Below are 88851 nucleotides of genomic sequence, written 5' to 3'. Positions count from 1 at the left end.
CCCCTTTGATGCTTTCGCATCTGCATGGTCTCACCCTTCCCGCTGCATCACGCAGGAGTCCCCGACCTCCGCTGCAAATAACCTATTCTTTGGTGATTTCATTTGTAAATAAAAAGTGTAACCTCCGTCTATTGTTCTTTTGTAAGAAACTACTTGTAAATAGGTAGAATCGGTTCATTTCTGACCAAATGGAATATCGTTTGCTTCGTCTCTGTTAAATTTCTATGTATTTTAAGTTGTTAAACATAATTGATAGAATGGCACTTAAAAAAGAGTCTGGGACATATTATAAAAAGGTAGTATTTATCAATAGAATGAGGTGAGCGGAGCGGAAGGTGGCGACTCCAGCGGGATGAAGCGGGAGCTTGAGATCCACTTGCGAAGCAAGTTAGCTCAAGCCCCGCCCCGCGGAAAGCGTCCACCTGAAGCGAAGTGAACCGGCTCAAGTCCTTGAGACACTTTTTTACTACACGTGCAAATGAACCAACTTAAGTGCCCATCTTTTTGAAATATATTTTAAAAGTTCAAGGTGCTTACAGGTGTTAGAGGATTATTGAAGGATTGGTATTATAAAAAGACTGTACCCACGAATACGTCTAGTGTTCGCAGGTACAGTCTTTTTTAACGTGATGATGGTGGCATTAAACGTACTGCCAGTTAATTTCCATGTTACAACTTGCGCTTAAAGGCTTTTACGATTATCCCATCATTTGCCGGTTCAAAATCGTGTTCAGGAAGTCGTTCAAAGCCGTGTTTTTCATAAAGTGTGATGGCGTCTTTCATAAAAGAGCCGGTGTGAAGGCCGATCGCTTCGCTTCCATTTTCTTTCGCCATAGCGATGCATGCATCAATAAGTGCGGAGCCGACACCTTTTCCGCGGGCCTCAGAAGAAACGGCAAGGACGCGCAGTTCGGGATAATCCAGTGCATCGGTAAAGCCCTCATAAGCATCAGTCTTTGCAGGGAAGAGCGCAACACTACCAACGATTTTTCCTTCCCATTCTGCTGCGAGCAGCTCGACTCCCGGCTGCTGGTCCGCTTCAGAGGAAATGGCTTTTTCAAGTGCCTGCCAGTGTTCTTTTGAAATCGCATGTGTATGTTCGCGATAGGCCTCTACACGCTGCTTTCTGATGAGCGGCACTTCTTCTTTTTTTGCTTTTCGTATATGGATGGTCATCCCTGATTCTCCATATCTGCGAAATTTGTCCTGCTGTTTGCTTAATTCTTCGCGCTGGTGAGGCGCATCCCAGAGAGACAAGTCCGGTCCTTTTGGTAATATAGGTGTTTCGGTTTTATCTGGGTTAATTGTTATTGATAAATGATAGTGCCGCTTGATTGAATCAAAATCTGTTGTATCGCCAAATCCTGGAGTCTGATAAAGATCGCGTGCGTAACCCCACAAGTTTGGCATTTCCCGAATCAGGTTTCGATTTGTATTGAAGCCATTGTAATAAGCAGCATCAAACCGGACAAGAGTTGTGAAAAATCTGACATCCGAATCTGTAATGATATCCCCGTGAAGAAAGCGGCGGGTGGAAAGCCGATCCTCCATTTCATCCAGTGTCTCAAAAAGCTGATCATATGCCCTTTCATAAGACTCCTGGGAATGGGCAAACCCACATTTATAGACTCCGTTATTGATCGCATGAAAAATGCGTTCATTCAACTCATCAATGTCCTGTCGAAGCTCCTCTGGATAGAGGTCTGGAGCATTTTCTTTGTGATATTCGTTCCATTTTGTTTCAAAATAATTGGTTAAGTGAAAGTAATCATTGTTAACACTAATAAGATAGTAGTACCATTCAGCAATCGTGTTGAAGGAGCAGGTCTGTGTCTTAGTGGCAAGAGACCGTGATAAAAACACAGTTTCGACAACCCTTGGTGTAGGCATAATAAAAAAAAGAACAATTGGATAAAGCCATTGGTTAAAAACTTTCATCTCAAAATGTATTATGTACAGACTCCTGGCGAGCGTTCAGAACCTACGCTACTGACAAAGGAAAAACATTTATCAGTTCAAATCAGATGGGAAGGTCCGCACAAGGGGTCTTTATCATATCCAAAACGTCAACAGTTACCACGGTAGACTGAGAGAATGGATACAGCGTTTTAACGGGGTGGCAACCAAGTATCTTGATCATTACCTTGCGTGGTTCCAGGTACTTGAGAGCATCCAACACCAACTGAACGAAGTGACAGTTAATGATATGATATAAAGGGAATTTAATTCCAATTATTGAAACATATGATAAACTTAGGATGTCTAAGTTTACTAAATAATCATATTTCTTATTCAACTAACGGGCAGGTTAGTGAAATAACAAGAGAACTGTTATCTAAAGAAAAGGTGGTTTAATGGATGAATAAGACTCTAAAGAAAAATGCTTTTAAAGAACTCACTACATATACTGAAAAAGCACAAAGAAATACAAAAGCATCAGGTTCTGCTGTCGTTATTATGAAAGATAATAAAAAAGTACATGAATGGTACTCGGGGAAGCATCATTTTGAGCAAGGGGCAAAAAAGATAAATTATGATTCGAGATTCAATGTTTATTCGGTTAGAGTTACTTATGTTGGACTCGCAATTGCAATAGCCATAAATGAAGGTTTACTAAGCTTGGAGGATAAGGTAAGTAAATATTTAAATGAATATAATAAAGATACTCTTGGGGAGACAACGATTAGACATCTATTAACCAGGTGTACTGGTCTGAAATTTAAAGATAGTAAAGTTTATCGTGCCTTTGATTTAGGAACTGATATTGAGGGAAAGAAACCAGAAATATTGGCAAAAATCTTATACAAAGCTACTGGCAAAACAGTAAACGACATCCTCTTAAAGAAAGTGTTTAAGCCTTTACATTGGACAAACACTGGGTGGGTTACCGAAGGAAACAACAATTTAGTTTGTGATATAGATTTGTCAAAGAGTTATCCTACATTGAGAATAGGTTCTAATTTAGGTGACGAAAGAAATCTATATGTAAGTGCCAGAGAATTAGCGTATTGGGGAAATTTACATTTAAACAGAGGGGTATTTGAAGGTAATTCAATACTTCCACAAGAGGTATTTGAACTAACTACTTCTGTTCAAAGCCCTAATTCTTTTCCCCATCACCTTCCAAAGTTCGGGTTTTTATGGTGGGTTAAGGCTGGAGATGTGTCTGTTAGTTACAATGAAATAGGTTCAGAATTACCAGATGGTTCTTATCAAATCCTTGGAGCATCGGGCTGTTCCTGTACTGTTATTCCCGAATATAATGCAGTAGCTGTTAGAATGTCCAATAGTTTAAATGCATCGGAGAATTTAGGTTTCGATTATATTAGAGATATACAAATGTTTGGAAACCTGGTAATTTCAAGTCTCAAAAGTTCATAGTGGAGGGTTTCTGAGTTCTAAACAGAAGCCATTCATTGGCAGATTCAATAATCCACTAACGGGAGCATTCCTTGAAAATAAGGAGCGCTTTTTTCTTAGTCTATAAAAAGGGAATTAATGTTAAACCCAGGGGGCTAGTTGAACAATGGGACAAGTCGAAAGGGGATATTTATGACTTATAAGTTTGATATTATGACTCAGACTCAAGCAGAGGAAATTGCCTTTAATTGGCACTATGAAGGTGAATATTCTTTTTATGATATGGAGGCTGATCAAGAGGACTTAGAAGAATTTTTAGACCCAGAAACACGTGGGAACTCTAAGTATGCTGTTTTTAATAATAATGAATTAATCGGTTTCTTTAGCGTTAATAAAGTAGACGATATAACTTTTGATATTGGCTTAGGGATGCGGCCTGATCTAACTGGTAAAGGTAATGGGTTAGAATTTCTAAAATCAAGCTTAGAGTTTGTAAAAAATGAATATAAACCTAAAAAATTAACATTATCAGTAGCCACCTTTAACCAAAGGGCGATAAAGGTATATAGAAATTTGGGATTTAAGGATGGTATTACTTTTATACAAGATACCAATGGCAGTACATATGAATTTTTAAGAATGGAATACCAATGTTAATATCTTTTGGTGATTGTGCAAACGGGAGCATTCCTTCAATAAGGAATGCTTTTTTTGTCAATTAAAGGAATTTAATGTTAAAATAAAGAAGCAGGATAGTGGAAAACTCATTGGAGGAATTATTCCAAGAAATACTTCAAAAAGTAAATTGAGAGTGGGAATTGTTTTGTTGTTTCAAAATGGGAATTTAAAAGTTCGTAAATTAGAAGAAATGGATAATTATCTGTTAGCTAGATGGCTTTCGAACCCGTCAGTTCTTGAATTTTATGAAGGAAGAGATAATCCTTTTGATTTAGACAAAGTTAATAAAGTTTTTTATGATTCCGAAGATGATGAATTCAAATGCATTGTGGAGTTTGATGGTAACGAAATAGGATATATTCAATTTTATCAATTAGATGATGAAACGAAAAAAGAATATGGGTATTGCGATGAGAATATTTATGGTGCAGACCAGTTTATAGGAGAGATTGAATATTGGAATAGAGGGATAGGAACATTACTTGTTACATCAATGGTTAAATTTTTAATCGAACATAAAAAAGCAGACCGAGTAGTTATGGATCCTCAAATAAGAAATACGAGGGCTATAAAATGCTATGAGAAATGTGGTTTTAAAAAAGTAAAAATACTTACTAAGAAAGAGTTACACGAAGGAGTATATCAGGACTGTTGGTTGATTGAATATCATAAATGAATGATTTTTTCTTCCAGTAACGGGGCTATACTCCAAAAAGAGGTGAAGCCTATTGTTTGTTGAACTAAAGGACAGTTTAATGGAATAATACCCCTTTATTGTTTTCATTGTTATATAGTGGGAATGTAGGTTGGGAATGGAGGGTGAAATTCAGTGTTAAAGAATCAAGAAGATGTAGTAAAGTTAATTCAAAATGATGATAGAATGATGGAATTAGTTAAGGCTGCGAGTAAACTAAATTTACCAGATTGGTGGATATGTGCAGGATTTGTACGTTCTAAAATCTGGGATACATTACACGGGTTTGAAAATAGAACAAATACTCCAGATGTAGATGTTATATATTTTGATGATGAAAATATTGATGAGAATACTGAAAAAGAATTGGAAGACGAACTGAGAGAAATTCTTCCTGATATACCTTGGTCTGTTAAAAATCAAGCAAGAATGCACGTTATAAATGACATTCCACCTTATATTTCTTCAGAGGATGCCATTTCAAAGTTTCCAGAGACAGCAACTGCTCTTGGTGTGAAAATAGACAAGAATAACAAACTAATTCTTACTGCTCCTTGTGGTCTAGACGATGTATTAAATTTAGAGTTGAAGCCGATGCCATATTTTCAAGAGACCAAAGAAAGAGTTGCAATATATGAGGAACGAATTATTAAGAAAAATTGGAAAGAAATCTGGCACAAAATTAAGGTCCATCACATTTAAGCATCTTTCAAGTAAAGGGTGCGATTGGTCGCTTCTTGTGCTAAAGGGGCAGGTTAGTATAAGAAAGAAATTCCTTGTATTAAAAGAAATACAATAAAGAGGTGATAATGTGAAATGTTTAGGGTGTAGTTTAGCTAATAAAATGGCACCTGTGAATGTAGTCTACGAGAACGATTTTGTTTGTTGCATTTTAGATCACGACCCATTTAACGAAGGGCACGTTATGATACTGCCAAAGGAGCATTTTGAAGATGTTGATGAACTGGATGCACATACCGCAAACGCTGTCATACAGGCATCAAGGTTACTTTCAAAAGCTATAAAGGTACTATATAAACCAGATGGGATAACCATCTGTCAAAATGGTGGAATGTTTAGTGAATTATCGCATTTTCATATGCACGTTGTACCAAGATACAAGCATCAGTCGTTTGCTAATTTCTATTTAGAAGCTCCTTTAAACAATGAAAGTATAAAACATATATTGTTAGACACAAGAGATAAATTAGAAGAGGTTATTAAAAGTATACTTTAATTCTTCTTTAACTAACGGGTGCGATTGTTCAGTAAGAGCAGTCGCTTTTTCACTAAAGGGCAGGTTTTAATGCAATAAGAAATTAATAAAAAAGGAGTATTACTAAATGAAGAATAATCTTATAAGAAGCATTCAATCGGTTTATTCTGATCTGCCCATCGAAGACTATTATGTTAATGAAATTGGACAGAATAATGATGTATTAATTGTAAACAATTCATTGGTTTTTAGATTTCCGAAATATAAAAATGGAATAATTCAATTAAAAAGAGAAACAGAAATTTTGAACTATATTAAAGATACCGTCTCTACTCCTGTTCCAATTCCTCTTTATCATTCTATTGTAGATTTAGAACCAGGTAAGGTTTTTACTGGCTATAATCTAATAGATGGAGTCCCCTTATGGAAAGAAAGTTTAGATAGCGTTAAGAGTGGTGAATTAGTTACTGTATTAGCAGCGCAACTTGTATCATTTCTTAAAGAACTTCACTCTATAACAGGGGACCAAGCAAGTAAAGATTTGCATTTAAAGACTCGCAATCCACGAGAAGAAATGTATAACTTACATAAGAAGATTAAAGGTGAACTATTTTCCTATATTAGAAAAAATGCTCAAGAAGAAATCTCACACTCTTTTGAAAAGATCCTAAATGGGAAAGCTTTTTCAAATTTAGATATTACCCTTATACATGGAGATTTCGGAGCTTCTAATATCTTATGGAATCCAGAAACAAGCAGAATATCAGGGATTATTGATTTTGGTGGTTCTGGATTAGGAGACCCTGCGTATGATTTCGCCGGGATACTCTCCAGCTATGGTGAAGAATTTTTTGATATGTGTATTAATCTATATCCTAACGGTGATGAAATATCAGAACGAGTTAAATTTTATAAAAGTACATTCGCTTTACAAGAAGCATTGCACGGAGTGGAAAATGACGACAAACAGGCTTTTGAAGATGGAATTAAAGATTATAGATAAATTCCTTGTTCAACTAACGGTGAGCGATTGCTCAACAAGAGTCGCTGCTTTTTTCGATAACGGGCAGGATTGTTCAACAGATTAATTATAAAAAAGGTTGGAAGAAGGGTTCGAAATATGGCTGTTACACTTATAGAAGTTTTGGAATCAGAAAAGTTTTTATTAAGAAATCTTTACTCTCTGTATCTTCATGACCTATCAAAATTCACTTCTACGATTGACATTGGAGCAGATGGTTCCTTTGAATACGAAAGCTTGGACAAGTTCTGGAAAGTAGATGGGTTATCCCCGTATTTTATAAAAATAGACGATAACATTATAGGTTTTATATTACTATTGGAGCGTCCTTTTTTAAAAAAGGAGAATGACTATGGAGTAAATGACATTTTTCTATTAAATAAATACAAAGGTAAAGGAATAGGGAGGCAAGCCATTGAAAAATTATTTCAAGAGAAGCGTGGAAGGTATTTTGTAATTGAGCTAATCGAGAACAAATCAGCGGTTTGTTTTTGGAAAAAGCTTTACACTGAACTAAATATTCAATGCGAAGAAAGATGTGACCTAATCGATGATGAGCCGTGTTTAATTCAAATATTCAAAATATAAATTCACTAACGGGTGCATTACTATTACTTCAAAAAGGAGTGCTTTTTTCTTTATCCACATCGTTACAAAGAGTTCTGTACTGATTTATTGCCTTCAATAACTTCAATTAGAGGGAAATTTAATACGTGTTCCATAAATCAAATGGTTTTAGGAGGCTTTGGAATGTATATTTCTATTGCATTGATGTCTGCTCTAGTACTATTCATTTGTATTGTTGTTTTAACAGTTGCATTTAAAATGTTTATTAGAAAGGAAACCCCAACCAACTTTTATACTCCATTTGACTATATTGCTGGACAGGATCACAACGAATTCCACGAAGAGCGTAAAGAGGATGAACAAGCAGAAGAAATAAAAGAAGGAGATAAGAAGGAAAGGTAGGGAGTTTTTAAGATTATTTTTAAGAAGTATTCTTCAATTTTAAGATAATAAAGAAATTGTTAAGCAAGACGGATCGTGAAAATATTCGCTTCAACTAACGGGAGCGTTGATCCAAGAAGGATTAACCGCCTTTTTTATTGAAGTCCTTATTGAACAAACCGGGGAGGGATATAAAGAGAAGGATATTGGAGGGATAAAAACTATGAGTACCTTTGTTTATATGGTGAGACACGGTGAATCGCCAAAAGAAGGAAATGAAAAAGCCAGGGGATTAACCGAAAAAGGTAATTTAGATGCTAAACGAGTGACTGACATTTTGAAGGATAAAGAAATTGATGTAGTTGTTTCAAGTCCATACATACGCTCAATTTTCACTGTAGAACAGCTTGCTCAACAAAAAGGGGAGGAAGTTTTGGTTTTTGAAAATTTAAAAGAGAGAATATTCTCTTCTGGAAACAATCGAGTATCAGATGAAGAACTGGTCCCACTTTTGGAGAAGTCATTTTCTGAACCAAGTTTCTCGTTAGAAGGGGGAGAATCAAATGCTGATTGTCAAAAAAGAGCTATAAAGGTCTTAAGAGAACTATTAGAAACTTATAGAGATAAAAAAATAGTGATAGGTACTCATGGGGCTGTTATGGCCTTAATGATGGGTTATTTCGATAGCACTTATGATTTAGATTTTTTACATGGCACATCAAAACCTGATATTTATAGAATGGAATTTATTGAACAGGAATTAGTGAATGTACAAAGACTTTGGGGTGTAAATATTAGCGTTAATTAATAAAATCTATTTTTATTATTCAACTACTAACAGGTAGCGATTGTTCAATAAGAGCAGTCGCTTTTTCACTAAAGGGCAGATTAGTGGAGTAAGAGAGAAAAATATAAATGGTTAATTTGAGTAATATAGCGATAATAATGGGGGATACAAATGAGGAAAAGAGTCACTTTTTCTTTTAATAGTTCAAGTTATGAAGGTACAGAGGCGACAGAAACATTTACTCTTGAAGAGTTAGGTATTGATGCAGACATAGATGACAATACTTTAAAGCTAAAAATTGATAAGGTTTTTCAGGCTTGGGTTTGGGATAAACTTAATATTTCATTTAGTGTAGTCATAGACGAAGAGAAATGCCTAACTAACATTGACGGTGACGATTGCTGAATATGCAGCCGTCATTGTTAAAGTTAATAAGCAGTACTGTTTAAGAAGAAAAAAGAGTTGAAAGAAAGATGGGGTAAAGATGACATTTAAAATGGAACCATCAAAAGAACAGGTTATGAAGTGGATTGAACATTTTGTCCCCCAAAAAGACTTATTTTTCATAGAAGAAGAAGATTTAAAAAAGTTATCAGAGTACTTAAGGGAAGTCTTAATTGTTCCAAGAGAAGAATTTTTCAACCATTCAGCCTATAAGGAAATACAAATGGTCAATAGTTATCTGTATTGGCACATTTCAGATGAGGCTAAGTTAGTTATTGTGGCACAACCTGATTGGATAACAAACCTGCCTGAGCAAAGGAAGCGGGAAGTACTTAACATCCAATATAAAATGGAAAGAGGTTTAATCTTTCCCGTGTCATTATTTTCTTCTACAAGCTCACTTCCTGAGGAGTACATTGTTGAGGAGAAAATGGACAAGTTCTTTATCATACAACAGAATATTTGGACGAAACTTCCCTATAAAATCAAAGAGAGTGCAATAAAAGAGTATGCTCAACTATGGGATAGCTGGACCAATTTTGATATTCCAGAACAGACTCCTGCACACATAAAAAAGTATGCTAATAAATTTCCAACAGAGGCGGGAAGTAATTGTTTATCCGCCACTTTATTTGCTGTTACGGGACAAGAGTGGATAATTGGAGAGTGGGTTCACGCTAATACATTTATGATTGGTTTGGAAAGAGCAAATTTTTTACCAATAAACGATGAAATAAAAAAAGGAGACGTTATTACCTGGGTCAATGATGAAGAAGTCATTCAGCACGCGTCTTACCATATTGACAATAACCTCTTCTTTAATAAAAATGGACAAACTTTCTTCAACCCCTGGAAGGTAACCCATTTGAATAAGTTAAAAGAAGAATGGTGCGAATATGAGATGAAGGTTTATCGTAAAAACGCCACTTGTTATTAAACTAACTGGTAGCTTTAGTTAAGTATTCGCTTCTCGAAATAACAAATCTTTTTATAAATAAAACTTAAATCTTTTGGGTAAGAATCCATTTTGATCGATCTTTTTTCAAAATGGATTCTTATTATTTTCTGTAAAATGTGGGTTATTCAGGTTCTGATAATCAACCTTTATTTTAATTCTACATATGATGTCGTTGTGAGGGAGATTGAACAAGTTCATGATGAAAAATGATTTGAACAATAAAAAAACACCTCCTTTGATGTTCTTAATAAGGAGGTGTTTTAAAACTTTATAAGTATTGAAAGTTATTTTAAATATTCGTTATTTCCCTGATATCTGTTCCTATTAATTCTTTATATTTTGAATTAGTCCTTAATAACTCATAATGAGTTCCTTGACCCACAATAGTTCCTTCATCCAATACAAAAATTTTATCAGCGTTTATTATAGTAGAAAGCCTATGCGCAATAATAATTGTTGTTTTACCTAACCTGATACCATCAATACTTTCTTGAAGTTCTCTCTCTGTTTCCAAATCTAATGCAGATGTAGATTCATCTAAAAACAATACATCTGGATCGGTCAGTATCGCCCTAGCAATGGCGAGCCTTTGTCTTTGGCCGCCAGACAAATTGTACCCTCTCTCTGTCAATATTGTATCGTACTGATCGGGCAGCTCAAGTATGTCCTTATGAATTCCGGCAATCGTACATGCTGCGACTAAATCATTATGGTTGTAGCCCTCTCTTCCGAACAGCAAATTATATTTTATGGTTTCATGAAAGAAATAGGGCTCTTGAAAAACAACAGACATTTTCTTTGCTAGAACATCCTTAGGTATTTGATTTAAATCAACACCATTAATTAGAATTTCTCCTTTGTCACTTTGTACAAACTTAACTAATAATTGAATGAGTGTAGACTTTCCACTGCCACTCTTTCCGACAAAAGCAACTTTGCTCCCTACGGGAATAGTACAAGTGAAGTTATTAAATATTGTTCTTCCATATCCAAATGTAATGTTTTTAAATTCTATAGACCGAATAGAATCATTGAAGTTAAATTCATTTTTGGACTCTTCAATATCTCCTATTTCATCTTTTAATCTCTCTATTGATGCTGAATTTCCCGAAAAGTCAATGAAGAAATAAAACGTTCTCTGCAAAGAATCCATTAACATTGTTGTAAATTGAAAAATAACAACAAATGTTCCAACTGACATTGACCCCTGGTTAACTAGATAAATACCATAGCTCAACGTTAACAAAATGGCTCCCCATCTTATTGGCTCACTAGAGATAATATTTTTGTTTTCCATTTTCCCTTCAACCATGACAGATGAAAAATAATTTTTAAAATGATTATTAAAACGGTCCATAGCCCAGTTTTTTCTATTAAAAGATATAATCTCTTTTGTTCCAGATATGTTTTCCTCCATTATATTTAGCATGTTAGATTTATTATGTTGTATGTCTTTGTTTAACGCTTTTCTTTTAGGGCCGAAATACCTGCCCAATAAAAAATAAATTATACTGAAGAAAATGGTTGCTATAAGTAATAATGGACTGTTGACTCCAATTATTATAAATAGAATGAATACGCTGAAAATCTGTTGAAAACCTCTTGGAATTAAGTCGGTAAAAATATATGCCACTTTCCCTATATCATTTGTAAAGTTGTACACAAGGTTGGTATGTTTATTTCTTTTAAATTCAAATAAAGGAATTGAGTGAATGTATTTTAATAAATCTGATGTTAAATTTCTTCTGACATAGTCTGTGTTTTTAAATATAAAATAGGGAACCAGTGTAAATAAAGTGGAGTATAAAACAAACGCCAATATGAATAACAAAATGATCTCCCATAACAGCTCATGCTGGCCGTTTATAAATACCTCATCAATAATTCTTTGTTGTAAGCCAATTGTTGATAACAAGGCTAATGTTTCAACTAGAAGTAAGAATAAGGTTATTACAAATAACCCTTTAGATTTTGATACATATTTCCAGATCCAATAAACCATTTAATGGACTCCTATCTCACTTGATTTGTAATCGCTGCCATTTACAATCTGATTAAAGAGTCCATTTGTATGAATCAGCTCATCATAAGACCCGCTTTGTACTATTTCACCTTTTTCAAATACTAGAATTCTGTCATAATCAGCTATAGTTGAAATTCTGTGTGCGATTGCTACGACACTTCTTCCTTTGAATAATCTTTCAAACGCTTTTGTCACATGCTCACTACTTGAATTATCTAAAGCTGAAGTTGCTTCGTCTAAAACAATGATAGAAGGATTTTTTAATAATAATTTTGCTATGGCAATTCTTTGTTTTTGACCGCCAGACAAGCCCTCTCCCCGATCTCCGAGAATAGTATCGTAACCTTGTGGCAGGCTCATAATGAAATCATGAGCATATGCTTGCTTTGCTGCGTTAATCACTTCAGTTTCTGAAGCTCTAGGATTACCGACTTTGATGTTTTCTAAAATGCTTATTCCAAACAAATAGGTTTCCTGAAAAACAAAACCTATATGTTCTCTCAAGCTATCTAATGAAATCTCCTTTAAAGGCAGCCCTTGCATATAGATATTTCCTTGAGTTGGATCGTAAAACCTTCCTAAGAGCTTGATTAGTGTCGACTTTCCACTTCCGCTATGGCCGACTAAAGCGATTTTCTCACCCTTATTAATATCTAAATTAATATCTTTTAATACGTTTCGCTTAGAATTATAAGAGAAACTAACGCTTTTAAATTCAATCTTAAAATTCTGTTCAGTAAGCATGATAGGATTCTTCGCTTCCACAATCAGAGGCTCTTGATGAAAGAGAGTATAAATCCTTTCAACCTGATACATTTTTATTTTGAGTTCGGTTACATTGGTAATAACGGAGGTTAACTTATGCATGGTCGTAAAATAATAAAATAAAAACGCAACAAACATTCCCACACTTAACTGGCCTTCAATCACTAAAAATGACCCGTAAACAAAAAATACAACAGCCCCAATGTAATATGTAATCCTTCTAATGCTACCTCTAGCAAAAGCATATAAATATGCGTCTACCATGTCCTTATTATGTGTAATTAATTTGGTCATTACGTTATCGTAATTCCATTTTTCAGTTCCACTTGCTTTCAATTCAGGTATTGAAGATATACTTTCATAAACCATCTGATTGTATTGGACGTTACTTTCAGTCATATCAGCACTTTTCTTTTCGGCTTTTTTCTCGAAGTACGGTCCAATTAAGTAATATAGAGCTAAACAAGGTACTATCGTTAATGTCAGACGGTAATCCATACTAATCATTATTATTAATGAAACAATTGAAAAGATCCCATCTCTTAATAGATTGGGAATGTGGGTGTTGTAAATTTTTTGAGCAGTATATATTTCCGTATTCAATAAACTTAGTGTCTGACCTATGGGTATACGATCCAAATAGGACATGCCTAGGTCATGAATTTTAGATAAAGCACCCACTTGTATGTCGCGGCACACTTTTTCTTGAAAGTTTCTTTGAAGATAATTCTGAAAAGCGAGAACCACTACCATTGCAAAAATAAATGAAGCCAATAAACTGAATAACCACCAAAAAACCTCTGACCTTCCGGAGTAAACTATTTCATCAATAAAGTATTGGATAAACTTCGGAACCATTAATTCTACAACTGATATGAATATTCCACTCAGTACAATTAATAAGAAGGTCCATTTATAGGGTGTGATAAATTTTAAAACCCATATAAATGTCTCTTTGATTTTTGGATTACTAACAGGCAAAGCTTCTTTCAAATGAATTCCTCCCAATAACTAAATGATTAAATTTTAAAGAAAGCACATCCGTTGTAAGATTACTTGGCAATTATATGTATAAAATTCTTATGGCGATCACTAGTATGATTTCTAGTAATCGCTTAAATATTGTTCATCACACTTTTCCCCATAAATCTATTTAATACACAATTTGTATTTTACCATAGCACTTGGGATTGTATATTCCAATATGGAAATATTTATAAAAAGATTTTTCGGAAGAAACTTTGTGAATAGATGTACTTTAACTAACGAGAGCATTCCTTCAATAAGAATGAGTGCATTTTTTATGTGATAAAAGAAAATTAATGTTAAATTAAAGGATCAGAACACTTGGAGATATAACTTTAAGCCTTTTCAAGCGTATGTAGTAATAAGGGACAGATTAATGAAATAAGGGGAGATAACCATAGATACTAAAATAATCCATTCAGAAAATGGAGATATCTTTTATTGGATTGGCGGTAAACAAGGTCTCAATGCAAAATGTATTGTTTTTGTACACGGTATGACCGCTGACCACACTATGTTTGATAACCGGAAGCGGGGGCGGCGGTACTCAACTGCGCGCTTTAACAAACCGGGAACGGGCACGTCTTCAAACATTCCCTGATGATTTTGTATTTGCCGGAAGCAAAGAAGCTGTACGCAAACAAATCGGCATGGCAGTGCCGCCTCTTGGAGCACAAATTGTATTTAAAGCGATCTTAAAAACATTTGCAGGCATTGATTATGATTATGTACAGCCTGCACCAAAATTGCAGTTAGAAAATTTAAGAGAAAAAAAGAAAATCACTATTAAAAAAATAGCACCAGTTAAAGAAGAATAAGTATATAATGTATAATATAGTAAGTGTATTTGCACTGACAACGGAAGAAGATTAACCTCTTCTTCTTTTTTATACTTAAAGTTATTAATCCCTTCTGTTTAATCTTTAATAAGATTAATTTCAGGTTTAATTTGACGTAGTAATCAGAACTTAAAACGATCTACTTATAATTTTGTCTGGTGGTCTCGACTTTTAAATAGTCACATTTATTAATAATTAAGTAACATTAAGGAGGAGGGTCCCTATGTTAACGCAACCTGTAGAACAATTAAGTAAGAGTCTTCAAAGAAAATTTGATAAATATATTGAAAGAACTGGTGATGTAATAACGAATGAAGATAAAGAAACTTTTGTTTCTATGATATTAGATGGTCGAAATGTAGATTTAAGCGGCGTAACAGCCGTAAGGGGATTTATTTATCAGTACTATATAGCAGCAAAATATATAGTTGAAATGTTGTTCTCTGAAATAGCGTGGTGGGATAAAGTAATGGTTGAGATTCTTGATGATGTTGCTTTAGCCGGTCATAAAAAAATTAGATTTATTCAAGTAAAAACAAAACGTGAGAGTGATATTGATAACCACATGAATCTTAATGAATTACATGCAAGAACGAAGGGGAAGGGGAGCTGGTTAGATAAGCTATTCTTGCTTAATTTACACATTGCTGATTTCGAGCGAAAAAATTTAACATTAGATAATAATTTTCTAAAAAATTATTCATTTCAGTTTGAATTAGCTACAAACTCAACTTATCACGAAGATATAGCTGTATATGATAGAAATGAGAAATTTGAACCTAAAATCGAGAAAGAAAAACTTCAAAAATTAAAAACAGCTATAAGTAAAAACAACTTAAACTGGGAAGTTTTGTGGGGGGACAAAACTTTTAAATTAACAGAAGATCATTATAATGATGAAATTAAAAATATCGATTGGTATCTTCAAAAATTCCGCGTTAAAAGACATGGGGATATTTTATATTTACGAAAAGAAATCGTTGATAAAATTAAGAGTCATACAGATGGAAATATGGATCCATTTCATACATATAAATCTGAGTTAATCTTAGACATGTTGCTATTGGAGATAATAAAAAATACTTGTCAAGATAGTGATAGCGTTAACTTCGAAGATTTTATCTTCGATAAAGAAATTTTAAAAATTAAATTTGAGAACTGGACTTCAACTGCCGAACTTCAAGCATCTGAGTCAGCAACTAATGATTCCTATCATAATAAATTTACAAATTGGTTTGAGATAATAAAAAAAGATATTGCAAATGGGAATTGGAAACCTAATTTAAAAAAAGAACTATTAGATACAACGGAAGCTTTTGAAAAGAATTTGTCTGATAGTGTTCGTAATCAGAATGACTCCTTTGCTTATCAAAGGATTTTAAATAGAATATTTAACTTGAATAACTACTCTTCTAAGTTTTATATTGATGAACCTGACCCCGCCAGAATTATTACTGCTTTGAAGACATATATTTATTGTTTGGTGTTTTACCCTTATGCCGAATACTCTAATATTGAATCTATACTCTCTTTAAAAAAGGGAATTGATACTAACCAAAATGAAAGTCTATTCTCTGTTTATAATGATCGAAACTCTAATGATTTAGAATTAGCAAAAAAATTAGTACGCACTGCTGCTATAAATTGTGAAGTTTCCGAATCTCACAATCATGACTTTTATTGTTTCATCGCAGATGTAAAAAAGATTAAAAAGAAAAAAAACAAGAGCTCTAAAGAAGTTGACAGTGTTCATTCATCAGTTACTGATGTTGTTAAAGGCAATGGAGAAATTCTCGGTATGGAAGATGTCGTTTCAGAAAAAGAAATTACGAAAATAATAGAAAATATTAAGTTCAGAGAAATTGACATGGTAGAAGAACATTTAAATTATTTGCAAGAAAATGAAAACCAACCGAAAAATTCTTTCAAAGAAGATACTATTAAATCAGATTGGGATGCAGAGTTGAAAGAAACAGAATAGTCTAAAGGAGTATATATGGAATTAATAACAGTTTTACACAAATTAACAAATGAGCATAAGTATAAAAACGTTGTTTATAAAGAAGAATTATCATCAAGGCTCAGAGAGCAAAACCTCGAAGTATGGATAAATAATCAGAAATGCATGATTACTAAAGAATATACCAGCAAAGCCCAATTAAATAATTGGTATATTGATCAGATAGTAATTTCTTTTATCTATGATGTAATAGAAGCTAAGTACAGAAATAATCTATATTTCTTATTAGTTATTAACTTGAATGAAAACGAAAAGAAAGAAATTTCTTTTCTAATAAATGAAATAGAAAAGGATTATAAAGTATGCAGAAAATATACAATTTTATCACTAGAAGACTTGCAACGAGTTCCTTCATTAAATAGTAACTTTGGTCATAGTGATAACGCTTATTTCGATTTTGACAATGAATTTAAAAAGGATTTATTTAAGACAGAGGATATCGAAGGAAATAATGATTTCTCAAAAGAAATCAAAGAAATAGTGGACACATACTTTGAATTTTACGATGAACCCAATGATGAAGAACGAAACAAAGTGTTAGAGCAGACCTTGATAAGTATGGTGAATAAAAATGAAAATTGAAAAGCTAATAATAAAAAATTTTAGAATATTCAACGGAACTTATGTATTTGATTTTTCTGGTAAAGAATTAATAGTTATAAGCGGTCCAAATGGAAACGGAAAGAGTACAATTTTCGATTCAATTCAATGGTGTTTAACAGGAAGTATTCCACGCTATGAAGGTAGTATTGAGAGACAAAAATTTAATTATATAATGAATGATACCTTGTACAAAGATAGTAAGCCTCAGACTTTGTCAGTTGAAATCCAATTCCGTGATGATGAAGGCAAAGTCCATAGGTTGTCTAGGATACAAAAAAAGAATAAAAATGGGAGCTTTTCGTCTTCCAGAATCGAAATTAATGGCGAAAAGCTAAATAAGACTATAGGGATGGAGTATATTCGTGAGCTATTCTCTAATACTAATCACAAAGAAGGCGAAAATTCTCCAAACTTAGCTTCTTTTTTTTCGACTACACAGCTACTCTCCCAAGATGCCTTAGAAGATTTTATCAGTTTAGATAAGCCTAATGATCGCTATAAACTGATTGATGAAATACTGGGTATTAGAAAATATGGTATAGACTTTGAGCAGTATATAGAGCAAGTAAAAGAAATAGCTAAGCAACAATCTGAAAAAACAAAAAGTGAACTAACAAATCCCACAAAAGAATATGAAAAGCTGAATATACAAATTCAAGAAAAAGAGCAAGCTATTCTTGATTTAGGGCAACTTTCTGAACAGAATATACTAGAAATCATAAACAAATTATTAACGAATATAAATGAAATTGGCCTATTGGTAAATACTCAGCAATTGCCAATCATTGAAATCACAAATATTCTTCTAGAAGAATTGTTACAGCAGAAAACTCTCTTGAAAGATCAACAAATTTCATTGGAGCAGTTGTTGATCTTACTTAAGGAAGCAAAAGGTATAGTTTCTTTTAATACAGAAGACTATATTCAGCAAAAGAAATTAATAAACAAGCAAATTTCAGAGATATCAAGTAAACAGAAAAGAAGAGAGAATGGCAAAAAATTAGTTGATAATAAAAAAATTTGGTTAGAACAGTTAAGGATACGTAAAAATGATTATCAATCCATAAAAAAAGATTATGAAGAAATTCATGAGGAAATTCTAAAGAAAAATATTAGTATTACTAATTTAATAAATCATGAGAATATTAAAAAGATTTTAAATGAGTTCCCTATTCTCTCTAATTTTACCGAACGATTTGAATCATGTAAAAGGGACCTGGACTTAATTCTTAAAATAGAAAAAAACATCGAACTTGAACAAAAATCTATAAGTTATTTAAAGATTATAGAAAAACATAAAAACATGTTAGAAATAGAAAATAATAAAAGTATAAGCTGTACATCTCAACTCATCGAAATACAAAATGAAATCAATACTTTACAATCTAGGTTAACAGAAGAAAAAGAATCGATTGTTGGCCAGCTGGTAAGGCAAGTGCAAGAACACTTACTTCAGTCAAAAGATGAAAGTAAGTGCCTGGTATGTGGAGAAGATTATCTAAAAAATGAGTTCTTAGAACAAAAAATATTAGCCCAAGTAAAAAAAGCTAATCAGAGCTTAACGGAATTAGAACAAAATCATTTAGACTTTATTTCACAAAAAAGTGTAATTCAAGAGCAAATGAGAAGTAGCGAAGTTAAGATCAAGAATATAGAAAAAGATATATCTAACTATGAAAAATCTCTTAAAGACACTTTTACTCAAAAAGAAAATATACCGATCAGTGAGACATATTTACAAACTTACTCATCAGATTCAACTAAACTGACAAATGAAAAAACAGAAAAAACAAGTTTCTTAGAAAGTTATAAGTTAACTTATAACTTAGTTACTAACTTAATGAAGTTACAAATTGAATTAAAAAATTTAGAAAAACAAAGTACACCTTTGAAAGACTCTATGAACATAATTTTGAAAGAAACAGGTAGCTGGAAAAAATACCTCGAATCAGATGAAAACTCAATTAATAAAGAAATGCAAAAATATCAAAGATATATATCGAAAGTAAAAGAAGAAAAAGTTAAATTAGACTTATCTTTAAATGCAAGAAAGCAGCAAATCGAGAACGTGGAAGATAAGTGGATAAAGAGAACAGAGAAAATAAGAGAAATAAAAAAAGAAATCCCTGATTATAATGGAAATCTTTTTGAAACCGAGATTTTTATCCAGAATATTTCTTTAAACTTGAAATCTATAAATTCTTTAATCAATGATTTAAATGAAGGGCTGACCCTCACTAGAGATTTTTTACAAAGTAATGAAATTAAGAGTTTAAAAGACAAAGTAAGATTTTTAAAAAAAGAAATTGAAGACAAAAAACAAGTTATAAATAACTATGATCAGCTTATAAAAGAAGAAATCGAGTTACTTAAAAGGAAACATATAAATGTGAGAGGAAATCTAATAAATAATTTCTTATTGCAACACTCTGAATTTATTGATCAGCTTTTTAGCCAAATCAGTCCTCATGCAATTTATAGACATATTCATCTAATACCAAGAGAAAAAAACCTTTACATTCTATTAGCTAAGGAGCGCATAAAAGAACTTAATTTGAGAGAAATAGACGAAAGTGAATTAAAACAGCAATTTAATGCAAGTCTTAAATTCAGCTCTGCTCAAGCAAACGTTTTGGCAGTATGCATTTTTCTCGCGTTAAACCGATCTCAAAAATGGACGAATTTAAACTTCTTAGGTATAGACGACCCTTTTCAAAACTTAGATGATATCAATGTTTTTTCGTTCTTGGATGTCCTTAGCCAAGTTGTGCTGATGCAGAATAAACAACTTTTTATTAGTACTCATAACAATAATTTTGCCCAACTTTTAAAAGCTAAAATGGAACTTTCTCATAATCAAATTGGTTCAATTACTTTTAATTCGTACAGCGAAAATGGGGTAAGTATTAAAGGTAATTGTATCGCAAACAATATTTTAAAAGACTAGATCTGAGCTCTGTTGTCTAACCTATTTTGTTTTAAAAAACTACTTTATTATTGAACAAAAAAGCCATCCGGCATTTAAAGTTGCTGGTTGGCTTTTTCTTTATTAGATTTACTTCGATCTGGGGTAAAAGATGCTCACCCAGAATTACTTCGAGAGAGATGTAGAGTTTGTAGACCTTTAAGATAATATCGATACAGGAACAGCTGCAGGTAAAGTCATGTTCGATATGTTATCGGTATTGGCTGAATTTGAAAGGGATATTATTAGAGAACGTACGAGTGCCAGCTTTAAGGCCGCGCGTGCAAGAGGAAGAAAAGGCAGGAGACCAAAATTAAATCAGCAGAAATTAAAACAAGCCCTTGCCCTGTATCACTCAAAGAGCATGACGGTCAAAGAAATACAAGAAGCGATGGGGATCTCTTCTACTACTTTATATAGAAGTCTAATTAAAGAAAAGGGAGCTACCTCTATAACTTATTAAGGGAATTAAAAATTTATTTTAACATACAGACAAAATCTTTAGTATTTGAAATTTGTGGTAAAATGTTATTAATTCTATATTATATAAAAACGATAAGGGTGAAAATATTGACAGAAGAAACTAATCGAGATAGTGTCCTCAAAGACCTTTATTCCTGGTTGGATGAGGAAGTAAAAAAATTAAATGAAGAGTTTGATGAAAATTTTCGCAGCCCAAACATAGTTCTATCAGGAAAAACTGGGGTAGGAAAAAGCACACTCATCAATGCGATTTTTGGTTCTCATGTAGCTGAATCTGGAGAAGGCAAACCGGTCTCACAAGCTTTGGTAGAACACAATATTCCAGAAGTAAGTGTAAATCTTTTTGATACTAAAGGTATAGAACTGGATCCAAAAGAAAGAGAAGTCTCGCGTGAAAGTATTGTTAGGGAAATAGAAAAACGTGCTGCTTCTTCAAAGACTGAAGAACACATGCACGTAATGTGGTATTGCATTTCTAATTAAAGCAGAAGAATCGAAGATGTAGAAATAGAGTGGATTAACGAATTTTCCAGGTATATGAATATTGTTATAGTGTTGACTCAAACAATTGATTCGGATAACAAGTTCCAACTCGAAGTACAAAAAGAATTTCCAAAATTAAAAATTTGCCGGGTGTTAGCAGAGGAAAGAGCGTTATTTGGAGATTTGAAGATTCCTGCACACGGTCTTGAAAATTTAATTGTAAAGACAGTGAATCTTCTTCCAGAAGCAACAAAAAGAGCATTTACTGCTGCCCAAAAGATAAAGATTGAAGAGAAGATTGATTCAGCAAAAAAGCTAGTACAAGAACGGTTGAATAGATATAAAAACTTAGCCCATTTTGCAGATGGCTTCCCTTTAGGTGCTGATGCACTCGGCAAAGGTGCTGTATATTTATTTATAGCTAAAGAAATCATGACTGTAATGGGTATTCGAGTAAATAAAAACTTTTTTAAGTTTGCAAAAGATGCACAACCACTACTTCGTTCAATTGCTCTTCCATTTGTGATATCAGAAGGTGGGAAGGCAACAGCGAAAATTTTAGCCAAACAAGGGGGGAAAGAAGTAGGAAAAAGAGTAACTGCGTTTGTTACGAAACTGATAGGAAAGACTGTTGGCAAAGGAAATATTGTTTTAGCACCTGCGGTGGGTTTTATTTTTGGTGCTTATAATAGAAGAATAACTGAAAAAATTGCAAGTGCTTTTATTGAAGTGTGTGCAGAATTTTTAAGAAATGAACTTGATCATGAAAAATTATCTGAGGAAGAAGTTTTAGATATACTTTCAAAAAATATGGGGAATAAAATGTACAATGTTCAAGAGGAAATTGAATATATAACAGATAATGATGAAGATACTATAGAGAGCCAAGAGAGAATATTATTTAAAGATATATAACGATAACTCAAATCAATTTATTAAGATGCGGCTCAAGCAATCTATGCTAGCACTACTAATTAGTGGATTTGCATTTTTACTACCCTCTCTATATTTTAGTTTTGGTGCAGGGGATTGGATGAGATGGCTTGGCCTTATACCTCTGATTCCTTTCGTACTTGCTTATTATACAAAAAAAGAGTTAAGCACTCTTATAATTAAGAATTCCTTTTGTTCATTCACTAACGAAGCAGAAGAGTTGAACAACAAATGATAAAAAAGGATTGAACATAGATTATTAAGAAAATGTTATTAACAAAGTATGGGGGGATGTATTATGCATACGATACCAAAACATATAATTGCAGTTTCTGCTTATGTTACTAATGAAAATGGAGAAGCTCTATTAGTCAAGACACACTGGAGGTCTGATACCTGGGAAGCTCCAGGAGGACAGGTGGAGGAAGGAGAACCTCTTGATAAAGCTGTATGTAGAGAAATATTAGAGGAAACAGGAATAGTTATCTCACCTAATGGAATAACAGGAGTGTATTACAATGCTACACAACAACTATTATCTGTGGTGTTTAAGGCGAAATATGTTAGCGGAGAAATAAAAATTCAACCAGAAGAAATAAAAGAGGCTAAATTCATTAAACTTACCGAGGAAAATATAGATAATTACATAACTCGCCCGCATATGAAGTCTCGCACAATTGATTGTATAAAAGCCAAAAACTTTATCCCTTATGAAACTTGGGAAGTAAATCCTTATAACTTAGTAGGGAGATTATATTAATTCAACTAACGGGTGCGTTAGTTGAAGATGAGGTCAAAATACGACCTCACATTTTAGATATAACTAATATGTGTGGTTCTTTTAATAACAAGCGTTAGAGTACTCTAACCTAAATATAACATTGGTTATATCCCTATATGCGAGATTATGATGGTGATGGGATGGTTGGAGAGTAAGCTTCCCAGTAGAATGTGGTGAGTTTTTTGGAAACAGCCTGGTCAACAAATTGTTTAAAAGACTTTCGTGGTATAACTAATAAGCTAAATTTTCTGGTAGAGAAATTCGGCTATTTTTTAGCTAAAAATATTTTAGACATTGTTCAACTAAATTTTAAAATTAAAGAAGCTGATAAGGAATGTACCAATTCCTTGTCAGCTTCTTTTTGTAAAAGTCTTGAAAACAGAGACAACTATGTATATATTGTATATAAAGTATATATAAATTGTTTATTGAAAAGAGGTAATGCCATGCAAATCATAATATCGAATCAATCGAAAGAGCCAATTTATAAGCAAATTTATGATCAAATAAAAAAACACATTTTAGTAAACGAACAAAGTGCAGGCGAATCCTTACCCTCCATGCGCCAATTAGCCAAGAGTCTGGATGTTAGTGTCATTACAACTAAGCGGGCATATGAAGAACTGGAGAAGAATGGATTTATTTATTCCGTCGTAGGAAAAGGCTCTTTTGTCTCTGAACAAAATAATGAAATGATAAAGGAAAGAAAAAGAAAAGTTATAGAAGAGCAATTGTTAACTTCTATTCAAAATAGTAAAGAAATCGGTATTAGCCTGACAGAACTAAAAGAATTGCTCACGCTTCTATATAGGGAGGAAACATAATGGAAAACGTAATTGAATTAACTAATGTACAAAAGTCCTTTAAAGGCTTTCAGTTGAAAGACTTTTCCTTAACAGTAAAAAAAGGATTCGTAACTGGGTTCATCGGAGGTAACGGAGCAGGTAAATCAACAACGATTAAAATGATGATGAATTTATTACAACCTGACAGTGGATCGGTATCACTATTTGGTTTGAATTATAAGGAACATGAAAAAGCGATCAAACAGCGGATTGGTTTTGTGATGGATGATAATGTTTTTTATGAAGAATTATCGTTAAAAGAAATGAAAAAGATTATTAAGCCAGCTTATACAAATTGGGACGACAATCTTTTTGAACAATATATCGAAAAATTCGAACTGCCACTTAATAAAAAAATTAAAACTTTTTCTAAAGGGATGATGATGAAAGCGTCGTTAACTGTTGCTATATCTCATCATGCAGAACTGATTATAATGGATGAACCAACATCAGGATTAGATCCGAGTTTTCGGAGGGAATTGTTAGATCTTTTACATCATGTGATGCAAGATGAGGAAAAAACAATTTTCTTTTCAACGCATATTACAACAGATTTAGAACGCATCGCAGATTACATTACTTTTCTACACAACGGAAAACATATTTTTACAAAGGAATTTAGTCAAATAGAAGAAGAGTATGCCATTGTTAAAGGTGAAATTGATTTGTTAGATAGAGACATAGAACGTGAGTTTATTTCGATACGAAAATCAAATCATGGATTTGAAGCGTTAACGGCTAATAAAAAGCGAACAGAAAACATGTTGGGGAATATGGCGCTTATTGAGAAGCCTAGCCTTGAAGATATAATGTTCTATACAAAGAAAGGGGAGGAACAATATGTTTAATTTAATTCAAAAAGATATTCTATTGCTTAAATACATATTCCTGATTCTTTTGCCAATACTAATTGGCTATCTATTATTAGATAACTCTTCTATTTTAATGGGGTTTCTTGCAAGCATCATACTTATACAGGCTGCTTTTGCAATTGATGAAAAGCCTTCAATCAATATTTTATTAAATTCTTTGCCTTATACGAGAAAAGAAATCGTTAGCTCAAAATATATTGGGTCAGTTATTTACATCTTCATTATCTTTTTTGCAATTTTAATCATGAACCTAGTGATGCATGGAATAATAACACCGTGGGAAGAATTATTTATTACTTTTCTTCTTGTAATAGGATTTACTTCATTCATGTTGCCATTTTTGTATAGATTTAAAAGCCAATATTTATTAATTGCTTCCTTAGGGATTTTTGTTACTTATCTTGTAGTTATTGGTCTATTTATTCATAACTTGAACGATCGAATTAGGGAATTAGTTCATACATTATTAACTATACAAGATTATCAAATATATTTGCTGCTTGTTTCACTTGGTATGATTTTATATGTTGGTTCATGGTTCCTGTCAGTTAGAATTTATCGAAATAAGGTATTTTAGATAAATCTTGAACTTTAATGTTATTCGATATAAGAGGTTAGTGAAAAGATGCAATTAAATTAACAGGAGCTGTTAATTGATCAAGGATTACTGGAAGTAATCAAAATGATTCTACTTAACAAATTATTTTGATCAATCTAATTTTTTAATTTATTGAATAATGTTGATCTAGAAGGTACTTATGATTAAGGTTTACTTTAAACTTACACTTGTCCAATCAGATTATAAAAGAAGAGTGGAAGCTAGCTTCTGATTAGTATCAGACACTCTCCTTCAAAAAAAGTACCTCATTTAGGTCGGTAGGTTGAATTTTTTATTTGTCTTTTTTGTTAAAGTTACAGGTACTGAAGGTAATTGAGAAGTTCTATTCAATTAATCAAATCTGAATTATCGAAGCTTTACACTCGTTTAAAGCGTAATGTGTAAGAACTTCTTGGAGAGGAAAGATGAAACCATGACTATTTATGAATTTTCTGCCCAAGTGCTTTCACGAAGCAATGGTCAATCCTCTGTCGCTTCTGCTGCGTATCGTTCAGGAGAACGTCTGCTAGATGAACGTACCGGCCAAACGACGTTTTACAAACGATACTTACAACCGGAAACCATGATAATTTCTCCTTCTCATGCTCCTGAATGGGTACACGATCGCAACCGTTTATGGAACGAAGCTGAGAAATCCGAAACACGCAAAAACTCCCAAATTGCAAGAGAAATAAAGGTATCGCTTCCCACAGAACTGTCTGCAGAGCAGCAGACGGATTTAATTAAAGACTATGTACATACACAATTTGTTTACAACGGAATGATCGCTGATATTGCGATTCACCGGGAGGATCCAAAAAATCCCCATGCACACATCTTGATGACTACTCGAGAAATTTCAAAACAGGGATTTACCGTTAAAAACCGTGATTGGAACGATCGAGCATTATTAGTGCGATGGCGTGAACAATGGACCATTCATTCCAATCGGGCACTAAAAAAAGGACACTAAAACTCATATTGTTCTCTCACTTAATACATAGAAACGAACGAGCAATATTTTAGAAGCAACAGCTTGATTGTTTACTATAAAGGAGTGTTTTAATGGAGTACATCAAACATATAAGGTCAATGGTAGAAAATGAAAAGGTGATTATGGTGGTTTCAGGTGCAATGGTTTTTGATAGAGAAAATCGATTGCTAATGCAAAAACGTTCTGACAACAAACAATGGGGTTTACCAGGTGGATTTATGGATTTTGGAGAGAGTGTTCAAGATACTGCTAAAAGAGAAGTATATGAAGAGACAGGTCTTATCTTAAAAGAACTTAAGCTATTTGGGATTTACTCAGGCCCTCAATATGACAAGACTTTTTCTAATGGGGACCAGGTATCACCCGTCCTTATATCATTTATCTGTAAAAATTATAGTGGAGAATTAATTGAGAGCAATGAGGAGTCCTTGCAGAACAAATTTTATTCAATTGATGATTTACCAGAAAATATATTCACGGAACATCAAATGCTTATCGATGATTTATTATCGAAAAAACAGCTACCGGTTATTGGATAATATATCTAACAACTATTTATTAAACCAAGGGAGAGTTAGCTCAACAAGAGTAACTGCTTCTTTCGCTAACGGCGCAGGTTAGTTTAACAAATAGATATTTTTAAAATGGTGACGAAAGTTTATATAAAGTAATTCAATGAATAACTAAGTTAATACATAAGACAAGGAGTTGAGATATTTAATGCAAACTATTTTTGTTGATTGGGGTGGAAATAATGTGAAACTTACTTGGATGCCGCAATTGAAATTAACTGAATCTTTAAAGGTGACCAGTGTTCATGCAGTATGTATTAAAGATGGGAATATACTATTAGCTAATATAAGTCATCGAGGGTTTAATTATCCGGGAGGACACGTGGAGACTGGTGAGAAAATAGAAGAAGCAATACTACGAGAAACATATGAAGAGGGTTATGTGAAAGGAACAATCAAATATATAGGTTCAATTGAAGTGAGCCACAAAGAAAATCCGTCCTTTGATTCAAGAGGAAAGTATCCTTTGATTGCTTATCAAGCTTTTTTTAGAATGGATGTTATCGATTGTTTACCTTTTCTCCGAGAACATGAATCGTCTGCTCGAATTTGGGTTGAGCCCTCTGAAGTACCATTTGTAATTAATGACCATGAGCTTGCGAAATTAATCTTAGAAGATGCGTTAAACCTCTGTTCTTCATGACCTAACGGGAGCGATTGCTCAACAAGAGTAGCTGTTTCTTTCGCTAACGAAGCAGGATAGTGGAAGAGTAAATTGCTTTAGTTTAACACAGAGTATAGCTGCCTCCTTATAGAGGCGGCTATTTGCACTTACTAAATAAACTGGTCTTTAGGTTTAACAAATGCGTTTACGAGTACATTTTTTCTTCAGGGGCTTCATAACCTCGATTAAGTCCATCACGTTGAAGGAGAATAGCATTCAAAACTAACTGAAAGTGCTCGTTTTCTAAGTTATCTACGAGCTCTGCCGGGGTAACGTAATCGTTAAAGCTAAACAGATTCACAGCTGTTTTTTCTAGGGTTTTTAGACTGCTACTGCCGAATTCTTCGATTTCAAACATCGCTTCTGAATCAAAAACACCGTATGTTGTATTAAAGTAGGGCGAAGCTTTTATAAAGAAATGGCTGTCCCCGGCTATAAGATAAAGGAGGGCCAGGCACTTGGGGTCCGAACGGATTTTTTCATCTCTCACTTCAAAACGTAATTCCTCGAAACGTTTCTGGTGTGCATCATGTAAAAATGATACCTTCATACAGGTCAACTCCTTATGTAATTTGTCTAGAGAGTACCGTGCCCCTCCTCCTTTTGCCTATAAAAACTGCTGGAATTAGTCAAACAACGAATTGTTGATTATATGGCCACATGTGAAATGAATCCGCAGGAAATCCAAGACTGTATCCAAAACTATCCGCAAAAAACCAAGCTAGCATTAGACGAAAGTGGGCTATGGGATGCATTTACACAAAGAAAAAGAAGTCTTTTTGGAAATCATCGCAGCAACGTCTGAAGATACGGGAATCCCTGAAGAATCTCTTAAAAAAGAGTTCCCGATCCTCGTATTTAAAGCTTTCAAACATGTTACGGTGTGATGAAATGACCCTGACTCGGTTTGTTTCATTCACCGCATAGTTAAGATCGATTCAAAATAGCGATCAATATAATGGCTTTTTCTAGTTGTGTAAGCACAGTGAAAATCTGTAGATAATCGATAGTGATCCTCACGATATACACAATATATAATAAAGAGAATTTGTTAAAATGAATGGAGAGGTGACGACAATGACAGATAGAGAAGGAAAGAGCTGGGGGCGGTTGATCAAATATCATCGTCAGCAACAAAGTTTAAGACAGGATGATGTAGCTTTAGGCATTTGCACACCTTCTTATTTGAGCCGTATTGAAAATGGTGTCGTGGTTGCAGAGCAAACTGTATACGAAATGCTGTTGGCACGACTAGGAATTGACTTTGAGAATGAGGTAGCTAATTTAGAGTTGAAACATTCGCTCCTGGAAATAATGTACGCAAAACTATTATCGAATGAAACTCTTACACAAAGCGAATTAGCAGCGTTAAATTCCTATCAATCGGAGGTTTTACATCAGGAAATCGATTTACTAGCTGGTTTAGTCTACAGTCGCTATTTGTCATCCATCGATGAGCTAATTGAAGCTAGAAAGTTACTGATGAAAATAGAACCTTTCATCACTTGGCATCAAGATAGGGTGACCCAAATGTATATAGCGATTACGACGAATGTTCATTTATTATTTCTGGAGTTTGAAGAGATTATCTTTAGAGAAGAACAACAGCACGTCAGCAATTATATGAATACGGCCAATCGTTTTGAACAAGCGAATTATCTTTATCATTTAGCTTTTGCCCACCATCGCTATTATTCATTCCAGCAAGCTCTATATTACATCAATCGTTCAGCTGATACGTTCTCGCATCAATACAAACCTTTATTTCAGTTGAAGCTTTATTCTATGAAAGGAGTCATTTTGAATGATTTACATAGATTTCAAGAGGCATTGTTGGAATTTGAAGCAGGTTTAGAATTGTTGAGAAATGTTTCAGCTATACAAACCCCAAGGCAATGGAGTTCTCTCTACAATAACCTTGCCTATTGCTATGAATGTCAGGGTTTATTCAAGGAAGCGATGTCATATTACGAACAGGCAAATAGCTCTGAGGAAGATTTACATGTTGTAATCAATTGGATGAGGGCTGCTTATCAACAAGGTGATGAAGAAACGTTGCTTAAGCTATTCACCAACTATCCCAGAAAACGATTTGAAGTCCTTCATCATCAATATCAAAGAGAATTGTTGAACTATGCAAGTGAGCGAGACTACACGCTAAATAAGTTAAATAACATAGAGGAGCTAGTGTTCCCTTATTTCTCTGAACAAGAGCATTATTCATTAACTTTGTACTATGCCCCATTATGGGCAGCATTTTATGAAGAACTCCATGCTTATAAGCGAGCTAGCATTTGTTTCAAACATGCATTTATTGCAAGTGAAAAAGTGCGTCGGCGTATGGGTAGCTAAGAAAGGAAGCAGGGGAATATTAATGAAAAATATGTGGAGAGATAGGAAAAATCCAGCGATTCTATTGTTATCCATTGGATTTTCTAGTGTTGGGGATTTCATTTATCTTGTTGCGATTAATATAATGGTATACCAACTTACAGGATCAGCTGCAGCTGTTGCAGGACTTTGGATTATTGGGCCATTAACAAATATTGTAACAAAGTTCTGGACTGGAAGTTTCATTGATTATCGTAGTAAGAGAAAAGTAATGATTATAACATACATAGTCAGAGCTATTTTTATCTGCTTAATCCCTTTCGCACCAAACATGGGCGTTATCTATGGAATCTTAGTTGCTCTAAGTGTAGCAAAAGCATTTTTTACACCATCTTCAATGACGTATGTTGCTATTCTAGTCCCTAAAGAAAAAAGAAAGCGCTTTAATTCTATTCAATCGTTTGCTAGTTCAGGGGCATTTATTATCGGACCAGCAATCGGAGGATCGCTAATCTTGTTAACCTCTGTTGAAACAACCTTGTGGCTAAATGCTATGTTTTTTCTGTATTCAGCCTTTTTACTTTTTTTACTACCTGAAAAAGAAAATATTGATAAAGAAACGATTCCGGCATTGACCATCGCACAAGTGATACGCGACTTTACGATTGTTCAGAAATTCATGGCAAACAATAAATATGTCTCTTTTATTTATCTGGGTTTTATTATGATTATGATCTTTTCCTTTGCTATGGATGCTCAAGAAGTCGTCTTTACTCAACGAGTAGTAGGCCTATCTGAATTTGATTATAGTTTACTAATTAGTATAACTGGAATTGGTTCTATTACAGGGGCCATAATACTGTCAGTTTTTTCAAATGCATTTTCACTTCGTTATATGATGACGATTGGATTAATTATGATGACATTTGGTTATGTAATCTATGCATTTTCCTGGTCATTTACGTCCATAGTAGTTGGTTTTGTCGTGTTAGGGTTCTTTAATGTACTTCTAAATGCAGGATTCCTGACCTTCTACCAAAACAATGTTCCTGTTGATATAATGGGAAGAGTTACAAGCATTTACCAGTTAATCCAAAGTGCTGTCCAAGTAGGTTTTATTTTAGGTATTGGGGTAATAGCGGACATTGTTTCTTTACGATTTACCATCGTCACTTTGGCCCTGGTCATGTTACTGTTATCTATTATTTTTTCAATTTCAGTACTAAAGCCTACTAAAAAGAGTTTTTACCGAGAAGATGATCACGCTAAAGAAGAATTACGGTTAGAAGTGAAATAATTGAGTTCACTAAGGATACTAAATTAAACAAGGGGTGCAGCATGGAAGAAATACTAAGACAAGCGAAGGTATTAGCAAGTAATGTGATTATTGAAGCAGGAAAAGTAGCAAAGAATCGATTTGACCATATCATTAGGTTTGAAGAGAAAGGCGACTATGGGGATATGGTTACTGAGGTGGATCTTTTATCCGAGGATATAATCTTAAAAGAAATAAGTCGTGTATTTCCTGACCACAAAATTCACAGTGAAGAAGCAGGTGATAATGGAAAGGAAAGTGACTGGCTGTGGCTAATCGACCCTTTAGATGGGACTAATAATTTCGCAATTGGATTCCCGGTTTTCTCCTCTTCTATTACATTAATGTATAAGAATGAGCCTGTTCTTGGAGTGATATATGAACCGATGGTAAATCGTTTATTTGTATCTAGTTTAAATGAAGGCACCTTTTGCAATGATAATTTATTAAATATTAAAAAAAGGGAAAATACTAAACGATTTAATATTGGATGGATACAGGGGCATGTTGTACAGAACGAAGAAAAAGCGGTTGAACTAAGACAACACATTGATTTAAATTGTAAGAGGATGATGAGACTTTGGGCACCAACTTTACAATGGTGCATGCTGGCTAAAGGAGATATCGATGGAATTATACTTTATAACTCAGCAGGTGATGACTTATATTCTGGTATACTCATGGTCAAAGAGGCAGGAGGCATTGTCATTGATTTTCAAGGTAATGAATTTACCGGTATGAACAAAGAGCCTTACTTAATTGCATGTCATCCAGATAATAAGAATCATCTATTGAAAATGGTAAGTGAAGGATTAAGTCTTTCAAAAACACCAACTGATATCGCTTAACAAACTCCTTTTTGACCAGTAAACTTGAGGGAACTATTGGATCTGACAGGAATACATGCTATAGAAAAAAGGACCGACTCTCAGAGTCGGTCCTTTTATTATAAGAAATTATGTTTATATTCTTTTCATAAATTATAATTCCTCAGCAAGAGGCTGAATGGCATGCCCCAACTCTAATCCCTAATTTTTGCAAGTGAACTGACCCCCAAATGGTAGACACTTTAAAAAGCGCCAACATTTTGGGGTTCTTTCTATTTTCAGCTCTCGGTTTACTGAATACGTCTAGTTGAACGGGATAGGTTTATATGAGTAGGATTTTTTATAACGAACACCAGCGACGACTCTTGGAGGCAAACCCAAATACAGTTTCCGTATCTGATCGCTCTATCCAATACACACCGGCGTTTAAAGTACAGGCGGTCAAATAGAATTTAGAAGGGAAAGGTCCTTCTGCGGTATGGGTGACATGGAAGAGTAAGTTAAAAATGAAAGGATCAATACGAATTTGCTCAGGAGTTCCTCTTGCCATTCCTTCAAAAACTTTATCATCTCTGCCTATTCATCTTGCTCGCGTTCCTTTTCCTCTTTGCATTGTGTCAGCAGGGTTTGCAGGATGATGTCTTGTTTAATCTCCTGAACAAATTTCAAGGTCGCTTTTCTTACCAACTAGCAATCCTTATATATCATTTTCGTGGCGCGGTTGTGACGTATTATTCCAAGAATTCGTCTAATCTTTCGTTTCCGTGAGCTTTGCTCTTGAGTTGAAACAGTTTCATACTAATATCCTCCTGAACCCTAAAATGAATTTAGGGTTCTTATTATTTTTGGTAAAATATAGTTTTTTTAGGTGCTTGTGATCCTATCTTAACTGAAGCAATTTAGTAAGAAATGTATTGAAACTATGATTTTTGTAAACAATGGAACTACAAATATACAAAGAAAGGAGTGACTTCATTGGCAGCATCAAATCAATATTGGATCAGTACTCATGAGAAAGTTTCTAAAGAAAGTAAACAAATTTTAAATGAGTATCTGTTAAGTCTAAAGGTGGAAAATAAAGCAGCTGCAACCATCACGAAATACCGAAGAATAATGGAGCAATTTTTGCGAGAATGCCTGATACCGATAGAAGATTTAACTAGTGAAGATGTGCGGGGCTGGTTAGATATTTTCTCGCTTGATAAGAAACCGAGAACCATTGATCTTTACATATCAGCTCTTTCAACCTTTTTTTCCTTTTGTCTAGATGAAGAGTATATGGGAAAGGCAGTGATGAAAAAACGCTGGAGACCCAAAATACCAAAAGCGTTACCGAAATACCTGGATGAGTTTGAATATGCGCGTGTGAAGGTAACTTCCGAACACTTGTCCGTCCGCAATCGTGCGCTTCTACTGTTTCTGTTTTCAACGGGATGTCGCGTATCAGAAGTAGTGAATTTACGTGTTCAGGATATCGATTTTGATAGGCAGTATGTAGATGTAACCGGGAAGGGCCAAAAAATCAGACGCATCTATTTTTCGGAGGAATGCGACCTTGTGTTGAGCAACTATTTAGAAAGGCGTTCAGCAAAGCCTACAGACCCCTTATTCATGAACAGGTTTGGTAATGGACTGCAGGTGTCTGGTATTCATTTAGTATTAAAAAAAGTTGGTGTACAAGCAGAATTAGTCCAGTCTTTTCATCCTCACATGTGTCGACATACTTTTGCGACAAATATGTTGGCAAGAGGTGCAGATTTACAGTTCATTGCGGACGTAATGGGACATGCTGATTTGAATACTACCCGTATATATGCACAAATCCCAACAGAAGTAATGAAGTTAACCTATCAAAATATCATGGGGTGAGAAATGTGAATCAAAAAGTTATACAAGAATTTTTTTTAGATAATTTTAATCAATTCAGTCCGGAGACCATCCGAGCATATAACATAGCATTATCTCAATTCTTTGCGGTTTGCCCAAAAAACTATGATGAAGTCCATGCAAGAGATATTCGAAACTGGTTAGAAACTATGAACCAGGAGGGACTTCAACCACGCAGCATTCGACTAAAATTAAGTGCGTTAAAATCCTTCTATCGCTATTGTATAGAGGAAAACAAAATCACTAAGAATCCAACCAAGAAAGTTAATACTCCGAAAAAAGTAGATTCCCTTCCCCGTTATTTAACAAAAAGACAGCTTGCCATGCTACAGGAATACTCAATGAACGATCCGAGGGATCGCGCCATCATCGAAATACTTTATGCAACAGGTGTGCGAATAAATGAATTGCTGCAGGTTCGACTTGAAGATATCAAATGGGATACTCGACAGATTTGGATCCGAAAAGGAAAAGGAAATAAGGCACGGTTTGTGCTCTTTAGTCATTCGTGTGCAGAACGTTTGAAACGGTACTTAGATACACGATCGTATGGCAGTGAGTATCTGTTTTCAAATGCTAAAGGAAAACCGATAAGTGACAAATTAGTCCAACTGAAATTTCGGGAGTACTCCGAAACACTTGGATTTAAAGTGAGTCCGCATACGTTACGACATACGTTCGCTGCAAACTTAGCAGATAAAGGAATGGATTTTTCATATATTCAAGAACTGCTAGGCCATTCCAATATCAATAGCACCAGAATTTATATACGATTAAGAAATCACGAACGAAAGAAACAGTATGATCAGTATCAACAGTAAGAATGAGGAGGTACAGAGATGGCAGAATATTGGGAGGTGAATTGTGAAGGGCTGTCGCAAGACACTCACAACATCCTCAATTTATTTTTAAGGAGTTTAAAAGAGATAACTAAAAGTCCACAAACTCTGACGCGCTACCGGGCTACTTTACAATCCTTTTTCTTAGACCATCCAGTTTCGTATCATTCTTTGACTGAAGAAGATATCGAGGCGTGGCTTACAGAACACAGAAAGGACAAAAAAGAGCGAACTGTGAAAGATTATCTTAAAACAATCCGCGCCTTCTATAACTTTTGTGTTCAAGAACAGCATCTAGACTACTTTCCACTCAACACGAATCTACAGGTCGTATCGACCCCAGAATGTTATTGGGAATTGAAGATCATTTTTCCAAATCCAGACAATCAACGGGTCGCGAATCAGTTCTTGCTTCATCTGAAAACGATAGGAAGAACCGAGTATACGATTGTCCATATGAGGACTTGTTTACAAAGATTCTTCAAAGAGATGGACAAATCGATAAGTAAGCTCACGCTGGAAGAAATCGAGAAGAGGATGACTGATCTTCAGCAACAGTACAACGAGACGATGATGAAAAGTGTTTGGAGTACACTCCGGACCTTCTATGGATATTGTTGGGATAAAGAAATTTTGGAGGACACACCACTCCGTACCAAAAGGAAGTTTGCCGAAGCCACCGATCTCTACTGGGAAGTAAAAGGACGATTTTATGTTGCAGAGAATAAGGCCGTAATCAATGAGTTTTTACTCTATCTTAAAAACAAGAAGCGAATGAAAAAAACAATTGTTGAATATGGGATCATTCTAAAACGGTTTTTTGGTCATAACCCTGTTCATTTTTCTCAAGTGGATCGTAGACAAATTGACGACTGGTTATCCATGCAAAATCAAGATTGGAGCACTCGAACGCCCACTAACTATAGAGCAATTTTACGTTCGTTTTATTTCTTTTGTGTTCGTAAAAATTACATGGCTCAATCGCCCATCCTTTATTTCTGGAAGGAGAATAAACCGTCAGAAAAGTACTGGGAGACGCATAAAGCTTTTTGCAACATGACAAATAAAGAAGTTGTGAATGAGTACTTATTAGCGATGAAGATTGCGAATATGAGTGAGCTGACAATTCAACTGTATAGACGCACGTTAGAAACTTATTTTCTCCAGAGAACAGAAGATTTTTCAACCGTTTCTTTTGATGAAATCTTGCAGTGGGTCATTCAACAACAAAAAATAGTCCAAGCCTCAACGGTGAACGGTCGGTTATCGATACTAGCTTCTTTTTTCACGTTTTGCGTGGATGAAGGCTACATGGAGAGGATTCCTATCAAGACCAGGTGGTATATGAGGGAACCAAGCCCTTTGCCGAGGTATCTTGAAAAAGAAGAACTGGCAAAAGTACGTCAAAGTGCAGAAAAGGAAACACTTCGCAATCGGTTGATCGTCGAATTCCTACTATCATCAGGCTGCCGCATACGTGAACTCCATCTACTGGATAAAAGGGATGTGGAGTTAGACAATCGAACAGCGTGTGTGAAGGGGAAAGGAGGAAAGATTCGAGAGGTGCATTTTTCCGAAACGTGTGCGCTCTTATTGGAACGGTATTGGGAGATGGAAGCGATGGAGGGAGAAGAACATCCTGCATTAGTAGTTTCGAGAATAGGAACAAGGCTTGGCATTTCCCGGATGCGAAAAATCATTAACCGACTTGGAAAATCTTCTGGAATTAAGGATTCACTATACCCCCATCGCTTTCGCCACACATTTGCGACAGAATTATTAACCAAAGGTGCAGAACTTGATTTTATCGCAGATGAACTTGGTCATGCGAACTTACAGACGACGAAAATTTATGCGCGTATTCCTAAATGGAAATTGATTCATTTATATAGAAGGTATATGGGATAAGAAAGAGGGGAGAATAATGTCGATAGACTATATTGAACAATTTAAAATCGATTATCAGCTGAAATTGGTACCCAAAACGATCCGAGGTTACGAATTTAACATCCGCCAACTACTCGAACAGATGGAGAAACCCTTTGAAGACATCACCCGAAAGGACGTTCGAAACTGGTTGATGCTGTTAGAGGAAAAAGGGTACAAACCGTTGACTGTGTACACTAAGTTAATAGGGGTAAAAACTTTTTATAAGTATTGTATGGAAGAAGGTTTGATTACCAAGGATCCCGTAGAGCATATTCCGTACCCGAAAATCCCCGATAAAGTTCCCACCTACTTGACGAAACCTGAACTTGCGCAGCTCCGTGCATGTGTCCAACATAGTTTGTTGGAACGTGCAATCATCGAAGTGTTTGTAGCGACGGGGGTTCGGGTAAGTGAGCTTGTCGCGATGAATAAAGAAGATATTAATGAAACGGAACGAAGCATTCATATCCCGGAAGGTAAAGGAAACAAAGGCCGAATCGTATTGATCAGCCTGGAAAGCCTTCACTATCTGACGGCGTATTTAAAGAGCCGGACAGATGCGTTGCCTTATGTGTTCATCAATCAAGCGGCGTCCAACCGTTTACGCCGTCAAAAAATAAATGCCAACTTCCAAGCGTATTCAACACAATTAGGTTTTCGTGTGATTCCGCATATGTTGCGGCATACGTTTGCCACACACCTCGCCCAAAAAGGGATGCCGCTCGAATGCATTCAAGAGTTGCTCGGGCATCAGCGGCCCGCAACGACTCAACTATATAGTCGGTTGTTTAACCAGGCACGGAAAGAAACGTATGATAGATGGATGTAACCTGGCTACGAACGAAAGGGTACATCCATTCTTGTTCATCCTTCTTCATTCGTATGAGGAGAACGATCTGTATCCATTTTATTTACCATTTCTCTTTGCTCGTCTTGCGAAAGGTTGGTATAAAGAACGGTTGTCTCAATTGAATTTTGTCCCAGCTGATCGCGAAGACTCACTTTAACACTAAAAATGAAAAATAGAAAAAACCGTCTCAAACCTTGATACTAAAGGGTTTAGACGGTTTTTTCATGTTTGTTATTGTCAGTGAAATCATTGTTAACCGCTTTTTTGCTCTCCATATCCACCATCACGGGTACGGTTGGCCGTCCTTCATAGTCCGGATCAGCGTTGGAATACACCTCGCTGACATATTGAATATCAAGAATAGGATCACGGTGGTGTTCATCTAATGAAAATTCCCAATCCACACGGCCGATTGCCGGTCGCATCGGACTTGCAGTGCCTAAGCTGATGGCGTCATCGAGCCCCAGCACCTTTCGAACGATGACGGCACGGTGCGCCCATGGACAGGCAGGGGACCATAGAAGACGGTATCGTCCGCTTTCAACAGGCAGGTCGCCTTCATTTGATCCAAAAGGAGTAGTAAAGCGGTTCGTTTGACGTTTAAAGGATCCGTCTGCACTGATTTCTTTCGGTTTTTTAGCAGTCATGTACAGCACCTCTTTCATTCAAGTTCAATTAGAACGTACTCTCTCATTTATCGCATTTCAAACTATATTAGTCAAAAATAATAGACTATTCAGATGTTTTAATGAAAAGTTGAAACAAATATGGATCATTTACCGTATATAGAAAAGATTGGAGGCGGAAGTAATGAAAAAATGGATGTACCTTTTATTTGCTGCAGCACTGCTTTCGGCTTGCACAAGTGAAGAAAGTGAGAACACAGCGCAAGTACAAGAAGAAACAAGCGAGCCGACAGAAGAAGTAATGGAAGACGTACCGGAGAAAGAAGATGGGAAGACAGTAGCTGACAACCAGGATGCAAACAGGAGTGAAACGGTTCCTCTTGCTGAAACGTTCGAGGATTTAACAGCCGTTTCAAGCGGAAAACTGACCAGCGATTTTACATATGAAAAGGAAACAAATGTTTTTGCCTCGGCCAACCCTCTAGATGGAATTGAAGAGGAATTTATAGCCCAAATGAACGAAAAGCAAGAGTGGGAGAGTGCAGAGCGCCTGCTTGCGGAACTTCACTATTATCTCGGTAATGGGGCGGTAGGAACACTGGCTGAAAAATTGGAAGCATTAGAGCCAAGTTTTTCAGCTCCGCTTTTACCTGAGCCAGAAGAAATGAAAGCTTCCCAGGAAGGAGAAGAACCGCCTGCTCACGCCATGATTTTATTGGATGCCAGTTCCAGTATGCTTTTAGAAGCAGGTGGAGAACAGAAAATGCGGGTGGCAAAAGATGCTGTACTTGATTTTGGCAAGACCATTGGTGCTGCGAGTGAGGTGTCGCTTTATGTGTACGGACATGAAGGAACACAGGAAGATGAAGATCGTGAGCTTTCCTGTTCTGTTATTGATGAAACGGTTCCAATGGGAACATATAATGAAGAGGCATTTTATAAGTCGGTAAGTAATATTGAAGCAAAAGGGTGGACTCCTTTAGCTGAAGCAATAAAGACTGCCAGGGAAGATAGCAGTCAGTATGAAGGAAAATTGACTGTGTTTGTTGTCAGCGATGGGATGGAGACCTGCGGCGGAGATCCGATAGCAGAGGCGGCAGCTTTGGTGAAGGACAGAGAAGATCGCACGGTTAACATTATTGGATTTTCTGTAGATGCGGAGTCAGAAGAACAGCTGAAGAAAGTAGCAGAGGCTGGCTCAGGAGAATATTTAGGCGCAGATACTGCCGAAGAGCTTCAAAATAGTATGCGAAAAACCTGGGTTCCGAGTGACATGGAAATTCTAAATAAAACCTTATCTTCTCCAAGGACCGGCTTTGCTTTGCCGTTTCAGAAGCTTGAGATTAATGATACGGCCATGAGTTTAGGGTTTGCGCTGGATCGGGAAAAAGCACGCTTGAAAAGAGCGGTTACTGTAATGAAAAATGAAGAAATCATATCAGAAGAAACTGCCCAGGAAGCAACAGAACTGATAGATGCTCAGGATGATCTCAAACGAGAGTTGATACAGGACAAGAAAGAAGAAAAATTGTCGGATGTGGAAGAAGAAGCAGACCGCATTGATGCAGAGATTAACGAGTGGGCAGAGCGAATGGAAAAACTGAAGGACGAGCAGGAAGAATAAAGACGATAAAAGAAGTCTGAAAGGACTTCTTTTTTTGTTCTAAAAAGCCTTTACTTAAAAATATTTTGTGAATATTTAAAATAGATAAATAAAAACGGTTTTGTTCTGCGTTGATAACTAGTATACTAGTTATACTATGAATTTGTAAGGGCTTACTTTGCTGAAACCGTAAGCCATTTAAGAGTGTAAATAAATTGTTCAGAAAACAGGAGGTAAAAATGATAGCAGAAAAAATGAAAGCTGCAGTATTGGAAAAGCCCTATGAAATTGCTGTAAAAGAGGTTACACGGCCAGTTCCTGGTCCTGACGAAGTACTGATTAGAATTCATTGCATTGGTATTTGTGGATCTGATGTACATTATTACTCACATGGCAGGATTGGCAGATATGTGGTTGAAGAACCAATTATTTTAGGGCATGAGGCAGCAGGCGACGTGGTGGAAGCAGGAGAAAACGTGTCCAGTCTGTCAATTGGAGACCGGGTAGCTATTGAACCTGGCGTTGCATGTGGAAAATGCAGCTACTGTAAGTCCGGGAGATATAATTTATGTCCGGATGTAGAATTTATGGCCACCCCTCCTTTTGATGGAGCGTGGGCAGAATATGCAGTAGTGCGAAGTGATTTTGCTTACAAGCTGCCTGAAGAAATGACCTATGAGGAAGGGGCTTTGCTGGAGCCGTTTTCAGTCGGGTTCCATGCCATGTCCAGGGGAAATGTAAAGGCAGGAGATGTTCTTTTTATCAGTGGACTTGGACCGATCGGTTTACTGGCTGTTCAGGCCGCTCAGGCTTTTGGCGTAACAACTATTTACGCCAGCGATGTGGTGCCTGCGCGTCGTCAGCTTGCACTGGAGATGGGTGTTGATCAGGTTTTTGATCCTTCAGCGGAGACTATACCGCAGAGGATAAAGGAGGTTGTGAATGGAGAGGGTGCGGACATTTGTGTGGAAACCTCGGGAAACCGGTTTGCAATGGGCGAAGCTGTTCATTGTGTTAAGCGGGGAGGGCGAGTCGTTTTTATCGGCATGACGCAGGAAGAAACGATCCCTGTAAATTTAAATCATGTGATTGATTCAGAGCTGGATCTGTTCGGCATTTTCAGATATGCAAATGTATACGAAAAAGCGATTCGTGCACTTGCTGGCGGAAAAAGCAAGCTGAATGAAGTGATCACCCATTCATTTCCCCTTGATCGAATAAAAGAGGCGCTTGAAATTGCTGAACATCAGAAGGATAACAGTGTGAAAATCATGATTTATCCTGGTCAAACGCCTTCAAAAATGGAAAGTCCCTATTCAGATACTGTGTGAGCAAAAAAATAAGCAGAGCAATGGAGAGGTTTATGTGATCGGACAAAAAAAGAAAAAAATGTCAATTAGAGACTCTGTGTATGAAAAGGTGAAACAGGAGATTTTAACCTTAAAACTTGAGCCGATGACCAAGATTTCAGAGATGGAGATTTCAAAGAAATTTGATGTAAGCAGGACGCCTGTAAGAGAAGCATTTTTAAAGCTGTCAGAGGATGGGCTGATAGAGATTATTCCTCAAAGTGGAACGCTTGTATCAAGAATCGATATGAATCTTGTGGAGGAGGGGCGGTTTGTCCGTGAAAAGCTGGAGAAGGCCATTGTTTCAGAAGCATGCAGATCCTTCAATGATGACCACCTGCTTAAGCTGGAAACCAATTTGGCCATGCAGGAATTCAGTATTCAAAAGGATTTCACAAGAATGTTTGAGCTGGATGAAGAATTTCACAGGCTTCTTTTTCAAGGATGCAATAAAGGCAGGACGTGGGAGCTGATTCAGCATATGAATACACAGTTTATCCGGCTGCGCATGCTCAGGCTGCACACTGAAGGATTGGATTGGAAGGTTATCGTCAATCAGCATATTGAAATCTTTAAAATGATTACTGAGAAAAAAGCAGAGGATGCTGAGGAACTGATGGAGGCTCATCTTCACCTTGTCGATTTTGAAAAAGGAACCATTGCAGAAAAGTACCCGCACTATTTTTACAATTACGTTCATTCGTTTCAGCAATCCTAAAATAAAATTCCATGTTTAAAAACGTTAAAACTTATTCAAGTACTTTTTGAAAGGATGAGAAAATAATGACAAGCATTACAAATCCAATTTTACCCGGTTTTCACCCCGATCCTTCCATTCTGCGTGTAGGAGATGACTACTACATCGCCACATCAACATTTGAATGGTTTCCTGGAGTCAGGATTCACCATTCAAAGGACTTGAAAAACTGGCGGTTTATCTCCAGTCCGCTTTCACGAAAATCCCAGCTGGATATGAAAGGGAATATTAATTCCGGCGGAGTTTGGGCTCCGTGTCTCAGTTATCAGGACGGTCTGTTTTATTTAATATACACAGACGTAAAATCGTGGCATGGTGCTTATAAAGATACTCACAATTATTTAGTAACCGCAGAATCGATTGAAGGACCTTGGTCTGAGCCTGTTTATTTAAACAGCAGCGGTTTTGATCCCTCGCTTTTTCATGACCGAGACGGAAAAAAGTGGTTTGTTAATATGATCTGGGATTACCGGAAAGGAAACCACTCATTTGGCGGGATTGTCCTTCAGGAGTATTCTGCACAGGAGAAAAAACTGGTAGGTCCGGTTAAAAATATTTTCAAAGGAACGGATTTGAGAATGACTGAAGGTCCACATCTTTATCAAAAAGGTGACTATTACTATCTATTAACGGCAGAGGGCGGTACAGAATATAATCATGCAGCGACATTGGCGCGCTCAAAAACGATTGATGGACCCTACGAAGTGGATGAAGATTATCCTTTAATTACTTCAGCCGGAAAAGATCACCTTGACATTCAAAAGGCGGGACATGGCAGCCTCGTGGAGACGCAGAATGGGGAATGGTATCTTGTTCACCTTGGCGGGCGTCCATTAAAGGATAAGCGCTGCATATTGGGACGCGAGACTTTTATCCAGCGCTGTGATTGGACGGACGACGGCTGGCTTCGGCTTTCGCACGGTTCAAAGTCACCGGAAGTCGTTGTGCAAGGGCCTGATCTTCCGGAGCATCCATTTGAACCTGAGCCTGCAGCAGACGATTTTAGCGGGGAAACGCTGGGCAGCCAGTGGAATTCTCTTCGTGTTCCCATGGATTCCTCCTGGATGTCGCTATCTGAACGACCGGGGTATTTGCGTCTGAAGGGTAGAGAATCGTTAAGCTCAATGCACGAGCAAAGTATAATCGCCCGCCGCCAGCAGGCATTTAAAATTGAAGTGGAAACCTCTGTCGCATTTGAACCGGAGCATTTTCAGCAAATGGCCGGCCTCCTATTTTATTACGATACGATTGATCATGTGTACCTGCATATCACGCATCGTGAAGAAGCAGGGAAATGTCTTGGCATCATCCAGACGAAATACGGAGAATACGACGAACTGACAGAAGCGTTTATTCCATTAAAAGATCAGGAAGAAGTGAAGCTTAGGGGTGAGGTTCAGGACGGCATGCTTGCATTCTATTACCGTCAGCATGACGAGGATTGGCAGCAGGCAGGTCCCTTAATTGATATCACACATATGTCAGACGACTCTGCCAAGCAGGTGCGTTTTACGGGCACATTTGTAGGGATGGCCTGTCAGGATCTCAGCGGCGGCAGAAAAGAAGCAGACTTTGATTATTTTATTTATAAGGAACAAAAGAAGGAAACTACAGGTCAGGAAACGGGTAAAGGCAGCACACTTCATCTTTGAAAAAGATGCAAATCAAATCAACTCTTATAAAAGGAGACTGTTCAATGATGTTGTTTGAACCATCTGCAAGTCTGATTAATGATGATATAGAAAAAGAACAAACGAGCAGTTATAAGGCTTGGCTTCAATATAGTCCGGTAAAAAAAGAGTACATAGACAAAAGTCGTCTTTTTTTAGAGGAAGTTGCCTTGACTGGTTTATCAGAAATTCGTACTTCGGCTCTGAATGAAATAAGTCAGGCGTTGTTTTCTATGACAGGCACACAGCCAAAAATCGTTTTGCACGGAGGGGACAAGGCAGGAATCATTTTCGCAACAAAGGACGAAAAGGAGATCCTGCCTGACGGTTTTTCAACTGACGAATTAAGACCAGAGGGATATATTCTGCATCAGGAGCACAATCGCATGTATGTGGTGGGTTATTGTGATAAGGGTTTGCTGTACGGAGTGTTTCATTTGCTTCGTCTCATCCAAATGGAAAAAAACGTATCAGGACTTCACCTTGCTGAATCTCCTGTCAATCAGCTAAGAATGATCAATCAATGGGATAACAGCGATAATAGTGTTGAAAGAGGGTATGCTGGGGAGTCCATCTTTTATAAGGACCTTGGGTTTTCACGAAATTTAGTACGAATTAAAGATTATGCCCGTTTATTGGCCTCAACAGGCATCAACGCTATTTCCATCAACAATGTGAATGTTCACCAAAATGAAACGGATTTTGTGACGGAAAAGTTTTTGCCCAATGTAAAAAAGGTGGCGTCTATTTTTCGGGCATACGGCATCAAAACATTTCTTTCTGCTAATTACGCAAGCCCTATTACCACTGGAGACCTGGACACCGCTGACCCGCTTGATGAAGATGTAAGAAAGTGGTGGAGAAATACGGCTGAACGAATTTACGACTATATTCCTGATTTTGGTGGAGTCGTAGTAAAAGCAGATTCAGAAAACCGGCCAGGGCCGTTTACATATAACAGAAATCATGCAGATGGCGCGAATATGCTTGGGGAAGCCTTTGAACCATTTGGAGGGATCGTGATCTGGCGCTGCTTTGTCTACAATTGCAAGCAGGATTGGCGGGATCGGGAAACAGACAGAGCGAGAGCGGCCTATGACCACTTTATGCCGATTGATGGCGACTTCCGTGAAAATGTCGTTCTTCAAATCAAAAATGGTCCAATGGATTTCCAAGTGCGGGAGCCGGTTTCTCCGCTTATTGGCGGACTTCAAAGGACCAATCAGATGATTGAATTTCAGATCGCTCAGGAATACACCGGACAACAGCGGCATCTTTGTTACCTCATACCGCAATGGAAAGAAGTTTTAAACTTTGATACGTATGCAAAAGGGAAGGGGTCGCAGGTAAAGGATATTGTCAGCGGCTCGCTGATTTCCCAAACGCACTGCGGAATCGCTGCTGTTTCAAATATAGGAAATGATGCCAATTGGACAGGCCATACACTGGCTCAGGCCAATCTTTATGGATACGGGCGGCTCACCTGGAATCCCGACCTGACTACTGAACAAATAACAGAGGAAGCAGTCCGTTTAACATTCGGCAATGACAGGGAAGTAGTAGAGACGGTTTCAGAAATGCTGATGGGATCTTGGAAAACGTATGAAAAATACACATCTCCACTTGGTGTCGGCTGGATGATCGCACCAAACCATCATTACGGACCAGATATCGAAGGCTATGAATTTTCTGCCTGGGGAACGTATCACTATTCCAATAGAGATGGCACTGGTGTAAACCGGACACAAAAAAGCGGAACGGGATTCACAGGACAATATCTCTCACCCAATTATGAAATATACGAGTCACTAAAGAGCTGTCCAGATGAGCTTGTCCTCTTTTTTCATCACGTTCCATATAGTCATAAATTAAAATCAGGAGATACGGTTATTCAGCACATTTACAATACTCATTTTGAGGGAGTGGAAGAAGTCGAAGCGGTGCTTGCAGGCTGGAATCGGCTGCAGGATAAAGTGGATTCATATCGTTTTCATCATGTGCAAAACCGCCTTGAGGAGCAGCTTGCCCATTCTAAAGAGTGGAGGGATGTTATTAATACGTACTTTTACCGTAAATCAGGTGTAGAGGATGTAAAGGGAAGAAAGATTTATTCATAGCAGGAAAAAGAGAGCGGCTGGACTGAGCCGCTCTCTTTGTGTGAAAAGCGCTACTAATTTTAATAGAGTAGACGATAACTAAGACCATACGATCATTTTTAGTTCTATTTAGTTTGTTGTATATCCAAACAAAGATAAGATTGGTATAATAAAAATGTAATAAGATGTAAAGAAAAAAATTTATCGTTTAATGTAAGCCCTTTCAAAGCTCCTATATCTAGTCCAATTTTAAACAAGGAGGGTCGTTCCTATTTTTCAAATGATTGTTCAAGATTAAAAATTCACCTGACAAAGGAGTTTTTTACATGCTGAATGTTCTAAGAAAACCGATCGTTTCGGGACTAGCCTTAACTTTATTACTATCAGGTTCTGCAGCTGCTCAAGGTCACGGGAATCCTCATAAAGGAGAAATTGATAAAGAAGGGCGAAAAGGGAATGGAAATCATACGCCTTTCGCCTGGCAGGTGCCTTCCATGGCTGATCGCTATGAAGGTCAATTTGATCTCGGTGCTGCAGTTGAACCCCAGCATTTAACAGGCAGGCAAGGGAAAATTTTAAAGCATCATTATAATAGTATCGTAGCCGAGAATGCGATGAAGCCAATATCTCTTCAACCTGTAGAAGGACAATTTACCTGGGAGGCAGCAGATAAAATAGTTAAGTTCGCCCGTAAAAACGATATGGAACTGCGTTTTCACACCCTGGTATGGCATAGCCAGGTGCCAGATTGGTTTTTCATTGATGAGGATGGAAATAAGATGGTGGATGAAACAGATGAACAAAAGCGTGCGGAAAATAAAGAACTGCTTCTAAATCGTTTGGAAACACATGTTAAAACCGTTGTGAAGCGCTACAAACATGATGTAGATTCATGGGATGTTGTGAATGAAGCAATTGACGACGGCGGATTTATACGAAACTCCCCATGGTATCAAATTACCGGCACAGACTATATTAAAGTAGCATTTGAAACGGCAAGAAAATATGCAGCACCTGATTCCAAGTTGTACATTAATGATTACAATACTGAAGTACCAAATAAAAGAGATGCTCTGGCAGGTCTCGTTGCTGACTTGTTAGCAGACGGTGTTCCGATTGATGGTGTTGGACATCAGGCACATATTCAGATTGGCTGGCCTTCGATTGAAGATACACGAACTTCTTTTGAACTATTTAGTGAGATGGGGTTAGATAATCAAGTCACTGAATTGGATGTTAGTTTATACGGCTGGCCGCCAGATAACGCTTATCCAACACACGATGCGATTCCAGCAGAGGATTTCATAAGCCAGGCTGACCGTTATGATCAACTATTCGAATTATATGAAGAAATAGATGCGGACCTCAGCAGTGTTACGTTTTGGGGGATTGCGGATAACCATACGTGGTTAACTGATCGTGCTTCTCAATATACGGAAGGCGGGGGAGTAGACGCACCGTTTGTTTTTGATTATAAATACAAGGTAAAACCTTCCTACTGGTCTATAATGGACTAGCTTTATCGAGGGAAAAGTACCCGTTCTTTTAACCCAGTCGTTAAACAGAAGCTAAGAGCTAGGTTTTCTGTTGCTTATTGGTGCAGGAACAAAGTTACAAATATGAGATAGTATTTATTAATCGTATGAGGTAAGCGGAGCGGAAGGTGGCGACTCCTGCAGGATGTGACGGCAAGCTGAGACTTTACAGGGCCCTGCCCTGAAAAGGCTTAGCGCCGTCCCTGCGGAAAGCGTCCGCCTGAAGCGCAGCCGAACCGGTCAAAGAGCTTGAGACACTTTTGTCCCAAGCTCTTTTTAAATTTTCATTTTTAAAATGTTAGTGTTTATTAACAGAAGCATCATAAATGGATTCAACCGCAGTTTTCAATGCTTCATCGAATTCTTCTCCGGAATGATTGGCACGCAAATCAGCTGCGAGCGCACGTGAAAAGCTTCCGATCAGTCCGTCATTTTGCTTCAGCTTCTCATTGGCCTCATCGCGCGAATAGCCTCCTGAAAGTGCCACGACACGAAGGACACGAGGGTGTTCAATCAGTGATTTATAGGCATTGTTTTTCGTAGGAATCGTAAGCTTAAGCATGACGAATTCATTTTCAGCTAACGCATTTAACTGCTGCATCAATTCATCATGTAAAATTTCCTCGCATTTTTCTTTGTCCTTACTGTTAATATCTACTTCTGGCTCAATGATTGGAACCAGGTCAGCTGCTATGATTTGTTTTGCGACGTCAAATTGCTGTTCCACGACAGCTTTTATGCCATTTGGATTTGCCTCATGAATGACAGAGCGCATTTTTGTACCAAAAATATTCCGTTCGTTGGCACGGCGCAGTGTCTCATCCAAATCATCAATCGGCTTCATAAGCTGAACCCCGTTTTCCTTATCCGCAAGTCCTTTATCCACTTTTAAAAACGGTACAATTCCTTTATCCGCAAGATAATCAGCAGTATATTTTCCTTCGATTTCTCTGTCCATCGTCTGCTCGAATAAAATGGTTCCAAGGATATGACGGGAATCAAACGCTGGTGAAGTAATAATACGGGTGCGCATTTCATGGACCTGATCAAACATCTCGTCATCGTTTGTGTAAGCATCCTCCATCACTCCATACGCTGCAAGAGCTTTCGGTGTGCTTCCACCGCTTTGGTCAAGTGCTGCGATAAACCCTTTCCCATTTTTCATCGTATCAAATTGACTGCTGTTCATAATCTCCACTCCTTTAGTTAGTGTGAAATTAAATATCCACTTATCCTCTTCCCTTTTTTCGGGGTGGCTAACGTCTTCTGTAAAATTTGACTGATTCTAAGAGTAAAATAAAAAGAGCATGGGACAAAAGTGTCTCAAGCTCTTTGACCGGCTCACTTCGCTTCAGGTGGACGCTTTCCGCAGGGACGGCGCTGAGCCCTCCTCAGGCTTTGCCTTTCGGGGTCTCAAGCAACCGTCATATCCTGCAGGAGTCGCCACCTTCCGCTCCGCTCACCTATTACTAGTAATAAATACATCCTCTTTTTTAAAACTTTTTTGAGTTTTGTCCCAGCCTCATTTAAACCTGATTAAGATTCTTTTCGTTTCTTAAGCCGTACCATATTCCATGAAGCCTTTGGCAGCACTGCGGTTAAATTTCCGTTTTCAATAAATGACTTTGAACGGGTATGAGGCTTAACTTTTTGATCGTTTATTGAATTTTGTGCCTTCAGATCATCATTTTCGAGTATCACGTGTTCAACCAGCTGATAGTCTTCAAAAGATCGAATATCAACCTCAGTCAGCAATTGGTTTTCCAAGTGGCGATTAACGGCGAAAATAACTAACTCTTCATTTTCTTCATTAAAAACGACCGCTTGATCCAAATAAGGTACATCTGTAAAGTCTTTACTGTCGTATTTAGGAGAATCAACAATGGAATGCAGGGCCGTCCCGCGTCCATAAACAGAAGTATAGTAGTATGGGTAAAAAATCGGCTGCTTCCAAATCCCGCCGCCAGTTTCCGTCATGATAGGGGCGATGACGTTTACAAGTTGTGCCATACAGGCCATTTTAACACGGTCGGAGTGCTTTAATAATGTATTGAGCATGCTGCCGACGAGCAAGGCGTCTTCAAATGTGTAAATATCCTCCAATAATGCTGGAGCAAAAGACCACGGATCCACTTTCTTGTCCTGATCATTTGAGTGAAACCATACATTCCATTCATCGAAACTTAAATTCATTGTTTTTTTGCTGCGTTTTTTTGCTTTCATATAATCACAGGTAGCAGTGACGGTCTTGATGAAGTTATCCATATCTAATGTGCTGGCTAAATAGTTAGCCGTGTCGTTATCCCGATTTCCATAGTATTGATGCAGCGAAATATAGTCAGCATATTCATACGTATGTTCGAGTGTTTCTGCTTCCCATTGTGGAAATGTTGCCATCCCGGACCCTGAGCTTCCGCAGCTTACTAATTCAAGAGAGGGATCTGCTAATTTCATTGCTTTTGCGGTTTCAGCAGCAAGCCTGCCATACTCATAGGCTGTTTTCATCCCGATCTGCCACGGACCGTCCATTTCATTTCCCAAGCACCAGACTTTTATCCCGTGCGGATCCCCATAACCATGTTCTTTTCTTAAATCACTCCAATATGTACCACCCGGATGATTGCAGTATTCAACCAGATTCCTGGCAGCATCTATACCGCGGGTGCCGAGATTAACTGCCATCATGACTTCAGCATTCACTTTTTTAGCCCATGCAGCAAATTCGTCTGTTCCAACTTCGTTCGTTTCAAGAGATCTCCAGGCCAGTTCCAGTCTTCTCGGTCTCGATTCTTTTGGTCCAATTCCGTCTTCCCAGTTGTATGCAGAAAGCATATTACCGCCAGGATAACGTATAATCGGGACCTGCAATTCTTTTACAAGCTCAATAACATCCTGGCGAAAACCATCTTCATCAGCGGTGGCATGAGAAGGCTCATAAATTCCCCCGTAAACTGCGCGGCCCAATTGTTCAATAAATGAGCCGTAAATTCTCCGATCAATTTCAGCAATCTTAAACGATTTATCAATGATCATTTTGGCTTTATTTGTATTCGTCATTCTATTCACCTCTCTGGCAATAATTGCTGTTGCATTTTCGTATCATTTTTTTGAAACAAATGGACAGACATCCAGGTCCATCCAAATACAGTTAAACTCACAGTGAAAAAGGGAAGGAGACCAGGAAACTTTAATGAAATATATAACACTGCAAAAATATAAAAACTTATTGCAATGGTATAGTGAAATTTTCCAAAGCCCATAATGATGGCATTTTTAAAAAATTGTTTAATATCTCCGTTATAATGCGCTAATTGAGGGAAAGACCACACGACTAGATTAATATAAAACGTAATTAAAAGATAAAAAGCAGCTAAAAAAATCGTGTTGATCTCACCAAGACTTTTAATAGCAAGATAGTTTCCATACAAAATCAGACCTGCAAATGTGAGGATCCATCCGACCATGTTAGCCTTGCCAAAATCTTTACGAAATTCGTCTTTAAACGTTTTTCTTATAGGGATCTCGAGATCGCCTAAAATCCATTTTCTGAATATCTTTAGAACAGAGAGAGTGGCGGGGAAAATCCCGCCTGCGATCCCCCCCATTACTGTGTAAAAAAGCCAGAGCAAATTGACAAGAACGAACCGCATGATCCATGTCAGAATCTTGTCCAGAGAATTCACGATGTATTGGCTATTCATCCTTTAACACCTTCCTCTTTGTTCATTCCCTTAGCCCTTGACACTGCCGGAAGCCAGTCCCTCAACAAAATACCTTTGGAAAAATATAAAGAGTATGATGATCGGGATAATGGTCATGACAGAACCTGCAATGAGCGTGTCGTAATTATTCCCATATGGGGTTAATAATGTAGCGAGTCCTATAGGTAAAGTGAATAAATCATTTGACCGTATGACCAGCAGCGGCCATAAGAAATTATTCCAGCTGTTTAACCCTTGCAATATGGCCATCGCAGCAAAAGAGGGAAGCATTAAAGGCGACATAATTCGGAAAAATATGCCGTATTCGGTGCATCCATCAATCCTCGCAGCATCCATTAATTCAAGCGGAAGTCCCATGGCATATTGTCTGAAGAAAAACACAGCTACAGGGGCAACAATTAACGGAAGCATTACGCCGGTATACGTATTAATCAAATTCAAATTAATCATTAATTGATATAACGGCAGCAGTAAAATTTCAAACGGGATCATAATAATAATCAAAACAGAAAGGAAGATGATGGTTCTTCCTTTAAATTTGTAAACGGCAAGTGCATACCCGACCATTGAAGAAAAGAAGAGGGAAAGCACAATTGTTAAGGTTGAGATAATTAAGCTATTTCCGTACCATTGCCAGTAGGATGAGGACTCCGTGAAAATATGGATATAATTCCTGAGTGACAGCTCACTCCAGACAAATGAAAATGAAATTCCATTTCTCATCAATTCTGATGATGGGCGGAAAGAAGAAACGATTAAGCTTATCAAAGGAAACAAGGCAATCAATGCAACAAACACGAAAAAGATATTGACGATCCATTTAATGAAGATATTATTTTTTCTCATATTACTCATCACCTCTTTTAAATGCACCCGTAACGAGCAGGTAGATCATACTGACAAAAAAGATCAGAATGAGAAGTACGACTCCAATGGCAGCACCAAACCCCATATCATTTTGTTGAATCCCTTCCTGATACAATAATCCAACAAGAGTTAATCCAATATTCCCCGGGGAATTACCCTGCCAAATTACATAACTTTCTTCAAACACCCGGAAACCGCCAATGATACTGATGGTTGTGACGAAAATGATGATGGGCTGAAGAAAGGGCAATGTGACATGTCTAAACTTATGGAATAGATTTGCTCCATCCATTTCCGCAGATTCGTATAATTCTTTAGGGATGCTTTGCAGCCCTGCAAGAAAGTATAATACGTTAACTCCCATCCATCTCCAGGCAGCCATCCCGACCATTAAGAACATTCCAGACCATGCAGTAAATTGCCATCTGACCGGATCAAAACCAAAAAAGCCGATTATTTGATTGGCAATCGCCTGATCAGATTCTGAGAAAACCAGTCTGAAAATGACACCAGCAACTACGATTGAGGTTAGGGCTGGTATAAATAGGGCAGAACGGAAAAACGTTTTGGACTTTACTAAATTTGAATCCAGCAAGATTGCCAGAATAATAGGTATCGTGACTAAAATGATGACGGTTAGAAGCATAAACATAGTTGAGTTAGCTAACGCTTTATAAAAGGTTTGATTGAAAATTCTTTCGTAATTCTGTAAGCCTATGAATTCAACCTGACCAGGTAAAATTCTTTGAAAGCTCATAATAAAAGCTTGAATCGTCGGATATAGTGTAAGAATTGAAAAGGAAAGAATAAATGGAAAAACAAAAATGTACGGTGCAACTTTTTTAGAATTTAATAATCGTAAGAGACTGTTATTTTTTTTCTTTCGGCCAGAAGGGGGAGGGTTCTGATTTGGAGTCTCATGTACATATTCACTATTTTTAATATTTAACCCAGACATTTTATCCCTACTTACTTTATAAGATTAGGTAGCTGGGCAGCTGCTAAACTGCTAAACTGCCCACGCTGCCTCATGTTTAGTTAGCACTTTCCATTTTCTGTCTTACAGTATCTGCTGATTCTTTTAGTGCTTCTTCAGGTGTGTGTGACTGTTCCGTCAGCACATTGTGCATAACGTTAGAATCAATCTCCGTCAAAACATCCGGTGTGAATTCAGACAATTGGATTCCCGCTACGTTATCTTTAATTTCTGAGAGGATATCAAAAATATCATCATGGAAATATTCGTAGTATACATTCTCTTCACGCATTGCTTCATCTTCCCATACATCAAAGCGTGGCGGATCAAATCCAAGCTCTCTCCATAACTGGATATTTCCTTCTTTCGATAGCTTTGCAAAATACAAGAATTCTTTTGCCAACTCAACATTTTCCGATTGGCTGGTCACAGCGGTACCCGTTCCGCCCATCGTTACAGATTGGTAATCTGAATCAGACCATGTCGGCATAGGCCGTATCTGAATTTTCCCCTTTAGATCGGGCATATAGGTCGTAAAATCTTTCATGTAGTACATTGGAATGACAATGGAGGCCTGGCCGCCATCGTTCATGAAGCCGTAAAATTCTTCAGCATGATATTGTCCGCCTGGAGCCATTTCTGCGATTTCATGTTCGTGTACCAGGTCATTGATAAATTCAAGCGTTTCAATATTTTCCTCATTATCTAAAGTTAATTCTCCATTTTCATCAAAGAAATCAGATCCCTTTTGAGCAACAAAAGGCCAGATTCCATACCAGTTTCCAGGAATCGTTGTCATCGGTTTTCCTGTAGCCTCTACTACAGCCTGTCCAGCTTCAACATAATCATCCCAGGTTTCAATTGTGTCAATGTCCACGCCTGCTTCATCCATGATTTCCGTATTGTAATAAACAACTGATGCACCCAAGTGTGTTGGAGCACCGTAGTAATTACCATCTTTCGCATAAATATCGAGCCTTTCCTGCATGAAACTATCTAACTCAGGTTCAATTAAGTCATTAAGCGGCTCTAATTGCACATCGCCCTGTAAAAAGTTAGGGAATTTAGCCAGTTCGATATCAGCTAAATCCGGTGCGCCTGACCCTGATTGTAAAGCCATTAATAAATTATTGTGCATCTGATCAAAAGGATAATTTTCAACTGTTAATTGTATTGGGTTATCTGGATTTTCCTCATTCCATCTTTCAGCTGCGTTTGCATAGAAGGTTGCATGTGTTCCTGCAAAGGTCCAGAAGGATAATTCTGTTGCATCTTCAATGTCAGAGCCAGCTGTCTGCACATCGTCAGAATTCGTACTGGATGAATCGTCTCCTCCGCATGCTGACAATACTAGTATTGAGGAGAGAAGAAGCGGACTAAAAGCCTTAAAACTTTTTTTATTCATTCTAAAAACCCACCTTTTTATTTTATTTGTCTAATCAACAAACTAAGTAGTCAATGTGTTAAAACCCCAGGAAATATAATCTGATAAATTGCCCCCCTTTAATCTAATTTTCAGGTATAAAAATTGAAAGCGCATCCATTACTTAAAATAAGTATAGGAAACATATACGTATATGTCAATAACATTAAAGAATTTTCAGACAGTTATTGATAGAATTATAGGTTAAAACAATTGGTTGTCCGTATAAGTTAATGGGATTTGGCAGCTGTTTTTATTAGGGAGGCGGGGGATAAGAAGTCTGAACTTGTTTAATTTTTCAAAGGTGTGCAACTTGGAAGCGGGAAAGCCGTTCTCAATCTTTTTTCCTGATGTCAGCTGTTGAGTTCCGATGGACAATTGACGCCTTGAAAACATAAGAATCCTGATTTTCTTCTTTGCCATAGGATGTCTTGCTGCTATTGGTAAGATCGATGATTTTTTTTGCTGCCATTTCACCAAGTTCACTTTTAGGATGCCGAATGCTCGTTAATTTCACCTCAGATACATCCGTAAAAAATGAATCATCAAACCCGATGATTGAGATGTCATCTGGAACGCATAGCTTTTTTTGTCTCAGACATTCCAGCAGTCTCATGGCAAGTTCATCATTGTAACAAATGATTCCGGTAGCCAGGCTGACTGGTTCTGTTAACAGGTTTCTTAAACGATCAACGGGCTTGCTGAATATTTCACTAGTCGTGTATGTAACGATATTCTTAGGATTTATAGGGACGCCATTATCACGGTGAGCCTTAATATACCCTTTCATTCGTTTGAGTCCCTGAAGATCATCATTTTTAAAAAAGCCCAGAATATTCGTATGACCTAAATGAATTAAATGTTCGGCTTGGAGATATCCGCCTTTTTCATCATCCAGAACGACACTTACAGGCTCCAGCTCATCGTATGCTGCATTGATCATGACATAATGAATGTTCAGCGCTTCTAATTTTAAGTAATAATTGATATTTGGATTCGCTATGGCACTTTTAGTAGGCTCGACAATTACACCATCAAATTTTTGTGCAATGATGGTTTCTAAAATCTTTCTTTCATGGTCATGATCATTATTTGTGCTGAAGAGACTTACTTGAATGCCAGCCTCTCTTAGTACACTCTCAGCTCCACGAATAATAGAAGGGAAAATGTAATCTGATATATAGGTGACAATAATCGCAATGCTTTTTGTAGAAATTGATCTGCCTTCAGCCAGCATCTTATTTTCTGAACGTTGAGCTACATACGTACCTGCTCCTTGTTCTTTATATAGCCACCCTGTACTTACCAGTTCTCCAAGAGCAACTCTGACCGTATGTCTGCTTACATTAAACTTTTGCATTAATTCACTTTCGGAATGGATTTTTTGATTTGGAACAAACGTACCATCTGTTATTTTTGATTTAATCCAATTTTTAACCATGCCATATTTCGTTTCAATCACTCATGAACACTCCATCCGTTCAATAGAAATATTTTCGTTTAAGTATACCATTATATTTAAGATAGTATGAAAATGGAAAAAAGCTTTTAATGTAGCTAGCAATTATCGTATTTATTGGTTGTTCCTGCTGATTTATACTTCTCCAATCTTTAAAGAACAGCAGCTGTTCGATCTCCTGTCTTTCTATAGGCAGTAGGGGAATTTCGATTGATGTTATAAAAGTTGCGATGAAACGTTTTTAAATTCGTGTAACCGCAGTTCTCGGCAATTTCATTTATGGATTGCTGACTGTTTTTTAATAAGTAACATGCGTGGGAGATTCGGTAATGACTGAGGTACTGACTGAATGTCATTTTTGTCATGTGCAAAAACAGCTTGGATAAATAAGCGTAATCATAGTTCAATTCTGTGGAAACGGTCTTCAATGAGCAGTCATTCATGAAATTTTTATCGATAAAAAGAAGAATTCTATATAACACTTTTGTTTTTGAGGAATGGTCTGCTGTTATGAACGCAGTTTCTTCTATTAAAGAACCACACAGACTGTAAAGAAAACTTTTTTGATTATAAATAGAAGACAGCTTCTGCCAATCAGGTTTCGTATGGAGAGAAAACACATTATTTTCAGGGACAAATTCTTTATACTCTGCCCAAAAATCACCGATAAGTTCAGGGGAAAAGATCACAATCGTGATGTTCGACTCTTGGATGGTTGTAAATTCATGCATTTGATTGGGAAAAATGAGCGCCGTATCAGCAGGGTGTAATCTGTATTCTTTGTGGTCGATCGTCAGGCATAATTCTCCTTCATTCACGATAATTACTTCATATGCCCGGTGAAAGTGAAGGGGAAAGCTTGGATTGTCCCGTGTAAAGAAAAAGAAAGCCTCTTTTTCTTCAATTCCGTGCCGTTCAAAAAAAGCCATTATTCCTTCCTCCTCAAATAAACACTAATAATGTCTTATATTATACAATATGTTGCCTAGAGATATCACAGGGTCATTACTATAATTTGGGTAGTTAAATTAAAGGAGGATCTAATATGAACTCTAGGTATCATGTAGCAAAAAATGGTTCGGATAATAATGAAGGATCAAAAGAACGTCCATTTTTAACGATCAACAAGGCAGCATCTGTTGCAGCAGCTGAAGACACGATTATTGTGCATGAAGGTGTTTACAGGGAATGGGTGAAGCCTAAACATCCAGGGTTAAGTGATCTTCGCAGAATTACGTATCAGGCTGCAGAAGGTGAAAAGGTCATGATTAAAGGCTCAGAAGAGATTCAGAACTGGCAGCAGACAGAAGGCACTGTATGGAAGGCTAGTGTGCCAAATCATTTGTTCGGAGATTTTAATCCATTTCGGGAAGAAGTATTCGGAGATTGGCTGTTTAAATCAGAGTATCCCAAACATTTAGGCGATGTTTATTTAAATGGCCGATCCTTTTATGAAGTGGGAAGATATGAAGATTTATTTAAAGCGGACATTCGAACAGAAGTGCAGGATAACTGGACAAGAAAGATTGTGCCCGCCTATAATCCCGAAGAAACAAAATTTGTCTGGTATGCAGAGGTAAACCAAGAGGATACGATTGTTTATGCTAATTTTAATGGTTCGAATCCGAATGAAGAGCTGGTGGAGATAAACGTAAGAAAATGCTGTTTCTACCCTAAAATAACAGGGATGAATTACATTACAGTAAAAGGATTTGAAATGGCTCAGGCAGCTTCACCATGGACTCCGCCAACTGCCGACCAGCCAGGCCTGCTGGGAGCTAATTGGAGCAAAGGGTGGATCATAGAGGATAATATTATCCATGATGCTAAATGCAGTGGAATCAGCATTGGAAAAGAAAAGTCTACCGGAGATAACCATCGGTCGAAGAAAAATGATAAACCAGGCTATCAATATCAAATCGAATCCGTTTTCCTGGCCTTGAAAGCTGGATGGAGCAAAGAAAAGGTCGGTTCACATATCATCAGGAACAACGAGATTTATGATTGCGGGCAAAACGGGATTGTTGGTCATCTGGGCTGTGTGTTTAGTGAAATATATAACAACCATATTTACAATATCGCGTTAAAAAGAGAGTTTTACGGTCATGAGATTGCTGGCATAAAGCTGCACGCTGCTATTGATGTTCAGCTGCATCACAATCGTATTCATAATTGTTCACTCGGAATTTGGATGGACTGGCAGACACAGGGAACAAGAATCAGCAGGAATCTTTTATACTTTAATAATCGCGATTTATTTATTGAGGTCAGTCACGGACCGTACACAGTAGACTATAACATTCTTGCTTCAGCATACGCAGTGGACAATTTTGCTCAGGGTGGAGCCTATATAAATAATCTTATTTGCGGAAAAATGGTTCTGCGTAAAGTATTAAATCGTTCTACTCCGTATCATGTTCCTCATAGTACAGAAATCAAAGGGTTTTCGGTTGTGCATGGAGGAGATGACCGTTATTACAACAATATTTTTGTTGGCAATGATCCAGTTGAAGACGCTGAGACCTCCTTTGAAGATGCAGCAGTTGGTTCAGGTACTGCTCATTTCAATGGATATTCCACTTCTTTTGAGGAATACATGGAAAACGTTCACCAAAAACCTGGAGATGTAGAAATTTTTATAGACAATGAGCAGCCTGTTTATATTAATCATAATGCTTATTTTAACGGCGCGGCAAGCTTTGAGAGAGAAAACGAAAACCTTACAAATCAGGATTACAATCCGAATGTATTAATAGAAGAGCAAGGTAATGAAGTGTATATTTCGATAGAACTGCCGGAAGAAATAGATTCTTTATCTGGTGATATTCAACATTCACGAACCCTGGGACATGTGAGAATAGCAGAAGCGAATTTTGAAAATCCGGATGGCAGTGAACTGGTTGTGGATACGGATTATTTTGGAGAGAAAAGAGCACAAAAAAGCTCAATAGGTCCTTTCGCTCAGCTGCAGCAAGGCATAAATAAAATGAAGGTGTGGGGATAGATTGTTGCAAAATTTTGACAGTCTGGCTATGAAAAAATGAAAGCGTTTTAAATAGAAGGACGAAAAGCTGGAGGGAAAGTATGAATAAACTGGATAAACTGATGAATGATCCTAAAGAAGTATTTGAGGAACTTAAAACAAGTGCTGCCGGTCCGGAAGGCGCGTTGCCATTAACTTCTTTTATGCTTGAAAATTGGGCAAGCGGTGATTTATTCGGTCTTACACAAAATGTAGGGATGGGATGGTCTCCCGACAAATTAACAGGTCAGGAAGTACTGATTTTAGGCACCCAGGGAGGCATTAAAAATGAAGATGGATCACCTATTGCTCTTGGCTATCACTCCGGTCATTGGGAAGTAGATCTTCTAATGAAGGCTGCTGCACATGAAGTTAGCAAACTAGGCAATATCCCTTTTGCAGGTTTTGTCAGTGATCCATGTGACGGGAGATCTCAGGGCACAAAGGGGATGTTTGACTCCCTTCCCTATCGAAATGATGCTTCTGTCGTTATGCGCCGCCTGATCCGCTCTTTGCCTACCCGAAAAGCTGTAATGGGAGTCGCTACATGTGACAAGGGGCTCCCAGCAATGATCATGTCACTTGCAGCGATGCACGAATTACCTGCCATCATCGTCCCTGGCGGAGTAACACTTCCTCCTGAAACAGGCGAGGACGCAGGGAAAATTCAAACCATTGGCGCAAGATTCACCAATGGAGAGCTGTCGTTAAGAGAGGCAGCTGAGTTAGGATGCAGAGCCTGTGCCACTCCTGGAGGAGGGTGCCAATTTCTTGGGACTGCAGCAAGCGCTCAAGTCGTTGCAGAAGCCCTTGGCATAACGGTACCTCACGCAGCTTTAGCCCCTTCAGGTCAACCCATATGGAAGGAAATGGCTCATCAGTCATCTAGGGCTGTACTGAATGCTATCACAAGCGGGATCAAGATGAAGGATATTATCACCGATGCAGCCATACGCAATGCGATGACCGTTCATGCAGCATTTGGCGGATCTACCAATCTATTGCTTCATATTCCCGCCATTGCTCACGCAGCAGGATGCAGCATCCCTGACATTCACGATTGGGAAAAAATCAATCAAAGTGTTCCCCGGCTGGTAAGCGCGCTGCCCAATGGTCCAATAGACCATCCGACAGTCCGGGTGTTTTTAGCAGGAGGCGTGCCTGAAGTGATGCTTCATTTAAGAGAGATGGGATTACTGGAAGAAGATGTTTTAACGATATCCGGAGAAAGATTGGGAGATGTGCTGAATTGGTGGGAAACTTCAGAAAGGCGTCACCACGTCCGCGAGCGTTTAAAACAGGATGGGATCGATCCCGCTGATGTTATTATGAGCCCGCAGCAAGCTCACTCTGCAGGCATGACATCAACTATTACATTTCCAACGGGAAATATCGCCCCGGAAGGCGCCATTGTTAAATCGACTTCAATCGACCGCGCAATGCTGGATAGCAATGGAATTTACTATCATAAAGGATCCGTAAAAGTATTTACATCCGAAAAAGCAGTGATTCAAGCAATAAAAAAGAAAGAAATTATTGCAAAAGATATCATCGCCTTGATAGGCTGCGGTCCATCTGGGACTGGTATGGAAGAGACATACCAGGTTACTTCTGCTTTAAAGCACTTATCCTATGGAAAGCACGTAACGCTATTAACCGATGGAAGATTTTCAGGTGTATCTACCGGTGCATGTATCGGCCATATTGGGCAGGAAGCACTGGCAGGCGGCCCGATTGGCAAACTTCGAGATGGTGATATTATTGAAGTGAAAATCGACTGCGAACAATTAAATGCAACTATAAACATCGTAGGGACTGACGGAGACGAACATGGGCCGATACGAAGCATGGAGCTGCTTGAAGCTCGTTCTCTTCATCCTGATCTTAAAGAAAACCCTGACCTTCCGGATGACACAAGGCTTTGGGCAGCTCTTCAGGCAGCTAGCGGAGGCACGTGGAGAGGAAGTATTTACGACGTGGACAGGATCATTGAACTGCTCGAAATAGGGAAAAAATATTCAAATGAGAAAGGTGCCACTCAAAGGTAAACTTGTGACTTGGCTGCCTGAACGAAAGAAAAATGCTACGTAATTCGCCCAAAGTAATCAGCCAGGTTTTCGTATATTTCCTGCTGAACAAGTACAAGAGAATAAAGGAGTGAAAAAATGAGTACATCAAAGAAGTTTGAAGGGGTTATTCCGCCTGTATCTACTATATTTAAAGAAAATGGAACGTTTGATGCAGAAGGAATGGGTAAATTAATTCATAACCTCATTACAAGAGGTGTAGATGGGTTATTTTTTCTCGGAACTGGAGGAGAATTTAGCCAGCTTACCGTTGAAGAGCGAAAGCTGGTGGCTGAATATGCGGTTAAAGAGGTAAATGGACGTGTGCCGGTTCTGATCGGGACTGGCTCTACAAGCACAAGGGATGTTCTGGAGCTCAATGAACACGCTAAAAGAATCGGAGCAGATGGTGTGGTTGTGATCAATCCTTTTTATATGAAGCTTTCAGAAGAAAACTTATATCAACACTACAGCCGGATTGCAAAGGCGGCTGAACTGCCCGTACTGCTTTATAATTTTCCGGCGTTAACGGGACAGGATCTTTCAGCTGAATTTATTTTAAAGCTTGTAAAAGAACATGACTCAATTGTGGGGATTAAAGAGACAGTTGACAATATAAATCATATAAGAGAAGTCATTCAAACAGTTAAAGGATATAAGCCTGATTTTAGCGTTTTATGTGGTTTTGAAGATTTGTTTTTAAATACGCTCTGTCTTGGCGGAGATGGAATCATTGCAGCAACCGGGAATTTTGCTCCAGAGTTGTCCATCGATCTTTACCGAAGTTTTAGAAACGAAGATTATACAAGAGTTTTGGAATTAAATGAACAACTAACTTATTTGCCTGTGATCTATAAGTTAGATTCACCGTTTATAAATGTTATAAAGGAAGCAATCGCAGAGTGCGGCTTGGAAATCTCCACGGCTGTCTTACCCCCATCTGGAAAACTGTCTGCGGACAAAAAGAAACAGTTGAAAAAAATCCTGGCGGATGTAAAGGTACGGTAGTTTAATAGAAGATAACTGGGGAAGGCATCGATATAACTTAAAAAGTCAGCTGCCGTTAGTTGTGAGCGGAGCGGAAGGCGGCAACTCCTGCAGATATGACGGTTGCTTGAGACCTCGGAATGCTAAGCATGAGGAGGCTCAACGCCGTCCCTGCGGAAAGTTTTTCTCAGACTCTTTCTCAATCTAGTAAATAATCTAATAGAAAATAATAAACACAAACGAATGGGTTATTTGGAAAGGCTTGTAATATATTACGGAAATAAATGTAGTATTTTGTAATAAAAGTGAAATACTCCTGATATTCTGCTGTAACGGATAACGATTATACTAAGTTTACAATCTAGCAATCGGGGGTATACTAACTTGTTGAAAAGAATTTTAGCCTGTCTATTAATTTTTGCTTTGGTAGCCGCTGTCGCACCGTCATTTGATAAAGCTTCTGCTTCTGGTAAGACTTACTACGTTAATATAGATTCCGGACATTTAAACTTCAGAAAAGCTGCTACTACTTCATCATCCATTATTGGAAAGTTTGTAAAAGGGGATACCGTTACGGTTCATTCACAATCCAAAGGCTGGTCTAAAATTACAGCTAAAGGGAAAACGGGTTATGTAAGCTCTCAATACATATCTATCAAAAAAGCTTCAACAAGCACAGACTATAAATCAAAAGCAATCTCTGCTGCAAAAAGCCAGCTTGGTGTAAGGTATTTATGGGGAGGCATGAGCTCAAAAGGCTTTGACTGCTCCGGACTTGTAAACTATGCTTTTGCAAAAGCAGGTAAAACATTGCCGCGTACTTCCGGTGAAATGTATAAAAAAGGTACAAGCGTCAGCCTCTCTTCTCTAAAACCTGGGGACTTGATGTTTTATGCAACTGGCGGCGGTAAAAAAGTTACGCATGTATCCATTTATATTGGAAATGGAGAAATGATCCACTCTGCTTCAAATAAAGGTGTATCCATTGCAAGCATTAACAACTCATATTGGAAACAGCGTTATATTGGGGCAAAGCGTTTATAAGAATGATAAAAAAGAGCTGCTGAAAAGCGGCTCTTTTTTTATTACGATTTGCTTCTATTTAAAAGGGGTAAAGCAGATTTTCTATGCTCTTTATAAAATAGGCGATCATTTCATTGGGATAATTGACTATTGTTTCTTTTTTCAAGAAGCGCGGATGCAGGAACATCCAATACAGTTAAAAGCTTAAGAATTGTTTGTGAAGCAGGGAGCTGGATATTTTTTTCATAATTTTCAAGGGTTTTTACGCCAAGTCGGGCTTTCAATGCTAATTCCTCTATCGTCATACTTTTTTCTTCACGTACTCGTTTTAAATTTTCACCAAAGCAGGACATTTCCCACCCCTCCTTACTTTCTCCATTTAGTTTATCGCCATATAGGAAAAAATAGTCCATTATTCTCTGCGGTAAAAAGTGACAATAGTCAACGGATAAAATCTCAATTTCTTAATTTACTAACCTTTTCCTTTTCACGATGAAAATGCCTATTTGACATTCACCCGCCAAATAAAATATACTGAATGAAATTGAAATTTTCGAATTATTTTTCTATACGTTCTTATCAAGAGAGACGGAGGGAGCGGCCCTGTGAAGTCTCAGCAACCAGCCTGTAGAGGCCCGGTGCTAATTCCCATAGGCGATTGCTGCCTGGCAGATAAGAAGAATGTTTGTAATTTTAGACCTTCTTCTTGCAGATGAGGTCTTTTTTCGTTTCTCTCCAGCGTTTTTACTTATACTTACACGCTTATTTCCGACTAATTTTATGGGATTAACATACTATTTAGTATTCTGGCAATAGGTGCTGATTTTTATGGATTCATACATCTAGTAAGTGATGGCAGAGTTAAGTAATGAAAATAAAGGCAACGAGGTGGGTAATGTGCAGTTACAGGTGAAATCAAGTCCTTTCAATGAAGAACAGGTAGAACTATTAAATCGGTTAGTCCCGACACTTACCAGTGATCAGAAAATTTGGCTGACTGGCTATTTAACCGCGGTAAGTGCTGGACAACATTCAGAAGTGACAGCTCAGGATGCCAAGGAGGCTCAAGGCGTCATAGCCCCGTTAAAAGCACGGGAAGTTACGATTCTTGTTGGATCTCATACAGGAAATGGAGAAGCGCTGGCCGATGATGCAGAAGCAAAATTAAAAAAAGAGGAATTTACGGTATCCCGTTTTTCTTTAGATGAGTTTAAACCAAAAAATGTTGGAAAAATTGAGGATCTCCTGCTCATTACGAGTACTCATGGAGATGGTGATCCACCTGACAATGCAATTGAATTTTATGAGTTTCTACATAGCAAAAGAGCCCCAAAACTTGATGGCGTCCGCTTCTCGGTCCTGGCATTGGGGGATAGCTCTTATGAGTTTTATTGTCAGACAGGAAAAGACTTTGATAAAAGGATTGAGGAGCTGGGAGCAGAAAGAATGTATCCCCGTGTGGATTGTGATTTAGATTTTGAAGAGCCTGCTTCTCTTTGGTTTGATGGTGTGCTGAACGTATTAAATGAATCGAAAGAAAATGCTCAAACAGATGAGTCAGCAGTTTCTCATAACGAAGGTACAGTAGCGGATACAACCCAAACGTATTCGCGTTCTAACCCGTTTCAGGCTGAAATTATTGAAAATATAAACCTGAATGGACGCGGCTCGAATAAAGAAACACGCCACATAGAATTAAATCTTGAAGGGTCCAATTTAACGTATGAACCGGGAGACAGCTTGGGAATCGTTCCTCAAAATGATGCTGTGCTGGCTGATCAATTAATTGAAGCAGCCGAATGGAACCCCAATGAACCGGTAACACTTAACAAGCAAGGTGAAACCAGTACTTTACGGGATTCCTTAATTCATACCTTTGACATTACAAGTCTATCTAAAAATTTGATAGAAAAAGCAGCAGCACTAACTAATAATGAGGGGCTGAAAAAGCTGTTGGAACCTGATGAAAAAGAGAGTCTGCAGACCTATCTCTATGGAAGGGATCTCATCGATTTAACACAGGATTATGGCCCATGGGAGGTCTCCGGCAGTGAATTTACTCAGATTCTCAGAAAAATACCGCCCCGTCTTTATTCGATTGCAAGCAGTTTAAAGGCAAACCCGGATGAGGTGCATTTAACGATTGGTGCATTGCGCTATGATTCATTTGGCAGGAGCCGAAGCGGCGTTTGTTCCGTGCAATGTGCTGAACGCTCAGAGCTGGGGGATAAGCTCCCTGTTTTTGTTCAAAAGAATTCAAACTTCCGATTGCCACAGAGTGCCGACACTCCAATCATCATGATTGGCGCTGGAACCGGCGTTGCTCCCTATAGGGCCTTCCTTGAGGAAAGAGAGGAAATTGAGGCGCAGGGAGATGCATGGCTATTTTTCGGAGAACAGCACTTCGTTACCGACTTCCTGTATCAGGTCGAGTGGCAAAAATGGCTTAAAGATGGGCTGTTAACTCGTATGGATGTGGCGTTTTCAAGAGATACCGAGCAGAAAGTCTATGTCCAGCATCGCATGCTCGAGCAAAGCAGAGACTTTTACGAATGGCTTGAAGCCGGTGCTCATGTGTATGTTTGCGGAGATGAAAAATATATGGCAAAGGATGTACATGAAGCCATTTTGACGATTATTCAAAAAGAAGGCGGATTAAATGAAGAGCAGGCAGCAGAATATATAGCCGACTTACGGAGCCAGAAGCGGTACTTGCGGGATGTTTATTAAACAGAAGCCATTGGATGTCAATTAATGAGGAGAGATTTAAGATGACAAAAAAAGAACAACTGCACCCAGGCGGACCGCCAAGTGAAATGGAAGTAATCAAAGAGAGAAGCCGGTTTCTCCGTGGAACAATTGCAGAAAGCTTTGAAGAAAGACTAACCGCTTCTATCCCGGATGATGATGGCAAGCTGTTAAAGTTCCACGGCAGTTACATGCAGGATGACCGGGATATTCGCAATGAACGGAAAAAGCAGAAATTAGAGCCTGCATATCAATTTATGATCCGTGTGCGCCTGCCAGGCGGGGTAGCGACACCGGACCAATGGCTGACAATGGACCGTATAGCGAATACACATGGCAATGGCACGCTGAAATTAACGACCAGGCAAACCTTTCAATTACATGGAATATTGAAATGGAATATGAAAAAAACGATTCAGGAAATGGATAAAGCCCTCATGGATACTATTGCAGCATGCGGCGATGTAAACCGGAATGTGATGAGCACGGCGAATCCGTACCAATCAGATGTCCATGCAGAGGTGTATGAAGTCTCTAAGAGCATTAGTGAGCATCTTCTGCCGAAAACAAGAGCCTATCATGAAATCTGGCTTGACGAAGAAAAGGTTATTGAAAGCAGTAAAACAGAGGAATCAGAGCCAATGTACGGGCCTTTGTATCTTCCAAGAAAATTCAAAATCGGCGTGGCAATCCCGCCTTCAAATGATGTTGATATTTATTCCCAGGACCTGGGGTTTATTGCCATTATAGAAGATGGCAAGCTTCAGGGGTTTAATGTGACTGCAGGCGGAGGAATGGGAATGACACACGGCGATACAGCCACGTATCCACAACTTGCCCGCGTTATCGGTTTTTGTCCGGTAGACAAGGTACCCGAAATTGCTGAGAAAATTATTACCATACAGCGCGATTACGGAAATCGATCGGAGCGGAAAAACGCACGATTCAAGTACACCATTGACAGACATGGTGTCCCTTGGCTGCAGCAGGAATTAAATGCCCGTTTGGGATGGAACCTGGAAGAAGCACGTCCGTTTCATTTTGATCATAATGGAGACCGGTATGGATGGCTTGAAAATGATGGGAAGTGGCATTTGACCTTGTTTATTGAAAACGGGCGAGTGAAAGATACCGAGACGTACCCATTAATGACGGGACTTCGTGAGATCGCCCGTATTCATAAAGGAGATTTTCGTTTAACTCCAAGTCAAAATCTGATCATTTCAAATGTATCCTCACGAAACAAGAAAAAGATTGACGAACTTGTAAAGCAGTATGGGCTGACTGACGGCCGGGAAAATTCTGCCCTGCGAAGAAATTCAATCGCCTGCGTTGCCCTGCCGACTTGCGGGCTGGCGATGGCCGAAGCAGAACGGTATCTTCCGGTGCTGATCAATAAAATAGAAGACATCTTAGATGAAAACGGGCTTAGGGAAGAAGAAATTGTCATTCGCATGTCAGGCTGCCCGAATAGCTGTTCCCGCCCTGCTCTGGGAGAAATTGCGTTTATAGGAAAAGCGCCAGGCAAGTACAATATGTACCTGGGCGCCGGTTTTGCAGGTGACAGGCTGAACAAAATGTATAAAGAGAATATCGGGGAAGAAGAAATACTAGCAACGTTAAAGCCTATTTTCTCTCATTATGCAAAAGAACGTCTGGAAAATGAGCATTTTGGAGATTTTGTCGTTCGCACAGGCTATGTTGAAGCGGTAACTTCAGGTCTGAATTTTCACAGCTAATTCCTGAATGGAGTGTCAGTGTTGAAATACAGTTATGTAACTCATTTGATTTGCGCCAAATGCAAAAGTGAATACAGTATTAAAGAAAAGTATCAGCTCTGTACATGTGGTTCACCCCTTTTAGTGGAGTACGATTGGGAGGCTCTGAAAAAAGTGCTGCATCCTGAGGATTTGGCTGCACGCGAATCTACATTATGGAGATACCATGAAATGCTGCCCGTTGAGCGATCGGAAAATGTGGTGTCGCAGGGAGAGGGAATGACGCCTCTGCTTGCGATGCCGTCACTTGGACGACATATGAACATAAAGCAGCTGTACATGAAGGATGAAGGACTGATTCCAACTGGCACATTTAAAGCGAGGGGAGCTGCTGTAGGCGTTTCAAAGGCAAAGGAACTCGGTGTGGAGGAATTTGCGATGCCGACCAATGGAAATGCAGGAGCAGCCTGGGCTCTCTATGGAGCGAAAGCGGGTATTACAGCTACTATCGTCATGCCGCAGGATGCTCCCAAAATTACCCGAAATGAAACAGCTATGTCAGGTGCCAATCTTTATTTAGTAAATGGATTAATCAGTGACGCCGGAAAAATAGTAAAGGAAGCTGTGGAGATATTTAATCTATATGATGCCTCAACTTTAAAAGAGCCTTATCGCATTGAAGGAAAGAAAACGATGGGGCTTGAAATAGCTGAACAAATGGGTTGGACGATGCCTGACGTGATTTTATATCCTACAGGAGGCGGCGTCGGTCTCATCGGTATTTATAAAGCATTAAAGGAATTAAAAAAATTGGGGTGGGTTTCTGGCAAACTGCCTCGTTTAGTAGCCGTTCAATCAAGCGGCTGTGCTCCGATTGTAAAGGCATGGGAAGAAAAAAAGACTGAATCTCAGTTTTGGGAAAAATCTGACACCATCGCATTTGGCATAAATGTGCCCAAAGCAATCGGAGACTTTTTAGTTCTTGATGCAATCTATGGTACAAATGGTTGTGCTGTAGCGATCGACGATGACGTGATGCTTAGTGAACAGCAGAACCTTGCAAGAATGGAAGGATCGTTTATTTGTCCGGAAGGAGCAGCGGTATTTGCGGCAATCCGAAAGCTGCGCCAGGAGGACTGGATCAAAGAGAATGAGACAGTAGTCGCTTTAAACACCGGAGCGGGTATCAAGTATCCCGATACTGTTGAGGTGGATGTGGAGGTATTGGAAAAGGACAGTTCACTTAAGCGCATATAAACATTAAGAAAAGTTAGGATATAACTGGAAAAACCTTTAAGATGCTGCAGTAGTTACCATACGTATGTGGCAAATACAGCGGAAAACGGCGGTTTCAGCAGGATATGAGAGAAGCTTTAGACTTTATAGAACAAATAGAAGAGAAATGCTTTACATCTTTCCTGCAGAAAGCGTCCGCTCAAAGGTTAGTGAACCGGTCGAAAAGGATGGGACAAATCTCAAAAAAGTTTTAAAAAAGAGGATGTATTTATTAATAGTAATAGGTGCGCGGAGCGGAAGGTGGCGACTCCTGCAGGATATGACGGTTGCTTGAGACCCCGAAAGGCAGAGCCTGAGGGGGCTCAGCGCCGTCCCTGCGGAAAGCGTCCGCCTGAAGAATAATGAACCGGTCATAGAGCTTGAGACACTTTTGTCCCAAGCTCTTTTTTGTATTTGTGGTAATTTAATACAAGTGTTTTTTTAAAGTATAAAAAGTGTATTATAAGATGTATTGAGTGCGTTAATTGCCTCTTAACAAGGGTGCTAAGGCTATAGTCTCACTTATGATTGTTGCATTGAATTATCTTAAACGCTTGCGTTAAACTTGTATAAGTTATTTTAGAAATAGGTACCTATTTGAAATGGAGTTGTGTAAGGTGAATGATTTACGATCGCCGGAAAAGAAGTTTCGGCCGGAATTAGAAGGTGTTAGAGCTGTTGCGGCATTGCTGGTCGCAATTTATCATATTTGGTTAGGCTCTGTTTCAGGCGGAGTGGATGTATTTTTTATTGTTTCAGGCTATTTAATTACGACTTCGCTTCTTTCGAGAATGATGAGGGAGGGGAAAATAAATATAGGTGAATACCTTCTGGGGCTTGGCCGCAGATTATTTCCGATCGCATTCACAGTCCTTTTAGTAACGACTGCAGCTTCTATATTCATTTTGCCTCAGGTGCGTTGGGTTCAGACGATTCCAGAAATATTTTCATCCGTATTTTATTATCAAAATTGGCAGCTTGCAAATAGTGCAGTCGATTATCTTGCTCAAAATAATGCTGCAAGTCCTTTTCAGCATTTTTGGGCATTATCGATTCAAGGGCAGTTTTATATAACATGGCCCCTTATCATTATTGGGGTTTATTTTATTGCCAGGAAAGTGTTAAAAACACCAGTGAGAAAGACTTTACTAGCCATTCTTACTCTTCTGTTTACAGCTTCTCTTACTTATTCCATCTATATTACTGCAGAAAATCAGCCATGGGCTTATTTTGACACATTTGCCAGGGCATGGGAATTTAGTTTAGGCGGAATGCTTGCCTTGCTGATTCCGTATCTGAAGTTTAAACCTTCGATTAGCTTTTTTCTCGGGTGGCTGGGTCTCGCGATCATTACCCTGACAGGAATTCTTTTACCTGTATCAACGGTTTTTCCAGGCTACGCTGCTCTCTTGCCGACTGGCGGGGTTATACTGGTTATTATTGCTGCTGAAACTGGAAGTAAATTTGGTGTAGAAAAACTTCTCGGTTCAAAGCCGTTTATGTACTTTGGAAGTATATCGTATGGATTTTACTTATGGCACTGGCCGCTGCTGGTTTTCTATTATGCTTATTTCGGTAGAGAGACTGTAACAAATACAGCTGGTTTTATGATTTTACTAAGCACATTTATGCTGTCCATTCTATCGATTAGACTTCTTGAGGCTCCAGTTAGGAAAATTAATATTAAACAATCTAAGGGGAGATTGTCCGCAATTTTGGCGGCCTTTATGCTGCCCGTAATTATAGCGGGTTTATCGTGGAGCTTGTATGTCAATTATTCTCAGGCTGGTATGGCTGAAGAGCTTCCGGCAGAGGACTATCCCGGAGCAAGAATGATATCTGACAATGTCCCGGCAAACCCGGACTTGGCACCCCTCCCGGAAGCAGTAAATGCAAAAGGTGATCTTGCCTCTTTTTACTATGATGAAGGGTGTTATACTGCCAGAGATGATGACGCAGTGTCAAAATGTTCTTATGGAGAAACAGAAGATCCGGAATATATTGTAGCTCTTGTTGGAGGGAGTCATTCAGGACATTGGTTTCCTCCTTTAGAAAAAATTGCGCAGAACCTTAATCTTCAGCTTGATGTTTATAATAAAGATGCGTGCAGGTTTTCACAGGACGATTTTGATGGGTTTTTGTCTGAATCCTGTATGGAGTGGAATGCACAAGTAATGAAGCCGCTCCTCGAAGATCCACCCGACATGCTGATCACCACAGCAAACATTAACAAAGAATCCACTATTCCTCAGGGCTATATAGAGAGGTGGAAACAGTTTGAAGGTGTGTCCAAGGTCTTTGCGATTCGTGATAATCCAAGAATGGTGGAAGATCCACCTTTATGTATTGAAGAAACACCCGAAAAGTGTTCTATTACTAGAGCAGAGGCATTGTCTGACACATTGCCATGGGAGAATACAGAAGATATACCAAACAATGTGGTATTTGCTGATCTATCAGACTATTTTTGTGATGATGAAGAATGTTCTCCAGTTATTGGGAATGTTTTAGTGTACCGGGATCATCACCACTTGACTGCTACCTATGCTGAGACAATGGCACCAGCACTTGAAGTTCACATAGAAAAAGCTCTCGAGCAATTGGATGATTGATCACAAGATAAAGATGAGTAGTATTGAAATTTTTATGTACACTTATATGCTGCTGAGGCTGGGACAAAACTCAAAAGTATTTTAAGAATGAAGAAGTATTTATCAATAGTAAGAGGAGAGCGGAGCGGAAGGTGGCTACTCCTGCAGGATTTGACGGCAAGCTGAGACTACCCAGGGCAAGGGCCTGGAGAGGCTCAAGCCCCCGTCCCTGCGGAAGCGTCCGCCTGAAGAGCAGCGAACCGGTCAAAGAGCTTGAGACACTTTTGTCCCAAGCTCTTTGAATATTCACCTCTCTTCAGCCGAGGGATAGCGAGATTTCTGTTTTATCATTTTAGCTGTAAAAGCCGTTTTTTATAGTTGGGCTATTACTATCTTTATTTTTCAATTTTTCTTCAGGTGTGTAACCTCATGCTTTTAATTGATACTTAACATATGTTGGAATGGTCTAAGACAGCCAGCACGATATCCTGTTTCCCTCCAAATTTAAACAATTAGAATTTTTCCGTTTTCTACCTATCTCAAAGGGTATAGGAAAAAGCACCTATAATTAGAAAAGGGGGAGACGATGAATAAAGATAGATGGATTGATTATAAAATTTTTGTACCGTCATTATTGATTATTATTGGGATCAGTATTCCATTCGCTTTGTATGAATCAGCCTCCCTGGATGTTCTTAATGAAATATTTAATTACATTGTCGAGGTGTTCAGTTGGGGCTATCTTTGGTATGGTGTCATTTTAGTTGCAGCAGGCTTGTATTTATCTTTTTCAAAATACGGTAAGGTGGTTCTGGGAGATCCGGCAGAAAAGCCGAGATTTACTTTATTTGAGTACGCCTCCATTTTGATTGCAATGGGTGTTGGTTCAACCATTATGCGTACAGGCATGCTGCAGTGGACTTCTGTTGCAAATGATCCTCCTGCCGGCGTAGATCCGGGATCTGCAGAAGCTATTTTATGGGGAAATGCCTATAGTATGTTTTTATGGGGATTTCAGGTTTTTGCCATCTTTGTTTTGATCGCACCTGCGATGGGATATATTTTGCATGTTAAAAAGCGTCCATTAATGCGTATTTCAGAGGCGTGCCGTGTTCTGCTCGGAGACAGGCTGACTGATGGCTGGGCAGGAAAGACGCTTGACGTCCTATTTCTAGTCAGCATTTTAATGGGGGCAGCCGTTACATTAGGTCTCGGCGCACCGATTGTCACATATAATCTTTCTTCGCTTTTTGGAATTGAGGTTACGTTTGGGCTGACTCTTGTTGTCACCCTTATCTGGGTCGCATTGTTTTCACTCAGCGCTTATTTAGGGATCGAAAAAGGCATTAAACGATTAAGCACTTTTAATATGTATTTAGCTGGATTATTTGCTTTATTCATTATCGTTTTGGGTCCTGGTGTCTTCATTTTAAATTATTTTACAGACAGCGTATCCTTTCTATTATCAAATTACTTATCTATATCACTAAATACAGACTCTGTCTATCAGGGACAGGCTTCCCATATTCAAAGCAATACCGTATTCTGGTTTGCCTACAGTGCAACATGGGCCATGCTTCACAGTGTGTTTGCGGCGAAAATTTCAAAAGGACGGACGATCAAGGAGATGATTCTTACGTATTTCCTTGCTCCAACTATGATCTCCTGGGTCGCTACAGGTGTCCTTGGCGGTTTAGGTGTTCATCGGTATTTGACAGGAGATGTTTCTGTACTTGATCTGGTTGAAAATGAAGAAAGAATGTCCGCCATTCCTATGATTTTATCGACACTTCCTTTTGGGGAAATTTTCATAGGAGTGTTCATTATCGTAGCGCTTATCTTTCTCACCACCACACTTGATTCAACTACCTATACGGTTGCTGCTTACACAAGCACTAGTGATATGAGCAAAAATGAACCTCCGAGAATTCTGAGAATCGTAGTTGCAGGAGTTATTACCTTGATCAGCCTAATCCTTATGCGAGTTGGCGGACTGGCTCCACTTGAAGTCATTTCAGGATTAATGGGCTTGCCGATTATTGTCGTTCAATTTGTTCTGATCTATGCAGCGAAAAAAATGATTGATGAGGATCTTGCCTGGAAATATAATATTAGAAAAAATAATGAAACTTCATCGTAAGGACTGCCGTATGTAAAGTATTACGCAGGACAGGCGGTGGCGCATATAGAATCTCGAACGATCCTGGAACAGGAATTAAAAGTGATTGAGAAATGGGAAAAAGATCAGGGGAAAGTCTGGTTTTGGGAAAGACTGAGCAGGCTTCCATTTGCTTTTTTGGATAAAATAACTCCTGCTTTTATTCAAAAAAAAATCGCCAATCTTCTTGATGAGATGGGCAGCTTTATTCAAAACGGCGGCCGCTATTTAACGAAGGAAAAGAATGTCTTTCATTTAATTGAAATGAAAACGGGCGAACCTATCGCTGGATATGATGATATACAAGATCTTCCCATACTTCTTATGAAGGAGATGGCTGGAGAGCTGGGGGAACAGAGAAAGAGAACAGCTTCCATTCAGGGTGCAGCGACAGGGGTCGGTGGAGTGTTTACGCTGGTGCTTGATATACCGGCGGTCCTGGCAATAAGCTTGAAAACACTTCAGGAGATCGCGATCTTTCACGGATATAATCCAAAGGATAAAAAAGAGCGTGTCTTTATGCTGAAATGCCTGCAATTCACAGCAGCCGATGTCGTTGGAAAGCAGGCAATCCTAAGGGAGCTGGCTGATTACGACAATAGAAGCAATCCTTCAAAGGAAGTAATGTCACAGCTTCAGGGCTGGAGGGAAGTGACACTGACATTTACAGAGCAATTTGGCTGGAAGAAACTTTTTCAGCTGGTCCCAGTAGCCGGTATTTTGTTTGGCGCCTTTGCCAATCGTTCGATGGTGGGGGATCTTGTGGAAACGGCAACGATGCTCTATCAGAAAAGAAGGATTTCAGATCGCCTTGCCCGGTCTACAATAAAGTGAGTCAGCAAAAAGCCTGTGACAATTTTTGTCCCAGGCTTTTTGTTCCGCTTATTTAAGTTAAGGAATACATTCAATCCTGAGTGTTTTTTGATGGAGATATACTTTTTTTATGATATTGGGTGGCCAGGCATCCCCCAAATAGCTCTACTACTTTAATGAGAGAGACTGTTTGGTCTGTCAGGTTTGTTTTGATCGTTTTCGCTTTTTGGATGATATATTCTTGTTCCGTCATTGGCAATTCTCCCTTTTAATATCTTTTTTCGGGTCTATTCTTTATTCATACGCATTAAATAAGGAAAATATGCACAAAAAGAGAGAGACTGGGACAAAACTGAAAAAGTTTAAAAAACGAGGTAGTATTTATAAATAGTAATAGGGGAACGGAGCGGAAGGTGGCGACTCCAGCGGGATATGACGGTTGCTTGAGCCTTTACAGGGCAACGCCCTGGAAAGGCTCAGCGCCGTCCCTGCGTAAAGCGTCCACCTGAAGCGCAGTGAACCGGACAACGCGGGGGAGACACTTTTGTCCAGTAGTTTTCTAATCCATCAGACTTATCGCTTTAAGTCAGGAGAGTATCTGCGGATTTCGATCGTATGAAATAAGGAATAGATTTGGGTGGACCACCTTACCACAGTGGTTCAATTTTCCCGGATAGACGGATGGTGAATGGAAGGATCATAAGGGTAATGATAAAAAGAATTAAAGCAAGCACCAGAACACTTGGAAAAGAGAAATCAAAAAGGGTGCTTGTAAAGATTATGATAAATGGCAGCACGCCTGAGAGAAGTGCTGACCTTTTTCTTGCTTGTGAGTTGGCATATTGAGTGACGCCACAGTGAGGACAGGACAATCCCCTGTTAAAATTAAAGGAGAGCTTCAAACATTCTGTCCATGTCCACTTCTTGCTGCAGTTGCTGCATTCCGGCACGCCGATCACCTCCTGTTAACGTTTCTATTCCCTGCATACTCATAAATAATCGTATATTAAGCGGCTTTCAGAAGGATCCATTATAATAAGAAATAACATGATGATAAAAAGAAAGGACTGTTGAAAAATGTATGAAGGAATACACCATGTATCGCTGCTTGTAAAGGACATCGAGCGATCTAAAGAATTTTACGGAGAGGTTTTGGGTTTTACAGAAAGCTCAGAACGTCCGGCGTTTGATTTCCCGGGAGCCTGGTATCAGGTCGGCGCCACGCAAATTCATTTAATTGTTCATGAGGATGGAAAAACGCTGAGAGGGACAACGGAAATTGACTCGCGTGATGGCCATTTTGCTATTCGGGTCAGCAATATTGAAGAATTTCTCAAACGAATGAACGAAAAAGGTGTGGCTCTGCTCGATAAACGGACGAATAAAACGGAGTGGCATCAGGTGTTCATCGCGGATCCTGATGGAAATATAATCGAATTTAACCGATAAGAGCGGTCCCTGGTTTGCTGATGTTACAGAATTTAAAATTGTTTTGTGTGATATACCTATACATTTTACCTCCAGCTACATACTTTATAGAGAGTGATTAAAACCCTCAAATTTCATGTTGGAGGTGAATATATATGTACGGATACGGCGGCTATGGCGGCGGTTGGGGCGGTGGCTGTGGCGGAGGCTACGGCAGCGGATTTGCTTTGATTGTAGTACTGTTTATTCTGCTTATTATCATTGGTGCTACTCTTTACTGCTAAAAATAAATTAGACCAGTTCTCTGGTCTTTTTTTAATTCAATCGGGATACAGGCTTATACCATCCTTTTTCTTTTTTCATATCCTATACAGAAACCTATGACAAAAAACAGGGATGTGGAAATATGTTTGATCGTATCGAGAAAAAAACCGGTGTAAAGATGGATGATATTTTGAAGCTCGCCAAATCGTTAAAGGATGCTGATTTTAAAGATGAGAAAACAGTAAGATCAATTATCAGCAAGGTATCTTCAATGGCAAAAAAACCTGTGACAAAAGAAAAAGAAGACATGCTGGTTCAAACAATTTTAAGCGGAAAAGTTCCGAAAGACCTCACCCAGCTTGGAGAAATGCTGAAGAAAAAGAAGTAGTATGCTTAGACAGCTTTATGTATTTGTGAGAGATAAAAAAGATTGCCTTCACGAAAGAAAGTGATTCGTGAGGACAGTCTATTTTTTTGTTGCTTTAAAAGATGTATGCAGACTTTACAACTCACCAAGTAGGCTTCTTTGAATAAAGTAAATGAGTAGACGGAAAATTAAAAGGAGATAACGATGCCGATTATTGATACAAAAGTCTGGATAAGGACATTCATAGAAGAGTGTCAAAAAAATAACAGAAAACGATCAGCTACTCTGCAAATGGAAGCCATTGGCGGACCATTGAAATCTTTTTTTCCTCATATCCCTACAAAAAACTTAATGAATATTCTATTGAAGCAAGGGCTGTTTGAAGCAGAAGAATGGCAAGACATTTCAATGATTGAAAAAAGAGAAGTTCAGTGTGATCTGTGGAAAATAGCCCAAAAAGAACTCTCACTATTAGTCAAAAGATGGGATGGGCCTGATTGTCCTGTGATAATTCTTCCAATTAGCAGGAAAAAAAGAAAAACGGATGAACAGCCCTTTGAAAAAAACGGTTTAGCATTCAAAGAAGGGATGTTTCTATTCTTATCGTCCGAGCTTTCATCCGGCAGCTTAAAGGCTATTTTTGCCCATGAATATAATCACGTCTGCCGTTTGAACCGCCTAAATATACCAAGTGAAAAAATGAACTTAAAAGAATCACTGATTATTGAAGGACTCGGAGAATACGCGGTTAAGCAGATGGCAGGGGAGCAGTTCTTAGCGCCATGGACCGGTTTATATACACTGAAAGAAAGGATGAAGATATGGAAAAAAGTTTTTGTGCCTGAGTTACTGAGTAAGGGAACAGATCAGCATCAAAAATTCTTATATGGAACAAGCAGTAAAATGCTGCCTAGATGGATTGGATATCATATTGGCTTTCATATTGTCTCCTCCTATGTTCAAAAAAAAGGAGCAACGTCGATGAAGCAATTGTTGTCCATATCAGCAGATGAATTTATTTCCCAATCAGCATTTAAACTGGATGATTAACTTTTCATTCAACTTAGAATGGAACTCTCTCTTTTGATACAAACTAAATACAAAGTAAGAATTGAGGAGAGATTTATGTGAAAATAGCGATTATCGGGGCGGGATTATCCGGTCTCGCCTGTGCGCTAACTCTTGAAAAACACGGGTTTAAGGCAGACATATTTGAAAAAAAAGGAATGGCTGGAGATCGTTTTGTTTATGCTGAAGCCATTTATTCCATGTTTCATTCTCCTTTCGATGATGCGGTTCGATATCTTTCAGAAGAACACGCTATAGACTTAAAACCCGCAAGTAACATTCAGAAAACATGGATCTGGACAGAAAATGAGTGCTCCTCCATAGAAGGCAGCTTAGGTTTCATTAATATACGGGGAAAGCATGCATTGTCATTTGAGAAGCAATTGGCAGATCAGCTGCAAGGTGAAATTCAGATCCATCAAAATGTCAGCCATAGTGAATTATCAAGATCGTATACTCATATTGTTTTAGCAACGGGTGACGCAGCAGACACAGAAAAATTACAGCCTTATCACAGAGCTTTATCTGTTCGTTTTATCGGTGCTGTCGTTAAAGGCAAGTTTGATGCAACAGTCGTTCACACATTTTTTAACAATCTCTATGCACCAAAGGGAATGGGGTATTTGCTGCCGCATTCCGAACAGGAAGCATCGCTTATATTGGTGTATCCTCAGTATCCGGAAAATGAGATGCTGAAAAAGGAAGATCTGTGGGAAAGATTTTTTCTTGAATGCTGCAGGAAACTCAATCAGAAGCTTTCAATCATCAGCACGTTTGAACTCGAGGATTACCAGATTGGCAAAACAGTAACTCCAAGGATCGGCAACACATTTTTCGTAGGAAATTGTTTTGGGTCAATCATGCCATTCTTTGGTTTTGGACAATTTGAATCAATGCTGACCGGTATATACGCAGCCCATGATATTGCAGGAAAAGGAAGGTATGAAGATCTTGTCCGTCCGCTGTATAAGAGCTACCACGATTCACTTACATTAAGGAGGGGTATTGAACAGCTCAATAATAAACAGCTTGATTTTCTGGCTGCATCCATCCGCCAGCCTCTGATTAAGAGACTTTTATTAAGTAAAAAGATAAGCGGCTTGAAAATTGCCAGCCGTTTGATCCATCCTTTTCAGAGAAAAGAATAAGCTTTGTTTAGCATGGTCTGATTATTTCGGCATTCCATCTTCTTTAAAATCTACATACAAAGTACCGTCGTTCTGCAGTCCTGCGTAGAAAACATCTGACAGTGATTTTACCCCTGAAATCTGCAGCTGCCCGTGAAGCCATGATTCAGAACGGTTCAACTTTTTTAAATTTTCATGATGGATTTTTCCGTCTGATAGTAATGTTGTGGTCATTGCGTTCTGATGCTGTGATTCAGAGGTTTTCAAAGGCGGTCTTTTTTTCAATACGGAAAGATTTCCGTTTGTTTCAAAAATGGCGTAGTCAACATCCGACAGGTTAAAAATGTCTTTGTCCCTTAAAAGAGCAAGCAGCGCGTCTAAATCAAGACGTGCTTTTTTTAATTCTTTTTCCATTATTTTTCCCTGCTTAATTAATATTTTTGGTTCACCGTCCAAAGCGTATCTGATTTTTGGACTTTGAATATCAAGCCATTCCAGCCCAATCGTAATCGCGCTCCAGCAAATAAGGCCAATTAGACCGTTCCGTAAAGGTACGTCCGGATTAATCGCAAGGTTCGCACCTATAGAACCAATAGCAATACCTGAGACGAAATTAAAAAAAGTCAGTTGAGAGATTTCCTGTCTTCCCATAAGCCTGGTCAAAATTAATAGCACGAAAAAGGAGAGCATGATTCTCAGAATTAATTCTAAAACGGACATAAGTAAAACTCCTCTCCCAATAAAGCACAGATAGGGATAGTATCTCTTTTTTACGTTCAAATATGTATGGAAGAAGGATACGGTCCAGCCGCAAATCCGGTTAAATTTTTTGTAAAATATAACTATTATCCCCCTGGATTTGAACTAATGATTGTATTTTTATTCAGTTATAAAGAACGGTTTTATGAAAAAATTCAAGGAGTTACTACGGATATCGAAATTTTCTGTTATATTACATACATAATTAAATGCTTATTTAATAGCGAAAGGCAGGAGAATTTGATGAAAAATTTGGTTTTACGCTCCGCAGCAGCGTTGATCGCTGTTATTCTTCTTTTTTCGACAGCTTTTGGAGAAAGTGGGACAACCAGTGTTCAAGCAAGTGAAGGAATAGCTTTGGATGTAAGCAGGTCTGTCTTTTCCATGACAGAGGCCAGAACAGTAGAGGTAAGAGCAGACTTTGGCAAAGAGGTAAATGCTGATCAATTAACCTTCCAATTTGGAGGAAAGGATCTTTCAGAATGGAAAAAATGGAGCGGAGGCACTGATTACAACGGGGAGCCCTTTATTAAAGTAGTCGAAGGACCCGAGTATACAGAAGGTTCAACTGAAATGACTGCAACAATTGAATTCGGTCTATTGTACGATCGTTCTGACTTGTCCAATCGTACCATACGTACACAGTATCAGCAGTTCATTGGTGACTATGAACTTGCTGTGATCAATTCAGAGAGTGGCGTAAAAGCAGCAACTGACGTTTCACTTAATGTATACGATGAATTTTTATTCTATGATGAACTAAAACCTGAAATCGATGAAATTTTCGAAGAAGCAAAAAGCAGCCAAAGCAACGACCGGTACCTGGAGTATCAAAAGCTTGGTGAGTCAGTAGAGGGCAGAGATCTTCATTTTGTCATTTTAGCAAGAGATGAAAAAGCAGTAGATACATATTTAAACGAAACGCTCCCTGAGGCACTTGATGATCCTGAGAGTTTGCTTGAAAAACTCGAAAATGGAGAAATGGAAGATTACCAGGTTCCAATCTGGTTTAATAATATTCACCCGGATGAAGTGGAAGGTGTGGATGCGCAGATTGAACTGCTGGAAAAATTCGCACTTGATGAAGAGGTTTCCTTTACGAATACAGATGAAGAAGGGAATGATATAGAAGAAACGATTCAAGTGGATGAAGTTCTTGATGATGCAATCTTTTTATATATGTTTACCAATAATCCCGATGGACGAGCAGCAAATACGCGGGCTAATGCTGAAGGTTTTGATTTGAATCGGGATAATACAAATCAAACACAGGTTGAAACGCAGCATGTGACAGAAGAGATTGCCAAATGGACGCCATTATCATTTATCGATATGCATGGGTATGTGGATGGCTTTTTGATCGAACCGGGCACACCGCCCCACAATCCGAATTTTGAGTATGATCTTCTCATAGGCAATATGCTGAACCAGGCTGATGCCATGGGACGTGCTGGTGTGGGGAATTCTGATTTAACCTCTTATTTTATTCCACAGCTGGAGTGGGAAGATGGCTGGGATGATATGACACCTGCCTATACAGCGATGTATGCAATGCTTCACGGTTCGATGGGTCATACCGTAGAAGTGCCGGCGTTGAGCCAGGATTCTTTTGATGCAATGGTAGGGGTTGGATTAGGTTCTGCACTTTTTGTAGCAGAAAATAAGGATGAGCTGTTTAAGGATCAATTGGAAATTTTCGAACGCGGTGTTAAAGGGCAGGATGATCGTTCAGTGGATGAATATTTAGTAAACGCAGAAGGAGAATCCATTGGACGAAACCGAAACGGCAACGACAATTTTTTCCCTGAGTATTATGTTATTCCCAACACTGAGGATGTGCAGAAAAATGTGCTCGAGGCACATAAAATGGCAGAATATCTTATTCGCAATGGGATACATGTAGAGGAGCTCACGACTAAAGCCAAACTTAATGGGACTTCGTATCCAAAAGGTACTTTTATTGTGCCGATGGATCAAGCAAAGCGGGGCTTGGCAAATGCAGTCCTCTATGAAGGCGACAACGTATCAGACTGGAATGCTATGTATGACCCGATTGTTGTAAACTTTCCAGATCTAAGAGGATTTGATGTAATTGAGGTTCGAGAAGAGAATGTCTTTAAAGACCGCACCAGGGAAGTGAAAGAGGTCACACTTCCGGATGGTGATGTAAAAGGAAATCCGCCTAAACAAATTGTGAAAAACAACACCAATGACACTGTTAAACTAGTGAATACACTTCTGCGTGAAGGAAAAAAAGTAGAAGTAGTCCTGGAAAGCAAGGGCAAAGCTTCTAAAGGAGATTACGTGATTCAATCAAGGGATCTTCATAAATACGCTGATGATTACTATTTTGAAGCAGCTTCAGTAGGGAACGGGAAGAGCTTGAAAACCACCGCTTTATCCCAGGCAAAAGTGGCCGCAACAGGGTCAGCACAATTAAATTTCTCGCTTAGACAGCTGGGATTTGAGCTTGTAGATGCGGAAAAAGCTGATGTCATTGTCAGTGACAGCGGCTCATTTACAGAAGAAACAGTTGAAGGAAAAGCGTTTATAGGAATTGGTGTCTCAGCTTTAAACGCAGTGCGCAACAGCGGTGTATTGCCAGGGTTTAACTTTTCTTATACCCGCTCGAATCATGAAGGATTAGTCAAGGCTGATGTGACAGACCACTTAATAACGTCAGGATATGAGAAAGAAGACTACCTATATATCGCTACTGGCTCATGGATCACAACTGTGCCTGAAAAAGCAGAAGTGCTTGCACGTTTTGGAGATGAAGATGACTTTTATGTATCCGGATGGTGGCCCGGAAATGAGGGGGCAAAAGGTCAAACAATGGCCTTTACTCACGAGACAGAAAGCACAGACTTCACTCTTTTTGCTAATGAGCTGGCCTTTAGAGGGCATACGCAATACAGCTACAGATTGCTTGCCAATAGTATCTTCGACTCTGTTAGTGACGAAACAAAGACCAAAAAACCAGGGAAGCCTAAACATCCTGGAAAAGGAAAAAAACATCATGAAACTGTAGGAAAAGATAAAATGAACGAAAAAGTAAGTCAAGGAAAAACCAATATGCAGGTTGAGCAAAATGCATTCGCACAAGCGATTCAATCAAAGGAACAACTTAACCATGTCGTGCTTGAATCAGATTGGAATGGAGAAGGCGGCTCACTTGAAGTTGCTATCCCATCAAAAGCCGTTGCACAGCTGAAAAAGGCTCATAAGGAGGCAAGTATTGAACTAAGAACAGGCAAGTCAGTTTATCTGATTCCGCTGGAAGACATTAATCTGAAAAAAGCATCAAGTCTTGGTGATGATTTCACGATTTCCATTACCGTAACGGAACAGGATGAAACATATCCTGAAAGAGAAGGAGAAGATAGTAAACAAAATGTAAGTCTGATTTCAATTAAAGCAGTATCGCAAGACAAATCGAAAGATCTTTTAGATATTAAATCTTTCTAACGTGGTTAATGTTTGAATGAATGGCTCAAGGCAGTTCGATGGTGAGGGAGCGGTCCCTGAAGCGTCCACCTTAAGCGAAGTGAATCGGTCAGAGAGTCTGAGACAATTTTGTCCCAGGCTCTCTTTTTAATTCTCATACATTAATTTTCAACGCTTATGAATAGTTCATGTGAATAAAAATATGGTAATAAGACAGCGGGGTGGAGTTATTTGTAAGCAGGCACCATTTGTAAAGGGGGAAAGCTTGTGGGCGCCATAACAGGAGCTGAATATATAAATCGAATCAATCGATTGCAAAGTGAGGTTTGGATTAATGGCAGCCGGGTGAAAGGGGATATTTCAAAACATCCTGCCTTTAAAGGGGTTATGAAAAGCCAGGCAGCACTTTATGATTTGCAGCATAAGAAATCAATAAAAGAGATGATGACATTTCGTTCACCACAGACAGGCAAGCAGGTAGGTGCTTCGTTTTTATTGCCTGTATCTAAAGAAGATCTGCTTCAGCGAAGGTTGATGTTTCAGGAATGGGCGAGGACGCATGCAGGCATGATGGGAAGAAGTCCGGATTATATGAATACCGTGCTGGTGTCTCTTGTGGCATCTTCTTATCTGCTTGAGGAAAGGGAAAATTGCTATCCTGAGAATATTCTTTCAATTTTTGAGCAGGCCAGGGAAAACGACTGGTCTTTTACACATACCTTTATCGACCCGCAAGTGAACCGTGCACCCTATCAGTATTTAGAAATGCCCGATCAGATTATAGCAGCAAAAATCGTGGATCGCACAGATGAGGGGATCATCATTCATGGCGCAAAGCTGCTGGCAACGCAGGGGGGAATAACAGATGAAATTATTGTGTATTCTCCAGCAGGCATGCTGGATTCAAATTATTCTTACTCTTTCTCCATTCCAAGCAATACAAAAGGCATAAAATTTATTTGCCGGCAGCCTTTTTGCCATACGGAATCCACCTTTGATTCTCCTCTGGGCTCCCGCTTTGAAGAAAGCGATGCAATGGTTATTTTTGATCGCGTACTCGTCCCTTGGAACAGGATTTTTCATTTTAAAAATATTGAAGCGACAGACGTTCTTTCCAAAAAAGGCGCATATGCTCAGCTTGCTCTTCATCAGGTAGCTTCAAGACAGGTCGTCAAGGTTGAATTTATTTTAGGAGTCGCACAGCTGATGGTCGACAGCATACAGATTGGCGACTTTTTACATGTTCGTGAAAAGGTTTCTGAAATTATTGTTGCGCTTGAGACCATGAAAGCTCTGCTGCAGGCTTCTGAAACGGGTGCTTCTATGGACCATGGATTTATGCTTCCTGATGTCAATCCGCTTTATACAGCCATTAATACATTTCCACGCATATACCCCCGGCTGACTGAGATTCTTCAGCTGCTTGGAGCAAGCGGTATGGTCGCAATTCCGACAGAAGCCGATTTTCAGTCGGAAATCCGTGGAGATCTGGATCAATATCTGCAGTCTAAAACCAGGGATGCATTCAGCCGTGTAAAACTTTTCAGGCTTGCCTGGGATACATGCATGAGTGAATTCGGGTCCAGGCAAACCTTATATGAGCGTTTTTTCTTTGGGGATCCTGCTCGTCTATCGAGCACATTGTATCAGATCTATGACCGCACCCCTTATAAAAAGCGGGTAGAGGATATGTTTTTGAAATAACCTCTAAGTCATACTTTTGGGGATAAAAGGAATGAATGAAAAAATATGAAAGAGTGGACGTGTGAATTTTTATAAATGAGGGTATTTAAAAAGAACACGATGTTAAGTCAATGTGTACTGGAGGGATCATATGAGTCATCATCCAATGGTAATGTCAGCAAAGCGAATGATTCAGGAAGTATTTGAAGGACCGGCTGACCCGCATGATGGGGGCAGTTACTTTGTTAATTCAGAGCCTGATTCCGGCATTTTTGGTCTCCTTGAAACCATGTCAGCCGAAAAAGCATCCCTTACCATTAATGGAACCACTCTTGCAGCGCATGCCGATCATGTCCGTTATTACGTATGGGGAACAAATGAGATCTTAAACAGCAATGAAAATCCTGAAATGAATTGGGAAGAAAGCTGGAAGATTGAACATGTATCTGATGATCAGTGGAAAAGGATACAGCAGGAGCTTCGCACAGAATACGAAAAATTACTTGAAGGCGTGGATCGAATGAAATCCATTGATATCCACACAAACGAGGTTTTAGGTTCCTTGGCTCACACTGCCTATCATCTTGGTGCTATGAAGCAAATGGTGAAGATGCTTTAGCGTTTTTTGGGGACATGACCTCAATGGTTCCATGTCCATGAATGAGGCTGGGACAGAACTCAAACAAGTTTAAAAAATGAGGAACTATTTATTAGTAGTTGTAGGTGAGCGGAGCGGAGGGTGGCCACTTCTGCAGGATATGACGGCAAGCTGATACCCCGCAAGGCGAAGCCTTTAGGAGGGCTCAGCGCCGTCCCTGCGGAAAGCGTCCGCCTGAAGCGAAGTGAACCGGTCGTAGAGCTTGAGACACTTTTGTCCCAAGCTCTTTTTTTATTTAATCCTGCTTTATAGTTAAGCACATATTCTTTACCTGTCCCACAATTTCCCTTAAACTGTCTACTATAATGAAACAGATAAAAGAGGGTTGAAAACAATGAAAACAGTACATAGTGATATTTTGCAGTACCGCGGTACACATTATGATTTTGGCTTCTTTCAGGGGAGGCTGCTGCGGGATTCCCTGACAGTTGAGAACAGGGAAAAACAGTGGAAAGTTCGCAAGCCCAGATTTGAAGTGGAAGAAGGGGAAGTGAAAGAAGCGATTAGGAGATTCACCCCCGGATTATGGGAAGAGTTACTTGGAATACGAGACGCCCTGGACTGGCCAATGGACCGTGTCATGATGGAGTTTGGCGGCTACAGAGTTGATTATAACCGTTCAGGCTGTTCAATTATGACCGGGGATGGCTACATGATTAGGAACTATGACTATATGCCAAAAACCTACGAGGGGCGCTTTATATTTTATCAGCCCACCGATAGCGGCTATGCCATAGCAGGTCCTTCTCAGCGGATTACAGGACGGATGGATGGAATGAATGAGCACGGTCTTTCCATCGGATATAATTTTATGAACCGGAAACGGCCGGGAGATGGTTTTATCTGCTGCACAATTGGGCGTATGATTCTTGAATCATGTTCAAACGTTGATGAAGCTGTACAGATGCTGAAAGAAATTCCTCACCGCCATTCGTTCAGCTACACAGTATTCGATAAAACCAATCAGTCCTTTGTGATCGAAACATCCCCGAGAGGAGTAGAGGTCAGACATTCAGATGTATGTACAAACCATTTTGAAATTATGAAGAAAGAAAATCGCTATCATCTTGTAGATTCAATCAAAAGGATGGAGGCAATCCGTTCCCAGCGCAATGAAGTGACGACCCCATACGGAGCCTTCCGACTTATGAATGATACGGATAAAGGTGTATTTTCTAAGCTTTACAGGGATTGGGCAGGTACCATTCACACCTCCGGCTATTTGCCGCGTGAAATGAAAATCTGGTTTGCACTTGGAGGAGACCAGGAGCCGAGTGAATTTAACTTTGGAGAATGGCTGAATGGGGAAGACATTTTGATTGAAAAAATTACAGGTGACATTGATACAGATATTCCATTTGTTCATATCGACAAAGGGGCTTATTGGTCAGTAAAAATAGAATAGGAAGGAAAGGGCAGGGACACGACTGAAAAAGTTTAGAAAAAGGGATGCACCACCTACCCCCAGTATGAGATGAGCGAAGAGGAAGGCGGCGACTCCCTACAGGCAGAGCCATTACAGGGCAACTCCCTAATAAGGCTCTGCCTGCGAAAAGCGTCAGTCTGAAGCGAAGTGAACCGGTCAGAGAGCTTGAGACACTTTTGTCCCAGGCTCTTTAAATGTTGTTAGACAAGTCTGATGCCACTGCTTCTCCTGCACGGATACCCGAGAGGATGGCACTTTCAATCCGTGTTCTGCCGCTCGAATCATTTTCTGTGAGAAAACTGTCGCCTGCTAAATAAACCGGCTGTGGGCCAAGTCGCATATAAGGGTACCTAAACACATCATTAGCTTCAGAATAGCGCCAGCGTTTAAGCTGGGAACTATCAATCTGACCGGTAACAGAAGAGGGAAGCGTCGAAATCAGTTTCTCAAGAACCAATTCATCATTTAAATGAAAATGGCTGTCACTCCAATCACCAGACATATAGACTGAAAGGATGGGAGCAGCAGAAATCCCCTTTTGATCATTTGCCACAATTTTATCCACTCCATCAGGCAGATCCTTCGATTGTATCCCTGATCTTCCAATCTGGATGGGTGTCTTCATCGAGAGAAGGCCTGTAAAACATGATTTAAAGCTTATGGACTTCAGCAGCCTTTCATTCTCTTCGTTAAGCAACTGAGGTGATTTTTGCAACAGCTCTAATGACTGGGGAACAGGGGCTGTAAGAATCACAGCATCACCTTCATAGTGTTCCCCTTTTTCCGTATGAACTGTTACACCAATGGGACCTGAAGAAATATTTACTGCGCGCTCATTGAGTTCAATTGAAAGAGAGGAGGAAAGTTTTTTTATAAACGGATTCATTCCTTCCACCCCTATGTATCTGGGGAAGTCATCGCCGAACCATTTTTTAATCCAGTGTTTTTCAAGCCAATCCTCAGTCATTTTCTGAAGTTCTTCTGAGCGGACGGTAAAAAACTGGGCACCGTGGTCCGCTCGGCCCTCACCAATTCTTCTGGTAGCCATCCTTCCGCCGGCGCTTCTTCCTTTTTCAATCATAATCGTATTGTGACCAAGTTTATCCAATGTTTTGGCAGCGAATAGTCCGCTTAGACCTGCTCCTATAATGACTACTCTCACACTAATTGCAACTCCCTTCCATTTCCTTTTATTACTTCTACTGAACGCTCGTCAGCTTCAATCAGATTGATCCATAGAGCTGTGGTTGATGCCGAAAACTTTTTCAACGTCCACAAGAAAACAAATTCCTTTTCCTGCCTGGTCCAGATTGATTTCCTCGTTAATCTCCTCAATCACCTGATCCGTAATGGCAGAAGGTACAATCGTTAAAATAACATCCTTCTCAGGATCAATAGAAAACTTCATAAAGGTCTGGCGTTCATTCACTCCAGTGCCCCGGCCAGTTAGGACGGTACCACCCTCTGCTCCTGCGCGTGCAGAGGCCTTGATAACCGATTCTGACTCTCCCGAATTAACAATCGTGATAATCAATTGGTACTGTTTACTTTCATCTTTCACACGAAATGCTCCTTCCTGATTGGCGCGATCCTGAAGATGGGGAACCCCAAGTAATTTTGATAAATGAATCACAAACCCTATTGTGCCATTTCCCTTTTTTTCAAGGTTGATCGCATCAATCCCTGCACGTATAATTTGATCTTCCAGATTTCCATCATAAGCTGCAAGCACGATGTCTTTTTTATGATCAAGCTTCACACCCAAAAAGCTGTCTTTTTCGTTTTTCCCTTTACCATAGCCATATAAAACGGTGGCTCCATCAAGACCGGCTTTTTTAGCCTTGCGAATAAAAGATCGGGAGCTGCCCCGTTTTAAAACAGCTACAAATAATTTGTGGTTTAAATTCATGCCTTATTCCCGCCTTTCCTCATATAAATTTGACCGAGGATCAAAACTGAGATAATTGGGGCAAGTGCGACCAGCGCAATTAAACCAAAGCCATCAAGAAGAGGATCTCTTCCATCTGTTACCTCTGCTACCCCCACAGCCATTGAGGTAATAAAGGTAACTGTCATAGGACCTGTTGCCACACCACCTGAGTCAAATGCAATTGCCACAAATGTTTTTCTTGAAATGAAGATTAATCCAATTGCGATAATATATCCAGGCAAAATCAGCCACCACAATGAAAATCCGTACAAAATTCGTGCCATTGACAGCGCGATGGATACCCCAACCCCAATTGAAATCGTGTAAAGCATCACGTTTTCTGAAATGGAGCCTCCCGTTACTTTATCTACTTCTTCGTTCATAATTCTTACCGCAGGCTCTGCAAAAGTGGCAACAAAACCGAGTATAAAGCCGATAGGAATCAAAAGCCAAGTAGAGGACCTGTCACCAAGTGTCTCACCCATCATTTCTCCAACAGGCATAAATCCCACATGAACACCCTGCAGGAAAAATGATAGACCAAAAAATGTGAGGACAAATCCATAAAGAATTCGAATAATCCGTTCTTTAGTCAAATTTAATAAAGTGAACTGAAATAATACGAATATTAGCAGCAAAGGAACAAGTGCAAAGGCAACC

77 protein-coding genes, 2 pseudogenes and 1 riboswitch are annotated in these 88851 nt (G+C 38.7%); of the genes and pseudogenes, 59 read left to right on the top strand and 20 right to left on the bottom strand.

Going from position 1 to position 88851, the window contains the following annotated elements; genetic code table 11:
* Positions 1 to 669: 669 nt before the first annotated feature.
* Entirely contained in the window at positions 670 to 1890 is a 1221-nt protein-coding gene (locus tag P6709_RS20490; RefSeq protein ID WP_336619014.1) for a GNAT family N-acetyltransferase, read from the bottom strand.
* Between P6709_RS20490 and P6709_RS18525 the strand changes: the two are divergent.
* From P6709_RS18525 to P6709_RS18470, 12 genes and pseudogenes are all read left to right on the top strand, one after another.
* A pseudogene (locus P6709_RS18525) lies at positions 1811 to 2279 on the top strand (IS1595 family transposase); the annotation flags it as partial. The gene P6709_RS20490 and the pseudogene P6709_RS18525 sit on opposite strands and share 80 nt — an antisense overlap.
* A gap of 79 nt (positions 2280 to 2358) precedes the next feature.
* Positions 2359 to 3381 carry a serine hydrolase domain-containing protein gene (locus P6709_RS18520; protein WP_278242407.1) on the top strand — a complete coding sequence of 341 codons (1023 nt, stop codon included), beginning with the start codon at positions 2359 to 2361 and terminating at the stop codon, positions 3379 to 3381.
* A 171-nt stretch (positions 3382 to 3552) separates the two neighbouring features.
* Entirely contained in the window at positions 3553 to 4017 is a 465-nt protein-coding gene (locus tag P6709_RS18515) for a GNAT family N-acetyltransferase (protein WP_278242406.1), read from the top strand.
* Positions 4018 to 4183: 166 nt separating this feature from the next.
* Entirely contained in the window at positions 4184 to 4714 is a 531-nt protein-coding gene (locus tag P6709_RS18510) for a GNAT family N-acetyltransferase (protein WP_278242405.1), read from the top strand.
* Between the two features lie 204 nt (positions 4715 to 4918).
* A complete protein-coding gene (locus P6709_RS18505) occupies positions 4919 to 5434 on the top strand; it encodes a nucleotidyltransferase family protein (protein ID WP_278242414.1) in 516 nt (171 codons plus the stop codon).
* A gap of 109 nt (positions 5435 to 5543) precedes the next feature.
* Entirely contained in the window at positions 5544 to 5969 is a 426-nt protein-coding gene (locus P6709_RS18500) for an HIT family protein (protein WP_278242404.1), read from the top strand.
* Between the two features lie 106 nt (positions 5970 to 6075).
* The gene (locus tag P6709_RS18495; RefSeq protein ID WP_278242403.1) at positions 6076 to 6951 is read left to right on the top strand and encodes a phosphotransferase family protein; all 876 of its coding nucleotides are present in this window, start codon (positions 6076 to 6078) and stop codon (positions 6949 to 6951) included.
* Between the two features lie 117 nt (positions 6952 to 7068).
* Positions 7069 to 7557 (top strand): GNAT family N-acetyltransferase, encoded by a 489-nt coding sequence (locus tag P6709_RS18490; RefSeq protein ID WP_278242402.1) that lies wholly within the window; start codon positions 7069 to 7071, stop codon positions 7555 to 7557.
* Between the two features lie 162 nt (positions 7558 to 7719).
* A complete protein-coding gene (locus tag P6709_RS18485; protein ID WP_278242401.1) occupies positions 7720 to 7938 on the top strand; it encodes a DUF3951 domain-containing protein in 219 nt (72 codons plus the stop codon).
* Positions 7939 to 8140: 202 nt separating this feature from the next.
* Positions 8141 to 8725, top strand: coding sequence for a histidine phosphatase family protein (locus tag P6709_RS18480; RefSeq protein ID WP_278242413.1), 585 nt, complete (start codon positions 8141 to 8143; stop codon positions 8723 to 8725).
* Positions 8726 to 8875: 150 nt separating this feature from the next.
* Complete coding sequence (locus P6709_RS18475) at positions 8876 to 9109, top strand: hypothetical protein (RefSeq protein WP_278242400.1); 234 nt, start codon at positions 8876 to 8878, stop codon at positions 9107 to 9109.
* 79 nt (positions 9110 to 9188) lie between these two features.
* Positions 9189 to 10085 (top strand): hypothetical protein, encoded by an 897-nt coding sequence (locus P6709_RS18470; protein ID WP_278242399.1) that lies wholly within the window; start codon positions 9189 to 9191, stop codon positions 10083 to 10085.
* Between the two features lie 310 nt (positions 10086 to 10395).
* Here the strand turns inward: P6709_RS18470 and P6709_RS18465 are convergent, their stop codons facing one another.
* A complete protein-coding gene (locus tag P6709_RS18465; RefSeq protein ID WP_278242398.1) occupies positions 10396 to 12108 on the bottom strand; it encodes an ABC transporter ATP-binding protein in 1713 nt (570 codons plus the stop codon).
* Positions 12109 to 13887, bottom strand: coding sequence for an ABC transporter ATP-binding protein (locus tag P6709_RS18460; protein WP_278242397.1), 1779 nt, complete (start codon positions 13885 to 13887; stop codon positions 12109 to 12111).
* Between the two features lie 554 nt (positions 13888 to 14441).
* Here P6709_RS18460 and P6709_RS18455 point away from each other — a divergent pair.
* From P6709_RS18455 to P6709_RS18390, 14 genes and pseudogenes are all read left to right on the top strand, one after another.
* A pseudogene (locus tag P6709_RS18455) lies at positions 14442 to 14738 on the top strand (DNA cytosine methyltransferase); the annotation flags it as partial.
* 244 nt (positions 14739 to 14982) lie between these two features.
* Positions 14983 to 16740, top strand: coding sequence for a hypothetical protein (locus P6709_RS18450; protein WP_278242396.1), 1758 nt, complete (start codon positions 14983 to 14985; stop codon positions 16738 to 16740).
* Between the two features lie 15 nt (positions 16741 to 16755).
* The gene (locus P6709_RS18445) at positions 16756 to 17361 is read left to right on the top strand and encodes an ABC-three component system middle component 1 (protein ID WP_278242395.1); all 606 of its coding nucleotides are present in this window, start codon (positions 16756 to 16758) and stop codon (positions 17359 to 17361) included.
* A complete protein-coding gene (locus P6709_RS18440) occupies positions 17351 to 20329 on the top strand; it encodes an AAA family ATPase (protein WP_278242394.1) in 2979 nt (992 codons plus the stop codon). Before P6709_RS18445 ends, P6709_RS18440 begins: the two co-directional genes overlap by 11 nt.
* A 187-nt stretch (positions 20330 to 20516) precedes the next feature.
* Positions 20517 to 20810, top strand: a complete 294-nt coding sequence (locus P6709_RS18435; protein ID WP_278242412.1) for a recombinase family protein — start codon at positions 20517 to 20519, stop codon at positions 20808 to 20810.
* 107 nt (positions 20811 to 20917) lie between these two features.
* A complete protein-coding gene (locus P6709_RS18430) occupies positions 20918 to 21313 on the top strand; it encodes a GTPase (protein WP_278242393.1) in 396 nt (131 codons plus the stop codon).
* Positions 21314 to 21367: 54 nt separating this feature from the next.
* The gene (locus tag P6709_RS18425; protein WP_278242392.1) at positions 21368 to 22228 is read left to right on the top strand and encodes a hypothetical protein; all 861 of its coding nucleotides are present in this window, start codon (positions 21368 to 21370) and stop codon (positions 22226 to 22228) included.
* Between the two features lie 313 nt (positions 22229 to 22541).
* Positions 22542 to 23006, top strand: coding sequence for an NUDIX hydrolase (locus P6709_RS18420; protein WP_278242411.1), 465 nt, complete (start codon positions 22542 to 22544; stop codon positions 23004 to 23006).
* A gap of 467 nt (positions 23007 to 23473) precedes the next feature.
* Positions 23474 to 23851: a GntR family transcriptional regulator gene (locus P6709_RS18415; RefSeq protein ID WP_278242410.1), complete on the top strand. Its 378-nt coding sequence runs from the start codon at positions 23474 to 23476 to the stop codon at positions 23849 to 23851.
* Positions 23851 to 24720 (top strand): ABC transporter ATP-binding protein, encoded by an 870-nt coding sequence (locus P6709_RS18410; RefSeq protein WP_278242391.1) that lies wholly within the window; start codon positions 23851 to 23853, stop codon positions 24718 to 24720. Before P6709_RS18415 ends, P6709_RS18410 begins: the two co-directional genes overlap by 1 nt.
* Entirely contained in the window at positions 24713 to 25321 is a 609-nt protein-coding gene (locus P6709_RS18405; RefSeq protein WP_278242390.1) for an ABC-2 transporter permease, read from the top strand. Before P6709_RS18410 ends, P6709_RS18405 begins: the two co-directional genes overlap by 8 nt.
* Before the next feature lie 454 nt (positions 25322 to 25775).
* The gene (mobQ, locus tag P6709_RS18400) at positions 25776 to 26315 is read left to right on the top strand and encodes a MobQ family relaxase (RefSeq protein ID WP_278242389.1); all 540 of its coding nucleotides are present in this window, start codon (positions 25776 to 25778) and stop codon (positions 26313 to 26315) included.
* A gap of 92 nt (positions 26316 to 26407) precedes the next feature.
* The gene (locus P6709_RS18395) at positions 26408 to 26875 is read left to right on the top strand and encodes an NUDIX hydrolase (protein ID WP_278242388.1); all 468 of its coding nucleotides are present in this window, start codon (positions 26408 to 26410) and stop codon (positions 26873 to 26875) included.
* A gap of 181 nt (positions 26876 to 27056) precedes the next feature.
* Positions 27057 to 27551: an NUDIX domain-containing protein gene (locus P6709_RS18390; RefSeq protein WP_278242387.1), complete on the top strand. Its 495-nt coding sequence runs from the start codon at positions 27057 to 27059 to the stop codon at positions 27549 to 27551.
* 166 nt (positions 27552 to 27717) lie between these two features.
* Here P6709_RS18390 and P6709_RS18385 read toward each other — a convergent pair whose 3' ends face one another.
* Positions 27718 to 28122, bottom strand: coding sequence for a hypothetical protein (locus P6709_RS18385; protein WP_278242386.1), 405 nt, complete (start codon positions 28120 to 28122; stop codon positions 27718 to 27720).
* 199 nt (positions 28123 to 28321) lie between these two features.
* Between P6709_RS18385 and P6709_RS18380 the strand changes: the two genes are divergently transcribed.
* The 8 genes from P6709_RS18380 to P6709_RS18345 all read left to right on the top strand — a co-directional run bounded on the left by P6709_RS18380 (position 28322) and on the right by P6709_RS18345 (position 37529).
* A complete protein-coding gene (locus tag P6709_RS18380) occupies positions 28322 to 28459 on the top strand; it encodes a hypothetical protein (RefSeq protein ID WP_278242385.1) in 138 nt (45 codons plus the stop codon).
* Between the two features lie 190 nt (positions 28460 to 28649).
* Positions 28650 to 29924 carry a helix-turn-helix domain-containing protein gene (locus P6709_RS18375; RefSeq protein ID WP_278242384.1) on the top strand — a complete coding sequence of 425 codons (1275 nt, stop codon included), beginning with the start codon at positions 28650 to 28652 and terminating at the stop codon, positions 29922 to 29924.
* A 22-nt stretch (positions 29925 to 29946) separates the two neighbouring features.
* The gene (locus P6709_RS18370; RefSeq protein WP_278242383.1) at positions 29947 to 31200 is read left to right on the top strand and encodes an MFS transporter; all 1254 of its coding nucleotides are present in this window, start codon (positions 29947 to 29949) and stop codon (positions 31198 to 31200) included.
* Positions 31201 to 31241: 41 nt separating this feature from the next.
* A complete protein-coding gene (locus P6709_RS18365; RefSeq protein WP_278242382.1) occupies positions 31242 to 32066 on the top strand; it encodes an inositol monophosphatase family protein in 825 nt (274 codons plus the stop codon).
* Positions 32067 to 33020: 954 nt separating this feature from the next.
* Positions 33021 to 33914 (top strand): tyrosine-type recombinase/integrase, encoded by an 894-nt coding sequence (locus tag P6709_RS18360; protein ID WP_278242381.1) that lies wholly within the window; start codon positions 33021 to 33023, stop codon positions 33912 to 33914.
* A 5-nt stretch (positions 33915 to 33919) separates the two neighbouring features.
* On the top strand, positions 33920 to 34753 hold the full coding sequence (xerA, locus tag P6709_RS18355; protein WP_278242380.1) for a site-specific tyrosine recombinase/integron integrase: 834 nt from the start codon (positions 33920 to 33922) through the stop codon (positions 34751 to 34753).
* 18 nt (positions 34754 to 34771) lie between these two features.
* On the top strand, positions 34772 to 36679 hold the full coding sequence (locus tag P6709_RS18350; RefSeq protein ID WP_278242379.1) for a tyrosine-type recombinase/integrase: 1908 nt from the start codon (positions 34772 to 34774) through the stop codon (positions 36677 to 36679).
* Positions 36680 to 36695: 16 nt separating this feature from the next.
* Complete coding sequence (locus P6709_RS18345) at positions 36696 to 37529, top strand: tyrosine-type recombinase/integrase (protein WP_278242378.1); 834 nt, start codon at positions 36696 to 36698, stop codon at positions 37527 to 37529.
* A gap of 230 nt (positions 37530 to 37759) precedes the next feature.
* Here the strand turns inward: P6709_RS18345 and P6709_RS18340 are convergent, their stop codons facing one another.
* Positions 37760 to 38197 carry a hypothetical protein gene (locus P6709_RS18340; protein ID WP_336619013.1) on the bottom strand — a complete coding sequence of 146 codons (438 nt, stop codon included), beginning with the start codon at positions 38195 to 38197 and terminating at the stop codon, positions 37760 to 37762.
* A 163-nt stretch (positions 38198 to 38360) separates the two neighbouring features.
* On the opposite strand from P6709_RS18340, the gene P6709_RS18335 reads away from it, so the two are divergent.
* The 6 genes from P6709_RS18335 (at position 38361) to P6709_RS18310 (ending at position 47168) form a co-directional block, all read left to right on the top strand.
* Positions 38361 to 39800, top strand: a complete 1440-nt coding sequence (locus tag P6709_RS18335; protein WP_278242377.1) for a VWA domain-containing protein — start codon at positions 38361 to 38363, stop codon at positions 39798 to 39800.
* A 218-nt stretch (positions 39801 to 40018) separates the two neighbouring features.
* The gene (locus P6709_RS18330; RefSeq protein ID WP_278242376.1) at positions 40019 to 41110 is read left to right on the top strand and encodes an NAD(P)-dependent alcohol dehydrogenase; all 1092 of its coding nucleotides are present in this window, start codon (positions 40019 to 40021) and stop codon (positions 41108 to 41110) included.
* 58 nt (positions 41111 to 41168) lie between these two features.
* Positions 41169 to 41846: a GntR family transcriptional regulator gene (locus P6709_RS18325; RefSeq protein ID WP_442905368.1), complete on the top strand. Its 678-nt coding sequence runs from the start codon at positions 41169 to 41171 to the stop codon at positions 41844 to 41846.
* Between the two features lie 65 nt (positions 41847 to 41911).
* The gene (locus P6709_RS18320; RefSeq protein ID WP_278242374.1) at positions 41912 to 43537 is read left to right on the top strand and encodes a glycoside hydrolase family 43 protein; all 1626 of its coding nucleotides are present in this window, start codon (positions 41912 to 41914) and stop codon (positions 43535 to 43537) included.
* Between the two features lie 44 nt (positions 43538 to 43581).
* A complete protein-coding gene (locus P6709_RS18315; protein WP_278242373.1) occupies positions 43582 to 45672 on the top strand; it encodes an alpha-glucuronidase family glycosyl hydrolase in 2091 nt (696 codons plus the stop codon).
* A gap of 305 nt (positions 45673 to 45977) precedes the next feature.
* Positions 45978 to 47168 carry an endo-1,4-beta-xylanase gene (locus P6709_RS18310; RefSeq protein WP_278242372.1) on the top strand — a complete coding sequence of 397 codons (1191 nt, stop codon included), beginning with the start codon at positions 45978 to 45980 and terminating at the stop codon, positions 47166 to 47168.
* A 316-nt stretch (positions 47169 to 47484) separates the two neighbouring features.
* Here the strand turns inward: P6709_RS18310 and P6709_RS18305 are convergent, their stop codons facing one another.
* From P6709_RS18305 to P6709_RS18270, 8 genes are all read right to left on the bottom strand, one after another.
* Positions 47485 to 48375, bottom strand: a complete 891-nt coding sequence (locus P6709_RS18305) for a fructose bisphosphate aldolase (RefSeq protein WP_278242371.1) — start codon at positions 48373 to 48375, stop codon at positions 47485 to 47487.
* Positions 48376 to 48722: 347 nt separating this feature from the next.
* A complete protein-coding gene (gene arfA, locus P6709_RS18300) occupies positions 48723 to 50243 on the bottom strand; it encodes an arabinosylfuranosidase ArfA (RefSeq protein ID WP_278242370.1) in 1521 nt (506 codons plus the stop codon).
* 5 nt (positions 50244 to 50248) lie between these two features.
* Complete coding sequence (locus P6709_RS18295) at positions 50249 to 50887, bottom strand: YesL family protein (RefSeq protein ID WP_278242369.1); 639 nt, start codon at positions 50885 to 50887, stop codon at positions 50249 to 50251.
* Between the two features lie 30 nt (positions 50888 to 50917).
* The gene (locus P6709_RS18290) at positions 50918 to 51754 is read right to left on the bottom strand and encodes a carbohydrate ABC transporter permease (RefSeq protein ID WP_278242368.1); all 837 of its coding nucleotides are present in this window, start codon (positions 51752 to 51754) and stop codon (positions 50918 to 50920) included.
* Between the two features lies 1 nt (position 51755).
* Positions 51756 to 52733: a carbohydrate ABC transporter permease gene (locus P6709_RS18285; protein WP_278242367.1), complete on the bottom strand. Its 978-nt coding sequence runs from the start codon at positions 52731 to 52733 to the stop codon at positions 51756 to 51758.
* Positions 52734 to 52809: 76 nt separating this feature from the next.
* The gene (locus tag P6709_RS18280; protein WP_278242366.1) at positions 52810 to 54156 is read right to left on the bottom strand and encodes an ABC transporter substrate-binding protein; all 1347 of its coding nucleotides are present in this window, start codon (positions 54154 to 54156) and stop codon (positions 52810 to 52812) included.
* A 352-nt stretch (positions 54157 to 54508) separates the two neighbouring features.
* The gene (locus P6709_RS18275) at positions 54509 to 55633 is read right to left on the bottom strand and encodes a GntR family transcriptional regulator (protein WP_278242409.1); all 1125 of its coding nucleotides are present in this window, start codon (positions 55631 to 55633) and stop codon (positions 54509 to 54511) included.
* Positions 55634 to 55785: 152 nt separating this feature from the next.
* Entirely contained in the window at positions 55786 to 56562 is a 777-nt protein-coding gene (locus P6709_RS18270; protein WP_278242365.1) for a helix-turn-helix domain-containing protein, read from the bottom strand.
* Between the two features lie 116 nt (positions 56563 to 56678).
* Here P6709_RS18270 and P6709_RS18265 point away from each other — a divergent pair, with 116 nt between their 5' ends.
* The 4 genes from P6709_RS18265 (at position 56679) to P6709_RS18250 (ending at position 62752) form a co-directional block, all read left to right on the top strand.
* Positions 56679 to 58637 carry a right-handed parallel beta-helix repeat-containing protein gene (locus P6709_RS18265; RefSeq protein WP_278242364.1) on the top strand — a complete coding sequence of 653 codons (1959 nt, stop codon included), beginning with the start codon at positions 56679 to 56681 and terminating at the stop codon, positions 58635 to 58637.
* Positions 58638 to 58717: 80 nt separating this feature from the next.
* Positions 58718 to 60703, top strand: coding sequence for a YjhG/YagF family D-xylonate dehydratase (locus P6709_RS18260; protein WP_278242363.1), 1986 nt, complete (start codon positions 58718 to 58720; stop codon positions 60701 to 60703).
* 117 nt (positions 60704 to 60820) lie between these two features.
* Positions 60821 to 61729 carry a 4-hydroxy-tetrahydrodipicolinate synthase gene (dapA, locus tag P6709_RS18255; protein ID WP_278242362.1) on the top strand — a complete coding sequence of 303 codons (909 nt, stop codon included), beginning with the start codon at positions 60821 to 60823 and terminating at the stop codon, positions 61727 to 61729.
* A 363-nt stretch (positions 61730 to 62092) separates the two neighbouring features.
* Positions 62093 to 62752 (top strand): C40 family peptidase, encoded by a 660-nt coding sequence (locus P6709_RS18250; RefSeq protein ID WP_278242361.1) that lies wholly within the window; start codon positions 62093 to 62095, stop codon positions 62750 to 62752.
* 110 nt (positions 62753 to 62862) lie between these two features.
* Here the strand turns inward: P6709_RS18250 and P6709_RS18245 are convergent, their stop codons facing one another.
* The gene (locus P6709_RS18245) at positions 62863 to 63084 is read right to left on the bottom strand and encodes a helix-turn-helix domain-containing protein (RefSeq protein ID WP_278242360.1); all 222 of its coding nucleotides are present in this window, start codon (positions 63082 to 63084) and stop codon (positions 62863 to 62865) included.
* 220 nt (positions 63085 to 63304) lie between these two features.
* Positions 63305 to 63410: riboswitch (SAM riboswitch) on the top strand.
* Positions 63411 to 63628: 218 nt separating this feature from the next.
* Here P6709_RS18245 and P6709_RS18240 point away from each other — a divergent pair.
* The 6 genes from P6709_RS18240 (at position 63629) to P6709_RS18215 (ending at position 74055) form a co-directional block, all read left to right on the top strand.
* The gene (locus P6709_RS18240) at positions 63629 to 65461 is read left to right on the top strand and encodes an assimilatory sulfite reductase (NADPH) flavoprotein subunit (RefSeq protein WP_278242359.1); all 1833 of its coding nucleotides are present in this window, start codon (positions 63629 to 63631) and stop codon (positions 65459 to 65461) included.
* 41 nt (positions 65462 to 65502) lie between these two features.
* The gene (gene cysI, locus P6709_RS18235) at positions 65503 to 67218 is read left to right on the top strand and encodes an assimilatory sulfite reductase (NADPH) hemoprotein subunit (protein WP_278242358.1); all 1716 of its coding nucleotides are present in this window, start codon (positions 65503 to 65505) and stop codon (positions 67216 to 67218) included.
* A 21-nt stretch (positions 67219 to 67239) separates the two neighbouring features.
* Positions 67240 to 68454 carry a threonine synthase gene (locus P6709_RS18230; protein ID WP_278242357.1) on the top strand — a complete coding sequence of 405 codons (1215 nt, stop codon included), beginning with the start codon at positions 67240 to 67242 and terminating at the stop codon, positions 68452 to 68454.
* Between the two features lie 635 nt (positions 68455 to 69089).
* The gene (locus tag P6709_RS18225) at positions 69090 to 71084 is read left to right on the top strand and encodes an acyltransferase family protein (RefSeq protein ID WP_278242356.1); all 1995 of its coding nucleotides are present in this window, start codon (positions 69090 to 69092) and stop codon (positions 71082 to 71084) included.
* A gap of 565 nt (positions 71085 to 71649) precedes the next feature.
* Positions 71650 to 73203 (top strand): BCCT family transporter, encoded by a 1554-nt coding sequence (locus tag P6709_RS18220; RefSeq protein ID WP_278242355.1) that lies wholly within the window; start codon positions 71650 to 71652, stop codon positions 73201 to 73203.
* Between the two features lie 45 nt (positions 73204 to 73248).
* Complete coding sequence (locus tag P6709_RS18215; protein WP_278242408.1) at positions 73249 to 74055, top strand: EcsC family protein; 807 nt, start codon at positions 73249 to 73251, stop codon at positions 74053 to 74055.
* Positions 74056 to 74125: 70 nt separating this feature from the next.
* Here the strand turns inward: P6709_RS18215 and P6709_RS18210 are convergent, their stop codons facing one another.
* The gene (locus tag P6709_RS18210; RefSeq protein WP_278242354.1) at positions 74126 to 74287 is read right to left on the bottom strand and encodes a hypothetical protein; all 162 of its coding nucleotides are present in this window, start codon (positions 74285 to 74287) and stop codon (positions 74126 to 74128) included.
* Positions 74288 to 74681: 394 nt separating this feature from the next.
* Complete coding sequence (locus P6709_RS18205) at positions 74682 to 74984, bottom strand: TIGR04104 family putative zinc finger protein (protein ID WP_278242353.1); 303 nt, start codon at positions 74982 to 74984, stop codon at positions 74682 to 74684.
* A 127-nt stretch (positions 74985 to 75111) separates the two neighbouring features.
* Between P6709_RS18205 and P6709_RS18200 the strand changes: the two genes are divergently transcribed.
* The 5 genes from P6709_RS18200 (at position 75112) to P6709_RS18180 (ending at position 78309) form a co-directional block, all read left to right on the top strand.
* A complete protein-coding gene (locus tag P6709_RS18200; RefSeq protein ID WP_278242352.1) occupies positions 75112 to 75483 on the top strand; it encodes a VOC family protein in 372 nt (123 codons plus the stop codon).
* Between the two features lie 134 nt (positions 75484 to 75617).
* The gene (locus P6709_RS18195) at positions 75618 to 75746 is read left to right on the top strand and encodes a YjcZ family sporulation protein (protein ID WP_278242351.1); all 129 of its coding nucleotides are present in this window, start codon (positions 75618 to 75620) and stop codon (positions 75744 to 75746) included.
* Between the two features lie 122 nt (positions 75747 to 75868).
* Positions 75869 to 76114 (top strand): stage VI sporulation protein F, encoded by a 246-nt coding sequence (locus P6709_RS18190; protein WP_278242350.1) that lies wholly within the window; start codon positions 75869 to 75871, stop codon positions 76112 to 76114.
* Positions 76115 to 76297: 183 nt separating this feature from the next.
* Positions 76298 to 77143 (top strand): DUF2268 domain-containing protein, encoded by an 846-nt coding sequence (locus tag P6709_RS18185; protein WP_278242349.1) that lies wholly within the window; start codon positions 76298 to 76300, stop codon positions 77141 to 77143.
* A 77-nt stretch (positions 77144 to 77220) separates the two neighbouring features.
* A complete protein-coding gene (locus tag P6709_RS18180; RefSeq protein WP_278242348.1) occupies positions 77221 to 78309 on the top strand; it encodes an NAD(P)/FAD-dependent oxidoreductase in 1089 nt (362 codons plus the stop codon).
* A 21-nt stretch (positions 78310 to 78330) separates the two neighbouring features.
* Here P6709_RS18180 and P6709_RS18175 read toward each other — a convergent pair whose 3' ends face one another.
* Complete coding sequence (locus P6709_RS18175; protein ID WP_278242347.1) at positions 78331 to 79008, bottom strand: YetF domain-containing protein; 678 nt, start codon at positions 79006 to 79008, stop codon at positions 78331 to 78333.
* A 282-nt stretch (positions 79009 to 79290) separates the two neighbouring features.
* On the opposite strand from P6709_RS18175, the gene P6709_RS18170 reads away from it, so the two are divergent.
* The 4 genes from P6709_RS18170 to P6709_RS18155 all read left to right on the top strand — a co-directional run bounded on the left by P6709_RS18170 (position 79291) and on the right by P6709_RS18155 (position 86240).
* A complete protein-coding gene (locus P6709_RS18170; protein ID WP_278242346.1) occupies positions 79291 to 82515 on the top strand; it encodes a M14 family metallopeptidase in 3225 nt (1074 codons plus the stop codon).
* A 246-nt stretch (positions 82516 to 82761) separates the two neighbouring features.
* Positions 82762 to 84198, top strand: coding sequence for a 4-hydroxyphenylacetate 3-monooxygenase, oxygenase component (gene hpaB, locus P6709_RS18165; RefSeq protein ID WP_278242345.1), 1437 nt, complete (start codon positions 82762 to 82764; stop codon positions 84196 to 84198).
* 130 nt (positions 84199 to 84328) lie between these two features.
* Positions 84329 to 84796 carry a hypothetical protein gene (locus P6709_RS18160; protein WP_278242344.1) on the top strand — a complete coding sequence of 156 codons (468 nt, stop codon included), beginning with the start codon at positions 84329 to 84331 and terminating at the stop codon, positions 84794 to 84796.
* Positions 84797 to 85169: 373 nt separating this feature from the next.
* Positions 85170 to 86240: a C45 family autoproteolytic acyltransferase/hydolase gene (locus P6709_RS18155; protein ID WP_278242343.1), complete on the top strand. Its 1071-nt coding sequence runs from the start codon at positions 85170 to 85172 to the stop codon at positions 86238 to 86240.
* 211 nt (positions 86241 to 86451) lie between these two features.
* Here the strand turns inward: P6709_RS18155 and P6709_RS18150 are convergent, their stop codons facing one another.
* The 3 genes from P6709_RS18150 to P6709_RS18140 all read right to left on the bottom strand — a co-directional run.
* Positions 86452 to 87423 (bottom strand): NAD(P)/FAD-dependent oxidoreductase, encoded by a 972-nt coding sequence (locus P6709_RS18150; RefSeq protein WP_278242342.1) that lies wholly within the window; start codon positions 87421 to 87423, stop codon positions 86452 to 86454.
* Positions 87424 to 87480: 57 nt separating this feature from the next.
* Positions 87481 to 88170 carry a P-II family nitrogen regulator gene (locus tag P6709_RS18145; protein ID WP_278242341.1) on the bottom strand — a complete coding sequence of 230 codons (690 nt, stop codon included), beginning with the start codon at positions 88168 to 88170 and terminating at the stop codon, positions 87481 to 87483.
* Positions 88167 to 88851 (bottom strand): DUF1538 domain-containing protein (locus P6709_RS18140; RefSeq protein WP_278242340.1); only part of this gene is annotated, 685 nt, incomplete at its 5' end. The genes P6709_RS18145 and P6709_RS18140, both read right to left, overlap by 4 nt.

The organism is Jeotgalibacillus sp. ET6 (assembly GCF_029667115.1).
Lineage (GTDB): Bacteria > Bacillota > Bacilli > Bacillales > Jeotgalibacillaceae > Jeotgalibacillus.
The sequence above is the reverse complement of the archived record's forward strand: the minus strand, read 5'-3'. Positions and strand labels throughout refer to the sequence as shown.

What these genes read in the sequence shown, in the direction of transcription:
- P6709_RS20490 (WP_336619014.1), bottom strand. Translation starts at nt 1,890, where the DNA reads ATGCCTACACCAAGGGTTGTCGAAACTGTGTTTTTATCACGGTCTCTT.
- P6709_RS18520 (WP_278242407.1), top strand. Translation starts at nt 2,359, where the DNA reads ATGAATAAGACTCTAAAGAAAAATGCTTTTAAAGAACTCACTACATAT.
- P6709_RS18515 (WP_278242406.1), top strand. Translation starts at nt 3,553, where the DNA reads ATGACTTATAAGTTTGATATTATGACTCAGACTCAAGCAGAGGAAATT.
- P6709_RS18505 (WP_278242414.1), top strand. Translation starts at nt 4,919, where the DNA reads ATGATGGAATTAGTTAAGGCTGCGAGTAAACTAAATTTACCAGATTGG.
- P6709_RS18495 (WP_278242403.1), top strand. Translation starts at nt 6,076, where the DNA reads ATGAAGAATAATCTTATAAGAAGCATTCAATCGGTTTATTCTGATCTG.
- P6709_RS18490 (WP_278242402.1), top strand. Translation starts at nt 7,069, where the DNA reads ATGGCTGTTACACTTATAGAAGTTTTGGAATCAGAAAAGTTTTTATTA.
- P6709_RS18485 (WP_278242401.1), top strand. Translation starts at nt 7,720, where the DNA reads ATGTATATTTCTATTGCATTGATGTCTGCTCTAGTACTATTCATTTGT.
- P6709_RS18480 (WP_278242413.1), top strand. Translation starts at nt 8,141, where the DNA reads ATGAGTACCTTTGTTTATATGGTGAGACACGGTGAATCGCCAAAAGAA.
- P6709_RS18475 (WP_278242400.1), top strand. Translation starts at nt 8,876, where the DNA reads ATGAGGAAAAGAGTCACTTTTTCTTTTAATAGTTCAAGTTATGAAGGT.
- P6709_RS18470 (WP_278242399.1), top strand. Translation starts at nt 9,189, where the DNA reads ATGACATTTAAAATGGAACCATCAAAAGAACAGGTTATGAAGTGGATT.
- P6709_RS18465 (WP_278242398.1), bottom strand. Translation starts at nt 12,108, where the DNA reads ATGGTTTATTGGATCTGGAAATATGTATCAAAATCTAAAGGGTTATTT.
- P6709_RS18450 (WP_278242396.1), top strand. Translation starts at nt 14,983, where the DNA reads ATGTTAACGCAACCTGTAGAACAATTAAGTAAGAGTCTTCAAAGAAAA.
- P6709_RS18445 (WP_278242395.1), top strand. Translation starts at nt 16,756, where the DNA reads ATGGAATTAATAACAGTTTTACACAAATTAACAAATGAGCATAAGTAT.
- P6709_RS18440 (WP_278242394.1), top strand. Translation starts at nt 17,351, where the DNA reads ATGAAAATTGAAAAGCTAATAATAAAAAATTTTAGAATATTCAACGGA.
- P6709_RS18425 (WP_278242392.1), top strand. Translation starts at nt 21,368, where the DNA reads ATGAATATTGTTATAGTGTTGACTCAAACAATTGATTCGGATAACAAG.
- P6709_RS18415 (WP_278242410.1), top strand. Translation starts at nt 23,474, where the DNA reads ATGCAAATCATAATATCGAATCAATCGAAAGAGCCAATTTATAAGCAA.
- P6709_RS18410 (WP_278242391.1), top strand. Translation starts at nt 23,851, where the DNA reads ATGGAAAACGTAATTGAATTAACTAATGTACAAAAGTCCTTTAAAGGC.
- P6709_RS18405 (WP_278242390.1), top strand. Translation starts at nt 24,713, where the DNA reads ATGTTTAATTTAATTCAAAAAGATATTCTATTGCTTAAATACATATTC.
- mobQ (WP_278242389.1), top strand. Translation starts at nt 25,776, where the DNA reads ATGACTATTTATGAATTTTCTGCCCAAGTGCTTTCACGAAGCAATGGT.
- P6709_RS18395 (WP_278242388.1), top strand. Translation starts at nt 26,408, where the DNA reads ATGGAGTACATCAAACATATAAGGTCAATGGTAGAAAATGAAAAGGTG.
- P6709_RS18390 (WP_278242387.1), top strand. Translation starts at nt 27,057, where the DNA reads ATGCAAACTATTTTTGTTGATTGGGGTGGAAATAATGTGAAACTTACT.
- P6709_RS18385 (WP_278242386.1), bottom strand. Translation starts at nt 28,122, where the DNA reads ATGAAGGTATCATTTTTACATGATGCACACCAGAAACGTTTCGAGGAA.
- P6709_RS18380 (WP_278242385.1), top strand. Translation starts at nt 28,322, where the DNA reads ATGCATTTACACAAAGAAAAAGAAGTCTTTTTGGAAATCATCGCAGCA.
- P6709_RS18375 (WP_278242384.1), top strand. Translation starts at nt 28,650, where the DNA reads ATGACAGATAGAGAAGGAAAGAGCTGGGGGCGGTTGATCAAATATCAT.
- P6709_RS18370 (WP_278242383.1), top strand. Translation starts at nt 29,947, where the DNA reads ATGAAAAATATGTGGAGAGATAGGAAAAATCCAGCGATTCTATTGTTA.
- P6709_RS18365 (WP_278242382.1), top strand. Translation starts at nt 31,242, where the DNA reads ATGGAAGAAATACTAAGACAAGCGAAGGTATTAGCAAGTAATGTGATT.
- P6709_RS18350 (WP_278242379.1), top strand. Translation starts at nt 34,772, where the DNA reads ATGGCAGAATATTGGGAGGTGAATTGTGAAGGGCTGTCGCAAGACACT.
- P6709_RS18345 (WP_278242378.1), top strand. Translation starts at nt 36,696, where the DNA reads ATGTCGATAGACTATATTGAACAATTTAAAATCGATTATCAGCTGAAA.
- P6709_RS18340 (WP_336619013.1), bottom strand. Translation starts at nt 38,197, where the DNA reads ATGACTGCTAAAAAACCGAAAGAAATCAGTGCAGACGGATCCTTTAAA.
- P6709_RS18335 (WP_278242377.1), top strand. Translation starts at nt 38,361, where the DNA reads ATGAAAAAATGGATGTACCTTTTATTTGCTGCAGCACTGCTTTCGGCT.
- P6709_RS18330 (WP_278242376.1), top strand. Translation starts at nt 40,019, where the DNA reads ATGATAGCAGAAAAAATGAAAGCTGCAGTATTGGAAAAGCCCTATGAA.
- P6709_RS18325 (WP_442905368.1), top strand. Translation starts at nt 41,169, where the DNA reads ATGTCAATTAGAGACTCTGTGTATGAAAAGGTGAAACAGGAGATTTTA.
- P6709_RS18320 (WP_278242374.1), top strand. Translation starts at nt 41,912, where the DNA reads ATGACAAGCATTACAAATCCAATTTTACCCGGTTTTCACCCCGATCCT.
- P6709_RS18315 (WP_278242373.1), top strand. Translation starts at nt 43,582, where the DNA reads ATGATGTTGTTTGAACCATCTGCAAGTCTGATTAATGATGATATAGAA.
- P6709_RS18310 (WP_278242372.1), top strand. Translation starts at nt 45,978, where the DNA reads ATGCTGAATGTTCTAAGAAAACCGATCGTTTCGGGACTAGCCTTAACT.
- P6709_RS18305 (WP_278242371.1), bottom strand. Translation starts at nt 48,375, where the DNA reads ATGAACAGCAGTCAATTTGATACGATGAAAAATGGGAAAGGGTTTATC.
- arfA (WP_278242370.1), bottom strand. Translation starts at nt 50,243, where the DNA reads ATGACGAATACAAATAAAGCCAAAATGATCATTGATAAATCGTTTAAG.
- P6709_RS18295 (WP_278242369.1), bottom strand. Translation starts at nt 50,887, where the DNA reads ATGAATAGCCAATACATCGTGAATTCTCTGGACAAGATTCTGACATGG.
- P6709_RS18290 (WP_278242368.1), bottom strand. Translation starts at nt 51,754, where the DNA reads ATGAGAAAAAATAATATCTTCATTAAATGGATCGTCAATATCTTTTTC.
- P6709_RS18285 (WP_278242367.1), bottom strand. Translation starts at nt 52,733, where the DNA reads ATGTCTGGGTTAAATATTAAAAATAGTGAATATGTACATGAGACTCCA.
- P6709_RS18280 (WP_278242366.1), bottom strand. Translation starts at nt 54,156, where the DNA reads ATGAATAAAAAAAGTTTTAAGGCTTTTAGTCCGCTTCTTCTCTCCTCA.
- P6709_RS18270 (WP_278242365.1), bottom strand. Translation starts at nt 56,562, where the DNA reads ATGGCTTTTTTTGAACGGCACGGAATTGAAGAAAAAGAGGCTTTCTTT.
- P6709_RS18265 (WP_278242364.1), top strand. Translation starts at nt 56,679, where the DNA reads ATGAACTCTAGGTATCATGTAGCAAAAAATGGTTCGGATAATAATGAA.
- P6709_RS18260 (WP_278242363.1), top strand. Translation starts at nt 58,718, where the DNA reads ATGAATAAACTGGATAAACTGATGAATGATCCTAAAGAAGTATTTGAG.
- dapA (WP_278242362.1), top strand. Translation starts at nt 60,821, where the DNA reads ATGAGTACATCAAAGAAGTTTGAAGGGGTTATTCCGCCTGTATCTACT.
- P6709_RS18245 (WP_278242360.1), bottom strand. Translation starts at nt 63,084, where the DNA reads ATGTCCTGCTTTGGTGAAAATTTAAAACGAGTACGTGAAGAAAAAAGT.
- cysI (WP_278242358.1), top strand. Translation starts at nt 65,503, where the DNA reads ATGACAAAAAAAGAACAACTGCACCCAGGCGGACCGCCAAGTGAAATG.
- P6709_RS18220 (WP_278242355.1), top strand. Translation starts at nt 71,650, where the DNA reads ATGAATAAAGATAGATGGATTGATTATAAAATTTTTGTACCGTCATTA.
- P6709_RS18210 (WP_278242354.1), bottom strand. Translation starts at nt 74,287, where the DNA reads ATGACGGAACAAGAATATATCATCCAAAAAGCGAAAACGATCAAAACA.
- P6709_RS18200 (WP_278242352.1), top strand. Translation starts at nt 75,112, where the DNA reads ATGTATGAAGGAATACACCATGTATCGCTGCTTGTAAAGGACATCGAG.
- P6709_RS18195 (WP_278242351.1), top strand. Translation starts at nt 75,618, where the DNA reads ATGTACGGATACGGCGGCTATGGCGGCGGTTGGGGCGGTGGCTGTGGC.
- P6709_RS18190 (WP_278242350.1), top strand. Translation starts at nt 75,869, where the DNA reads ATGTTTGATCGTATCGAGAAAAAAACCGGTGTAAAGATGGATGATATT.
- P6709_RS18185 (WP_278242349.1), top strand. Translation starts at nt 76,298, where the DNA reads ATGCCGATTATTGATACAAAAGTCTGGATAAGGACATTCATAGAAGAG.
- P6709_RS18175 (WP_278242347.1), bottom strand. Translation starts at nt 79,008, where the DNA reads ATGTCCGTTTTAGAATTAATTCTGAGAATCATGCTCTCCTTTTTCGTG.
- P6709_RS18170 (WP_278242346.1), top strand. Translation starts at nt 79,291, where the DNA reads ATGAAAAATTTGGTTTTACGCTCCGCAGCAGCGTTGATCGCTGTTATT.
- P6709_RS18160 (WP_278242344.1), top strand. Translation starts at nt 84,329, where the DNA reads ATGAGTCATCATCCAATGGTAATGTCAGCAAAGCGAATGATTCAGGAA.
- P6709_RS18155 (WP_278242343.1), top strand. Translation starts at nt 85,170, where the DNA reads ATGAAAACAGTACATAGTGATATTTTGCAGTACCGCGGTACACATTAT.
- P6709_RS18145 (WP_278242341.1), bottom strand. Translation starts at nt 88,170, where the DNA reads ATGAATTTAAACCACAAATTATTTGTAGCTGTTTTAAAACGGGGCAGC.